This window comes from Mesorhizobium sp. WSM3866, assembly GCF_002294795.1.
Lineage (GTDB): Bacteria > Pseudomonadota > Alphaproteobacteria > Rhizobiales > Rhizobiaceae > Mesorhizobium.
Genome location: NZ_NSGC01000003.1, coordinates 168,300 through 281,161 on the forward strand (window position 1 = coordinate 168,300; position 112,862 = coordinate 281,161).

Here is a 112,862-nt window from a genome sequence, read left to right on the forward strand (position 1 = left end):
CTCTCGAGCGGGTTCAGCCGATATCCGAAGGCGGCACCTTCTCGCCTTCGCGCATGGCTCGCTTCGAATAGGCGCGCACCGAAAACGGCAGAAAGACGAGGTAGCCGGCGACCGAGGCGGTCAGCGTGTACCAGGGATAGGCCATCAACAGCAGGATGTAGAGCACCACGCCGAGGATGACCGGAAGCACCCTGTCTCCCGGCACCTTGACGCTCTTGCCCGAATAGACCGGCAGGCGACTGACCAAGAGGAAGGCGACGAGCACGGTGAAGCCAGAGGCAACGAAGGCCGCCCCCCGGGTCGGTTCCAGGCCGAGCCGCAGGAAGTAGAGATAGCAAGGCAGCATGACCAGCACCGCGCCCGCCGGCGCCGGGACGCCGACGAAATACTCGGTCTGCCAGGCCGGCTGGTCGGTGTCGTCGGCCAGCACATTGAAGCGGGCGAGCCGCATGCCGCAGGCAATGGTGAACAGGAGTGCCGCGATCCAGCCCGGCGAGCCGGCGCGGTCGAGCAGGAAGGCATAGAGCACCAGCGCCGGCGCGACGCCGAAATTGACGATATCGGCCAGCGAATCCATCTGCGCGCCGAACTTCGAGGTCGCCTTCAGCATGCGCGCCAAGCGGCCGTCGATGCCGTCGAGGAAGGCTGCGAGCAGCACCATGACCACGGCCGGCTCGAAGCGGTCCTCGAAGGCGAAGCGGATGCCGGACAGGCCGGCGCAGATCGCAAGAACGGTCACCAGATTGGGCAGCACCATGCGCATCGGTATTTCGCGGATGCGAGGGCCGCCGCTGGCGTGTGCCTCGAACTTCTTGAAAGGCGCGCCCACCGCTCAGGAAATCCTGACCAGCGGAGCGACCGCCGCGCCGCCGAACTCGGCAAGCACCGTTTCGCCGCCCACCGCCGTCTGGCCGACGGCGACGCGCGGCACGGCGTTCGACGGCAGGAAGACGTCGACGCGGGAGCCGAAGCGGATCAGGCCAAAACGCTCGCCGATGCCGATCGAGCCGCCCTGCTCGGCCCAGCAGACGATGCGGCGCGCCACAAGGCCGGCGATCTGCACGGCGGCAACGGTGCCGTTGGGACTGTCGATGACCAGCCCGTTGCGCTCGTTCTCCGAGCTTGCCTTGTCGAGCTCGGCATTGAGGAATTTGCCGGGACGATGCTCGATGCGCGTGATCCTGCCGCGCACCGGCGCGCGGTTGATATGGCAGGAAAAGACATTCATGAACACCGAGATACGGGTCATTTCGGCCGTACCCAGACCAAGCTCGCGCGGCGGCACGGCAGGCCCGACCGCCGAAACCACGCCGTCGGCCGGGCTGACCACCAGCCGGTCGTCGACCGGCGTGACGCGCTCTGGGTCACGGTAAAAATAGATGCACCAGCCGGTGAGGATCAGCCCGAGCCAGAACAGGATCGAGGAGAAATAGCCGAGGAACAGCGTTGCCGCGCCGAAGGCGGCGATAAAGGGATAGCCCTCGCGATGGATCGGAACGAACGTATTCTTGATCGTATCGAGAAGAGTCATAGGGCTTGGGGCGGTCCCTGTTTCAGGTCCGGCCTCAATAGCCGAAAGCCCCCCTCCCCGCAACGCAACAATGGGAGAGGCGAATAGCGAGGGACTCATAGCCGTGATTTTAGCGCCGGCCTGTGTCAGGGTGCGCGAGGGCGGTGCGAAATCGACAAGGTCGAGGTCGATCGGGGCTGCTTTGCCTGCATGTTGGGCGGTGCCGACGGCAGGACGCTGTACATCACCGCCGCCGAATGGCGCGGCTTCGAGAACATGGTCGGCGACGCCCGCACCGGCCAGGTACTGGGCGTCGTCGCGCCTGCACCCGGCGCGGGCTGGCCGTCTTACGCCTCCGGCACGCGCTGATAGTGCGCGATATCCGCTTTGACCCCGAGGCGGGCGATCGTTGCCTGAGGGCTGAAGGCGATGCTCTCGTGCGCGGCCTTGACGATCGGCACGACGTTGTCGACCGCGGCCTGGCTTTCCCATTCGACCATGGTGACGATGTTGAATTCGCCGGGGCCGGAGAACTGCTCGAGCAGGAAGTCCTGCACGAAGCCGTCCTGCTGGCGCAGCAATTCGTGCGTCATCCTGACCTTGCCGAGGATCTCGTCGCGCGCTTCCGCCGGCACGACGAATTTGTCGACCCGGAACACGCTGCCAGCGCGTTGATCTTTATTACTCATTTCGATCGGTCTCCGTTCTTGGAAGGCTTGCTTCGCAGGTGTTCGGAGCCGGTTTGCAAGCTCAAGCTAGGTTGAGGTCAAGGGGATTTTGCGCCGACTTCTCCTTCTCCCCTTGTGGGAGAAGGAAGAGGCGCTAGCTCACCTCCGACGTCCTTCTCCGTACGATCACGCCGAACTCGTCGCTTTCACGCGCAATGCGCAGGCGCTCCTCGGCTTCGGTGGCTTCGCGCTGGCGGTCCCACATCGAGGCGTAGAGGCCCTGCTGGCGCAAGAGTGCGGCGTGGGTGCCGCGCTCGGCGATCTGGCCGTCCTTCAGCACGATGATCTCGTCGGCCGAGATCACCGTCGACAGCCGGTGGGCAATCACAAGGGTGGTGCGGCCCTTGCTGACGAGGTCCAGCGCCGCCTGGATCTCCTGCTCGGTCTGGGTGTCCAGCGCCGAGGTCGCCTCGTCCAGCATCAGGATCGGCGGGGCCTTCAGGATCGTGCGGGCGATCGCGACCCGCTGCTTCTCGCCGCCCGACAGTTTCAGGCCGCGCTCGCCGACCATCGAGCGGTAGCCGTCGGGGAGTTTTTCGATGAACGGCCCGATCTGGGCGAGCTCGGCGGCCTTGCGCACCTCCTCCTCGCTGGCGCCGATGCGGCCATAGCGGATGTTGTAGGCGATGGTGTCGTTGAAGAGCACCGTGTCCTGCGGCACCATGCCGAGCACCGCGCGCAGGCTCTCCTGCGTGACGTCGCGGATGTCCTGGCCGTCGATCAGCACCTGGCCGCGCTGCACGTCATAGAAGCGGAACAGAAGCCTGGAGATGGTCGACTTGCCTGCGCCGGAGGGGCCGACGATGGCGACCGTCTTGCCGGCCGGCACCTCGAAGGAGACGCCCTTCAGGATCTTGCGGTTTGAATCATAGGAGAAGTGCACGTCGCGGAACTCGACCTTGCCGGCACTCACCTTCAACGGCCTGGCGTCCGGCTTGTCGACGATCTCCTGAGGCACGTCGAGCAGGTCGAACATGTGCTCGATATCGGTCAAGCCCTGGCGGATTTCGCGATAGATGAAGCCGATGAAGTTGAGCGGCACCGACAGCTGCATCAGCATGGCGTTGATGAAGACGAAATCGCCGACCGACTGCGTGCCGGCCTGCACCTCCAGCGCCGACATGCACATGACGACGACCGTGCCGAGGCCGAAGATGAGACCCTGGCCGAAGTTAAGCCAGCCGAGCGAGGTCCAGGTCTTGGTGGCGGCGGTTTCATAACGCGCCATCGAGCGGTCGAAGCGCTCGGCTTCCATGCGCTCATTGGTGAAATATTTGACCGTCTCGAAATTCAAGAGCGAGTCGATCGCCTTGGTATTGGCGTCGGTGTCGCTGTCGTTCATGTCGCGGCGGATCGAGATGCGCCAGTCGCTAGCCTTGACCGTGAACCAGACATAGATCCACACGGTGACCGCGACCACGGCGACGTATTTCCAGCCATAGGTGTAGGCGAAAATGCCGGCCGTCAGCGCGAATTCGAGAATGGTAGGCGCCGTGTTCAGCATGACGAAGCGCACGATCGTCTCGATGCCCTTGGTGCCGCGCTCGATGATGCGCGACAGACCGCCGGTGCGGCGCTCAAGATGGAAGCGCAGCGACAGCTGGTGCATGTGGACGAAGGTGCGGAAGGCAAGCTGGCGCACCGCATATTGGCCGACGCGGGCAAACAGCGCGTCGCGCAGCTGGTTGAAGCCGAGCTGGACCAGCCTCAGCACATTATAGGCAATGACCAGCATCACCGGCGCGAGCATGAAGGCGGGCAGCGGCGGCGGCGTCTTCGAGGCGTGGGCTAGCGCATCGGTTGCCCATTTGAAGAAATAGGGGCCGGCGACCAGGGTGACCTTGGCGACGACGAGAAGCAGCGTCGCCCAGGTGACGCGGGCTCTCAGGTCGGCACGGTCGGCCGGCCACATATAGGGCCACAGATTGCGCAGTGTGGTGAGGGTGCCGGTTTCGGCGGAGACGGTCTTGTCGGCCATTTTGTTCTTAGCTTTCTTTCATGCTTTCGCCGCAGCAGGAATCGATCAGGGCCGCGAGCGACGCCGAGACCTCGGCGAGCGTAGCGCGGTCCACCGCGTAGCGTGAACGCTGGCGATCCGCCTCGAAGCGGACGAGCCCTGCTTCGACCAGGATCTTCAGATGCTGCGAAACGGTCGACTGGGCGAGATCGAGATGATCGACCACCTCGCGGCAGGAGCAGCAGCTACTAGCCGAGAGATGCTTCAGGATCTCGATGCGTGCCGGATGCGACAGTGCCGCGAACCGCGTGGCGATGCCGCGGCTGTCAAGGGCTCGGCTATTGAGGGCGCGGTTGTCGGATAGGGATTCGGTCATCGTTCATCGCCGATAAACGATGGAGGATGGGAGTGCAAGCCAGGCGGATGGGCAGCAGGTGGGAATGTCGAACGCCGGCGGGGCAGCGCCCCTCTGCCCTGCCGGGCACCCCACGACAGGGGATTGCGCTCTTACTCCGTCTTTGGCGCCGTCATCTGGTCACCCATGGCCTTCATGTCGGCCGGCTCGCCTTCCTTCGACTTGCCGGGGACCTTGAAGACCTGACCGGGCCAGATGCGGTCGGGATTGCGGATCTGATCCTGGTTGGCGAGATAGATGGTCGAGTAGCGCACGCCATGGCCATAGACGCGCCGCGAGATGCGCCAGAGCGTATCGTTGCGGCGGATGATGACGGCGCCATCGGCGTGTTCGAGCTTTGGTGCCATTGTTTCCGGCACGTCGGCCGCAGGATTCGCTTCGGCGACCTCGGCCGCCGTGTCCGCCGTCGCGGCGGGGTTGCTCGCTTCGGCGGTAGCGGTGGCCGGCGCCGTGGTCTCGGCGGGATTGGCCGCCCCGGACTTTGCCTCCGCGGGCTGGGACCCCGCACCCTGGGCGAGCTTGCTGTCGGCGGGCTTGGCCTGGTTGGGCGCGACGGCGGCAATCGACTCGCCGGGCTCGCGTTCGAACGGGACAGCGGCACGGGCGACGACCTTGACGCCATCGTCGGCAAGGCCGTCGACATGAATGGTGTGGTTGCCGACCGGAATGTCGCGCGCCGCCTCGATCAGGAAATGGCCGTCAGGCGAAGTTTTCGCCTCGCCAAGCAGGACATCGTCGGCATAGGCGCGCACCTTGCGGCCGGGATCGGCCCTGCCCGCGACGAAGATCTTGCCGCCGTCGATCTCAACGGCCTCGACGGCGATCTTCGGTTCGTCTGCGGCGGCGTTCTGGGTCGCGGGAGCCGAAGCCTGATCCGTAGCTGCCGGTGCCGTTGCAGCCGGCGCCCCCGCCGGGGCAGACGCCGCCGGCGCGGTTGCGGCAGGGGCCTGCGCGTCCGGGGCGGCTGCCTGACCGGTGGCGGCAGTTGCCGCCGGCTTGGCCGCGGGCTGCGGAATAGTCAGCAATTCGGACGGCTTGCCGGGCTCCTCGACCATCGCCAGCACCTGGCCGGTCGGGCTCTGCGGCACCGAGACGACGGCGGTCTGCGCCGAGGCGACGGCGACGCCGCCAGCGGTCGAGCGCAGCGTGATCGTGTAGTCGCCCGGCTTCAGCGGATCGTCGAGCACGATGGCGAAGGCACCATCGGGACCGGCATCGGTCGAGCCGAGCACCGTGCCGCCGTTCAGGACCTCGACCTTGGCATTGGGCGCCGCGCTGCCGGCGACGACAATCGAGCCATTGCCTTCGACGCGCACGACATCGAAGGTTGGCAGCGTGGGTCCTGCGGCGGCCGGCGCCTGAGCGGCCGGGGCGGATTCCGCCGGGGCCGTCGCGTTGTTGGCAGGCGCCGTTGCATTGTTGGCGGGCGCCATCTTGTTGGCCGGCGCCATCGTGTTGTTGGCCGGCGCCATTGTATTGGCCGGGGCTTGCGCCTGCGGTACGCGCGCCTCGGTGGAGGTGCTTGAGGATTCGGCCGGCTTCGTGCCTGCCTGCGGCAGCGACGCGACCTGCGGCGGATTCTGCTTGTTGATGTATGGGTCGAGCGCGCCCGACCCGTAGGCGACCGCCGCGACGACGGCAACGCCGCCCGCCGCGAACAAAAACGCCTTGGAAGAATTGACAGCCATAATCTTTTCTGCCCCTTAGCCACCTAACGCCGGTCTAGCGTGTTTTCACCAAGCTCACAAGAAAAAGCCCGTCCTTGGGCTTGACCGCGCCAACCGTCCCTATCACCAATCATGACATGAACACGATTCGATCCGTCTGCGTCTATTGCGGTTCGTCTCCGGGCCGCGACGAGGCCTATGTCAAGGCCGGTCACCTGCTCGGCCGCTCGCTGGCGAAGTCCGGCCTGCGCCTGATCTATGGCGGCGGCACCAAGGGAATCATGGGCGCCGTCGCAGACGGGGCACTCAAGGCCGGCGGCAAGGTGACCGGCATCATCCCGCGCTTCCTGATCAACAAGGAGGCGACCGAGACCGCTCTCGACAAGCTCGACGAGCTGGTGATCACCGACAACATGCACGAGCGCAAGCACAGGATGTTCGAGAAATCCGACGCCTTCGTGGCGCTGCCGGGCGGCATCGGCACGGTCGAGGAGATCGTCGAGATCATGACCTGGGCGCAACTCGGCCATCACCGCAAGCCGATCGTGTTCGCCAACATCAAGGCCTTCTGGGACCCGATGCTGGCGCTCATCGAGCACATGTCGGGCGAAGGCTTCATCCACACCGCACATAGGGTGAAGCCGCTGGTGGTCAACGACCCCGAGGCCATCGTCGCCGCCATCATGGTGGCGGGCTCGTCGGTCGACGCGCCGACGGAAGGTGTGCAGGCGGTGATCGACAAAATGTAAGGTGAATGGTGAATAGTGCGGATCGCGTGAGCCGAAATCTGTCCACCGCCAGATAGCAACCATTCGCTATTCACCATTCACCGCTCACCGTCCTCCTCAAATCCTCAATCACCGCCCTCCGGTCATTGCGCCGCCAGGCGAGATGGATTTCAACGCTGCGCTTGAACCATGGCAGGTCGCGAAAGACGATGCCGGCCGGCGCAGCGCTTTGCAGGCTTTCCTGTACCGTCGCTAGGCCCAGCCCGGCGCTGACCAGGCCGAGCGAGGTCAAGGGATCGGCCGTCTCGTAGGCGATGTCGGGCACGAAACCGGCCTCCATGCAGGCCGCCAGGAACTGCGCGCGGTTGGTGTCATCGGGTTGGCGCACGACGGTGATCCAGACGCGGGGGTCAAGATGGCGGGGCCTGATGTCGCTCGCATCGACAAGCGGATCGCCTTCGGGGATCGCCAGCACCAGCGGTTCGCGCCGCACCAGCATGCTCTCGATATCCGGATCGCCTTGCGGCGCCGGCGCGTAGACGAATCCGAGGTCGAGCACGCGCTGGCGCAGATCCTCGAACTGCGCGGCCGTGCGGCGGCTTCTCAGTTGCAGATGAAAATCCGGCCGCTCGCGGCGGAATTCCCTGAGCATCGCGGCGATCAGCCCGGCATGCACCGCCCCCTCGACGTAGCCGATGGCGAGGCTGCCGGTCGCGCCGCTTGCAAGCTTGCGGCCGAGCTCCTCCAGCCGCGCGGCATTGACGAGCAGAGCGCGCGCCTCGGCAAGGAAAGCCCTGCCCTCGGCGTTGAGACGGACGCGCTGCTTCGATCGCTCGAAAAGCGTGACGCCGAGTTGCTCCTCGAGGTGCATGATCTGCCGGCTCAAGGGGGACTGCGAGATATGCAACTGCTCGGCGGCGCGGCCGACATTGCCGGCCTCGGCGACGGCGATGAAATAGCGGATCTGCCGCAGGTCGAGCATTCTGCGTCTCTATGATTTAAGTCCTTCAAGGTCTGAACTTTATCATAATCAGTCTTGGACAGTCTGACCAGCCGGCGCGATATCTGCCGCATCAACCGGCCACAAAGGAGACCGCCATGCAGTTCTTTGCCCTTCTCACCCGCAACACCGAAAAGTTCAGCGATAGCGATTTCGCGTCGCTGCTTCCGGGCGAAGCCGAGCAGCGGCGCACGCTCTATGCGCAAGGCGCCGTGCGCCAGGTCTGGAACCGCGGTGACATCCCCGGCAGCGGCATGATGTTCGAGGCTGCCGACGACAAGGAGGTGCGCGGCCATCTCGCCACCCTGCCGCTGGTCGAGGCCGGAATGATGAACATCGCGGCGATCGTGCCGCTCAATCCCTATCCCGGCTTCGGCCCGAAGCGTTGAGACCGGGATGAAGAGAGGTGCTGCCGCTCACCCGGCAGCACCTATGAGCGACCAAGGAAGCGACGCAAAAGGCCCGCCCGCGACGCCCCTGTATAGCGCTTGGGCAATTGCCGGGTGAGCAGGAACTGGTCGCGCCCTTCGAGGGCGCATCCGATGATGAAGCATCTTGCAGTTCACCAAGCGATGGCCCAGATCTCACGATCAACCGCCTCGGGTAGCGTTGAGGGAGATGAAGGCGCGCCGGGCCGAACTGTTTCGCTTCGCGCGGTCGAACAGTCCAAGGTCGCGGTGCCCGATCACTCCGCCGGCGCCACTCGCAGCATCGGTCTGCGGGCGCTGAGCCGGTCGAGATAGAGATAGACGACCGGCGTGGTGTAGAGCGTGAGAAGCTGCGAGACGATGAGGCCGCCGACGATCGCGATGCCGAGCGGCTGGCGCAGCTCCGCCCCAGTGCCGGTCTCGAGCGCCAACGGCAATGCGCCGAGCAAAGCCGCAAAGGTCGTCATCATGATCGGCCGGAAGCGCTGGAGGCTCGCCTTGTGGATGGCTTCTCGCGGCGCAAGCCCTTCCTGGCGCTCGGCCTGCAAGGCCATGTCGATCATCATGATGGCGTTCTTCTTGACGATGCCGATCAACAGGATGATGCCGATCAGCGAGATCACGTCGAATTCCATGCCGGTGACGATGAGCGCGAGCAGCGCGCCGATGCCGGCCGAAGGCAGCGTCGACAGGATGGTGATCGGGTGCACGTAGCTTTCGTAGAGCACGCCGAGCACGACATAGATCGTGGCGAGCGCGGCAGCGATCAGCAGGAGCTCGTTGAGCAGGTTGGAGCGGAAGGCGAGCGCCGTACCGGCAAGCGAGCCGTGGATCGACACCGGCATTTTCAGCTCCGCCATGGCGCGGTCGATTGCCGCCGAGGCGTCGCCGAGCGTGGCGCCATCGGCAAGGTTGAACGAGATCGTCGTGGCGACGAAGTGGCCCTGGTGGTTGACCGAAAGCGGCGTGGTCGCCGGACCGTAGGTGCTGAAGGCGGCGAGCGGCACCATGGTCTCGGCCGAGGTGCTGACGGCGGCGCCGCTCGAGGCGCTGCCGTGGCCGGTGACGGCGATCGCATTGGTCGCCTGATTCTGCAGCGAGCCCGACAGGCTGCCGGCCAGCGCGTTGGTCTTCTGCGTGCCGCTCGCCGCCGCGCCCGAGGTGCTGACATAGATGCCATTGAGCGCGCTCGGATCCTGCAGATAGCGCGGCGCGACTTCCATCACCACGTGATATTGGTTGCGGGCGTTGAAGATGGTCGACACCTGGCGCTGGCCGAAGGCGTCGTAAAGCGTGTTGTCGATGCTCGCCGGCGTCAGGCCGAGCCGGGCCGCGCTCTCGCGGTCGACGGTGATGTTGGTTTCGAGCCCGGCCTCGTCGCGGTCCGAATTGACGTCGGTTAGCTCCGGCGCCTGTTTCAGCAATTCGACGAGTTTCGGCGCCCATTCGTCGAGGTCAGCGGTCGTATCGGCCTGCAGCGTGTATTGATAGGTGGCGAGGCTTTGGCGGCCGCCGACCCTGATCTCCTGGCGCGGGTTGAGGAAGAGCTGCGCGCCGGGCAATTGCCTGAGCTGCGCGCGCAGCCGCCCCAGCACCGCTTGCAGCGGCGCACGATCGCCCTTCGGCTTCAGGTTGACATAGACGAAGCCGGAGTTGGTCTGGCGGCCGCCGATATAGCCGACGACGTTCGCCACCGCCGGGTCGCTCTTCAGGATCGTCTCCAGCCGCTCGAATTTCTGCCGCATCAATTGGAAGGAAATGGCCTGGTCGGCGCGCAGGCCGCCGATCAGCTCGCCGGTGTCCTGCTGCGGGAAGAAGCCCTTCGGCACGATCGTATAGAGGTAGACGTTGAGCGCGACGGCCGCGATCAGGATGATGAGCATCGCCTCGGCATTGTCGAGCGACCAGGCGAGCGAGCGGCCGTAGCCGGCGCGGACGCGCTCGAAGACGCTTTCGCCGAAGCGTGCGAGGATGGAACGGCGCTCCGATCGGACTGCACCCGCGCGCAAAAAATGCGCGCACATCATCGGGGTCACCGTCAGCGACAGCACCAGCGAAATGGCGATCGCCAGCGACAAGGTCATGGCGAATTCCTGGAACAGGCGGCCGAGTATGCCGCCCATCAACAGAATCGGCAGGAACACGGCGACGAGAGAAGCGCTCATCGACAGCACGGTGAAGCCGACCTCTTGAGCGCCGACCAGCGCCGCCCGGCCGCGCGGCATGCCGTCCTCGATGTGGCGCATGATGTTTTCCAGCACCACGATGGCGTCATCGACGACGAAGCCGGTGGCGATGGTGAGCGCCATCAAGGACAGATTGTCGAGCGTGTAGCCGAGCAGGTACATCGCTCCGAAGGTGCCGAGGATCGAGACGACCAGCGCCACGCTCGGGATCAGCGCCGCGCGCCAGTCGCGCAAAAAGAAGAACACCACGAAGACGACCAGCAGCACCGCCAGCACCAGCGTCAGCTCGGTGTCGCGCAGCGAGCCGCGGATGGTGAGGCTGCTGTCGGACGCGATGCTGAGGCGCGCATCCGCCGGCACCGAAGCCTGCAGCGTCGGGATCAGCGCGCGCACGCGGTCGACCGTGTCGATGATGTTGGCGTTGGGCTCGCGATAGAGCACCAAAAGCACGGCCGGCACGCCATTGGCGAGGCCGAGATTGCGCACGTCCTCAACCGAGTCCTCGACATCTGCGATGTCGGCGAGGCGCACCGCCGCACTGTTGCGCCAGGCGATCACCAGGTCGCGATAGTCGGCGGCATGGCTCGCCTGGTCGTTGGTGTAGAGCTGGTAGCGGAGCGCCCCGTCTTCCTCGAAACCCTTCGGACTGCGCGCATTGGCCGAGGCAAGTGCGGCGCGCACATCCTCCAGGCCGATGCCGTAATGGAACAGCGCCCCCGGATTGAGCTCCACCCGAACGGCGGGCAGCGACGAGCCGCCGAGGTCGACATTGCCGACACCCTCGACCTGGGACAGGCGCTGCTGCAGCACGGTCGCGGCGGCATCGTAGAGCTGACCGGGTGTGAGTGTGCGCGAGGTCAGCGCCAGGATCATCACCGGCGCGTCGGCGGGATTGTATTTGCGGTAGGTCGGGTTGCTGCGCAGATCGGACGGGAGGTCGGCGCGCGCGGCGTTGATGGCGGCTTGAACGTCGCGCGCGGCGCCGTTGATGTCGCGATCGAGGTCGAATTGCAGCACAACATTGGTCGAGCCGGTGCCGGAGCGCGACGTCATCTCGGAAACCCCGGCGATCTGGCCGAGATGGCGTTCGAGCGGCGCCGCGACATCGGTCGACATCGTGTCGGGGCTGGCGCCTGGCATCGAGGCCTGCACCGAGATGGTCGGGAAATCCACCTTGGGCAGCGGCGCGACGGGAAGATTGACGTATGCGATCAGGCCCGCCGCCGCCAATCCGATGGCCAGCAGCGTCGTGGCGACCGGCCTGGCGATGAAGGGCGCGGAGAGATTCACGGCGTGAGCCCGCCGGCCGGCGCTCTCGCTTCACGTGCCCCCGACCGCGTCAGTCTATCGAAGGCAAGGTAGATCACCGGCGTGGTGAAGAGCGTCAGCACCTGGCTGACGATCAGCCCGCCAACGATAGTGATGCCGAGCGGCTGGTGCAATTCCGAGCCGGCAAGGCCGCCGAGCAGGAGCGGAAGCGCCCCGAACAGCGCGGCCATCGTCGTCATCAGGATCGGCCGCAACCGCAGCAAGCAGGCTTCGTAAATCGCCTCGCGCGGGTCCAGCCCCTGCAGGCGTTCGGCCTGCAGGGCGAAGTCGATCATCATGATGGCGTTCTTCTTGACGATGCCGACCAAGAGCACGATGCCGATGATGCCGATCACGTCGAGATCGTGGCCGGCGAGCATCAGCGCCACCAGCGCGCCCACGGTTGCCGAGGGCAGCGTCGAGAGGATCGTCAGCGGGTGGATGAAGCTCTCATAGAGCACGCCAAGCACGACATAGACGGTGGCGACTGCCGCAAGCACCAGCAGCAGCTCGTTGGAGAGCGAGCTTTGCAAGGCAAGCGCGGCGCCTTGGAAGCCGGTGACCAGGCCGGCGGGCGGCTGCATGTCATGTTCCGCCTTGCTGATCGCCGCGGTGGCGTCGCCGAGCGAGATGCCGGGCGCGAGATTGAAGGATATGGTCGTGGCCGGGAACTGGGCGAGGTGGTTCACCAGCAGCGGCGCCTGCCGGACAGTGATGCTGGCGATCGCCGATAGCGGCACCTGGCCGGAACCGGAGGACGGCAGGTAGATCGAGCCCAGCGAAGCCGGCGTCTGTCCGACCGAAGGATCGGCTTCAAGGATGACGCGGTATTCGTTCGACTGGGTGAAGATGGTCGAGATGATGCGCTGGCCGAAGGCATCGTAGAGCGCGTTGTCGACGGTCGCTGGCGTAATCCCGAAGCGTGCCGCCGTCGCTCGGTCGATGGTGATGTCGACCGCAAGCCCGCTCTGCTGGCTGTCGCTGGCCACGTCGGCGAGTTCGGGAAGTGCCGCCAGCCTATCGGTGAGCTTTGATGTCCAGGTCGCCAGCTCGGCCGGATCCGAATCCTGCAGAACGTATTGGTACTGCGACGCGCTGGAGGTGGAGTCCACGCTCAGGTCCTGCACCGGCTGCATGTGCAGCGCGATGCCGGTCACGACGTCGGTCTCCCGAGCCAGCCGCCGGATGATCGCGCTGGCATCGGCCGCGCGCTCGTCGCGCGGCTTGAGATTGATCAGCATGTGGCCGCTGTTGGCGGTCATGTTCTGGCCGTCGACGCCGATGAAGGACGACAGGCTCGCGACATCCGGATCCTTCAAGATGACATCGGCGAGCGCCTGCTGGTGCGCTGCCATGTCGGCGTAGGACGCCGAGCCCGCGGCCTCGGTGACGGCCGAAATCGCGCCGGTGTCCTGAACCGGGAAGAAGCCTTTCGGGATGACAACATAGAGATAGACGGTGAGCGCAAGCGTGGCTGCGGCGACCAGCAGCGTCAGCGCCTGACGGTCGAGCACCCAGCGCAAGGCGGCGGCATAGCCGTTGGCCACGGCATCGAAGGCGGCCTCGGCGCCGCGCGCCAGCGCGCCCTGCCTGCGTTCGGACGGCGGCTTGAGCAGCCTGGCGCACATCATCGGCACCAGCGTCAACGAGACGATGGCCGAAATGACGATGGCGATCGCAAGCGTGATGGCGAATTCGTGGAACAGGCGGCCGACGACGTCGCCCATGAACAGAAGCGGGATCAGCACCGCGATTAGCGAGACGGTGAGCGAGATGATGGTGAAGCCGATCTGGGCCGAGCCTTCGAGCGCGGCGGTGACCGGATCGTCGCCATGCTCGATGAAGCGCGAGATGTTTTCGATCATGACGATGGCGTCGTCGATGACGAAGCCGGAGGCGATGGTCAGCGCCATCAGCGACAGATTGTCGAGGCTGAAGCCCCAAAGATACATGACCGCGAACGTGCCGATCAGCGACAGCGGCACCGACAGGCTCGGAATGATCGTCGCCGGAATGTTGCGCAGGAACACGAAGGTGACGAGCACGACCAGAAGCGCCGCCGTCGCCAGCTCGAACTCGACGTCATGGACTGAGGCACGGATGGTGGTCGTGCGGTCGGTCAGCGGCTCGACGCTGACCGCCGCCGGCAAGCCGGCGCGAAGCTGTGGCAGCAGCGCCTTCACCGAGTCGACGACGCGGATGACATTGGCTCCGGGCTGGCGCTGGATGTTGAGCAGGATCGCCGGCGAGCGGTTTTCCCAAGCGCCCAGCTTCGAGTTCTCCGGCCCCTCTATGATATCGGCGACCTCGCCCAGCCTGACCGGCGCCCCGTTGCGGTAAGCGACGACCATATCCGCATAGGTCTTGGGGTCGCTGATCTGGTCGTTGGCGTTGATGGTGTAGGAACGCGCCGGCCCGTCGAAGCTGCCTTTCGGCGTGTTGACGTTGAGCGTGCCGATGGTGGTGCGCAGATCGTCGATGTTGAGCCCCATGGCGGCCAGCGCCTTGAGCTTTACGCGGATGCGCACGGCCGGCCGCTCGCCGCCGGAGATGCTGACCAGCCCGACGCCCGGAAGCTGCGAGATCTTTTGCGCCAGCCGCGTCTCGCCATAGTTCTCGACTTCGGTCAGGGGCAGCGTCTTCGAGGTGATCGCCAGCGTCAGGATCGGCGCGTCGGCCGGATTCACCTTGGCGTAGATCGGCGGCGCCGGCAGGTCGGCGGGCAGAAGGTTGCCGGCTGCGTTGATCGCCGCCTGGACCTCCTGCTCGGCAATGTCCAGGCTGAGGTCGAGGCTGAAGCGCAGCGTGATGACGGAGGCGCCGGCCGAACTCCCCGACGACATCTGCTCCAGCCCCGGCATCTGGCCGAACTGGCGCTCCAGGGGCGCGGTGACCGAAGTCGTCATCACCTCCGGGCTGGTGCCGGGATAGAAGGTCTGCACCTGGATCGTCGGGTAGTCGACCTCAGGCAAGGCCGAGAGCGGCAGGAAGAGATAGGCGATCATGCCGACCATCAGGATGGTCGCCATGATCAGCGTGGTGGCCACCGGCCGCAGGATGAAAGGCCGCGACGGGTTCAGCCAACCGGAGACGAGACCGCTTGGCGTGCTCATTGGGCTTCGCCGCTGTCGCCACCATTTCCGCTGCTGCCGCTATTGCCGTTGCCGTCGCGACGATGGTGGCGGTGGTGCTTGCGGCCGGCATCGCCCGATGCGTCCGCGCCGTCGCCTGCCGAACCTTGGCGCTGGCTGCTCGAGATCGCGGGCGCGTTGCCGGGGTTGACGGCAGACGTATTGCTGGTCGCGGCGGCCCCGCTGCCCCTACCCTCCGCTTGCGGCTGCGCGGGAGATCCAGCGCCGGCGGTCGGCGCGGCGCTGTTGTCAGGCACGGTCACCTTGGCGCCGTCCTTCAGCCGGTCGACGCCATCGACGACCACCTTGGCGCCCGGCGGAAGGCCCGACAGCAATTGCGTGACCGAGGCGTCGCCGGGGCCAAGGGAAACGGTCTTCACCGAGACAGTGCTGTCGTCGTTGAGCTGATAGACGAAAGTGCCTGGAGCGCCGTGCTGGATGGCGGCGTTGGGCAGCACCGTCACGCCGGTCAGCGTGCGCACCAGGAGATGCACGTTGACGAACTGGTTGGGATAAAGCCCGCCGTCGGCGTTAGCAAACACGGCGCGCAGCTTCACGGTGCCGGTGGTCGGATCGATCTGGTTGTCGATCGTCTGCAGCGTGCCTTCGGCGATCTGCTTGGTGTCGTTGCGGTCGAACAAGGTGGCCTTGAGCCCGGCATTACCATGCGTCTGTTCCAGCACTTCGGCGAGGGTGTCTTCGGGCAGCGAGAACAGCACCGAAATCGGCTGCATCTCGGTGATCACCGCAATGCCGGTGCTGTCGGAAGGCGTGACGTAATTGCCCTGATCGACCAGCCTGAGGCCGATGCGGCCGTCGGCAGGTGCAACGATATGGCTGTTGGCGATATTGACCTCGACGGCCTCGATCTGCGCCTGGTCGGACATGACCGTGCCCTCGTCGGATTGCACGGTCGCGCGCTGCAGGTCGACCGCCTGCTGCGTGATGGCGTTGGAGGTCAGCTTCAGATCGCGGTCGAGGTCGAGCCTGGCATCGCTCAGCAGCGCCTGGTCGTGCTTCAATTGGCCCTGCAGCTGATGCAGCGAGGCTTGGAGAGTGCGGTCGTCGACCTGGGCAAGAAAATCGCCCTTCTTCACCATCTCCCCTTCGGTGAAGGCGATCGCGGTGATCTGCCCGCTGACCTGCGGGCGCACCGTCACCGTCGACAGTGAGGTGACCGTGCCCAGCGCCTCCAGCGTGATCGGGATGTCGGCCTGCGTCACCGAGGCGACTGCGACCGGCTGCGCGCCGAGATCGCCGCCCCGGAATCGTTGGCCGCCGCGCGCGCCTTGCTGGTGCACCGGTGCTGGATGGAGCCAGAAGGCGACGCCCGCTCCAGCCGCCACCAGCAGCAGCGCGACCATCCAGCCGCGGCGCCGGCGACGCACGACCACCGGCTTGATGTCTGCCATCGGCTCACGGAGCGGCTGTAGCCGGCTGGCGACTTCGTCGTCCACTTTGTCACCTATCCATCGAACCGCAAGCGGCCAGGTCGACCACGTCCTTGGCCAGCGTCACTGGCCCAAGACGCAATCCGGCCGGGAACATAACGCTGGAACCTGGCCATGCAATTGCGCCCGACATTAAATTCCCGTAAGAATTGAATGGGTTAGGTTGAAGACCACACTCAAAAATGCGCGCCCGGGCGAACTGTTCGGGGACCGTGCCCCCATCGCGTGAGAGTGACCGGCCGCGCCGCGCCGGCCAATGATGACAAGGCTTTAACGGGGTGAACCCGGCCCGCGCGGCGGACCGCCTTTCGACGGTCGGACGTCGTTCCCGTCCCGGCGCAAAACCGCAGCCTCCGAGCGGGACCCCACTCCAGCCCGCTCGCAAAGATGTGAACGCAGCGACGTGCGAAGCTGCCCTATTCCTCAGCTTTATCGGCAGCGGGCCGGATCGCGATCGAGAGGGAAGCCATGACCTTTGCCCGGCTGCTCGCCTTGCCCCTGCTCAGCCTGTTGGCGCTCGGCCACGCGACCGCGCAAAGTCCGGACGGGGTCACCTCGCATGACGCACAGGTCGAGGATCTGAAAGTCTTCCGCCATGACTTTCTCGAGGTCGACCGATCCTACTCGCAAGCCGCCCGCGCGGAAGCGGAACTTCGCCTGCAGGCCCTGGACGCAGCTGCGGGCTCGATCGATGCGGCGATGTTCACCGTTCATCTCTGCCAGATCGCGGCGCTGGCCGACAATGGTCACACGACCTGCAAGCTGCCGCGCGCCAATGGTGTGGCGATGTCTTTGCTGCCGATCGGCGGCGCCTTCTACGTCATAGCGGCCAGTCCGCAAAACGGCGATCTGCTGGGCAGCCGACTCGCCGGCATCGACGGCCATCCGGCTGCTGAAGTCTCCTCGGCGCTGCGCAGCCTGCATGGCGGCGTGGCGGCATGGCGCGACATCGAGGCGACCGACGCGATCGTCCGGCCCGACCTGCTCCATGCGCTCGGGCTCGCCAATGCCGCCGGTGACGCGACCTTTCGTTTCCAGACGCCCGACGGCCGCATCATCGACCGCAAGCTCAACCCGGAGCCGCAGCGCCGCGACTGGGTGAAGATTTTTCCCAAGGGCCGCGCGCCCTGGCCGCTGCAGGATCAGGAACAGCCGTTCCGCTGGCGCGATGCGCCCGAACTCGATGGCGTCGTCGCCGAGATCAGGCGCAACGTCGACGGCAAGACCGGGAAGATCGCCGATTTCCTGGCTGAGGTCGAAGCCGCCCGGGTCCGCCTCGGCCGCAAGAACCTCGTCCTCGACATGCGCTTCAACACCGGCGGCAACTTGATGCTGACCCGCGATGCGCTCAGTTCCTGGCCGTCCCGCGTCAGCCCACCGGGACGGCTGTTCGTGCTGGAAAGCCCGATTACCTTTTCGGCGGGAATTGTCGACGTCGCCTATCTCAAGCAGGCTGGCGGGGACAGGGTCACACTGGTCGGCGAAGCGCCCGGCGACCGCATGATGTTCTTCGCCGATCAGCAGCAGGTGACGCTGCCGCATTCGGGCGTCGTGCTGCAGTCCGCGACGCAGCGCTATGACCTTCAAAACGGCTGCAAGGCCTACGCCGATTGTTTCGTCGGCATGGCGCAACCGAGTTCCGCCACGGGCACGACGCCCGTGCTTGTCGCCACCATCGACAAAGGCAAGGGCCGCAAGCCGGTTGCGCTCAAGACGCTGGAGCCCGACATTGCCGCGCCATGGTCGATCGACGATCTGCTCAAGGGTCGCGATCCCGGAATGGCGGCCGTTCAGGCGGCGTTGGCGGGACAGCAGGAGTAGGACTGTTCAGTCTCGATGTTTTTATCACTGGCGCCAGCCGCGGGCTGGACTTGCCTTCGCGCAGGCGCCTGCCGGCGCTCGGGTCACGCTCGGCCTCGTCCGGTAGAGCACCGGCTCCTTCCTGGTCACCACCGGCTACAGCCAAGGGAACCGCCGCTTCCTTTCGCTGTTTCATAACAGAAGGGACATTGCCGCTTCCAGGAGATGATGAATGAAACGGCTTCTTCTCGCTTCAGCCATTGTGGCCATGTCCGCCGGCCTTGCGATGGCGCAATCCAGCAGCACCACCAGCGGATCGTCCACGACGACGACCACCACGACAACGACACCCAGCACACAGGACACCGACTCGACCACCACGGGCGCGACCAATTCGGCAAAGGACTGCGCGCCTGGCCAGCAGACCGGCAGCGCGAAGCAGGCAGCTCCCGGACAGCAGGATACCGATGCGAAAACGGCCGCGCCTGGCCAGATGAAAAAGACCACCGAAGGCTGCTAGCGAAGGCCAGCCCGTCCCAGATTGCCAGGGGCGGGCTTTGCCTTTCATGGGCGGCCCATCTTATCTGGTCTGAGCGGCAGCGGCTCGCTCAGACGTGGAGGCTTATCCTAACGGAAGCGATCGGCGATATGGCGGCAAGGCCGCGCGCATCCGCTGCATCATGACGGCGAGCAGCTGCAGGACGAGTCAATGGCGAAGCTGACCGAGCGGTCGAACCAGCTGCTCTACATCCTTCCGTCATGACCGCGGTGCTGCTGCCGATGACCATCATCTCCGGCCTGTTCGGCGTCAAATGTCGGGGGGCTGCCGCTGGTCGACACGGCGCTCGGCGTCGCCGGGATCGTCTACATGGTCGTGCGGCGGCTGGGCCGGGTTTAGCGTCCTATGCGCTTGCGCGCAGATCCTCGACGACCGTACCGGCCGCGCGGACTTCCGCCTCATGGTCCGGCTCGCGCCATGTCTCGGCGAGACCGGCCGCATACCATTCGCGCATGGCAGGCAGATCGAGCAACCGCTTGGGATAAGCAGCGGCGGCGCCCTCGAATGCCAGTCCATAGGACTGTGCCCGGAAAACGACCGGAGCGAAGAAAGCATCGACCGCGGTGAAGTGGTCTCCGGCTAGGAACGGTCCGCCGAAGCGCGCAAGGCCGTCGTTCCACAAGTCGCCCAGGCGGAAGAGATCGTGCTTCAGCGCATCGGACATCGATGCCAGCTTGACGCGCACGCCACAGCTCATCGGGCAGTCATTGCGCAGCGCGGTAAAGCTCGAATGCATTTCGGCGGCGGCGGAGCGCGCCCATGCGCGCGCTTTCGCATCGGCCGGCCAGACGCCTCGATGACGCTCTGCCAGATATTCGACGATCGAGAGCGAATCCCACACCGCCCAGCCATCGTCGACCAGGCAGGGTACGCGGCCATTCGGCGAGAATGACCGGAAGAGGCTGAAACTTGAACCGGTCGGGAACGGCGTCAGCCGCTCCTCGAAGCGAATGTCGAGGGTCCGCATCAGCAGCCAAGGCCGCAGCGACCAGGACGAATAGTTCTTGTTGCCGATACAAAGCTGGTACATTTGCCGCCCTCACCTCGTCGCGGGACCCGCCTGGCGAACCTCGCGCCCTCTGAACATCGACCAGCTGTACATGGCCAGCGCAGTCCAGATAAGGGCGAAAGCTATGGCCTGCGTGGTGCCGAACGGCTCATCGAAGATCAGGACGGCGATCAGGAACACCATCGTCGGCGCGATATATTGCATGATGCCGATGGTGGAGAGGCGCAAAAGCCTGGCGCCGAAGGCAAAGAGCAGAAGCGGCACCGCGGTCACCGGGCCGCAGCCGATCAGCAGCGCGGTGTCGGCGCCGGTGCTGGAGATGAAATGGTCCTGTCCCGCGGCGATCAGGTAGGCAATGTAGCAAAGCGCCGGCACCGACAGCAAAAGAACTTCAAGCAGAAAGCCCTGGCTCGGCCCGATAGGCAGCGTCTTGCGGAAGAAGCCGTAGGCGGCGAAGGAGAAGGCCAATGCCAGCGATACCCAGGGTAATTTGCCGGCCTCGACAGTAAGCACGGTCACCGCAATGGCGGCCAGCGCCACCGCCGCGATCTGCAGCCGGTCGAGCCGTTCGCCGAGGAGAACGGCGCCGACCACCACGCTGACCAGCGGGTTGATATAGTAGCCGAGCGCCGTCTCGACCGTGCGGTCGACTGCGATCGCCCAGACATAGATGCCCCAGTTGACCGAGATGAGCGTCGCCGTCAGCGCCGCCATGGCGAGGCTTTTTGGCGAGCGGATCGCGGCCTTAAAGTCGGCGGTGCGGCCGGCCCAAACCAGCACGGCAGCGGCGATCGGCACCGACCAAACGATCCGGTGCGAGATCACCTCGATCAGAGGCAGGTGCGCCACCGCTTTCATGTAGAAGGGCAACAGCCCCCAGAGGAAATAGGCGCCGAGCGCCAAAAGGAAGCCGCGGCGGGCCTTGGCATCTTGATCGAGATCGGCTGTTGCGGTGACCATGGCCCAACGCTATGGCCCAGCGGATCGTCCAAGACCATCGCAAAATTCTGATGGATCAATGGACTTTTGATGATGGTTCAACCTACTCTGCCGCGACCAGTCCTGCCATCTCGCGGTTCTTCATCAGCTTGTAGATGATTGAATCCATCAGCGCCTGGAAGGAGGCGTCGATGATGTTTTCCGATACGCCGACCGTCCACCAGCGGGCGCCGGTGGAATCGTGCGATTCGATCAGCACTCGGGTGATGGCTTCGGTGCCGCCGTTGAGAATGCGCACCTTGAAGTCGGCGAGCTCGAGGTCGACGATCTCGTTCTGATACTTGCCGAGATCCTTGCGCAGCGCGATGTCGAGCGCGTTGACCGGGCCGTGGCCTTCGGCCACCGACATCTTCTCCTCGCCGTCGACCATCACCTTCACGATCGCCTCGGACACGGTCTTCAGGTTGCCGTTGGCATCGAAGCGGCGCTCGACCATGCAGCGGAACGAGGTGACGTTGAAGAACTCCGGCAGGCCGTGCAGCATCTTGCGGGCCAAGAGCTCGAAGGAGGCGTCGGCGCCCTCATAGGCGTAGCCTTCGGCCTCGCGCTCCTTGACGACGGCGATGAGCGCGTCGAGCCGGCTGTCGTCCTTCGGCACGTCGATGCCGCGCCGCTTCAATTCCGCGAGGAAATTGGCCTTGCCGCCCTGGTCGGAGACCATGACACGGCGGCGGTTGCCCACGGCTTCCGGCGGCACATGCTCGTAAGTCGCCGGCTCTTTGGCCAGCGCCGAGGCATGGATACCCGCCTTGGTGGCGAAGGCGGATGAGCCGACATAGGGCGCCTGAGCTTCCGGCGCGCGGTTGAGCAACTCGTCGAAAGCGCGGGAGAGCCGCGAAATGCCGGTCAGTGCTTCGGCCGAAATGCCTGTCTCGAAGCGATCGGCGAAGGCCGGCTTGAGCGCGAGCGTCGGGATGATTGTGACCAGATTGGCGTTGCCGCAGCGCTCACCGATGCCGTTCAGCGTGCCCTGGATCTGGCGCACACCGGCCTCAACGGCGGCAAGGGAATTCGCCACCGCCTGGCCGGTGTCGTCATGGGCATGAATGCCGAGATGGTCGCCAGGGATGCCGCCCGCGATCACCTTCTCGACGATGGCCCGCACTTCCGAAGGCTGCGTGCCGCCATTGGTGTCGCATAGCACCACCCAGCGCGCCCCGGCATCATAGGCCGTCTTGGCGCAGGCCAGCGCGTAAGCCGGATTGGCCTTGAAGCCGTCGAAGAAATGCTCGCAGTCGACCATCGCCTCCTTGCCGGCGGCGACCGCCGCCTGGACCGAGACCTTTATCGACTCAAGGTTCTCCTCGTTGGTGCAGCCGAGCGCCACGCGCACGTGATAGTCCCAGCTCTTGGCGACGAAGCAGATCGCGTCCGACTTCGATTGCACCAGCGCCGCCAGCCCCGGATCGTTGGAGGCCGAAACCCCTGCCCGCTTGGTCATGCCGAAGGCGACGAATTTCGCGCTTTCCGTGCGCTTCTGATGGAAGAAGGCGGTGTCGGTCGGGTTGGCGCCGGGATAGCCGCCCTCGACATAGTCGATGCCGAATTCGTCAAGCAGCTTGGCGATCGCGATCTTGTCCTCGACGGAAAAGTCGATGCCCGGCGTCTGCTGGCCGTCGCGCAGCGTGGTGTCGAAGAGGTAGAGGCGTTGCTTCATCATGGCTGTAGCTCGAAAAGTCGCGATCCTTCGCGCCGGGGGCGCCGTAGAGCACAAACCTGCATGGTTATTTGCCGGCGTATTTATCCGTCGCCCGGATCAGCCGGTCCAGAATCCCCGGCTCCGAATACGAGTGGCCGGCGCCTTCGATGAGGTGGAAATCCGCCTTCGGCCAGGCCTTGTGCAGCGCCCAGGCATAGCGCGCCGGGCACGGCATGTCGTAGCGGCCGTGGACGATGGTGCCGGGGATGTCCTTCAGCTTCCAGGCATCGCGCAGCAGCTGTCCTTCTTCCAGCCAGCCGGCATGGACGAAATAGTGGTTCTCGATGCGGGCGAAGGCGATGGCATAGTCGTCCTGGCCGAAAGGCGTGCTGGTTTCCGGCTCCGGCAAAAGCGTGATCGTCTCGCCTTCCCACAGACTCCAGGCAAGCGCCGCCTCGACCTTCGCCTTGCGGTCGGTGCCCACCAGCCGCTTGCGGTAGGCGGCCATCATGTCGCCGCGCTCGGCCTCGGGGATCGGCGCGAGAAAACGCTCCCACTTGTCGGGAAACATCTCGGAGACGCCGAACTGATAGTACCATTCGAGCTCGGCGCGGGTGAGCGTATAGATGCCGCGCACGACGAGCTCGCTGACGCGCTCGGGATGCGTTTCGGCATAGGCGAGCGCCAGCGTCGAGCCCCACGAGCCGCCGAACACCAGCCATTTGTCGAAGCCCGCCATCTCGCGCAGGCGTTCGATGTCGGTGACGAGATGCCAGGTGGTGTTGGCTTCCAGCGAGGCGTTGGGCGTCGACTTGCCGCAGCCGCGCTGGTCGAACAGGATGACGTCGTAGAGTTTCGGGTCGAACAGCCGCCGGTGTTTGGGCGAGATCGTGCCTCCAGGGCCGCCATGCAGGAATACGGCTGGCTTGGCGCCTTTGGTGCCGCAGCGCTCCCAATAGATGGTGTGGCCATCACCGACATCGAGCATGCCTGTTTCGGACGGCTCGATCTCGGGATAGAGCGTGCGCAAGGAGCTGCTGTGGATCGTCATAGTTTCAGTCCCTGCTGCGGCCAGTTGGCCGTCTCGTGATCGGGATGCTGGAAGGAGATGATCTGCTCCTGCCGTCGATAGTAGTCGGGGTCGTCGTGGACCGGCGCCTCGAAGATCTTCTCCACCCAGGGCAGCCGCACCGCGTAGTTGACCTGGATCTGCGGCGCCAAGTCCGAACGATCGTCGAAGGCACCGATGGCGATCTCCAGCCCGCCCGGCTGGCGGTAGGTGAGCGGCGTGCCGCAGCGGCGGCAGAAGCCGCGATCGATGTTGACCGAGGACTGGAAATAGCTCGGCTCCTCATGGGTCCATTCGATGCCATCCTTCGGCACCGTCACCAGGGCGCCAAAGAAATTGCCGAACTGTTTCTGGCACATGCGGCAATGGCAGATGGACGGGCGCCCGAGCTTGCCGTGGACGCGGAAGCGCACGGCGCCGCACTGGCAGCCGCCGGTTCGAATTTCATCGGTCATGGTTTTTCCTCCGGCGGCCATTGGTCCGTGTCGTGATCGGGATGTTGATAGGAGACGAGCTCGGCGAGATAAGGCGCCGACGAAATATCGCCCATCGTCTCCTCGGAGGGCAGTTTCGAAACGCCGTCGACATAGGGAAGCTTCGCTTCGACGCCCCACTGGATGGTTGGCGCGATGCCGGCCGGGTCGTCGAAGGCGGCGATCGCCAGCGCCACGCCGTCCGGCGCCTCGAAGGTCAGCGGCGTGCCGCATTCGGCGCAGAAGCCGCGCCATGCCGCGCTGGACGAGCGGAAGCGCTTCGGCTCGCCGCGCGTCCAGTCCAGCCTGGCGCCGCGCACCGAGACCAGCGGCAGATAGAAATTGCCGCTCGCCTTCTGACACATGCGGCAATGGCAGACCGAGGCATCGCCCAGGGCGCCCTCAACGCGGAAACGCACGGCGCCGCACTGGCACCCGCCCGTATAGACCGGCCGGTTATCAAGGCTCATCGATCCCTCCCATCGAGCTCACTCCGGATCATGGCAGACCGCCTCGACATTGTTGCCGTCGGGATCGAAGACGAAGGCGCCGTAATAATTGGGGTGGTAATGCGGACGCAGCCCCGGCCCGCCATTGTCCTTGCCGCCGGCCGCAAGGGCCGCGGCATGGAAGGCGTCGACCTCGGCGCGGCTGCGCGCGGTGAAGGCGACATGCTGATGGTCCTTCGGCTTCTCCTTGCCCGCGCTCAGCCAGAACACCGGCCGGTCGCGGCCATAGCCGCCGACCTTGGCGCCGCCGGTATATTCCTCCGGCACCATGTAGAGCAGCGAAGCGCCAAGCGGCGCCATTGCCTTGTCGTAGAATGCCTTGGACTTTTCGAAATCGGAAACGCTGATGCCGAGATGATCGATCATGGAACGAGCTCCTGCGTTGCGGTCTCCGGCACTTCGGCGCCGGCCAGGCCGGCCGCAATGACGATGTGCTGGCAGACATTGTCGATATCGCGGATCACGTCGTCGTTCCAGAAGCGCAGCATGGTCCAGCCGCTTGCAGCTAGATAGCCACTTCTTGCCTCGTCACGGTTTAAGTGTTCCGCATCGCCATGCTGGCTGCCATCGACCTCGACTATGAGGCGATGGGCCGAGCACGCGAAATCAACGATATAAGGTCCGATCGGCACCTGCCGCCGGAAGCTCATGCCCGTCAAGCGGTGGGCACGCAACTCGTTCCAAAGTTTCAGCTCGGCATCCGTCATGGCACGCCGCATGGACTTGGCGTTATTGCGCTGACGGGATGGAACGAGGTCGTGGCCCATAGCTACACGCCCTCACGTTTGCGATTAACGAAATCGCACGCCCGAGCTAATCTCCCCCCTTGCGGGGGAGATGTCCGGCAGGACAGAGGGGGGTCCTGTCCCGCCGACGTAGCAACGAGAGAGTGCTGCCCTCCTAGGGAATAGCGGGTGTGTGAGTGGGAAAACTCAAACCCTGGAGTTCCTTCGCACCCCCCTCTGTCTTGCCGGACATCTCCCCCGCAAGGGGGGAGATTGGACGTCACCGGCGCCTCCGCCAGTCCTGAAACGATCCCCTGCGCCACCCTCACCGCTTGATCTCCCAGGTCGTCACCCGCTGGCCGGTGAGAGGATCCTTGCCGTCCTTGAGCTGAACGCCCTGCGCCAGAAGCTCGTCGCGGATGCGGTCGGCCTCAGCCCAATTCTTGTCGGCGATGAACTTCAGGCGCCTGGCGATCGCCTCAGCGATCACGGTTTCGTCCACCTTCGCTGCGCCGACGTCGAAGCCGAGGAAGGAAAGCGCCGCTTTCAGCGAAGCCGCGGCGGCGTTCTCGCCGGCGCCAGTGAACTCCACCGCCTCGCCGGCAAGCTGCGTCAATCGCTGAAAGGCAGCGTAGGTGGCGAGGTCGTCGGACAGCGCCTCAAGCACGTCTGCCGGCAGGTCCCCCGCCGCCGCGGGCGCTAGATCGGCCGCACGCTTCCATTTGCGCAGCGTGTTTTCCGCCTCCTCCAGCTTGCGCACGGAAAAGTCGATCGGCTCGCGGTAATGCGTCATCAGCATAGCCAGCCGCAGCACCTCGCCCGGCCATTTCCTGCCGCCGAAAGTCTCGGTCTCCAAGAGCTCATGGATCGAATAGAAATTGCCGAGGCTCTTCGACATTTTCTGGCCCTCGACCTGAAGGAAGCCGTTGTGCATCCAGAAATTGGCCATGACGTTTGTGCCGTGGGCGCAGCGCGACTGGGCGATCTCATTCTCGTGATGCGGGAAGATCAGGTCGAGGCCGCCGCCATGGATGTCGAAGACCTCGCCGAGATAGGCGGCCGACATGGCCGAGCATTCGATGTGCCAGCCCGGACGGCCCCTGCCCCACGGGCTTTCCCAGCCGGGCTCTTCCGGCGTCGAGAGTTTCCATAAAACGAAATCGCCGGGGTTCTTCTTGTGGGCGTCGACCGCGATGCGGGCGCCGGCCTGCTGCTCGTCGAGATTGCGCTTCGAAAGCTCGCCATAATCGGGCATCGAGGCGGTGTCGAAGAGCACCTCGCCCCCGGCGACATAGGCGTGGCCGCGCTCGATCAGTTGCGCAATCAGCGACAGCATGTCGGCCTTGCCGTCGGCGCGGGGCGCGACGAATTCGGTCGCCCGCGGCTCGTGGGTCGGCTCCAAACAGCCGAGTGCCGCGACATCTTTGTGGTACTGGTCGGCGGTCTTTTCGGTGACGCGCCGGATCGCGTCGTTCAGCGAAAGCTTGCCGGCTTCGATCTCGGCGCCGAAATCGCGCAGGGCGCGCGCATTTATCTTGTCATCGACATCCGTGATGTTGCGCACATACGTGACGTGCTTTTCGCCATAGAGTTGGCGCAGCAAACGGAACAGCACGTCGAAGACGATCGCCGGCCGCGCGTTGCCGATATGGGCAAAGTCGTAGACCGTCGGGCCGCAAACATACATGCGCACGTTTTGCGGATCGATCGGAACGAAACGCTCCTTCGCCCGCGTCAGCGTGTTGTAAAGGCTGAGGCCCTTCGATGCGTCAGACATTCGTGCTCTTCCGATCCCTTATGTTGGACGGAGCCTCCCCGCGCGCGGGCGCAAATCGGGCTCCAGCCTGCTGGCCGGGGCGTTTGTCCAATCTAGGGGAAGATAAGGCGAAAACGTCCGGACCAGCGCGAGGCTAGCCAATAATGCAAATGCCACAAATGGCGAAAGACGTTTTCATGCCCGGCTTTATCACGTCCGCAGGTGTTGCCGTCAAGTCGCTCAACTCGGGAAAGCTGTCGTTCCATCACAGGTAAAAACGGGCCGAAACATTTTATTAAGCATCTCGGCACAGTGATGAAACATTATCGGACTAGACCGCCAAACGTCACGATTTGGTCCGAATCGACCACCAAACCCAGACACGAAAACGTTACCAGGGAAGAGAACAATGCCTCGAAGTAAGCAAGAACAAAGCCGACCGGCGCAGCAGCCGCTCGCCAGCCACTACCGCGCGATCGGCCCTGCGGCCATCGTCGCAGCCCTTCTTCACACCGCGAAGAAGAAGAAGCCGGCGCAGAAGATCATCTCGCCGCGCGCCGCTTGAAACGGCAGGACCGGCGCAGTCTCCGATGATCGGGGTGCCGGCAATGAGGGCGACGCCAATGCTCGCCCTGGAGCCTCCGCTAGCAGCCTTCGCTAAAACAGGGTCATCTGGTTTTCGTCCGCGCCGGGTTTCTGGCGCCTGACCTTGTCGGGCTGAGGCCCGACCATGCCCCGCTCCTGAATCTCCGGCCCGGTGTTGGCGACCTTGTTGACGAGGTCGGAAACCGGAATCGCCTCGAAGAAATCGGGCTCGGCGGGCTTGAGGAGGTCGAGCACGTCGCGCGGCTCCTGCGTGCGGCAATCCAACCAGCGGGCGAAATCGCGTTCCTCGATCACCACCGGCATGCGGTCGTGGATATGGGCGGTGCCGGCGTTGGCCCGCGTGGTGAGGATCGCGCCGGTGTCCATCTCGGAACCGCCCGGCTCGGCATAGGTCTCGATCAGACCGGCGAAGGCGATCACCCCGCCCCGCCGCGGCTGGATCCAGTAGGGCTGGCCCTTGGCGCTACCCGACTGCTGCCATTCATAAAAGCCGGAGGCCGGCACAAGGGCCCGGCGATGGCGCATGGCGGTCTTGAACGAGGCCTTCTGCAGCACGCCTTCCGAGCGCGCGTTGAAGAGCAGCGGAAATTCCTTCGTATCCTTGACCCAAGTCGGGATCAGGCCCCAGCGCACCAGCATCGCCTGGCGGTCTGGCAGGTTGGAGCCTGGCGCTCTTGGCGGACTGGCGAACGCCATCAGCACCGGCTGCGTCGGAGCGATATTGTAGCGGGCCGGAAACGCCTCCAGCTCCGCCAGGCCAAGAATGGCGGCGGTCTGGTCCGGCGAGGCGGTCAGGGCAAAGCGTCCGCACATGGATTGGCTCTTCGGTCGGGATCGCCATGAAAGTGGCGATGGAACCGCCGCGCCGCAACCGCTAAAGCTGTCCGGTCCACAACCAAGCCGGCAGCCGGCGCGATTCGCAACGCATGAACAAGGTTCGCAAGATTATCCCGGCAGTCTCCGTCGCCGTCGTGCGCGGCAAGACGGTGCTGCTTGTCAAGCGGGCGCGGCCGCCTTCGCAAGGGCTCTACGCGTATCCCGGCGGCAAGGTCGAGCCGGGCGAGACGCTGGCGCAAGCCGCGGCGCGCGAACTCAAGGAGGAAACGGGGCTCCAGGCGAAGGATTACCGCCCGCTGCGCGACATCCATATCGACGGCCGCGCTGAGCACCACGCGGTCGACTATTTGCTGACGGTGTTCGGCGCGGCCTATGTCGGCGGCGAGCCGGCAGCGAGCGATGACGCCGAGACGGCGGCGTTCTACACGCTGGCGGAAATGGCGGCGATGCCGCTGGCGGGCGATGTGTTTGAAGTTGCCGAGGAGTTGCTTGGTCCTGCGCAAGCCGCCGAGCGGTGACCCCAGAATGGCCTTGCGGGCGACAAAATGTTTCGCCACAAAGCCTTGCTCTTCCATCGCAAGGCCCTGATGACCCGCGCCTCCCCCTTTCTCGCCGCAAGCCTCGCTATCAGCATGGCCGTCACGGTGCAGCCGGCATCGGCGGCCGAGGCGCCGTTCGAGCCCGGGCTGATGCGCCTCGCCGAGGTGCTGGGTTCGCTGCATTTCCTGCGCAACCTCTGCGGCGAGAAAGGCGACCAGTGGCGGCTGGAGATGGAAAAGCTGCTCGAGTCGGAAAATCCCGATCCCAACCGGCGCGCCCGCTTCATCGCCTCCTTCAATCGCGGCTACCGCTCCTTCAGCGGCACCTACACGCAGTGCACGCCTTCGGCCACCGAGGCCATTGCCCGCTACATGAAGGAAGGCGAGACGCTGTCGCGCGATATCGCTTCCCGCTACGGGAATTGAGGACCGGCATCGATCGCGACTATCCACCGACAAATCGCTCCAATGTGGCCGGCCTTATTGTATCAGGCTGCGCCTTGGTGCAATCATCTGTTGCGCTTGTGCAACAATGTTAATGAAACGTTAGTGGACAAATGCGGAATTAACTCAAACTGAAGGTTTTAATGCCGCAAGCTGGTCTAATCGGCTAAGCTCGGTCGGAATTGATCGCAGCCTTGCTCGATATGTAGATTGCGACTGCAGAAATGTCGTATTTACAAGCACTTGTACGAGCAGCGCATGAACTGGCAAGTCAAGCCCGGTGCCTTGCCGGACCGACGCTTGAAAAGGTGGACATCGCAATGGAACATGGCGTCAGCGACATCGACGCGTTGGTCAGGGAAGAAAAGCGCCTGACCGCCGTGGAGAGCCACAGTGAAGCCTGGGCGGAAGGATTGTCGGCCGGCATCGAGCCCGAAATCATCGCCGAGGCTGCGCTGGAAACCGCCTTCGGCGAGATGCTGCGCGCCAATGGTGAGACCTCAGCGCTGGCCCTGCTCGACCGCATGCGCGAAAAGGTGATCTCCGGCGCGTTCGAGCCGGAACGGCTCAGGCACTAGCCCGCCCGCTTTGGCTGCTTTTGACGGCGACGCGCCGTTTGGGCATCATACCCGCCGCCTAGCCATTAGTTTTTCGCAATTCCGGACGGAAACCATTGCACAGTTTTCTGGAATTGCCCTAGCGAGCCCGGAACCATGGAGAGGCAAGGGGTGAGATTTTCGTTGGCAGGCAGGCCGCGCGGGCTGGCCCTCGGCATCTGGATCACTGCTTCCTGCGCCGGGCCATTGGCAATCTGCCTCGCCAGCACGCCTTGCTATGCGCTAAGCGAGATCCAACGCGAGGAGTTGCCTTCGCCGGTCACTCCGTCCACCAGTGACGAAACGACCGCTCCGGGGACCACCGTGCCAATGCCGGCCGCGCCCGGCACCAAACCCTCCGACAACAGCCAGCCGGCCGACGAGACGGACAAGAGCGCGCCCGAAGCGCCAACCGGCAGCGGCGGCATCACCAGCCCGCGCTCCGACCCGGATTCGCCGCCGCCGCCCGTCGTCTACGACCTCGACAAGCTTCCCGAGCCGGTCAAACGCATGCACGGCCTGATCATCGAGGCCTGCAAGAGCGGCGATATCGAGAAACTTCGGCCGCTGATCGGCTCGGGCGAATCCATGACGCAGCTATCGCTCGGCGACATCGAGGGCGACCCGGTCGCTTTCCTCAAGGGACTCTCCGGCGACGGCGACGGCCAAGAGATTCTCGCCATTTTGGAAGAGGTGCTCAGCGCCGGCTATGTCCATGTCGACACCGGCACGCCGCAGGAGCTCTATGTCTGGCCGTATTTCTTCGCGCTGCCGCTCGACAAGCTGGATCCCAGGCAGCGCGTCGAGCTGTTCAAACTCGTCACCGCAAGCGACTATGACGACATGAAGCAGTTCGGCGCCTATATCTTCTATCGCGTCGGCATCACGCCCGCCGGCCAGTGGCTGTTCTTCGTCGCCGGGGATTGAGCCAGAAGCTCATCCCTTGCCAATTTTGGTCTGCGGCCATATGCGGTTTGCCTCCTCTCGCAGAGCCGGAATCGCATCGGCTCCCACCGTCGGCATTTTGCAAGAAAGAAAATCGACCAGGGCAAGTTCCCGCAGCTGCAGGCACTCATAATGCAGGGCGCGCTTAAGAAATCCAACGTGGCCTAAGCCGCCAGCGCCTCGGAAAACTCCACCGCCCTGCCCTGGCCGGGCGTGACGATCTCGCCGTCCCACATTACCCGGTTGCCGCGCACGATGGTGCCGACCGGCCAGCCGGTGACCTCTTTGCCGTCATAGGGCGTCCAGCCCGCCTTGGAGCCAGCCTGCGCGTTGGTGATGGTCTCGCGGCGCTTCAGGTCTACGACGGTGAAATCGGCGTCGTAGCCGGCGGCGATGCGGCCCTTTCCCGCCATGCCGAAGATGCGCTGCGGACCATGACTGGAGAGATCGACGAAACGCTGCAAAGTGAGCCGGCCGGCGTTGACATGGTCGAGCATGATCGGCACCAGCGTCTGCACGCCCGTCATGCCCGAAGGCGAGGCAGGATAAGGCTTCGCCTTCTCGGCCAGCGTGTGCGGCGCGTGGTCGGACCCCAGCACATCGACGATCCCTTGCGCAATGCCGTGCCAGACGCCGTCGCGGTGGCGCGCCGCGCGCACCGGCGGGTTCATCTGGATCAGCGTGCCGAGCCGCGCATAGTCGTCAGCTGAGAGCGTCAGGTGATGCGGCGTCGCCTCGCATGTAGCGACGTCTTTATGCTGCTCGAGGAAAACGATCTCCTCGGCCGTCGAGATGTGCAGCACATGGATGCGCGCGCGCGTCTGTCTCGCGATGCGCACCAGGCGCTCGGTGCAGCGCAGCGCCGCGATCTCGTCGCGCCAGACAGGATGCGACGAGGGATCGCCCTCGACGCGCAGACCGAGCCGCTCGCGCAGACGGAACTCGTCCTCGGAGTGGAAAGCGGCGCGGCGGCGGGTGTTGCGCAGGATGGAGGCGACGCCTTCGTCGTCCTCGACCAGCAGGTCGCCGGTGGACGAGCCCATGAAGACTTTTATGCCGGCAGCTCCTGGCAGCCGCTCGAGCTCGCTGACATCGCCGGCATTGTCGCGCGTGCCGCCAACCCAGAAAGCGAAGTCGCAATGCATGCGGCCGGTGGCGCGCCGCACCTTGTCGGCAAGGGCCGCCTCGCTGGTGGTCAGCGGATTGGTGTTGGGCATCTCGAAGACCGCGGTGACGCCGCCCAAAACCGCGGCGCGAGACCCGGTTTCCAGATCTTCCTTGTGCTCCAGTCCCGGCTCGCGGAAATGCACCTGGCTGTCGACGACGCCGGGCAGGATGTGCAGGCCCGTGCAATCGATCGTCTCGCCGGCCGACGCTTGGCCGAGATCCCCTATCGCGGCAATACGCCCGGCCTTCACGCCGACATCGCGCCGGCCTTCACCGTCATGGTTGACTACCGTGCCGCCTGTCAGGATGAGGTCGAAGGTGGTTGCCATGGACTGGTCCAATCTCTTGCGGGGGGAGTGTGGCCGGCTTACGTAATGACCATCATTTTTGCAAGATCAGGCCGACTTCACGCCCATGCCCTTTGCCCTGCTGAAAGACCGCGCGCTCATTTCCGTGTCAGGCCAGGATGCCGAACATTTTTTGCAAAACATCCTCACCACCGATCTCGATGCGCTCGGCGCCGGCGAGGCAAAGCCTGGCGCGCTGCTTTCGCCGCAAGGCAAGATCCTGTTCGATTTTCTCATCTCTCGCGCCGGCGAGAACGGCTTCCGGCTGGAATGCCGGACCGACATAGCCGATGACTTCGTGCGCCGGCTGATGCTTTACCGGCTGAGGGCAAAGGCCGAGATTGCCAAGCAGGATCAGGCGCTTGTCACGGTTGCGTGGGATGATGATTCAACCGCCTCATTTGCCGATTCAACTTCGCTCGCCGACACGCGCTTCCGCGAGGTGGAGGTCAGGCGCACATATGACGGCGCAGTTCAGGACAGCGGCGATGCCGGCGCATGGCGGGCCCTGCGTATCGCCAACGGCATCGCCGAAAGCGGCAGCGATTATCAGCTCGGTGACGCTTTTCCACATGACGTTCTCCTCGACGAGACCGGCGGCGTCGGCTTCAAGAAAGGCTGCTATGTCGGCCAGGAAGTCGTCTCGCGCATGCAGCATCGCGGCACCGCGCGACGCCGCGTGCTGATCGCCACAGCCGGGGGTTCCCTGCCTGCGTCCGGTACCGAGCTCACCGTCGCAGGCCGCCCGGTCGGGACGCTGGGTTCGGTAAGCGGCGGACGCGGCCTCGTCATTGCCCGCATCGACCGCGTCAAGGCAGCGCTCGATGCCCGTGACCCGATCATGGCCGGCGACGTCCCGGTGACGCTCGCCATCCCGGGCTGGGCGAAATTCTCCTTCCCGCAAGACACCGTCAGCGCGGAGGAGGCCTGATGGCGGCCGACAGGGCGGGAGCGCCGCCGCGCGCCTGGCAGCGCATGCTGTCCGGCCGGCGGCTCGACCTGCTCGACCCCTCGCCGCTCGACATCGAGATCGCCGACATCGCGCATGGCCTCGCCCGCGTCGCCCGCTGGAACGGCCAGACCAGCGGCGAGCACGCCTTTTCGGTGGCTCAGCATTCGCTGCTGGTCGAGGCACTCTATGGTGAGCTGGTGCCGGCCGCCTCCGCCGAGGCGCGGCTCGCGGCGCTGCTGCACGACGCGCCCGAATATGTCATCGGCGACATGATCTCCCCCTTCAAATCGGTGATGGGCGGCTCCTACAAGGACTGCGAGCTCAGGCTGCAGCGCGCCATCCATCAACGTTTCTCGCTGCCGGCCGAGCTCGGTTCCACCTTGCGCAAGGACATCAAGCGCGCCGACCAGATCGCCGCCTATTACGAAGCGACGCTGCTTGCCGGCTTCTCGACCGCGGAGGCGACGGAGTATTTCGGCCGGCCGCGCAGCTTTTCCGCCGACCATTTCGACTTCACTCCACGCTCGGTGACCTGGGCGCAGGCGGCATTTCTGAAACGATTCGCGGCGCTGGAAGCTAAACGCCAGCCTTTTCTTGCTGCCAATTCCGTCAAATAAAAGAACGCTAAATTAACCGGCGGCCACGACAGTAAACTGTTCAGTCACGGTCGGCAGGCGCGCTCATGCCCGTTGCTCATGTCAAGGCTGGTTCGGCCGCAGTCAGGCGGAAGGCAACCGGTATTGGCCCGGTTCGACGAATAGCGGAGGAACTTCGCGCACAAAACGAGCGCTTTTCGGCCGCCGTCGAGAACATGTCGCATGGCCTGTGCATGTTCGACGCCGACGAGCGCATGATCATCTGCAACCGAAACTACATCGACCTCTTCCGCCTCGACGCCAAAGTCACGAAGCCCGGCATTCGGTTCTTCGACATCTTGCAGCACAGCGTCGAAATCGGCATCGCCTCGCAAACCGCCGAGCAGCTCTACGCCGTCCGCAAACCCTATATCGACGGCGCCAAGCCCTCGACTTATGAGGAGACGCTGGCGGACGGGCGCATCATCGTCATCTCGCATCGGCCGCTGGCCTCCGGCGGCTGGGTGTCGATCTACGAGGACGTGACCGTGCAGCGGCGCTCCGAAGAGGAACTGAAGGAGCAGCATCGCCGCTTCGACGCCGCTTTGGCCAACATGTCGCAAGGCCTGCTGATGTATGACGCCGACGGCAAGATGATCGTGCGCAATCAGCGCTTTCTCGAGCTCTACAAAGTCGCCGCGACAGATTTCCCTTTTGGAACGACACACCGCGACGCGCTCAAACGACTGCTGGAACTCGGCATCTACACCAAGATCGACGTCGACAGCGAAGTCACCAGGACCGAAGCCTGCCTGCGAGCAGGGAAAATGCAGTCGGCTTACCGCTATCTTGCCGACGGCAGGACTTTTCTGGTGGTTCGGCAGCCGATGAGCGGCGGCGGCTGGGTCGTGACCTTCGACGATGTTACCGAGCGTCGCCGCGCCGAAGAGCGCATGACGCATCTTGCGCATCACGACACGCTGACCAACCTGCCCAACCGCTCGATGTTCCGCGAGCGCCTGGACCAGGCATTGAGCGAGGCCAAGGCCGCGCCGGTGGCGATCTTCTCGCTCGACCTCGACCGCTTCAAGGCCGTCAACGATACGTTCGGGCATCCGGCCGGCGACTGGCTGCTGAAAAGGGTGGCCGAGCGCCTGCAGCGCTGCCTGCGCAGCGACAAGGACGTGGTGGCGCGTTTCGGCGGCGACGAATTCGCCATCATTCAATCCAATATCAGAAACGCGGTCGACGCCGAAAAGCTGGCCAAGCGCATTATCGAGGTGATCGGCAAGCCTTATCGCGACAAGGGCCGCGAAATGCATGTCGGGGTGAGCCTCGGCATCGCACTTTATCCCAGCGACGGGCAGGATGCGGATACGCTGCTCACCAATGCCGACATGGCGCTCTACCGGGGCAAGAGCGAGGGGCGCAACATCTACCGTTTCTTCGAGCCGTGCATGGATGCCATGGTGCGGGAGCGCCTGGCGCTCGAGGCCGACCTCGAAGCTGCACTCCCGAGGCGCGAGTTCGAACTGGATTTCCAGCCGATTCTCGACATCGCCTCCGGTGAGATCGTCGGCGCCGAAGCGCTGATGCGCTGGCGCTCGCCGTCGCGCGGGCTGGTGCCGCCGCAAGACTTCATCGCCGCGGCCGAAGAAACCGGGCTGATCGTGCAACTCGGCGACTGGGCGCTGCGCAAGGCCTGCGGCGTGGCGGCGGGCTGGCCGCAGGACGTGCGCATGGCGGTCAACGTCTCGGCGGCCCAGATCAAGAGCGGCGGCTTCGCCCGCAGCGTGATTGCGGCGCTCGCCTTTTCCGGCCTGCCAGCAAGCCGGCTGGAACTCGAAATCACCGAAACGGTGATGATGGACGAGAGCGACAGCGTGCTGAGGACGCTCGGGCAATTGCGCGGGCTTGGCGTGCGCATCGCGCTCGACGATTTCGGCACCGGCTATTCTTCGCTCGGTTATCTGCGGCGCTTCCCGGTCGACAAGATCAAGATCGACCGCTCCTTCATCCACGATCTCGACAAGCGCGACACGGCGGCGATCGTGCGCACGGTCATCGGGCTCGGTGCCGAGCTCGGCATCACCGTCACCGCGGAAGGCGTCGAGGCCGAAGAGCAGCTCGACATGCTGCGCAAGGCCGGCTGCGGCGAGGCGCAAGGTTTTCTGATCGGCGCGCCGGCCAGGGCCTCGGAGATGAGCCGCCTGCTGCGCTCGCAGGAAAAGCTTCGCCGATCCGGTTGATGCCAGGCACCGGTCAGCGCAGCGTCTCGAAATATTTCTCGTGGAAGCTCACATAGCCGGGTTCTACCACTTTGAGATGCCGCGCGATCAGCCGATGAAAAGCCGGCAATTGATGGAACGGCACACCCGGATAGGCGTGGTGCTCGGCATGGTAGGGCATGTTCCAGGCGAGCTTGCGCACGAACCAGTTGGTCAGCGTCGTCCTGGTGTTTTCCAGCATATTGGCGACGAAGGGGCAGCGGCCATGCTCGGCCAGCAGATAAAGCCTGAGAAAGGGCTGCCCGAGCAGCGCCGGTACGAGCCAAACGTAGAGGAGCACGGTCGCCTCGAGCCAGATCGCAAGCGTCAGCACGACGAGGTAGAAGGCGATCATCGCCCGCGCCTCGGCCTGGACTTTCGGCAAGCCTTTCGGGGGGCACATAGCTGTCCCCGCAGCGGCCGCTGGCATTTCTGTAGAGCGTCTTGAAATGACCCCATCACACCGGCAGGCCAGACACATGGACGATGTACTGTCGCAAGGTCTCGGGCTTCGGGAAAGCCAGCTCCGGATCGTTCTGCGGGTCCTGAGTGAAGCGATGATGGGCGAAATGGAAATAGCGGAACCAGTCGGCCGGCAGCGCGATCGCCAGGCTGCAGAGCCGCGCGACGGCATCGTTCAGCCACTGCGTTTCGAAGGCCGTCCTGTGCACGGTCTCATGCAGCAGCGTGAACAGGAACACGATCAGGATGCCCTGCGGCAGCATCAGAACCGGCCAGTACGGCACCTTGGCCGCGATCAGCGCGCCGAGAGCGACGATGGCGCCGAGATGAACGACGAATTGGATGATGCCCGGCAGATCGGACTTGCCGGTCAGCCGGCTGCGCTCCTCATTGGTCAGCGAGGCGATGACGTCGCGGTGGTCGATGGTGTGGTCGATGGCGCTCATGAGGCTACCGTACTGCAGAAAGAAAGCTTTCGAAAAACGAGGAATTCTGCAAAATAGATAAGCTCAGCTTATCTTTTCCGTCGCCATGGTCGCACTTCCCTCCCTGCGCGGACTTCAAGCCTTCGAGGCGGCGGCGCGCAGCGGCAGCTTTGCCGCAGCGGCGGAAGAGCTGTCGATTTCGGCGGCGGCGGTCAGCCAGCTCATCCGCACCGTGGAAGAACAGATGGGCCGCAAGTTGTTCCACCGCGTCAACCGGCGCGTCCTGCTCACCGAAGCCGGCGTCGAGATGTTGCCGAGGCTTACCATGGCCTTCCAGGAAATCGGCAGCGTCGCGCGGGATGTAGCGGCGATGCGTTCCGGCCGAGGCTCGTCATCTCGGTGCCGCCTTCGATGGCGATGGGCTGGCTTTCCGAACGCCTCGCCGGCTTTGTCGCCAGCCACGGCGCCGCGGATATTTCGCTGAGAGGCGCGGACGACCCTGTGCCGTTCGACCATGAGATGGTCGACATCCGGCGATCCTACGGCCGGCACTATCGCGAGCATCCGACCGAGGAGATCGCGCGGGATGCGGTCTATCCGGTCTGCGCGCCCAGCCTTGCCGGTGCAGCCAAGCCGGAAACTCTCGCCGGCCTGCCGTTGATCCACACCGACTGGGGCCCGACCGGAACCGCCTTTCCGTCCTGGCGCAACTGGCTCGAGGCGGGGGGCATCGCGCCGGGCCGGTCGGCCCAGCGCGGCCTTTCGGCCAACTCGTCGCGGGCCGCACTCGATCTCGCCATGTCGGGATTGGGCGTGGCGCTGGCGCAAGGCATCTACTGCGCCCGGGCGCTGGAAGACGGCAGGCTGGTCCGGCCGGTTGCCCGAGCGCTGGAATTGCGCCAGCCTTATTGCCTGACGATCCCTGAACGCAGCGCAAGGCGCGATGTGGTGGCGGCGTTTCGCGAGTGGCTGATCGCGGAATGCGTGCGCGCGGTCAGGTCGCCGGCGCTCGGTGCCTAGCAGTCAGAGATGCCCGGCCAGGGCCGCGACCATGTCCTTGCTGGTGGCTACCGGAAGGATCTCGAACTCCACCAGATCGGCCCATTCGATGACCCAACGCTGCAGCAGCGTGACGTCATCGGCCTCGACAAGCAGGAAGCAGCGGCTCATGTCGCCTGCGATCCAGCTATGGTGAACGACAAGCGCGTCCGGTTTCAGCCGGCCCCGATCGCGGAACCGCCGGTAGATTTCCTTGCGGTCGCAGCCGCGAAAATCCTCGACAACGAAAAACAGCATCTTGCCCCCATTCAGTTGATTGTCTTGGCCGGATTCAGCGACGCCAGGCGATCCCGTCCGGATGCAAAATGCTTTAGCGACCAGTGCGCTCCAGCCGCTCCAGGAACCATTGCGTAAGCCGCACCCAGAGCTCGTCCTTCTCGCCGGAATCCTCCCAGCCATGGTCGAGATTGGGGTTATCGTTGACCTCGATGACGAAGACGCCGTCCTTGGTTTCCTTGAGGTCGACGCCGTAGAGCCCGTCGCCGATGCAGCGCGCCGCCTTGACCGCCGTCTCGACCACGTGCGGCGGCGTCTGCTTCAGCGTGAAGGTCTTGATGCCGCCCTGATCGGGCTTGCCGTTGGCCTTGTGGTTGACGATCTGCCAGTGTTTTTTGGCCATCAGGTAATGCACGGCAAACAGCGGTTGGCCGCCGAGCACGCCGACGCGCCAATCATATTCGGTGGGGATGAATTTCTGCGCGATGAGGAGGTCGGAATCCTCCAGCCACTCGGTCGCCAGCTTTGTCAGATCGGCAAGGTTCTCGCATTTCTTGACCCCGCGCGAGAAGGATGAGTCCGGGATTTTCAGCACCAGCGGAAAGCCCAGCGTCTGGGCGGCGAGCTCCAGATCGGAGGTGCCGGCAATCATCACCGTCGGCGGTACCGGCACCTTGTTGTAGGTCATCAGCTCGTTGAGATAGACCTTGTTGGTGCAGCGGATCATCGACAGCGGGTCGTCGATCACCGGCATGCCCTCCTGCTGGGCGCGGCGCGCGAAGCGGTAGGTGTGGTTGGAGATGGATGTCGTCTCGCGGATGAACAGCGCGTCGTAATTGGCGAGCTTGGCCAAATCCTTCCTGGTGATCGGCTCGACCTCGACGCCCATCTTCTCCGCGATCCTCGCCCAGTAGCGCAGGGACGAAATCTCCGAAGGCGGCAATTCCTCATGCGGATCGACGAGCGTCGCGAACGTGTAGCGCGCCGGCGTGCGCCCCTTGGTGTCGCGCCACTCGCGGTTGGTGTAGGTCTCCAGGCATTGCAGGAAGACTTCTTCCTGCTCCTCGCTCATGCGCGCGAGCGGCAGGAAGCCGATCTTGCGGATCGAAGCCCATTCGGCGCTGTCCTTGATGTGGACCTCGAGCGCCGGCGCGCGAAACCAGTCGAACAAGAGCTTGGTGAACCGGTCCCAAACTTTCGAGGGCCCGATGCCAAAAAAGACTGCGACCTTCGTCGGAAAGGTTCCGTCGAGATCCTTGCGGCATTTGTTGAGAGCGAGCTCGAGTTCCGGCAACGCATGCTCATAGAGCTTGCGCTCCGACAGATCGATCATGGTCTCGACGGTCGGAATCACTTTGTGGCCGCGCGATCCGGCGAGCAGCGAGGCATAATAGCCGCGGCTCTGATAGCCGTAGTTGTTCGACAGGTTGATCACCTTAGGGCGCTGGCCGCGAAACAGCGCCGGATGCGCGAGATAGTCGCGGTTGGTGATGATCTTGTGCGGCGTCGCCACCTGGTCGAGATCGTTCTGCCTGCCTGTAAGGATGACCCAGGTCATTGTGTCAGCGTTTTCCCAGGTTGATGGCGGCGCGCAACCCGTCGCGGCCGAACTGAGCCATGTTCATGAAGATGCCATAGGGCACGGGAATGTTGGCGGCGTCGAGGATGGTTTCCTGCCTTTCGTCTTCGACCCAAGGATCGTGGATGAGGATATGGTCGCCGTCGTCGCCGATGGCCAGCACCCAATGCGGCACCTTCTTGCCGAACATCAGGAAGCCGCTGATCAACACCAGCACCAGCTTGCCCTCGGCAAGGGCGGCGCGGATGTCGTCGATGCCGAACGGACGGTAATTCACCGGGATGCCGTAAAGTTCCGCTCGCCGGCGGAAGTCGACCTGGGCGAGCTCCATCACCCGGCGCTTTTCCTCGCTGCGCACCGACTGCAGGAACAGCGCGCCGTGAAAGGATACGAAGATCTCGGCGGCAAGCCCGCTTTCATAGCCGGCAACCGCCAGGCCGAAAGGCTCGCAGCCGCCCGGCCCCGACATCATGAATACCGTGGTCGCCTCGCGCCACAGGCGTATTTCCATGACCGGATCGGGCACGAAGCCGGAATCGAAATTGGCGATTGCCATCATCAGGCAGCACGGACCGCAGGTGAACTCGCAGGTCTGCTGGTAAAACGGCACCCCGGTGCTGGTCGGGACATCGCCGCGCAGCGTCTTTTCGTAACGCAGCGCGGTGGCGCCGTCCTCGTAATAGTCGGGCTCGCGGCCGATTTTTCGGTAGCCTGCCTGCTCGTAGATGCCGATGGCGCGCTGATTGTCCTCGCGAACCTCGAGCCGCAGCATCATGCGATCGTGTTCATAAGCCGCCTCTTCGGCCGCGGCCAGCAGTTGGCGGCCGATGCCGAGATTGCCGAAGAACGGACCGACGGCGATGGAATAGAGCCGGGCCACGCCGCTGCCCTTGCGAAACAAGACCACCGCGTAGCCGGCGACATGGCCGTCATTCTCGGCCACCAGCATCTCGGCGGTCTCACGCTCGATCAACTGGCGAAAAGAGCGGCGCGACAGGCGATCGCTTGAGAAAACAGCCTTCTCGATGGCGGCGAGGTCATCGACGTCCGACGCGCGGGCCTTGCGGATCTCGGCAGGCATGCGGGGTTTGGGAGAACCTCGATTGGATTAAAGGAAACGGCCCCGGTCAAAAGCAGCACCCCGGCCGAAGCGCCGGTCTTCATCAAGCGCTATCGCTCCTTGATTAGGGCCGAATTGTGACAGGTTCCGCGGCGGCAGAAAAGCACCACGGCTTTGAACTGAACCACTAATTCGAAACAGCGTAGGCCGTTGAAAACAGCCGCCTCCTCAGCTCGAAATACCGGCCAGAAGCTGGCCATAGGCGCTCTTGGCGACCTCCGACAGACGCTCCGGCGGCAATGTGCCGACGACGGCGCAGCCATAGCCCTTGTCCAGCCAATACACCGCTTCCGGACCGTCAGCCTCGGCCGTATAGGTTCCCTTGGTGGTCTGCGATGATTCGGCGGTGACGAAGAGCGAGATGCGCTCGCCCTTGGCGTCCTCGTAAAGCAACATCGCGGCCTTGCCACGCTCGCCCGCCGGCAACAGCCGGCCGCCGACGAGTGCGAAGCCCTCGGCCGCGAGATCGGGCGCCACCAGCTTCAGCCCTACCCGGTTGGACAGCCAGGTCTGCAGATGGTCCTTGTCGCTTGCCGGCACCTCGACCGCGTGACGCTTCTCGGCGGCGTAGATGAGATGGGCGGAAATCGCCTGCTCCGCGAGTTGGTCGTCGCTCTCACCGCTGCGGCCAATGCCGTCGATGCCGGCGAGATAGCCACCGAACCCGCCGACCATCAGCACGGCTGCCGCCGCCGCCGAAAGCCACCAGCGCGAGCGCCAGGCAGGCGTCCGCGCCGGCGCTTCGCCAAGCACCGCGTGCCGTAGCCTTGCCGGCACCGGTTCGTCCATCACGCCGGCCAGGGCGGCGCGGAGCGCCGCACGGTCGGCTATGTAACGGGCGCTCTTCGCCTTCATTTCGGGATTGGCTTCGAGCCAGGCGTCATAGGCCATGCGCTCCTCGCCCGGCAGCTCGCCATCGAGGGCCATGTGGATATCGCGTTCGGTGAAATCGCGCCGGGTCATCGCTCGACGATCCTTATCGAGCGGCGGCGCGAGGAGTCGTCCAGCAGGCCGCGCAGTTCCTCGCGGCCGCGCGCGATGCGCGACATCAGCGTGCCGGCCGGCACGCCCAGGATGTTGGCGGCCTCGGCATAGGAAAAGCCTTCGATAGCGACCATGACCAATGCCGCGCGGCGATCGGGGCCGATCGCCTGCAGGGCATCCATGATCTCGCGCGAGGCTATGCTTTCGACCTGATCGGCGGGCGCGGCCTGGGCCTCGCCGGCTTCCAGAGGCAACATTGCCGCCTCGCCTCGCCGGTTACCCTTGCGCATCTGGTCGATGAACAGATGATGCATGATCGTAAACAGCCACCTCCTCGGGCTTTCTCCAGTTTGCCAGTTGTCGAGCCGCACAAGCGCCCGCTCGAGGCAGTCCTGGACGAGATCGTCGGCGGAATCGCGGTCGCGCAGCAACGAGCGCGCGTAGCGGCGCAGACGCGGTATCTCGCTCAGGATCGCTGCCTTCTTGTCGTCCATGACCGCTTGTTTCGTGGTCGTCTTCCATCTCGATTGAACGCGCCTTCCCGGCGCGGCGCAAGCAGCCAGCACGAAGCGGACCACCCGCTCCGGTACCCAAGCACCTGGATAACGCCGGCGGATGCCGGTTTATTCCCGGCGCGAGCGGAAGCGGAACCAAGGTTGAATACCGGTTCTGGCCATCGTATATTCGTCATTGAATATCTTGCATATTCATCTTAGAATATACGCCGGAGGAATTCGACAATGTCTTTGTATATCCGCGATGACGAGGTTGACGCGCTGGCTCGTCAGCTGCAGTCCGCGATCAAGGCGCCCACGAAGACTGAAGCCGTGCGGATCGCGCTCAAGCGTGAGCTCGAACGGGCACATGCCGTCCTCCCACTAAGCGAGCGCATTAGAAAGTATCAGGACGCAGCGAGGGCGCTCGGTCCGGACGACCCGGACTTCGACATGAAGAAATTCATGGACGAAGGATGGGATGACCTCTGATGTTCCTCGATGCTTCCGCTATCATCGCTATCATATCGGAAGAGCCGGATGCGAACCGCCTTCTTAGGAAAATGGAAGCCGCCGAGAAGCTTTATTTCTCGCCGAGTTCCGCATTCGAGGCGATTGTTGGGATAGCTCGCAGGAAGTCCGTAGCGGAAAACGGCGACCAGCTTCCGACACCACCCGCCCTGATCGAACGATGTAAAATGATCGTCTTGGGTTTCCTGGCCGAACTCAAGGCCGTTGAGGTCCCGCTGGACACGCGGATCCGAGAACTCGCTGTAAGGGCCGCGCAAGATTATGGTCGATATGTGGGCCACCCAGCCAAACTGAATTTCGGCGACTGCTTCAGCTACGCATGCGCCAAAGCCTATCGCGTACCTCTGCTCTACAAAGGCAACGACTTCTCGCAGACCGATCTGGCCTGACCTTTATTCGGCTCCTAACCTCGCCGCCCTTGTCAGCAGACGCTGATAGAAAAGTCCGATGCCGATCAGCACGGCGCCCAGACCGATGAAGGAGAGTGCGCGCAGCACGCCTTCCAGCTCCGACATGTCGAAGAGGAAGACCTTCAGCACGGCGACCGCTATGAGCACGGCCGAGGCAATGCGCAGCACCTGCGACCTCAGCCAGACGCCGGCGGTCAGCAGCGCCACGCCGATGACCAGCCAGAGCGCCGAATAGGTATAGGTCTCGAGCTGGCCGAGGCCGCTCCACAGGCCGATGAACTCGCCCTTGAACAGGCGCCGGACCGACAGCGTGGCGTAGGCGAAGGCGAGCAGCGAAGCGACCAGCGCCAGCATCGCGGCATACCATCTCGGGCGCCTCTCCCGGGCATAAAGCGCCAATGCTCCTGCTGCGACCGCCGGCAGCAGATAGGCGAGCAACAACAGGTTGAAGAACGGGACGGCGCCGGTCGATTCATCCGTCAGCAGCGGGTTCAGCACCACGAAATGCCGGATGACGATGAAGGCGACCGAGAGCACGCCGGCGGCCATCGAGCCATAGCGCAACACCGGGCTCGGCGAGCGCAGGTCGATGGCGACCAGTATGGCGCCGGCACCGAGCGCGATCAGCGTGTAGATCGCCTGCTCGGCAAGGGTGACGGGGCCGGTGTCGATGACGCCGCCATGCATGGCATGGCGCACCAGCATCGCAATCGTGAGCAGGCCGAACAGCGCCGAGGCCGCTTCCATGGCAAGACGCGGCCGTCCGTTGGTGGTGCGCGCGAGTTGCCAGGCGGCGAAGCCGAAGGCGAGCGCCGGAACGCCATAGCCCGGCAAGAGCCAATTGAAGACCGGCGTCGTCGACAGTGCCGCCGCGCCGACGATGGTCGGATCGAAGGCGACGCGACCAAGCACGGCGACAGCCGCGCCGACCGCGATCCAGCCCAGCACCGGGAAGCTGCGCCAGCGCGTCGCGAGCGCCGGCACGACGGCGGCGGCGCCGAGCAGCACCGTCGTCCAGCCGGAGCCGAAGGCCATGTGCAGCATCAACAAGCCTGCGACGCCGGCGCCGCCGAGCGCGAAGGAGACGGCGGGGCCGCCGCGGAGCGGCGGTTCCTCGGCGCGCGCGATCCACTCGCCGCCGGCGGCAAAGACGAGCACCAGAAGCAGGGCCGGCAGTGCGTAGCCAAAATCGCGGTCGATGTCGCCGAAGGTGAGCCAGAGCGCGGTGAGCACGACCAGCGGCACAATGACACCCCATGCCGCCCATGACGCGGCGCGGATAGGCGCAGCAGCCGCAAAGCGGCGCGCGGCCCAGAATCCGGCTGCGATGAAGACCAGGGCAAGCGCGATGCCGAGGCGGAAGGTCAGCGTGTCGGATGCGGCCAGCGGCTCGGCGCCCAGGCCGACATCCAGCGCATCGGCGCCGATGGTGGCGGGCGGGATGATGCCGAGATAGATCAGCGCGGTCGCCAGGCCGGCGGCGAAGAGGAGCGGCAAGGCGCGCGGCCGGTAGAGCGCCACTGCCAGCAGCGCGGCGAGCAGCACCGCGCCGTGCGAGGCATAACCCGCCTTGGCAAACACCGGATCGACCGACAGCCCGAGCGCGGTCAGCGCAACGAAGAAGCCGGGCGCGATTGATGGCCAGTCGAAGCCGGGCTCCGCGTCGTCGCGGCCAGCAGTCAAGAAATCGGCTAGCCAGACGAAGGCGAGCACGGCAAGCGAGGCCAGGCTGATTAACAGCACCGTCGAGAGATTCACCTCCGGTGCATTGGTCATGTAGACGATGGTCCAGATGCCGGTGCCGGCAAAGGCTGCCGCCACAAGCGCCTTCCAATCGCGGATGCGGGCGATAGCCGCCGTGGCGGCAAGCACGATCGCCAGGTAGACGAACAGCGCCCACGGGTTCGGCGCCTCCGAGGCGACGAGGGCCGGCGTCACCATGGCACCGACGAGGCCGATGCCGGCCAGCGCCAGGCCGTGGACCAGCGAGACGGCAATGGTGGCGACGCCGATCGCGCCGAGCAGCGTGAAGGCGAGCGCGGGGCCGATAAAGCCGTAGATGCCATAGGCTGCATAGACGGTGCCGAACAGGATGAAGGCGCCGGCGCCCGTCAGAATCGCCGGGATGTAGGCGCCGGCAGCTCCCTGCACCGGCACCCGGAAGCCGGTGCGGCGGATGAACTCGGCGCCGGCAAGCAGCACAAGACCGAGAACGCCGGCCATGGTCAGTCGCACGCCGGGGCCGAAAATGCCGGCCTCGATCGTGTAGCGGATCAGGAACAGGCCACCCAGCGCCAGCGCGATGCCGCCGACCCAGACCGCCCAACGCGTGCCGAGGGCCGTCTCGACATCGCGGGCGGCCCTTGCAGGTACTGCCGCTTCGGCCGGCGCGGCAGGTTGCGTCAATTGTCCCTCTCCGGCGGGTTCGGACGGAGTCCCCTCGCCCGCTTGGGCTGGCGCTTCGGCTTTTGGTTCGTCGGGCGTCGCGGCGGCTGTGGCCTGCGGGGCTGCTTCACCTGCCGGCGACGTGACCGCTGCGGCAATCACGGCGGGACCTTCGCCTGCAGCAGCTTCCGCGACCTCGCCAGGCCGGGGCGCGGGCTGCGGGATGCCCGAAAGCACCAAGCTGCGCAGCGCGCCAAGCTCGCGCTCGATCAGTCCGAGGCGCGTTTGCTGGCGTGAAATGATGACGAATAGAGCGATGACGGCGGCAATGGCGATCAGGCCGAAAAACATGGCGGTTTCCCCTCAAAACCGTGCCAGTCGTGGCCGACAAATGCGGCGATGAGACGGCTACCCAATCAGCGCCCTGCCGGCCTGCAAGATCGAGCATGTTTCGGCGCCGATTGCCAGCGACCGCAGGCTTTATCCAACGGCGATACGTCGAAGCGGCTGAGGCTCGGGCCGCAAATTGCCGGCCGCTCGCCGCGGACCACTCGTGCTATCCTCGAACGCTAGCGGGAATTAACAAGAGGATGACCGATGCCGCAACGAAGCGCGGGCCTGCTGATCTTCAAGCAAACCGCCGGTGTGTTCGAGTTCCTGCTGGTCCATCCCGGCGGACCGTTCTGGGCAAGGAAAGATGAAGGGGCCTGGTCGATCCCGAAGGGGCTGATCGACGATGGCGAGGACGATCTCGTGGCCGCTCGGCGTGAGGCCGAGGAGGAGCTAGGCGTCGCGATCGACGGCGATTTCCAGCCAGTCGGCAGCTACAAGCAGCCGGGCGGTAAAATCGTGATCGCCTGGAGCGTCGAAGCGGACATCGATGTGGATGTCGTCAGGAGCAACATGTTCACCATGGAATGGCCGCCAAGGTCGGGAGCCATGAAGGAATTTCCCGAAGTGGACAAAGCCGGCTGGTTCTCACTCCCAGACGCCGGTCTCAAGGTCCTGAAAGGCCAGCGTCCCATCCTCGACGATTTTCTGGAACGACGGCGAGCCGATTAGATCCTCGCCTCATTCGCGGCAATCACCTTCACCGCCACCTGATGCCGGCGCAGCGCCGCGAGGAATCCAGCGCGGGCGTCGGGCGGCTCGATGCCGCGCGGCTCATAAACGTGGCGGGTGAAGAAGAAGCCGGTCAGCCGGAAGGCGTCCTCGAGCGCCGCGGCATCGGCGCGCACGCCGGTGCCGCGCTGCAGGAAGGCCGGCAGCGCCAGCATCTTGTCGTGCCAAGCCGCGCCCGCGGCGCGCGAGACGGCGCGTCCGGATTTCGGCGAGACATAGGCGAGATCCTGCCGTGATCCGGTCGCCGCGCACTGGCTGAGGTCGAGGCCGAAGCCGAGTTCATCCAGGATCAGCAATTCGAAGCGCGCCACCAACTCGCCCGCGGCATCGGCATCGCCCAGATGGGAGATCATCACCGCAAGAGCCTCGTAGAGGCCGCCATGGGCATCGCGTTCGGGCAGAAGCCTGAGATGCGCGGCCATGGTCTGCAGGCCGTAGACGGCGACTGCGCTGTCCATCAGCCGGGCGGCGTTCATCTCGATCGCCTCGGCCTGGAAGATGCCGAGATGCTCGTCGAGACGCGCCCGCCACAAAAGATCGACGCGATTGCCGGGCTGCAGCACCGGCTGCTGCTTGCGCGAGCGGCCGCCCCGCACCAGGCCGAGATGCCGGCCATGGGCGCGCGTCATCACCTCGAGGATGGCGCTGGTTTCGCCATGCCTGCGGGTGCCGAGAATGATTCCCTCGTCGCGCCATTCCATACGTCGAGCTTTTCACCTGTTGGGCGGCGAAATCAAGATTGCCGTCCGTAACCCAAAATCTGTCCTGACAGTGATGGCAGGCAACGTCTGCCGCTGCCGCCGAGGCGGCAATATCGGAAAATTCTCAGAAACCGTTCGGGATTTTTCGGCCGCGCCGGCGCCAAATACCGGCACGTTGACCGGGTGAACCGGCGCAGACCGCCGAGCGGCTCGGCTGGCTTTTTCCCGAAGCGTCGACCTCTCGGGCAGGCGACCACTCGCAACAATGGCCCGATGAGAGGACCGTTATGAGCTCCTTCCTGGGCGAGGTGCGCGGGCACCAGTTGACCATCTTCTTTTCGCTGGCGCTCGGCCTGACATGGCTGGCGTTCATTCCCTTCTATCTGTCGCATGGCGAGAGCATTCCCTGGTTCACCTTCGGACCGGCAATCTCGGGCTTCACCGTCGCGGCACTCGCCGGCGGCTGGGGTGCGGTGAAGACCATCCTCGCCTCGATGGTGAAATGGCGCGTTCGCCCGATCTGGTATCTGGTGGCGGTCGGCCTGCCGTTCGGGACGCAGCTCGCCTCGATCCTGATCAATCCGTTCCTCGGTTCGGCGGAGCCGTCGTGGGGGAACATTCCGGCCTTCTCCGAGGTGGCGCCCATGATCGCGCTCTATGCCGTATTCAGCGGTCCGCTGGGCGAGGAGCCCGGCTGGCGCGGCTTTGCGACCCCGCATTTTCTTGGCCGTCGCCCAGCACTCGCCGGCAGCCTGATCCTCGGCGTGATATGGGCAATCTGGCACTTGCCGCTCGGCCTGCTTGGCGATCTCAGCCTCTACAGCACGATCAACGTCGTGCTGGCCGGGATCGTCTTCACCTGGCTTTACCAGAACACGGGCAGCGTATTGCTGGCCATCCTGATGCATGTCTCACACCAGAACAGCGTACGCTTCCTCGCCAAGGTGTTCGTCGACGGCGACTATATCCAGCAGCAATGGCTCGGCGTCGCGATCTGGGCGGTCATCGCGATCGCGATCGTTGCCTATTACGGCACGGAAAGCTTTATGCGACGGCCGGCGAAGCGACTTGCCACTGCATGAATACTCGACCGATGGCGGCGCCTGCTTGGCGCCGTCATCCCAATTTGCGATGATCGGCGAGCACTTCGTCGATCACCCGGCGCTGCCTCCCGACCTCGGCCTGGTTGGCGTCGTGACCGGCAACGGTGATGAGCGCCTTCCACAGCGTCCAGCCGCGTCCGCGCGCCCAGGTCGCGTCATCGACGGCGATGCGCGCGCGGAATGCCTCGCGGCTCTCGCCCTCGAACAGCGTCCAGGCAATCGCCAGATCGCAGGAGGGATCGCCGACGCCCGACGTGCCGAAGTCGATGACAGCGCTCAGACGGCCGTCCTCGACCAGCAGATTGCCTGAGGCGACATCGCCGTGGAACCAGACGGGCGAGCCGTGCCAGCCGGCAGCAAGCGCCGCCTTCCAGACGGCAGTGGCGGCTTGCGTATCGATCCGGCCTTCAAGCGCAGCGATGGCCTGTCTCGCCTCGTCGTCATAGACGGCCAGCGGGCCGCCGCGATAAAAATTGTGCTGGCCAGGTGCCGGCCCCGCGGTCGGATCGATCCGTTTCAGGGCTACGAGGAACTCAGCCAGCGAGACCGCGAACGCGCGAAGGTCGGCGATGTGACCGACTTTCGCCGTCTCGCCTTCGATCCAGCGGTAGACGGACCAGTGCCAGGGATAGCCCGCCGCCGGCTCGCCCATGGCGAGCGGCTCGGGAATCGGCAGCGGCAGAAGCGGCGCAAGCTTGCACAGTCAGCGATGCTCCTTCTCGACCTGCAGCGCATAGGGAGCAGCACTTGGCAGCCTGACCGCCATCGCGTCGCCGAGATGGAAGGTGCGGTTGTCCCAGCCGCCCAACGCGACCGGCTTCACAGGCAGATGCCGCCATTCGGGAAACTGCGCGTCGACGAGCCGCCGCACGAGAGCGGTGCCGATATCCATCTTCGGGCTGTGCATGTCGTTATCCCAAAACTGCGTCGCTTTTGGGCGACATGGATCAGTTGGGAAACTCCAATCCCATCTCGCGATAGCGCTCGGGGTCATCGCCCCAGTTCTCGCGCACCTTGACGAACAGGAAAAGATGCACCTTCTGCTCGAGGATCTCGGCGATCTCGGCGCGCGCGGCCTGGCCGATGGCGCGGATCGTCTCGCCCTTGTGGCCAAGCACGATCTTCTTCTGGCTCTCGCGCTCGACATAGATGACCTGCTCGATGCGCACCGAGCCGTCCTTCTTCTCCTCCCACTTCTCGGTCTCGATATGCGAGGAATAGGGAAGCTCCTGATGGAGCCTCAGATAAAGCTTTTCGCGCGTGATCTCGGCCGCGAGCTGGCGCATCGGCAGATCGGAGATCTGGTCTTCCGGATAGTACCAGGGACCGGCTGGAAGGGTCTCGGCAAGATAATCGAGCAGGTCCTTGCAGCCGGAGCCGGTGAGCGCCGAGACCATGAAGGTGCGCTTGAACGGCACTCTTTCGTTCGCTGCCGCGGCCAAAGCAAGAAGCGTATCCGGCTTGACCCGGTCGACCTTGTTGAGGACGAGCAGCATCGGCTGCTTGACGTCCTTCAGCCGGTCGAGGATGGCGTCGGCATCGCCTTTGATGCCGCGTTCGGCATCGATCAGCAGCACCACGACATCGGCATCCTTGGCGCCGCCCCAGGCGGTGGTGACCATTGCCGTGTCCAGCCGCCGCCTCGGCTTGAAGATGCCGGGCGTGTCGACGAAGACGATCTGCGCGTTGTGATGCGTGGCGATGCCGCGCACGATGGCTCGGGTGGTCTGCACCTTGTGGGTGACGATCGACACTTTCGCGCCGACCAGCTGGTTGACCAGCGTCGACTTGCCGGCATTGGGCGCGCCGATCAGCGCGACGAAGCCGGAGCGCGTGGCAGGCGTTTCGGAGGTTTGGGTGACGGTCATGCAGCGCTCCATACGCCTTCGCGCAGCAGCAACGCGGCCGCCGCCGCCTGCTCCGCTTCGCGCTTGGAACGGCCGCTGCCGATCGCCGGCGCGAAAGAGCCAACCTTGACGCTGACGGTGAACAGCGGGTCGTGGTCGGGCCCCTCGCGAGCATCCACCCGGTAGGCCGGCACCGCGCCCGACGCCGCCTGGTGCGCCCACTCCTGCAGCTCGGTCTTGGCGTCGCGGCGGGCAGCACCGATCGCCTGCGAGCGCGGCTGCCAGTAGCGATGGATAAACGCGCGGGCGGTCTCAAGGCCACCATCCAGATAAAGCACGGCGATCAGCGACTCCAGCGCGTCGGCACGCAGATTGGTTCGCTTGCGGCCTTCGAGATTGCGCACGTCGGAGCCGGCGCGGATCAGCTCCGGCAGGCCGATCTCCTCGGCGATCTCGGAGAGCGCCTCGGCATTGACCAGCGCGTTGAGGCGAAGCGACAGCTCGCCCTCGGCGGCATCCGGAAAGGCAGCGAGCAGCATGTCGGCCACGACTAGGCCGAGAACGCGGTCGCCCAAAAATTCGAAGCGTTCGTAGTCGACGCCGGCATGCGTCGAACGCGCGCTGGCATGGGTCAGCGCGCGCTGCAGACGCTGGCGGTCGGCGAAGGCGTGGCCGGTGCGCTCGACAAGCGCTTCGGCAAGGGCATCGGCGGTCAAACGCTTGGTCGCCGCCATGACCTTAGTGGACGAGATGGAACAGGCGGCCGGCACGCATCAGCGACGGCCACTTCCAGATTTCCAACGGGCTTGCGCCGTCGGCGATCGAGAAGAAGATGACGTTGGCGCGGCCGACGAGGTTCTCGGCCGGCACGAAACCGACGGTGAAGCGGCTGTCGGAGGAATTGTCGCGATTGTCGCCCATCATGAAATAGTGGCCGGGCGGCACGTCGAACTCGCGCGTGTTGTCGCCGATCGAATTGGGCGTCAGATCGAGCGTGTCATAAGTGACGCCGTTGGGCAGCGTCTCGCGATAGACGTCGACGGGACGGTCGACCTCGGTGATGTCGGGATTGTCGATCTGGCCGACCTTTTCGCGCGGCACGGCGGTGCCGTTGATGAAGAGCTGGCCGTCCTTGACCTGGATCTTGTCGCCGGGCAGGCCGACGACGCGCTTGATGTAGTCGACGGACGGATCCGGCGGGAACTTGAACACCACCACGTCGCCGCGCTTGGGCTCAGAGCCCCAGATGCGGCCGGAGAAAATATTGGGGCCGAAGGGCAGCGAGTAGCGCGAATAGCCATAGGCCCATTTGGTGACGAACAGATAGTCGCCTTCGAGCAGCGTCGGCCGCATCGAGCCGGAGGGGATGGAGAAGGGCTGGAACAGCAGCGTGCGGATGACAAGCGCGAGCAGCAGAGCCTGGATGATGACGGAAAAGGTTTCCCCAAGCCCGCCGGATTTCTTCTGCGATTTTTCAGCCACGCTCATGTCGTCCTCGATTGTGCGTTGGTTGGTATAGAGTCTCGGCGCGCGCTGGGCAACGTCATGCCGCCCGTGGTCAGATGGAATCAATGTGGCGCTTGTTCGGCGGGCACTGCCTCGATGATCACAAAGGCTTGAGCAAGTGGAAAATCGTCGGTGATGGTGAGGTGGATCAGCGCATGGTGGCCCTTGGGCAGGATTTTTTCCAGCCTGGCGGCAGCGCCGCCGGTGAGCGCCATGGTGGGCGCTCCGCTGGGCAGGTTGACCACGCCCATGTCGCGCCAGAAGACGCCCTCGGCCATGCCGGTGCCAAGCGCCTTGGCGCAGGCCTCCTTGGCGGCGAAGCGCTTGGCGTAGGAAGCGGCACGGGCCGCGCGCTTCTCCGACTTGGCCTGCTCGACCTCGGTGTAGATACGCTGGATAAAGCGCTGGCCGTGCCGTTCCAGGGACTTCTCGATACGTCTGATGTCGATCAGGTCACTGCCGATGCCGATGATCATTCCGCGGGAACTTCCCGTGCGCCCTGCCGGGCCTTCCTGGCTCGCTCGGTCATTCGCCGCTGCCGTTGCGCGCGAAAAGCGGTCATGCCCCACCGCGTGACACCATAGAAGACGAGCCCAAAGACCAAGCCGAGGGGCACCGCGCCGAGAAGCATCGGCTCCAGGATCGGGTGCCACAGCTTGGCGAAGGAAAGCGTGTGCATCATTTCCCCGAGATGCTCCGGCGGCCCATGCCTGGGCAGATGTTCATGCAGGATGAGCTTGCCAGTCTCCCAGGACGCGCCCCAGAGCAGCGGGAAGGACAGCGGATTGCCGAAGAACACCGCACCGAGGGCTGCCGCCACCAGATTGCCGGCGATCACCCAGCAGAGCACGGCGGCGATGATGAAGTGGAAGCCCAGCGGGAAGAAGGAGGCGAAAACGCCTGCCGCGACTCCGGCGGCCACCGAATGGGGCGTCGCTTTCAGCCGCAGAATGCGCTTGGAGAAATACTGAACGGAGCGCGAGAACGAGCGGCGCGGCCATAGGTAAGTACGCACCCGCTCCAGGAGGCCATCAGGCTCTCGGCGTCGAAAAAGCACTCTGTTTCGGTTCCTGGTCCAACACACGCTTCCCTGCCAGCCGGGTCGCGTCAACATATCTTGCGCTTCACCGGCGCAGGAAGGCAACAAAACTTTGCTATAGCGGCGATTGCCAGACCACGGAACAGCGAAACGTCGCCGCGATGGTCTGCCGCAGGCTCTTACATGAGCGCCATTCTGGCGAAACTGAGGAAGACTGGGCAAAGCATGTTTGGCCATTCGTCCTTGCGCGACCGCGGCGCCGAGGTATCGGACGCGGTCAGCCTGGGCTTTTCAGCTAAGTTCGATATTCGCTGACCTCGACCAGGTTGTCGTCGGGATCCCGGAAATAGACCGACATCATCCTGCCGCGAGCACCGGTGCGCTCGACAGGTCCGACTTCGACCGCCACACCGTTGGCTTCGAGGCTGGCGCGGATGTCGGCAAGAGGCACCGCAGTAATGAGGCAGAAATCGCCGGAGCCCGGGGTCGGCGCCTTCGCCTTCGGCTCAAAGGTGCGAGCGACCTCGTGCAAGTTGATCTTCTGCGATCCGAACAGAAGCGCGGTCGGCCGGCTCGGCTCGTCCAGCCGCCCCATGCCCAGCACGCGCTGATAGAAGTCGCAAGTCGCTTCGACAGACCGGACCGTCAGGACGAAATGATCGATGCCGGCTATCATGGGGCCTCTGCGCGCTTCGCTGGCAAAGAGATTCAACCGGCACCCTCAGGTACTTGTTTTCATTCATCGCCAGGTCAGATATTTCGGCTTCCCGGCTTAACGGCAGGGATGGCGGCAAGTTCCGGCGGCAGGCGGTCGGGCGGGTAGGCCGGCACCTCATATTCGGCGAGCGCAATCAGCGGCACGCCGACATCGGTCTTGCCGGCCGAACGGTCGATGATGCAGGCGGCCGCCACCACCTCGGCGCCGAGCTGGCGCAGGCAGTCGATGGTCTCGCGTATCGAGAGACCCGTGGTGACGATGTCCTCGACAATGACGACGCGCGATCCGTTGGCGATCTCGAAGCGACGCAGCCGGAACTCGCCCCCTTCCCGCTCGACCCAGACCGCCGGCGTGCCGAGATGGCGCGAGGTCTCGTAAGCCGGGATCAGGCCGCCGATCGCCGGGCCGACGACATAGTCGATCCTGCCCGGCACCGCCTCACGAATCTTCTCGGCCAGCGCCTTGCACAGGCGCTCGGTCTTGTCGGCATGCATGAAGACGCGCGCCTTCTGCAGGAAGATCGGGCTGCGCAGTCCGGACGTCAGGATGAAGTGCCCCTCGAGAACCGCGCCGGCCTCGCGGAAAATGCCCAGCACTTCATCGGTGTTCATTGTTCGCTCCATGCTCTTGGCGAGTGGTGAGTAATGAGTAGTGAATAGAGTAGCGATGAGTGAATGGTGAATGGTAGGCAACTTTATTCACTATTCACTATTTACTATTCACCCATTCACACGCCGTGCGTCGCTGACGCTCGAATTGTCCTTGAGCTGCGACAGCAGCCGGTTGAGGTGCTTCAGGTCCCAAACCTCGAGGTCGATCAGCATCTCGGTGAAATCGGGCGCGGTGCGCACCATCGACAGCGTGTGGATGTTGGCATCGTTGGACGCGACGACCTGCGCGATGTCGGCGAGCGAGCCCGGCGCATTGATGGCTGTGACCGAGATGCGGGCCGGGAAGCGCTCCTTGGTCCGCTCGTCGATGTCCCAGCGCACATCGATCCAGCGCTCGGGCTGGTCGTCGAAAGCCTGCAGGGCCGGCGATTGGATAGGATAAATGGTGATACCGGTTCCTGGCTGAATGATGCCGACGATGCGGTCGCCGGGCACCGCCCCTTCCGGCGCGAAGCGCACCGGCAGGTCGCCGCGCACGCCGCGGATGGGCACCGCACCGTCGCGCTGCTGGTCCTTGCCCTTGCGCGCGGCGCGGCCGGGCATCTGGAACAGCATGCCCGCGGCGTTGCGGATCTTCGACCAGCCTTCCTCGCGCTGCTTGGGCGCCGCGACCGTGACGCGCTCGTCCTTGTAGTCGGGGAAGACTGCTTTCATGACATCGGTCGAGGCAAGCTCGCCGCGCCCGACAGAGGCCATCACGTCCTCTATATCCTTGCGCGCCAGGCGATGCAGAACCGGCTTCAGGCTTTCCTTGGTGAAGTTCTTGCCGGCGCGCTCGAAGGCGCGTTCGAGGATGCGGGCGCCGAGCCCGGAATATTGCTTGCGGATGGCATTCTTGGTGGCGCGGCGGATGGCGGCGCGCGCCTTGCCGGTGACGACGACCGATTCCCAGGCTGCCGGCGGCACCTGCGCCTTGGAGCGGATGATCTCGACCTCGTCGCCGTTCTTCAACTCCGTCATCAGCGGCATGATGCGGCCGTTGACCTTGGCGCCGACACAGGTGTCGCCGACATCGGTGTGGACGGCATAGGCGAAGTCGATGGGGGTGGCGCCGCGCGGCAGGGCGATCAGCATGCCCTTGGGCGTGAAGCAGAACACCTGGTCCTGGAACAGCTCGAGCTTGGTGTTTTCCAGGAAATCCTCGGGATTGTCGCCCTCGGCCAGTTGCTCGATGGTGCGGCGCAGCCAGGCATAGGCGTTGGTCTCCTTGGAGATCGCGTGCGCTGCGCCGTTGGGCTTGCTGCCGCTGTCCTTGTAGATCGAATGCGCGGCGACGCCGTATTCGGCGATCTTGTTCATCTCGCGGGTGCGGATCTGCAGTTCGACGCGCTGGCGCGAGGGTCCGACAATGGTGGTGTGGATCGAGCGGTAGTCGTTCTGCTTCGGCGTCGAGATGTAATCCTTGAAGCGGCCAGGCACCATCGACCAGGTGGTGTGGATGGCGCCAAGCGCGCGGTAGCAGTCCTCGACGGTGTCGACGATCACACGGAAGCCGAAGATGTCGGAGAGCTGCTCGAAGGAGAGCGCCTTGGCCTCCATCTTGCGGAACACCGACCAAGGCTTCTTCTGCCGGCTTTTGACGCCGGCTTTGATCGCGTGTTTTTCGAACAGGCCGGACAACGCCTTCTCGATCTCGTCCAGCACGCCCTTGTTGCGCTCGAAGATTTCGGCGAGCCGCGCGGTGACGGCGCGATAGGCTTCCGGATTGATGTAGCGGAACGCGATCTCCTCAAGTTCCTCGCGCATGCCTTGCATGCCCATGCGGCCGGCGAGCGGCGCATAGATATCCATCGTCTCCTCGGCGATGCGCAAGCGCTTGGACTCGGGCATATGGTCGAGCGTGCGCATGTTGTGCAGGCGATCGGCGAGCTTGACCAGCAGAACGCGAATATCCTCGGAGATCGCCAGCAGCAGCTTGCGCAGGTTCTCGGCCTGCTCGGCCTTCTTGGAGACGAGGTCGAGCTTCTTCAGCTTGGTCAGTCCCTCGACCAGCTTGCCCATCTCGGGACCGAACAATTCATCGATCTCGGCCCTAGTGGCGGTCGTGTCCTCGATCGTGTCGTGCAGCAGGGCAACGGCGATGGTCGCCTCATCCATATGCATCTCGGTGAGGATGGCCGCCACTTCCAGCGGATGCGAGAAATAGGGATCGCCCGAGGCGCGCTTCTGGTGGCCATGCTTTTGCATGGCGTAGACATAGGCCTTGTTGAGCAGCGCCTCGTTGACGTCAGGCTTGTAGCGCTGCACGCGCTCGACAAGCTCATACTGACGCATCATGGGCGGGATCTCGCGGTGATGAAATGATTGATGCGCCGCACCGGCGTGCGACGCATCCCATAGATAGCCACGAAACTGACGATACGGAAGTCCCGGATGCTTGATCCAGGCCCGTGTCCAAGAGCTTAGTAGTCGTCGCTCTTTTCCGGCGGCACCAGACCCTCGATGCCGGCGAGCAGGTCTTCCTCGCTCATGCGGTCGAAGGCGATGTTCTCTTCGGCATCGTCGGTGTCGGCAGCAGCGGTGGCAGCGCCGGTCTGGTCGGCGATGGCCTCGCCCTCGGCCTCCGGCTCGTCGACCTCCACATGCTTCTGCAGCGAGTGGATCAGGTCTTCCTTGAGGTCGTCCGGCGACAGCGTCTCGTCGGCGATCTCGCGCAGCGCAATGACCGGATTCTTGTCATTGTCGCGAGGAACGGTGATCTGCGCGCCCTGGCTGATCTGGCGGGCACGGTGGCCGGCGAGCAGCACGAGCTCGAAACGGTTGTCGACCTTGTCGATGCAATCTTCAACGGTTACGCGGGCCATGGACTGCCCCTTTCATGCGTGGATTTGATGGAAAACTGGCGGGCTCCATAACAAGGACGCCGCCGAAATACAAGCTTTATGGCGGGCACCGCCGAAGCACGAGCCCCTGCCCGGCTCAATATCGGACTTCGCCTTGCTTACCTGGTGCCGATCACAATTGCTTGCAATGCGCGCCCTGCCCTTGGATATCCATAAATCTGGCGTTATCTCGAAAGGGGCGGGAAGAGGGACCATTATCGGGCCTACCCGTCACGTCCTTTTAGACGACAGAAATTTTTGAAAAGGGATATTTTTCAATGTTCGATCCCCGTGAAAAGATCGCTCTTTTCATCGACGGCGCCAACCTCTACGCCACCTCGCGGGCGCTGGGCTTCGACATAGACTACCGCAAGCTTCTGTCGAGCTTTCAGAAACGCGGCTACCTGCTCAGGGCCTATTACTACACCGCGCTGGTCGAGGATCAGGAATATTCCTCGATCCGGCCGCTGATCGACTGGCTGGACTATAACGGCTTCAAGGTGGTGACCAAGCCAGCCAAGGAGTTCACCGACTCGACCGGCCGGCGCAAGATCAAGGGCAACATGGACATCGAGCTCACCGTCGATGCGCTGGAGCTTGCCGATGTCGTCGACCACTATGTCATCTTCTCCGGCGACGGCGACTTCCGCACGTTGGTCGAGGCGCTGCAGCGGCGTGGCCGCAAGGTTTCGATCATCTCGACCATGGCCTCGCAGCCGCCGATGATCTCCGACGACTTGCGCCGCCAGGCCGACCACTTCATCGACCTCATGACGCTGAAGAACGAAGTCGGCCGCGATCCATCGGAACGGCCGGTCCGCCGGCCTGAGCCTGCTGAAGCCGACGAGGACGATTATTGAGCGCGGCAGCCTTGAGCGCCGCGCCCTCCCCCGAGCCTGACCGCGATTGTCCGCTTTGCCCGCGGCTGCACGACTTCATCGCCGCCTGGCGCCAGCGCGAGCCGGGCTGGTTCAATGCACCGGTGCCGACCTTCCTGCCGCCGGAGGGCGAGGACTCGGTCAGGCTCCTCATCGTCGGGCTGGCGCCCGGCCTGCGCGGCGCCAACCGCACCGGGCGTCCCTTCACCGGCGACTATGCCGGCGACCTGCTCTACTCAACGCTGATCGCTCAAGGGTTGGCGCGCGGGGAATTCAAGGCCAGGCCCGATGACGGGCTGGAGCTCGTCGGCACCGCGATCACCAATGCGGTGCGATGCGTGCCGCCGGAAAACAAGCCGGTCGGCGCCGAGATCGCCACCTGCCGCACCTTCCTCAAACCGACGATCGCGCGATTTGCCAACCTGCGGGCCATCCTGACGCTGGGCTCGATCGCGCATCAATCGACGGTGCGGGCGCTGGGCGGGCGCGTCGCCACCCTTCCGTTCCGCCACGGCGGACGCCAGCAGGCCGGCGGGATCACGCTGTTCTCCAGCTATCACTGCTCGCGCTACAACACCAACACCGGTGTCCTGACGGAAGCGATGTTCGTCGATGTCTTCAAGGAGATAGCAGCCTTCCTGAAGAGCTAGGGTCCGGCGCCGCGGCAAACAACTCCGACAGCCTCGCCGGCCCGCCCTTCAGCACATTCAGGTCGACGTCGCCGTCGATGCCGTCGACACGGCCTGTGTCGAGATATTGCCAATAGACCCAGTCGTCGTCGTTCAGCGGCCCCCGCACAGAGCGCAGCCAGCGCTGGCGAACCGCGATATGAGCGGCATAGGTCGGTGCCGTCTCATCGGTAATATAGAGAATGGCCGGCTTGCCGTAAGCCGCCTCGACCGGGCCAAGGAATGCCAGCAGTTCGGCGTTCAGCTCGGCGGGCGAAGGGCGTCGCGGACAATTGCCGTGGAACTCGATGTCGACTACCGGCGGCAAGAGCTGCTCGCCGCGCGGCACGACCGAGATGAAATTCCTGGCCTGGTCGGCACCCGGGCGGCAGAAGGTGAAGAAATGATAGGCGCCGACAGCGAGGCCAGCCGCGCGGGCCTGGCGCAAATTCTCAGCAAAGGCATCATCGACATAGTCACCACCTTCCGTCGCCTTGATGATGGCGAAGACGACATCGTCGGCCGCGACACGCGGCCAGTCGATCCTGCCCTGGTGATGCGAAACATCGATGCCCCTTAAGGGGAATTTGCCGCGATCCGGCGGGAAAGCACGGTGCCGGAAGAAGCCCTCTGCCCATGTGGCAAGCGCCAGAAAGACGAAAGCCAGGGCCAGGGCAATCAAGCCGTTCCTCAAGCCTTGGCTCCCTGCTCGCCTTGCCCGCATATCGAAGGTGGCTTTATCCGCGCTCCTTAAGGAGCCGTCCCTTCTCGCGCGACCAGTCGCGCTGCTTTTCGGTCTCGCGCTTGTCGTGCAGCTTCTTGCCGCGGGCGATGGCGAGCAGGAGCTTGGCGCGGCCGCGATCGTTGAAATAGATTTTCAGCGGCACAAGAGTCATGCCTTCGCGCTCCACGCTCTGGGCAAGTTTGGCCATCTCGCGCTTGCTGACGAGCAGCTTACGGCGCCGGCGCGGCTCATGGTTGAAGCGGTTGGCCTGCAGATATTCCGGCAGATAGGAATTGATCAGCCAGATCTCGCCGCCTTCGGCGGAGGCGTAGCTCTCCTGGATGTTCGCCTGGCCCTGGCGCAGCGACTTGACCTCGGTGCCGGTCAGCACCAAGCCGGTCTCGATCGTGTCGAGCACCTCGTAGGAAAAGCGCGCCTTGCGGTTTTCGGCGACCGTCCTGTTGTTGGGGTCGGCTTTCTTGACTTGATTCATAATCGGAGAGGTGGCGCCTCATCCCTAATTAATCAAGCCGGCATGCTTCAGCGCCGCATCGAGCTTCTCGGCGGTCGAAGCTTCGACCGTCACCAGCGGCGAGCGGACCACGTTCTCGACCTTGCCCAGCTTCGACAGGGCGTATTTGGCGCCGGACACGCCGGGCTCCACGAAAATTGCTTTATGCAGCGGCAGGAGACGATCTTGCAGTTCTAGCGCCTTGGCGCTGTCGCCGGAGAGCGTCGCTTCCTGGAACTCGGCGCAAAGGCGCGGCGCGACGTTCGACGTCACCGAGATGCAGCCGACGCCGCCATGCGCATTGAAGCCGAGCGCGGACGCATCCTCACCGGAAAGCTGGATGAAATCCTTGCCGCAGCTCATGCGCTGTTCCGAGACGCGCTCGACCTTGCCGGTCGCATCCTTGACGCCGGCGATGTTCTTGAAGTCGTGGCGCAGCCTGCCCATCGTCTCCGGCGTCATGTCGATCACCGAGCGCGGCGGGATGTTGTAGATGATGATCGGCAGCTTGGTTGCCCTGGCAACGGCTGCGAAATGCTCGTAGAGGCCGCGCTGGGTCGGCTTGTTGTAGTAAGGCGTGACGACCAGGGCTGCATCGGCGCCTGCCTTTTCGGCATACTGCACCAGGCCGACGGCTTCCTCGGTGTTGTTGGAGCCGGCACCGGCCACAACTGGAACCCTGCCCCTGGCGACCTCGATGCAGACCTTGACGACATTGCGGTGCTCGTCATGCGACAGCGTCGGCGACTCGCCGGTGGTGCCGACGGGCACGAGGCCCTTGGTGCCCTCGGCGATCTGCCATTCGACAAACGCGCGAAAGGCTTTCTCGTCGAAACGCCCGCTCTTTTCGAACGGTGTCACGAGCGCAGTCAGCGAGCCTCTCAGCATATTGTCCAAACTCCTTGGGACTTTGTTGGTCTAAGCATGTCGCTCTCCCAAAGCCGGGTGCCCACTTTGGGCGACATGCATCAGCGTTTTGTCGATGCGTTAATTTCGGCGCCTTCTAATCGAAAGCGAAGCCGCGCACCATAGTCTCGACACGGTTCAGCGGCAAGCATTGCTGTAGTGCCAGCAAGCGTAATTCGAACGGCCTCGATAACCTTTTGTTTACGAGCCTTTCACGACCTAAGTTTAGGCTCCGGGTCGGCCTGGAAGGCCCTGCCTGCTGACAATGTGCCGGGGTGGAACATGCCGACAAATCGGCCTCATCTGTTCGCGCTTTTGAGCGCGGCCGTCGCGCTGATACCGGGTATGGCGATCGGCGGCAGCGTCGACGTGCGTGTGACGGCGGCGATTGCCGCGCCGGGCTCGCCGTCGGCCGCGGACCAGGCGCAGCAGCCTCAGCCCCCGGCCAGCATCGCGCAATTGAAGAGCGGTCTCGACGCGCTCGCGGTGAACAACATCGCCGCGGCGCGCAATGCTCGCGACACGCTGCCCGCGACCTCGCTCGACCGGCACATTCTGGCCTGGGCGATCGCGCTCTATGGCGGCGACCAGGTGCCGAGCGGCGAAATCGCCGATGCCGCCAAGATGCTGCCTGGATGGCCGGGCACGATCGCGCTGCGCAGGAACAGCGAGCGCGCGCTCTATCGCGAGAACCCGCCGCCGCAAGTGGTGGTGCGGGCCTTCGGCCGCAGCCAGCCGCTGACGCCGGAAGGCGTGATCATCCTTGCCCGCTCGCAGGTGGCGCTGGGCGATCAAGCGGCGGCGCGCGCGGTGCTGGTGCCCTTCTGGCGCACGGAGAAGCTGGATGCCCAGGACGAAACTTCCATCATCAAGGAATTCGGCACGCTGATCCCTGCGGCCGATCATCGCTATCGCATGGAGCGCATGTTCTATGCCGACCGGCCGTCCTCGGCGCTGCGCGTCGCCGGCATTGCCGGCGCCCAGCAACTGGCGGATGCCTGGGTGGCGGTCGATAAAGGCGAAAAAAACGCGGCGAAACTGTTGAAGGCGGTGCCGGCGGCGCAGCGTTCGGCCGGCTATTTCTTCGCCGAGGCAGAATATCTGCGCAAGCAGCAAAAACTTGCCGATGCCGCGGCAGTCGTGATGAAGGCGCCGACCAATCGCGACGCGCTGGTCGATCCCGATGCCTGGTGGGTGGAGCGGCGCGTTCTTTCGCGCGAGCTGGTCGATCAGGGCGACATAAAGACCGCCTACAAGATTGCCTCCATGCATGCGGCCGAAAGCGCGGCCAGCGCCGCGGAAGCCGAGTTCCATGCCGGCTGGTATGCATTGCGCGGTCTCAACGACCCGGCAGCAGCCGCCTCGCATTTTTCACGCATCGCCGAGCTCGCCCAGGGACCGGTGTCGCTGTCGCGCGCCTATTACTGGCTTGGCCGCGCCGCGGAAGTCGGCGGCCCGGGCAGCGCCAAGGACTATTTCACCCGGGCCGCCAGCTACGGCACCACCTTCTACGGCCAGCTTGCCGGCGAGCGTGTGGGCCTCAGAACCTTGAGCATCGTCCATCCCACGCCCAGCGCGGCCGACCGCCAAAGCTTCGAGGGCCGCGAGGCGGTGAAAGCGATCAAGCGGCTGCAGGAGGCAGGGTATGACCGCTATGCCGAGACGCTCTACCGCGACCTCGCGGGGCAGCTGACCAGCCCCGGCGAGCTTGCGCTGCTGGCGGGGCTTGCCGAAAAACAGGGCAACCATTTCATGGCGCTGAAGGTCGGCAAGATCGCCGCCCAGCGCGGCATCGATGTGGGTGCGCTTTCGCATCCGTTGGGTGTCATTCCCGATTCGGCCGATATCTCCGGCTCCGGCAAGGCGCTGGCCTATGCCATCGCCCGCCAGGAGAGCGAGTTCAATGTCGCGGCGATTTCCAGCGCGGGCGCGCGCGGCCTCTTGCAGTTGATGCCGGGTACCGCCAAGCAACTGGCGAAGAAGGCCGGCATGACCTTCTCGCAAACGCGGCTGACGACCGATGCCGGTTACAACGCGACGCTGGGGTCAGCTTTTCTCGGCGAGCAGCTCGACCGCTTCAACGGCTCCTATGTGCTGACCTTCGCGGGGTACAATGCCGGCCCAAACCGCGCCGCCCAGTGGGTGGCGAAATACGGTGATCCGCGCGGCAAGGACGTGGACGCCGTCGTCGACTGGGTCGAGCGGATCCCCTACACGGAAACAAGAAGTTACGTGCAGCGCGTGATGGAGAATTATGAAGTCTACAAGATGCGTATTTCCGGCAAATACGACATCGTCGGGGATCTGGTGAACGGGCGGAGTTGATCGCCGTGGGGCGTATGCAAGCCTCAGGTTGGCGATCCTTCGCGCCCCTCTGTCCTGCCGGACACCTCCCGCACTTGGAGATTGGCAGTTTCGCTGCCGGCTCGTTCATGCCGCTTTGGCGATGGGTAAAAGCTTAGATGACAGTCAATCCCCTTGCGGGGAGATGTCCGACAGAACAGAGGAGATGCTGTCCCGCCAGCGTGGCAAGGTTGTGTAACGTGCCTTCCCATCATTTGACCGCGGCCGCCCTCGCCTGTAGCTGTCGGTCACCTCAGCGAGGAGCAGCATCCCGATGGCGAGCGACGGTTTCTCCGACTTCTTCTATACCGCACCCGATGGGCTGAAACTGCATGCCCGCATTTATGGCGAGGCGAACGGTGGCTGGCCGATCGTTTGCCTGCCCGGCCTCACCCGCAATGCGCGCGACTTCCATGAGCTCGCGCTTTACCTCTCCGGCAAGGCGAAGACGCCGCGCAAGGTCGTCGCTTTCGACTATCGCGGCCGTGGCCGATCCGACTACGATCCCGACATCAGCCACTACAATGTCGGCGTCGAAGCCGGCGACGTGCTCGCTGGCTTGTCAGCGCTGGGTATCGAAGAGGCTGGCTTCATCGGCACCTCGCGCGGCGGACTGATCATCCATGTGCTCGGCGCGCTGAAGCCGGCCGCATTGAAAGCCATTGTCTTCAACGATATTGGCCCGGTGATCGAGGCGGAAGGTCTGGCCCATATCCGCTCATATCTCGATCGCGCGCCGAGGCCGAAGACATTCGCCGAGGCGGTCGACACGCAGCGGCGCGTGCATGGTGCCGGCTTCCCTGCGCTCACCGATGCCGACTGGGCGCGTATGGTTGGCGCCATCTGCCGCGACACGGATGCCGGGCTGGTGCCCGATTTCGATCCTGCCCTGGTCGAGACCCTGGCCAATGTCGACTTCAGCAAGCCACTGCCGGATCTTTGGCCACAGTTCAACGCGCTTGCCGCCGTGCCGTTGCTCGCCATACGCGGCGGCAATTCGACGCTTCTCTCCACCGCGACGATCGAGGAGATGGCAAAGCGTCATCCCGGCATGGAGACGATCACGGTGGAAGGCCAGGGACACGCGCCCTTGCTGGAAACCGGCAACCTGCCGAAGAAGATTGCGGATTTCCTCGATCGCGTCGAAGTCAAGTCCACGTAAAGTAAAGCCCGAGACTAACTCCGCCCCAGGCCTGTTTTTGAAATATAGATTCCCGGCGCGTGTCGTGCCGCCTATTTGCCCTTCGAGCTCTTTCGGCCTGCCTTCGCCGGCTCCGAGCCGCTCTCCTTGCGGGCGGCTTTGGTCGGTGACGGCGTGGTCAACGGGGACGCAAACACCGAGTTCTCTGCCGGCCGCGGCGCCTCTTCGGCGCGCGGCTTCTCGAGCACCACGACGCAGCCATCGAGGTCGTTGGTGGCGAGGTGCGCGTAACGCATGGTCATCGACAGCGTCTGGTGGCCGAGCCACATCTGCACGCGCCGGATATCGATGCCGCCCTGGACGAGTCGCGAAGCGCAGGTGTGGCGCAGGATATGCGGCACCACCTGCTCATCGGCGCCAAGACCGACTTCGGCCTTCGCCTCGTTCCAGATGGCGCGGTACTGCGCCTGGGTGAGCTTGGTGAACGGACCCTTTGGCCGGCGGCCTTCGGTGGTCGGCGGCAGCTTGATCACCTCCTTGACCCGTTCGGTCATCGGGATGGTGCGGCTGCGGCCCGACTTTGTGATCCAGAAGCTGACGCGGTGTTCCTGGATGTCGTTCCAGATCAGGCCGAGCGCCTCGCCGAGACGGCAGCCGGTGTCGACCAGGAAGACGGAAAGTCTGTAAGCATCCTCGCTGCGGCTCTTGATGGCGGCGAACAGCCTTGTCTCTTCGTCCCTTTCGAGGAAACGAATCCGTCCCGCCCGCTCCTTCTGGCGGCGGAACTCGGGCAGGCTGTGGATATCTCCCATCTTATGAGCCTTGCGCAGCAGCTTGCTGAGTGCAGCCATCTTGCGATTGATGGTTGCGTTGCTGTTCCCGCGCTGGCGCAAGGTACCGACAAGATTGTCCAGGGTGTTCTGGTCAAAGGTGCTGAAACGCTCTCCCAGAAGGATCTCGTCTATTTCACCGATGAATGAGCTGACATTGTATTTATGCCGCCCATCATCCCAGAGTATATCCCGGTATGCTGTAAAGAGCTCACTGACCCTGTACGATTTTACTTCCCGGATCTTGTTATAGGTGTACCTAAACTTCGAATTCTGAGAAGAAAATACCGCAAAATGACCAGAGGGCTCCCCCTCTTGAACCGCTTCGTTCGACATTTTTAGCCACACCCCCTGTGGTTAAGGGACCAGCCCTAACCGCTCGGGAGCATCCTTTCAAGAGTTTTTCGAGTCTGGCCTCCGACCCCATCCGCCGATGGCGGATCCCACAAAGTCGCTCTACAGACCCGATCAGCTTACCGTTTTCACCCCCATCCTTTCGTTGCGTTGATCCATCGCGAAAAGCAAAACGGCCCGGGCGCAGAGATGCCCGGGCCGGATTTCAGTTGTAACAGTCCAGCCCTTAGAAGGAGCGCTGGAAGCGGAGCATGCCGCCGACGCTATTCTTCTTGTCAGCGCCGGTCCAGTTGAGCCTGTCGGTGCTGGTGGCGAAATCGTCGAACCTGCCAGCGTGCAGGTAGTCGACTTCGGCCGTGATCGTCATGCCGGGAACGATGTCGTAAGCGACGTTCGCGGCGATGCCGAGATTCTTCCATTCATCATAAGACGCCTGGAGGTTGAACGAGGTCTTCTCGTTGAACTTGTAGGTGCCGCCGCCCCAGACTGCCCAGTTGCCGCCCCACTGCTTGTAGAAGCCGCGGCCACCGGCCGGGATCGCCCAGGTCGCGTCGCTGAGGTTGTCGTCGGTGCCGTAGCCAGCCATGATGAACAGCGAGATCGCGTCGGTGGCGTTCACGTCCAAGCGAACCTTGCCGGCCACTTCTTCATAGTTGCTGTCGTAAGCGATGACGCCAGTGATGGCGCCCCAGCCCTGCGTCCACTTCAAGCCGCCGACGACGTGCGGAACATAGCTGTCGATGGTGCCGATGACGCCCGAACCTTCTTCGAGCGAGAGGACTGCCGAGAAGCCGTTGCCGGCGTCGAAGTAGTACTGGACGACGTTGGTGTCGAAGTCGCCGTACGGGACCAGCGTATCGTTGATGACGTTGCCGGCGTAGCCGATGAACGTATTGAAGGCCGATTCGTCCTTACCGACGCGGAGGCCACCGAGCTGGATCCAGGCGAAGTTCAGCGAGACGGCCTTGTTGCCAGCGGGATTGCCGAGGAGGGCGGTACCGCCGCCGGTCGTCGCGGTGACGGCGCCGAAGCCGTTGCGGTTGCCGAAGTTGAAGCGCGTCTCGGTATAGGTCTTCAAAGTGCCGAGCTCGGTTTCCTGGCCGGTCCAGGTCTTCAGCGTGAAGCGGGCGTTCTTGTAGAACGTATCCTGCTCATCGCCGTCCTCGTGGTCGAAGGACCTTGCGCCGGTGAACGAGCCGACGTCGCCGACGCCGATGTCGTAACGGACATAGCCGCCGATGCGCAGGCAGGTTTCGGTGCCGGGGATGTAGAAGTAGCCCGAACCGTACACGTCGCAGATCTTGACGTATTCAGCCGGTTCCGGCTCGGCGACAGTCACCGCGTCGGCGGCGCGAGCACCGGAAACTGCGATCAGGGCCGCAGCTGAGCCGAGAAGAAGGCTCTTGATGTTCATTTTCTGACCTCCAGTCAAAAGTTAAAAAACGGGTCTGGGTATTTTTTGCTGAAGGACAGCGTTCCCTGCCCCATCCCCACTTACCGAAAAAGATGCGCACCGCGCCGCTCCTTCGAACGCGACCTTTACCCAGGCGGCGGCGTCGTTCAACCATGATCGTATCGGCAGAAGCCCCGTCCAGACGCTATCACCGGACGTTGTTGCACAAATGACACGATTTGGCCTCACTCCGAAAGTTCTCATTAACCATTAAGGCCTGCAGCCGGGCGAATCCGGCGATGGCGGCCCGAAATTGCGGCGCCAGCTGCGAGTCGCCGGCCGGGAATCGCCATGGAATCGCCGCATGAGGCCATCCCTATTGCCGCCGATGCCAAATTTTCGGCGATTATGGCGCCGGCTTGTTGATTGTGGCGGCGCTTTTCTTTATCCAGCGGCGCGACGGAGAGGTGGCCGAGTGGTCGAAGGCGCTCCCCTGCTAAGGGAGTAGAGGTCAAAAGCTTCTCGTGGGTTCGAATCCCATCCTCTCCGCCATCCTGCTTCGCGCTGCGCGCTTCGCAGGACAAGCCCTACAGTTCGTGCGAAGCAGGATGGCGGAGAGGATGCCCTCCGAAGCCTTGGCGAAGGAGGGCCGGTTCGTGTGAGTACGCATGCCTGATTGAGAGCGAGGCTTTCGTAGGCGAGCGTTATATCGGCATAACATCGGACCTGCGGCGACGATTGCTGAGCATAACGCCGGAACGTCCAGTCACACTTCCAAATTTCTCCCGTGGCGAATCGTGACCTACATGGCCTTTTCAAGCCGAGCAAAGGCGACTTCGTTCGAGCGCTATCTCAAATCGGGATCCGGGCACGCGTTCGCCAGCAAACGCCTGTGGTAGCGGCCACTCGGCAAAAAAATACAGCAATAACAAAGCACTGGCACCGGTGACAGTCGAGTGAAATCGACGCTGCCGTTCGATTCTGACTGGAGGTCAGAAAATGAACATCAAGAGCCTTCTTCTCGGCTCAGCTGCGGCCCTGATCGCAGTTTCCGGTGCTCGCGCCGCCGACGCGGTGACTGTCGCCGAGCCGGAACCGGCTGAATACGTCAAGATCTGCGACGTGTACGGTTCGGGCTACTTCTACATCCCCGGCACTGAAACCTGCCTGCGCATCGGCGGCTATGTCCGTTACGACATCGGCCTCGGCGATGTCGGGTCGTTCGACGGCGCGAAGTCATTCGACCATCAGAATGGCGACGACCACAGCACCTGGTTCAAGAATACCCGCTTCACGCTGAAGACCTGGACAGGCCAGGAGACCGATCTCGGCACTTTGAAGACCTATACCGAGACCCGTATCAACTTCGGCAATCATAACGGCTATGGCGCCTTCGACACAGCCGGCGACCCGATCGGCAATCCGGCCGAAAACAAGGGCATCACGCTGAACTTCGCCTGGATCCAGCTCGGAGGCCTCCGTGTCGGTAAGGACGAATCGGCCTTCGATACGTTCATCGGCTACGCCGGGAACGTCATTAACGATACGATCGTCCCCTACGGCGATTTCGACACCAACGTCGTCCAGTACTACTTCGATGCGGGCAACGGCTTCTCGGCGGTGGTCTCGCTGGAAGAAGGCGAAGGTCCGGTCGGCACGATCGACAGCTACGTTCCGCATGTTGTCGGCGGCGTAAAGTACACGCAGGGCTGGGGCGCCATCACCGGCGTCGTTGCCTATGACAGCAACTACGAGGAAGTGGCCGGCAAGGTTCGCCTGGACGTCAACGTCAGCAAGGAACTGTCGCTGTTCGGCATGTTCGGTTACGGCACCGACGACAATCTCAGCGACCCAACCAACACCATCGACGCTCATGACCGCGGCTTCTATAAGATCTGGGGCGGCAACTGGGCATTCTGGGCCGGCGGCACTTACAAGTTCAACGAGAAGACCTCGTTCAACCTCCAGGTATCAGGCGACCAGGACAAGAACTACGGCGTGGCGGCAAACGTTGCCTACGACATCGTCCCCGGCTTCACGGTCACGGCCGAAGTCGACTATGACCATTTCGGTCGCTTAGACGACTGGAATAGCGGCGCAGACATCACTAACTGGACCAATGCCGACAAGAAGAACAGCGTCGGCGGCATGCTCCGCTTCCAGCGTTCGTTCTAATCAGCAGCGTCCAACTGAAATCGAAACCCGGCGGGCAACTGCCGGGTTTTCTCTTTTCTGCGGCAGTTCCTCAAAGCACCATTGCGCAGTGCTGCACTCGGTAGGATGGCAGACATCCGCCGATCACGCCCGGATCCTGGTATCCGCCGCTTCCCTCCTTGCTTCGCCAGAGAATGATGAAACAATGAACGTTCCGCCAATCGCCACACGAGCAATTTTGCGTTGTACCCTTCCGGCCAGAATTTCTCTACTAGGAAACTAAATTACAGGTCAACCTCAGCCAAATTGCCCAGGGCTTCGATCAGCGGTTGGATCTCGCCTTCATAGTTCTTCCAACGCTTGACGGACGACTTGTATATCGGCTGGCGAACCTGCCAACGGCTGTAAGTATTTACCGAGCCGTCCCTATCGAAAAAGCGCAAGCAGGCATCGTCCCAGGGCAGCCCGAGATAATCTATGAGACGACGCGACTGCTGCTCTTGATCCTCGATCATTGTTTCGTATCGGTTCTCAAAAATGCGGCCCGGGAAAATACTTTCCCAGTGACGCATCAGTCGAACATACTCCCGGTAGTAAAGTCCCAGCGTCTGAAGGTCGCCACTGTAGCTGTGCGCCTCACTGAATTGCAGCACGAAACAGGAGATGCAATTGTCGATAGCGTCGCGGCGGCAATGAACTATACGCGCGTTGGGAAACAGAATGCCGATCAGGCCGATCAACTCGAAATTGTGGGGCATCTTGTCGACGATTCGGAGCGCGGCGGGACTCCGCTCGCGGAGATAGGACAGGTGCTCCTCGGCCAAAGTCCTGGTCAGATCCGGAGTAATCGTCGCGACGGATTTGCCGAGGCTTGCGTCGGAGCCTTCTTTGAGGCCTATCGCATTGGCCATTCGTCTAAGCTTGCTGAGCTCGCCGGCGCCATGAACCTCAGGATGGCTGGCGCAGATCTGCTCCGTCAGCGTCGTGCCCGAGCGAGGCATGCCGACGATGAATACAGGTACCTCCGAGGGGTTGCCGTGAGCCGCCAATGAAGCCACCAGTTCCGGCGTAAAGATTTCGATCGTGGCATCGACCCAGCGACGGTAGTTTTCCAGATCGAATTTTTGGCCCCTGGCTTGATTCCCTTGCTTGAAGTGGTCCATCGCTTCCTTGTAGCGACGGAGGTCGTTGAGTACCTTTCCGGCGGCGTGATGGAGCACTGCCGCTCCGTGCGACCCATGGCCCGGGTCTCGGAGCTCCGTTAGGATTGCCGCGAGCTCCGCGGGCTCTTCGGTGAATTTGCGCGTGTGTGCTAGTGCATTGTAGGCGGTTGGTACCGCGATGCGCCGCTTTATCGCCTCTTTCAGATGAACTGCGGCTTCATCCATACGACCCAGGCCAGCGAGTGCACTAGGCAGCCCGATCCGAGCCAGAGGATGATCCCGGTCGATCTCCAGCGCCTTCTCAAAGAGCGGCAGCGCCAACTCCCCCTTATCAAAGGAATTGTAAGCATCGCCCAGGGCGCAAAGCGCTTCCACCAGATCCGGCTTCAGGGCCAAGGCCTGCTGAATGTGCCTGATTGCCGGCGTAAACTCGCTTAGCTTCAGGTAGGTCTCACCGAGGCTAAGGTGGTAATAAGGATTTCGCGGCTCCTCTCCCACGGCCCGGGCGAAGTAGCGCAAGGCCTTCTCGTTGTCGTATCCGATGCCGAGGGTTCCCAGGATATAAAAAGCCAGCGGATGGTTTGGGGTACGCGCGAGGACACGAAGGCAGAGTTCCTCTGCCTCCGGCAATTGCTCAGCTTTCTGAAGCTCGAGCGCCTGCCTCAACAGCATGTCGTCGGCTTCCGCGCGAGACGGACCGGGCTTCAGCTGTGCTTTGGGTGCCACGGTTTTCGGCGGTGCCGCCTTAGCCGAGGATTGAGTTTTCAGGTGCTTTGCCCAGGCGGGCGGCAATCGGTTGCTCATCCTGCGTCGCTAGCAAAAGCGGGCGGGAGAATCTAGTCCGGCTATGGTGCGTCTTCGGCCGCTCCTCGCGCAACTTGCACCTACGCACCAGCCACGCTAGCAAGAAGCCTCCTCTCAACCGAGCCTTTGCCATGCGCCAGCGCCCTTCCCTTACGCCGATCGTCGGCGCGCTTCCCACCACGGTGCCGTTCGTCGGGCCGGAGGCGCAGGAGCGCGAGCGCGGCCGGCCTTTCCGCGCCCGCATCGGCGCCAATGAAAGCAGCTTTGGGCCCTCGCCGCGCGTGATTGCCCGCATGGAGAGCGTCGCGCGAGACCAGTGGATGTATTGCGACCCCGACAATTTCGACCTCAAAGTCGCGGCGGCCGCGCATCACAATGTCGGCGTCGAGAACGTGGTGGTCGGCGAAGGCATTGACGGACTGCTCGGCCTTGTGGCGCGCATGTATGTCGCGCCGGGCGACGCGGTGGTGACCTCGCTTGGCGCCTATCCCACCTTCAACTTCCACATCGCCGGCGTCGGCGGCCGGCTGGTGACGGTTCCCTACGCCGACGACAAGGAGGACCTCGACGGACTGCTTGCCGCTGTCGCCCGGGAACGAGCGCCGCTCGTCTATCTCTCCAATCCGGACAATCCGATGGGAAGCTGGTGGGAGGCGCCGGACGTCGTCGGCTTCATCGAGGCCCTGCCGGAAACCACCATGCTGGTGCTGGACGAGGCCTATGGCGAGCTCGGACCGGCCTCGGCGCTACCGCCGATCGACGTCGCGCGGCCGAACGTCGTGCGCATGCGCACCTTCTCCAAGGCCTACGGGCTTGCCGGCATTCGCTGCGGCTATGCGGTGGCCGAACGGGAAGTGATCCGCGACTTCGAAAAGATCCGCAACCATTACGGCGTCAGCCGCATGGCGCAGATCGCCGGGCTCGAGGCGCTGGCCGATCAGGACTATCTGAATTCGGTGGTGGCGCGCGTGGCCGCGGGGCGCCGGCGCATTGCGGCCATCGCCGAGGAAAACGGGCTGAAGCCGCTGCCCTCGGCGACCAATTTCGTCACCATAGACTGCGGCCGCGACGGCGCCTTCGCGCTGAAGGTGATGCAGGCGCTGCTCTCGCGCGACGTCTTCATCCGCAAGCCGATGGCGCCGCGGCTCGACCGCTGCATCCGGGTCAGCGTCGGCCTCGACCATGAGCTCGACATCTTCGCCGAGGAATTGCCTGGCGCGCTGGCGACGGCGCGGGGGAACTAACGGCGATCCACAGCCGTTGCGTTTGCGCGGCGCCGAGCCGGATTCCGTAAGGCTTCGAAGGCGGAGACGAGCATGGTCGAGCAGAAGAGAACCGTTCGGGCGCGCATCTCCGGCAAGGTGCAGGGGATCAGCTACCGGGTTTGGGCGCGGGACGAAGCCGTGCGCCTCGGACTGACGGGCTGGGTGCGAAACGAGCACGACGGTTCGGTCACGGCGCTCATCGCCGGCGCCGACGCAGCGATCGACTCGATGGTCGATCGGCTGTGGCGGGGGCCTAGGGGCGCGACGGTCATCAGCGTCGAGGTCGAAGAACGCACGGACGACAGTGCACCTATCGACTTCAGGATCATCGCCTAGGCAAGTCCGCCGAAATCAGCTTCCATCCACCGATCGGCAAACCGTCCGACATTGCTTCTGGTGCGATACGCACACGATATATGTGTGTATATTCCGATTTGTTACTTTAGCGCCGCATGATGAACATATTTGCTCCATAGCCGGAAAGGCGGGTGAGGGAGATCAGGGGGCTCACCAAACAGTATCAACGGGGATATCCGATGCCGCAGCACAGTGCCAACGAGCAGTATCTGCTCGAGCTCATCAATGCTGAGCGCGCCAAGGCCGGCGCCCAGCCCCTGGCCTTCGACAACGATCTCAGCGAAGCCGCCGAGGGCCACGACAAGTGGATGCTGGCCACCGACACATTCTCCCACACGGGCTCCGGGGGTTCGTCGCCGACGACGCGCATGACGAATGCCGGTTATACGCTGAGCGGCTCATGGGCCACGGGCGAGAACATCGCCTGGGCAACGACCCGCGCGCCGACCGGCTATGTCGACGAGGTCAAGCTTCTCCACACCAATCTGATGAATTCTCCCGGGCACCGGGCCAACATCCTCAATTCCAACTTCCGTGAAGTTGGGCTCGCCTTCGAGGTCGGCGACTACAAGGGCCGCAGCAGCGCCTTCGTCACCGAGGATTTCGCCAAGAGCGGCACGGATCTCTTCCTCACCGGCGTCGCTTTCGACGACAAGGACGGCGACCGTTTCTACGATCCGGGCGAAGGGCTGGGCACCATCACGGTGACCGCCAGAAACTCAGCCGGCCAGACCTTCAAGACCACGACCTCGGCCGCCGGCGGCTATGATCTAGCGCTGAAGCCCAGCACCTATAGCGTCACTTTTTCGGGTGCCAATATCGCCACTTCGACGCAGACGGCGACAATCGGCACCAAGAACGTCAAGCGCGACCTGATCGACCCGGCAATGAAATCGGGCACGCTCGCGGCGACGGCATCGGCAGAAGATTCAGGATCCGATTCAAGCCACACCCCGGCCGCGCAGACCAGCGGATCGAACACGGGCAACGGCACCAAAAATTGGCTCGCCGACTTCTTCGGCAAGCATCCTGTTGGCGACCGGGGCACGCCTGGTCTCACCGACTCCACCGACGCGCCCAAGCATGATGCGGTGGCCTTGGACGGCGACCAATTCTTGTTCCGTCACGCCTCGCACGCCAATCCGGACAACGCGCCGGATCCGTCGGACCATGTCCAGCAGGCTGTGGAACGGGCGGCAGCGGGGCTGCACGACCACCTGCCGGCCGACAATCCGGTCTTTGCCAACGCGGCCGATGCGGCGCAGTCCGCGATCACCAAGATTCTGGCGCAGATTGCCGGCCATTCCGACCATCAAACGACGGCACTCGTCGGCTGATCTTGACCGCGGGCCGCGCCTCGATCGCGGCCCGCCAACCCGCCTCAAGCCGGGCGCGGTTTTTTTCGGGGGTAACCATCTGACACGCTCGCCTTTAGCTGACCTGAAACCTTCCGAGCTTCGCAAGGCGCTCGCCTCCTTCCGCGGCCCGTATGCGGCCGTCGCCGGCCTCAGCGGCCTCATCAACGTGCTGATGCTGTCCGGTTCGCTGTTCATGCTGCAGGTCTATGACCGCGTTCTGCCTAGCCGCAGCGTGCCGACGCTGGTGGCGCTGATCATTCTGGTCGCCGTGCTTTATGCCTTCCAGGGCGTCCTCGAAGCGATCCGTGCGCGCGTGCTGACACGCATCGGCGCCGGCATCGACGAGCTCATCGCCGGCCGCGTCTTCAACTGCCTCGTGCGGCTGCCGCTCAGAACGCCTGATCGCGGCGAAGGCCTGCAGGCGCTGCGCGATCTCGACCAGGTCAGCGGCTTCCTTTCCAGCCCCGGCCCGGGTGCGCTGTTCGATCTGCCATGGATGCCGCTCTATGTTGTGATCTGCTTTCTTTTCCATCCCTGGATCGGCGTCGCGGCGCTCATCGGCGCGCTGCTGCTGATCGCGCTGACGGGGCTCACCGATCGCCTGGTCCGCGCCCCGACCAAGGCAATGTCGGGCTTCGGCACAAGGCGCGGCGCGATCGCGCAGGCGAGCGCCCGCAACGCCGAAGTGCTGGCCGCCATGGGCATGGGCGAGAGGCTGGCCGGGCGCTGGAGCCAAGCAAACAACGCCTTCCGCGAGGCGCAGGCGCAGGCGAGCGACCTGACGAGCGGATTGGGTGCGGCTTCGCGCATCATGCGCATGATGCTGCAGTCGATGGTCCTGGCGCTCGGCGCCTATCTGGTCATTTACCAGCAGGCCACGCCCGGCATCATCATCGCCAGTTCAATCCTGACATCGCGGGCGCTGGCGCCGATCGAGCTCGCCACCGCGTATTGGAAGCACTTCCTCAGCGCGCGCCAGAGCTGGCAGAGGCTGGTCGATCTGTTTGCCGCCTTTCCGGTCGACGATGGCGGCACGGAGCTTCCGGCGCCAAACGCGACACTCGCTGTGGAAACCGTCGGGGTGACGGCGCCTGGTGGACGGCGCATCCTGCTGGAGGATATCGACTTTTCGCTCGACGCCGGCTCCGGCATGGGCCTGATCGGCCCGAGCGGCTCCGGAAAATCCTCGCTCGTGCGAGCGCTCGTCGGCGTATGGCCCACGATGCGCGGCAAGATCCGTCTCGACGGCGCTGCAATCGAGCAGTGGCCGGCGCAGGCGCTTGGCCGCCATATCGGCTATCTGCCGCAGGATGTCGAATTGTTCGCCGGTACGGTCGCCCAGAACATCAGCCGCTTCGACGAGAACGCCATGCCGGAGGCGATCATCGAGGCCTCCCAGGCTGCCGGCGTGCACGACATGATCCTGCGCCTGCCCGAAGGCTATCAAACCGAGATCGGCGAGAGCGGCGCGGCACTTTCCGCCGGACAGCGTCAGCGTGTAGGCCTGGCGCGCGCGCTGTTCGGCAATCCGTTCCTCGTCGTGCTCGACGAGCCGAATTCCAACCTCGATGCCGCGGGCGACCAAGCGCTGACGCGTGCCATCGAAGGCATCAAAGCGCGCGGCGGCATCGTCATCGTGGTCGCGCATCGTCCCAGCGCCCTCGCCGCGCTCGACCACTTGCTGGTGCTGAATGGCGGCAGGCAGCAGGCATTCGGGCTGAAGAGCGAGATCGCACGGCAGGCTTTGCAGCCGGTGACGAAACCGCTGCATGCGGTCGGATCGGCGGGCTGAGATGAGGTCGGCAACTCCCGATTTCAAAGCCGATGCGTTGCGCGTGGTGCGCGACATCGCATTGTCCGCCAGGGCGCGCGCGATCGCGCTGCTCGACCGCGGTTCGAAGCCGATCGAAGGTGCTTCGCCCCAGCAGCAGCGCTTGCGTCAGGCCATTCGCAGGAACGTCCGGGCGGGAGCGATCGCAGCGGCGCTGCTTGTCGGCGGGCTCGGCCTTTGGGCGGCATCAAGCAGTCTTGCCGGAGCCGTGGTCGCAGGCGGCCATCTGGTCGTCGGCTCGAACGTGAAGTCCGTCCAGCATCCGCAAGGCGGCGTCGTCGGCGCTCTCAACGTGCAGAACGGCAGCACGGTCGAGGCGGGCGACGTCCTGGTGCGGCTGGACGACACGGTGGCGCGTGCCAATCTCGCCATCGTCACAACGGTCTCGACGAGCTCTCTGCCCGCCGCGCCCGGCTGATTGCCGAACGCGACGGCGCCCAGGCGGTGCTCTATCCCGAGCAGCTGTCGGGAAACGCGCATGCCCCTCAGATCGGTCATCTCATCGACGGCGAGAACAGGCTGTTCGCGCTTCGGCGGCAGTCGCGCGAGGGCAAGATTTCACAGCTACGCGAGCGCATCGTGCAGTTCCGTCAGGAGATCGCGGGTATCGAGGCCCAGCTCAGGAGCAAGCAGCAGGAGATATCCCTCACCAAGATCGAGCTCGAGGGCATGCGGGACCTCTGGAAAAAGAAGCTGGTGCCGATCTCGCGTCTGGCCGATCGCGAACGCGCCGAGGCAAGGCTCGACGGCGAAAACGGGCAGTTGATCGCCGCCGCCGCGCAGACGCGCGGGCGCATCAGCGAGATGGAACTGGCGATCATCCAGATCGATCAGGACCTGCGCAGCGAAGTGGCGGGCGAACTGAGGGAGATCGACGGCAAGATGAGCGAACTGCGCGAGCGTCAGATCGCGGCCGAGCAAACGCTGAAGCAGATCGATATCCGCGCCCCGCAATCGGGCCGGGTGCATCAGCTGGCCGTGCACACGATCGGCGGCGTGATCGCGCCCGGCGAGGCGATCATGCAGATCGTGCCGAGCGCCGACGCGCTGGTGGTCGAGGCGCGCGTCGCGCCGCAGGACATCGACCAGGTGCGCATCGGACAGAACGCCACGCTTCGCCTTTCGGCCTTCAGCCAGCAGATCACGCCGGAAGTCGAGGGCCAGGTTGACCGTATCTCGCCCGACCTCATCGAGGACCAGAAAGCCGGGGTCGCCTATTACGCGGTGCGCATCGTGCTGACGCAAAGCAGCCTCAAACAGGCGGGATCGCTGGAACTGAAGCCGGGAATGCCGGCGGAGGTGTTCCTGAGAACCGGCGACCGCACGGTGCTTTCCTATCTGCTTAAGCCCCTGACCGATCAGGCGAGCCGCGCTTTCCGCGGCGACTAAGTCGCTCCGCTCTACAGATCCAGCCGAGGCTTGCGTCAGACCGATTGCAGGCCATTGCCCTTCGGCCTGAACACCTTCGCTTGCCCGCTTGAATTAATTGAACGTTCGTTTTATTATCTGCTTCGCAGAGGCAAACATGGCACGCACCACGGGTTCAGATGGCGAAAAAACCGAGGCGGCCGTTCGCGAGGCGGCGGTCGGGCTGATCGCGCGGCTCGGCTATGAGGCGATGTCGATGCGCCAGCTGGCGACCGAAGTCGGCGTGCAGGCCGCCGCGCTCTATCGCTATTTTCCCACCAAGGAGGATCTGCTGTTCACGCTGATGCGCGAGCATATGGAAGGCCTGCTCAAGGCCTGGGATGACGCGCGCCCGGCAGCGGCCGATCCGGCGGCGCGGCTCGCCGCCTATGTCGAGAACCACATTGCCTTCCATATCGAGCGGCGCCGCGCCACCCATGTCTCCAACATGGAATTGCGCAGCCTCTCGCATGAGCGGCTGACGCAGATCCTCAAGATGCGCACGGCCTATGAGAAGGAATTGCGCGCGATCCTGCGCGACGGCGCCGACGCCGGCATCTTCGAGATCGATGATGTCGGCCTGACCGCCATGGCGCTGATCCAGATGATGACCGGCGTCATCGTCTGGTTCCGTCCGGGCGAGCGGCTGTCGATCTCTGAAGTCACCACGACATATCTTTCGATGACAAGGCGGCTCGTCGGCGCGAAGATCGGCGCCGGCAGCGCAACGCGTCCCGTCCGACGCGCAAAGGAGGCCGCGGCACTTTGATTTCGCGCATTATCCTTATCGAAGTCGATTTCGGGGTCATGCGCCGGGAGGAACGCCATGTACACCAATACGCTGAACTTCGGGCTTGATGCCGACATCGAGGCGTTGCGCAATACCGTAAGGCGCTTCGCACAAGACAGGATCGCGCCAATCGCGGCCGATATCGACCGCTCCAACGAATTCCCGGCACATCTGTGGGGGGAGCTCGGCGAGCTCGGCCTGCTCGGCATCACCGCCGATCCCGAGTTCGGCGGCAGCGGTATGGGCTATCTCGCGCATGTCGTGGCGATGGAGGAGATTTCCCGCGCATCCGCCTCGGTCGGCCTCTCCTACGGCGCGCATTCCAATCTCTGCGTCAACCAGATCAACCGCTGGGCAACGCCGGCACAGAAGGAGAAATACCTCCCTGCGCTCTGCTCGGGCGAAAAGGTCGGTGCGCTGGCAATGTCGGAATCCGGATCAGGCTCGGACGTCGTGTCGCTGCGGCTGCGCGCCGAAAAGCGCAACGACCGCTATGTGCTCAACGGTTCGAAAATGTGGATCACCAACGGACCCGATGCCGAGACCTTGGTGGTCTATGCCAAGACCGATCCGGAGCGCAATTCGCGCGGCATCACCGCCTTCATCATCGAAAAAACCTTTGCCGGGTTTTCGGTGGCCCAAAAACTGGACAAGCTCGGCATGCGCGGCTCGAACACCGGCGAGCTCGTCTTCGAGAATGTCGAGGTGCCGTTCGAGAATGTGCTGCATGAGGAAGGGCGCGGCGTCGAGGTGCTGATGTCGGGCCTCGACTATGAGCGCGCCGTGCTCTCCGGCGGGCCGATCGGGCTGATGGCGGCCTGCCTCGACGTGGCGGTGCCTTACGTGCATGAGCGCAAGCAGTTCGGCCAGCCGATCGGCAGTTTTCAGCTGGTGCAGGGCAAGCTTGCCGACATGTATTCGACGATGAACGCGGCGCGCGCCTATGTCTACGCCGTGGCCGGTGCCTGCGACCGCGGCGAGACCACGCGCAAGGACGCCGCCGGCTGCGTGCTCTTCGCGGCCGAAAAGGCGACGCAGATGGCGCTCGATGCCATCCAGCTGCTCGGCGGCAACGGCTATATCAACGATTATCCGACCGGGCGGCTTCTGCGCGACGCCAAGCTCTACGAGATCGGCGCCGGCACCAGCGAGATCCGCCGCTGGCTGATCGGCCGCGAGATCATGGCGGAGGGAGTGTGATGTCTCCCTCCGTCACCTCAGCCGAACGCCTTGGGCAGGTCGTCGGTCGGCTTGGCGACGATCTGATGCTCATCGCGCCACAGAACCTCACGCTGGCGCCGGGACGTGATCGAGCGCACAGGCAAGCCGCCCTCCTCGATCAGCCAGGCGCAATAGCGCGCACGGCTGATGGCTTCCTTGGCGTTCGGGTGGAACCAGCAGACGCCCCAAATCGGCTCACGGCGCTTGAAATGCCGCCCAACCCGGCCAGGAATGGGCAAATGCCGATTGAACCAGTCGAACTGATCCTCCAGTTCGCCATGGATCCAGTCCGGGCAGCCATTCCGGTACAAGTCCCAGGACGCATGGAAAAAGCCGCTCTCTGCCCGGCTCTTCGGATGGATCAGCGGCGTTACAAACCGCACATACATCGTGACACCCACAGCGCTTGCAGGCGCCGTGTTCCTTTTGCTCAAATCCGGGACGTGGAAAGCCGCCCTTCGGCGGCGTCAGGCCATGGCCGAGGGGAGACATTTGGTGAAACGCATATCGATGCCTTTCATCGTCGCCTCCTGAGGTGTCATTCGTACAAAAGATGCCGCGCTCCGCACGCAGCATCCGGGTGCGGGCTGTTACACTGGTTGCGTTGCGGCATCAAGAGGTGTGAGGAATAACGTGGCCACACTCCAAACCCAAATCTCCCCCTCCTCGGAAAGCTTCCGCGCCAATGCCGAGCGCATGCGGGCGCTGGTCGACGATATCGCCGAGAAGGCGGCGGGCATCGAGCGCGGCGGCTCGGACGAGGCGCGCGAGCGCCACCAAAGCCGCGGCAAGCTGCTGCCGCGCGAAAGATTGGCGCAACTGCTCGACACCGGCTCGCCTTTTCTCGAGGTCGGCCAGTTCGCGGCATGGTCGATGTATGGCGAGGATATTCCGTCGGCCGGCATCATCACCGGCATCGGCCGTGTCGAAGGCCGGGAGGTGATGGTCGTCGTCAACGACGCGACGGTGAAAGGCGGCACCTATTATCCGGTGACGGTGAAGAAGCATCTGCGCGCGCAGGAGATCGCGCTGCAGAACAAGCTGCCTTGCGTCTACCTGGTCGACAGCGGCGGCGCCAACCTGCCCAACCAGGACGAGGTCTTCCCCGACCGTGAGCATTTCGGCCGCATCTTCTACAACCAGGCCAACATGTCGGCAGCCGGCATCCCGCAGATCGCTTGCGTTATGGGCTCCTGCACGGCGGGCGGGGCCTATGTGCCGGCGATGTCGGACGAAACGATCATGGTGCGCAACCAGGCGACCATTTTTCTTGGCGGCCCGCCGCTGGTGAAGGCTGCCACCGGCGAGGACGTCAGCGCCGAGGAGCTCGGCGGCGCCGAGGTCCACACCAGGCTTTCCGGCGTCGCCGACCACTATGCCATGGATGACGAGCACGCGCTGGCCATTTGCCGACGCATCGTCAAGAACCTGAATCGGAACAAGGCCGTAAGCCTGAACTTACAGAAACCAGTATCACCGCTTCACGATCCGCATGAACTCTACGGCATCGTGCCGACTGATTTGCGCCAGCCCTATGACGTTCGCGAGGTGATCGCGCGTCTGGTCGACGGTTCCGAGTTCGACGAGTTCAAGCAGAATTACGGCACCACCTTGGTCACCGGTTTTGCGCATCTGCACGGCATGCCGGTCGGCATCCTCGGCAACAATGGGGTGCTGTTCTCGGAAAGCGCGCTGAAGGGCGCGCATTTCATCGAGCTCTGCTGCCAGCGCGGCATTCCGCTGATCTTCCTGCAGAACATCACCGGCTTCATGGTCGGGCGAAAGTATGAGGCCGGCGGCATCGCCAAGGACGGCGCCAAGCTGGTCACGGCGGTCGCCACGGCACGCGTGCCGAAGCTTACGGTGATCATCGGCGGTTCGTTCGGCGCCGGCAATTACGGCATGTGCGGCCGCGCCTATTCGCCCCGCTTCCTGTGGATGTGGCCGAATGCGCGCATTTCGGTGATGGGCGGCGAGCAGGCGGCGACGGTGCTTGCCATGGTCAAGCGCGAGGGCATCGAGCGCAAGGGCGGTGAGTGGAGCGCCGAAGAGGAAGCGAAATTCAGGAAGCCGATCCTGATGAAATACGAGCATGAGGGTCACCCGCTCTATTCTTCGGCAAGGCTTTGGGACGACGGCATCATCGATCCGGCCAGGACGCGCGAGGTGCTGGCGCTCAGCCTCTCGGCGGCGCTCAATACCGGGGTCGAGGAAACGAAGTTCGGCGTGTTCAGGATGTGACGATGAGCGGCGTCAGCGATAGGATCCGCGTGCATACCGGCGACATCACCAGGCTTAAGGTCGATGCCATCGTCAATGCCGCCAATTCCTCGCTGCTCGGCGGCGGTGGTGTCGACGGCGCTATCCACCGCGCCGCCGGGCCGGAGCTGGTCGCCGAATGCCGCACGCTGAACGGCTGCAGGACCGGGGATGCCAAACTGACGAAAGGCTACCGGCTGCCGGCGCGCTATGTCATTCACACTGTCGGCCCGGTCTGGCACGGCGGGGGCGAGAGCGAGGCGCAGTTGCTCGCCTCCTGCTATCGGCGCTCGCTGGAGATTGCCACCGGTAAGGACTGTCGAACGATAGCATTTCCGGCGATCTCGACCGGCATCTACGGCTATCCGAAAGATCAGGCTACCGAAGTAGCCGTCGGCACGGTTGCTGTTTTTCTAGGCGAAAACGCCATCCCCGAGACCGTCACTTTCTGCTGCTTCGACGATCTGACTGCCAGACTATACAGCTCAGCCGTTGCTGCGATTGGGGAAGCCTGAACTTTATGACAAAGACGTTCCACCCGTTCACGAGATCGAGATTCTTGAGTGACCATCTAGCGACGCCGGCAAATATTCGATATTGCTCATCCTGCATTGTCTCATGGGGATGGCGTAAAAATGACACGAGAATATTTGCGGAAAGCATCCGCGTCGATACTTGCAGGAATGCTTATATTCGCCTCGTGCGGCGCTGTCGTCGCCGGGTCGCTGGCTGGAAGCGAGGGGGACAAGCGCTTTCCACCTTACATCCCACGCAATCCCAAGGATCCGTGCAACAGGGCATACAAGGCCTATTTGGCGGCGAGCGGCCATTCAGCCTACGCGACCACGCCTTATGCCCGGATCATGTCGTCTTACATCATCTGTGGTGGACACCTGAATGCGCCGTCCCAAAAGGTTGCGGAAGAGCTGGCGATGAAATCCTGCCTGGCCACGCGCGCGCACTACAAGGTGACTACGGGCGGCGCCTGCGAGATCGCCGCATCGAAGTAGGCCCGCGCCTGCCGAATTGGCGCTGCCCGTCGCAAACTCGGGAGGCTCCATGTTCGGCAAGATCCTGATCGCCAATCGCGGCGAGATCGCTTGCCGCGTCATCCGCACCGCGCGCAAGCTCGGCGTGCGAACAGTCGCCGTCTATTCGGATGCCGACGCGCGAGCGCTGCATGTCGAGATGGCCGACGAGGCGGTGCATATCGGCCCCTCGCCGGTCGGTGACAGCTATCTGCGCGGCGACAGGATCATTGCTGCGGCGTTTGCCACAGGCGCCGAGGCAATCCACCCCGGCTACGGCTTCCTGTCGGAGAACCCCGACTTCGTCGACCAGGTGACGGCGGCGGGCCTCATGTTCATCGGCCCGTCCGCCGCCTCGATCCGCGCGATGGGGCTGAAGGATGCCGCCAAGCGGTTGATGGAAAAGGCCGGCGTTCCGGTGGTGCCCGGCTATCACGGCGAAGCGCAGGAGATTGTGCTGCTTGCCACAAAAGCGCGCGAGATCGGCTACCCGGTGCTGATCAAGGCGCGCGCCGGCGGCGGCGGCAAGGGCATGCGGCGCGTCGACCATCCGGACGACTTCTCCGAGGCGCTGTCCGGAGCGCGGCGCGAGGCCAAGGCTGCCTTCGGCGACGACCGCGTTCTGGTCGAAAAATATGTCGACAAGCCGCGACACATCGAAGTCCAGGTGTTCGGCGACAATTTCGGCAATGTCGTGCATCTTTTCGAGCGCGACTGCTCGGCGCAGCGCCGCCACCAGAAGGTGATCGAGGAGGCGCCCGCCCCCGGCATGACGCCGGCGCTGCGCAAGGCGATGACGGAAGCGGCGGTGAAGGCCGCCAAGGCAATCAGCTATTCGGGCGCCGGCACGATCGAATTCATCGTCGATGCTTCCGAGGCCCTCAAAGCCGACCGCTTCTGGTTCATGGAGATGAACACACGGCTGCAGGTCGAGCATCCCGTCACCGAGATGGTCACCGGCGTCGATCTGGTCGAATGGCAGCTTCGTGTCGCCGCCGGCGAAAAACTGCCGAAGGCGCAGAACGAGATCGCCCTTGCCGGACATGCTTTCGAGGCGCGCATCTACGCCGAGGACGCGGCCAAGGGATTCCTGCCGGCGACGGGCACGCTTTATCATCTCAAATTCCCCGACACGCCGCCGGAGGATGCCGCCATGCGCATCGAGACCGGCGTGCGGGCCGGCGATGCGATCTCGCCCTTCTACGATCCGATGATCGCGAAGCTGGTGGTGCACGCTAGGGACAGAACCACCGCGCTTGGCGCGCTGCGCAAGGCGCTGGCCCGAACCGAAGTTGCCGGCTCGACGGTCAACACCGCCTTCCTTGCAGCACTCGCCGCCGACGCCGATTTCGCGGCGGGCGATATCGACACCGGCCTGATCGGCCGGCATCAGGATGCTCTCGTCGCTGTTCCCCCGCCAAGCGATGAAGCGATCGCCGCGGCGGCGCTGGCAGCGACCGACGCAAGCACGGCGGGTCCGGCCGCCGATCCGTGGTCCTCGCTCGCCGGCTATGCGCATTTCCGTACGCTGGCGCGCCGCACCCGGTTGCGTTACGGCGAGGAGAACATCCTGGCCCGGGTATCGGCGCGGCCTGACGGCCGCTTCCAGGTGGCGCTGGAGGCGCCGCATGACGCGATCAACGCGCACGACCTCAGGAGCATGCCGCGCAGCGCGCGCTGGCCGGGCCATGTCACGGTGTTCGAAGGAGCGGTCGGATATACATTCACGGTGCCGGATCCGCTGGCCAAGGCGGATGAGGCCGCGGCCGCGTCGGACAGCCTGCGCGCGCCGATGCCGGGATTGGTCAAGCTGGTGCGCGCGGCAGCGGGCGATACCGTTATCAAGGGCCAGCCGCTCCTAATCCTCGAAGCGATGAAGATGGAGCACACGATCGCCGCACCCCATGATGGGGTGATTGTCGAGATCGCGGCCGAAGGCGCGCAAGTGAGCGACGGCACGGTGCTGGTGCGGTTTGAGGACGCACGGGGCTGAGCTGCCGGTCGCGTTGGATCGGCAACGGGACAAACTGGCTGGGGCGGCAGGACTCCAGGGGGGCGCCGTAGAGCGCCGAACTGGCCTCCAAATCAGCGCCAAGGCACATACGAAAACGGCCGGGACAAATCCCGGCCATTTCCAATCGATCTGCAGAACGAATTACGGCTTGATCGGCGCGTATTTGCCGTCGTGCCACTGGTTGATGTCGTAGCTGGCGTTCTTCAGGTCGCCCTTCTCGTCGAAGATCACGTCGCCGACCACGGTGCTGATCGGCTTGCCGTCCTTCAGCGCCTCGGCGACCTTGGCCGGGTCGTCGGTGCCGGCGCGCTTGACGCCTTCGGCCACCGCCTGGATCACTGCATAGGAGAACAGCGTGAAACCTTCCGGTGTGAAGCCGCCTTGCTTGATCTTGGCCACGGCCTCCTTCGCTTCCGGCTTCGACTGCGGATCCGAGGGGAAGACGAACATCGTGCCTTCACCGGCCGGGCCGGCGATCTGCCAGAATTCCGGCGAGGCGATCGAGTCCGGCATGATCAGCTGGAACTTGACGTTCTGCTCCGCTGCCTGGCGCAGGATCAAGCCGGCCTCCGGATGGTAGCCGCCGAAATAGACGACGTCGGCCTTGAGCTCTTTCAGCTTGGTGACCAAAGCCGAATAGTCCTTCTCGCCGGCATTGATGCCTTCATAGTCGACCTCCTTGAGGCCGCCGGCATTCATGGTCGCCTTGACAGCATCGGCAACGCCCTGACCGTAGGCGCTCTTGTCGTGCAGGACGACGACGTTCTTGCCGGCATATTTCTTGGCGATCCATGGACCGATGAAAGCGCCCTGCGCATCGTCACGCGTGTAGAGGCGCATGATCGTCGGCCAGCCGGCCTTGGCCGCGGCGTCGGTCAGTTCCGGATTCGACGAGGCCGGGCTCATCATCAGGGTGCCGGCTTCGGCGTAGACGGCGGAAGCGGGAATGCTCGAGCCCGAGCAGGCATGGCCGTCGACGAACTTGACGCCGTTGGCAACGATACGGTTGGCGACCGACACGGCCTGCTTCGGATCGCATTGGTCGTCCTGGATGTCGATCTTGATCTTGTTGCCGTTGACACCTCCGGCGGCATTGATGGCATCCGCCGCGGCCTGCGCGCCCTGCTTGAACTGGTCGCCGATGTTGGCGAGCTGCCCGGTCATCGGGCCGACCACCGAAATCGTGATGTCGTCGGCGAAGGCAACCGATGCGCTCATCGTCAGGCCCAATGCGGCCGCGCTCAAAATACCCAATCTTTTCATCACAATAGAACTCCTCCACTTGCGCGCGGCCGTTCCGGCCACGCTTCTTCCAGAGAGCCGGGACAATTTCACCCTTCGCCGGAACTGTCGAGAGCACAATGTATCGGGATTTGGTTCATTCCGACGGGGAGTTCTTGGGCCAAGCCGCCGTTCCCATACAGCCGGAGACTGCGCAAATGCAAAAGCCGCGCCGGCCTTGTCCCGGCCGGTCGCGGCTTTTGCAGTCGAGCTTCCCGGCGCCCCGCGCACCTGAACCCGCTCGCTTCCCTGTGTTGTCGCACGGCTTGAGTTCGTTGACCTGCCGCGTTCTTGGTCTGGTTAACCGGCCGTCTTTTCGCGGCCTTGTCCCTTAAGAGCTTCCGGCCCTTACCCCGCAAAATCAGTGCATCGTCATCCATTCGCGCGCTTCGCGCAGCGCCTTGGCGATCTCGGCCTTCGACATCGATGCCGACAATTCCGAGCGCAGCTCGGCGGCGCGGAGCGATCCCTTGATCGCGGCGATGTTGAACCATTTGTGGGCGGCAATGACGTCGGTCTCACAATCGCGGCCGGTCGCATACATCATGCCCAGTTCGAAAAGAATGTCGGCCTGGGCAGTTGCCCCCATGGCGCCGAAGCCGGCTTCAAGCATTTCAAAGCGTGCCATTTCAATCCCCTGTCTGCTCCCGAGAGCTGCCTCCTTCTGTCCCTGGAATTCCCCTGGGCGGGCCGCTCTTTCGATGCTTTCGAGGATGACGGCTCGCCTTGAATCCGTCGTTAAATGGCTTGCTTAATTTGAAGAAAACAAAGCTAAAACAAGAGGTAAACGCGAAGAACCGTTAAGCATAGGAATCCAGCAATTCAGCCGATCTGCGCCAAATTCGTCGAAAATTTGAGGCGCGGGAATCAAGACTTCGCTAACCACGGAAACCGAAGCCTTTTTCGTCATCCGTTCATTTCCAGCGACCGACGCGGCCGAAATCCTTACAAGCTTCCGTCGCGGCACCGCTTTCGTTTTGGCGATGGCTGGATTAGCTTTACGTTTGCGTAAGGGACAGAGAGGCGGAACGAGGCCCGCCGGAACCCTAAAGGGAGGACAGCATGTTTCGAAAAGTCAGCCTGGCCCTGGCGGCCACCTTGATGATGGCAGGCGCCGCGTCGGCCGACCCGATCGAGGGCAATTGGAAGACGCAGGCCGGATCGACGGCGGCGATCGACGGCGGCGGGGCGTTTTCCATCACGCTCAAGTCCGGCAAATATGCCGGCAAGACGATCGGCTCCTTCAAGGCGGCCGGCGACAACAAGTACACCGGCACCATAACGGACCCCGAAACCGACAAGACCTATTCCGGCAAGGCGACGCTTTCCGGCACCTCGCTAAAGATGAGCGGCTGCGTTCTGGGCGGACTGATCTGCAAGACCCAGACCTGGCACAAGCTCTGACAGTCGAACGGATGACGATACAAAAACGGGGCCCGGCGCCCCGTTTTCTTTTTGAGCGCCGTTTCTGAGCGCAACGCTGGACAAGGCACTTCGCAGGCCTTCGGCCGGTCATGACCCCATCAGCCAATTTGAACGGCAGATGAATATCGGTCTCAGAACCGGTTCAGAGGCGTTCGGGCATTCTCCTCGCCATTGAAGGAGAGACCAATGCTTGTCCGCCGCTTCACCATCGTCTGCCTGCTGATGAGCCTGTTCGGCATGTTCTTCGCCATCCTCGTGGCCGAAGCCGGCCGTCCGGCGCGCTCACCGCGAATGGCCGATACCTGCCGGCTGGACTGCATGAACCATTTCGGCCGCTGAAACGACCAATACTCGAAACCGGAACGACCACCATGAACCGCATCGCTGCCTCCACCCTCAAAGCTCTTCGGCTCCTGCCGCGGGCGATGCTCATCCTGATGGTGCTTGCCGCTCCTGTGCTGGCGGTGCCGATGATACGCGCCGACGCCGGTTCGGTCATCGAGGCGCCAACGCCGAAGAAGGCAGGCATCGGCTTCGTGCTGCTGGTCAGCCTGCAGCGTGGCTGACACGGCCAGAGAAAAATACTCCGCAAGGCGGGCTTCGCGCCCGCCTCCCCCTCCCAAGCGCTCTTCCAAATCCCTATATTGGGCCATGGAAAAGCGAATCTACCCCCAAGCCATCGAATCGGTCGTCATGCCGGAGCCTTTCGGCAGGCAGAGTTTTGACGACGCCAAGAAGGCGGTCGCGGCGCTGGAGGCGCTCTACGACCGCAACACCAAATTCCTGCGCGATTCCTTCGCCAAGCTCGCCGCCGGCGGCGACGAGAGCAGGCGCTACCGGGCCTTCTATCCGCAGATCGGCGTCACCACCACCTCGTTCACGCAGATCGACTCGCGCCAGGCCTACGGCCATATGCCGACGCCCGGGCATTTTGCCACCACCATCACCCAGCCAAAGCTGTTCGAGAACTATCTCGTCGAGCAGCTTCGGCTCATCATGCGCAATCACGGCGTCCAGGTCACGGTGTCGGAATCGACGACGCCGATCCCGCTGCATTTCGCCTTCCTGGAGGGCACCTATGTCGATGGCACGGCTGCCGAGCGGATCAGGCGGCCGATCCGCGACCTGTTCGACGTGCCGGATCTCGACGGCACGGACGACCAGATCGCCAACGGCACTTTCGAGGTGGCGTTCGGCGAGCCGAGGCCGCTGGCGCCGTTCACGGCCCAGCGCATCGACTATTCGCTGCACCGCATGACGCACTACACGGCGACCAGCCCGCAGCATTTCCAGAATTTCGTGCTGTTCACCAATTACCAGTTTTACATCGACGAGTTCGTGGCGCGGGCCCGCGAGCTGATGGAGAGCGGCGGCGGCGGTTACAGCGAATTCGTCGAGCCGGGCAACCTCGTGACTAAGGCCGGGGCCGGCGCGGCGAGCGAAGGCACCCCGCCACAGCGCCTGCCGCAAATGCCGGCCTACCACCTGAAGAAGTCGGGCCATGGCGGCATCACCATGGTCAATATCGGCGTCGGCCCGTCCAACGCCAAGACCATCACCGACCATATCGCGGTGCTTCGGCCACATGCCTGGGTGATGCTCGGCCACTGCGCCGGCCTGCGCAACACGCAGGCACTGGGCGACTATGTGCTGGCCCATGCTTATGTGCGCGAGGATCATGTGCTCGACGACGACCTGCCGGTCTGGGTGCCCATCCCCCCGCTGGCCGAGATCCAGGTAGCGCTGCAGGAAGCGGTCGCCGAGGTAACGGGACTTTCCGGCTACGATCTCAAGCGCATCATGCGCACCGGCACCGTCGCCACCATCGACAACCGCAACTGGGAACTGCGTGACCAGCGCGGACCGGTGCAGCGCCTTTCGCAGTCGCGCGCCATCGCGCTCGACATGGAATCGGCGACGATCGCCGCCAACGGCTTCCGCTTCCGCGTGCCCTACGGCACGCTGCTGTGCGTCTCCGACAAGCCTTTGCATGGCGAACTGAAACTGCCCGGCATGGCGACGGAATTCTACAAGCGGCAGGTGGCGCAGCACCTCACCATCGGCATCAGGGCGATGGAGAAGCTGGCCGAAATGCCGATGGAGCGGCTGCATTCGCGCAAGTTGAGAAGCTTCTCCGAGACTGCTTTCCAGTAGCCGAGGCAACTCATCGTCTTGCCCGGGCCGCAATTTTGCCGATAAGCAGGCCTGAGCGAGAGTATGTCGCTGCAAAAAGATGCCGGCGACATTCGGCAGAACACGACTGACCATGACAACAGGCGGCGCGCGCTCAAACATGACGGCTGGGGTGGCATTCCTGGCGATGACGGCACTCACGGCCGCGCTGCTGGCCGGATTCCTCGGCGCGCTGCATCCAGCCCTCGATTCGTTCTCGCATTTTCGTATTCATCTGAGCGTGCTCACGGCGCTGCTGGCGGTGGCGCTGCTTGCCAGTTCGTACCGGCTGCAAGCGGCAGCAGCGCTGCTCTTCGCCCTCGCCTGCCTTGCCACGACGGCCAGCGCACTGCCCAGGTTGTGGCCGCAGCAGGCGGTCGCCAAACCTGCCGACCGTATCGTCTACAGCCTGCTGCAGATCAATCTTCGCTTCGACAATCCGACACCCAAGAAGGTGCTGTCGCTGATCGGCCGCACCAATCCTGACGTTATCACCCTCGACGAGGTGTCGGGAATGTGGACGAGAGAGCTCGGCTATATCACCGGCGCCTATCCGTACCGCATCCTCTGCCCCTACCCCAACGGCGTGTTCGGCGTCGCGCTGCTCTCGCGACGGCCTTTTGCCGCCGGCACGGCGCCGCATTGCGAGCCGCGCGGCGCGATGGCTACCGCCACGATCGATTTCGGCGGCACCGGCGTCGATGTCGCGGCAATCCATTTGAGCTGGCCGTGGCCGCGCGAGCAGTACTGGCAGATCGGCGAGCTGGCGGAGCCGCTTGCCGAGCTCGGCGAAACCGCCATCATGGCCGGCGACTGCAACGCCGCGCCGTGGAGCGCTGCGGTGCGTCGTGTCGCCTCGCTCGGCGGACTGAGCGTGATGCCGTCGGCCGGGCCGACCTGGATTCACCGGAAGCTGCCGGATTTCATCCGGCGCTTCGCCGGCCTGCCGATCGACCAGGTGTTCAGCAAGGGGGCCGTGACGATCCATTCGGCGACGCGGCTGGAAGACGCCGGCTCCGACCACTTGCCGGTGCTGATCGAGTTCTCGTTGCGGTCCGACGGCCGACAGCCCGAGGACGAGCATCAGTCGGCGCTGGCGGCAAACGCACAACTTGGCAACACGGGCGGTTAGCGTCGCATTGCTTCCCGCCGCATCGCCGGTTTCTGCTTGTGCCGCTAAGGCCTGATCAAAGCAGCGACGAGGTGCTCGACATGACCGCCTTCGCGGTGCTCGCGGGCATCGAAGGCATTTTGCCTGGCCTCGTATTCGGCATAGACGGCCTGGATGCGCCGGCGCGCCTCGCTGCGCGCCTTGTAGCAATAAGGGTCGTTAGCGACCCTAAGACCGGTGATCGAGCGATCGGTGACGCGCATCATTTCCCGGGCAATGCGGCCATGGGTTCCCTCGTGGGCGCGCACGCCGGCGAAGAACCGGTTCCAGCGCTTCTTCAATGCAGGCGTGGCTGGCGACGCCAAGCGGGGGAAAGTGTAGAAGAGACTGAGCGTTCCGTTTGCCTGCCGTATCCGGCACGAGCCCTTGTCCTGGATAACGCCAAGCTCCCAGTCGGCCGTATAGGCGGTCTGGGCGATGGCATGCGTCATGAAGCCGTGCTTGGGACCTTTGCTGCCCATCGCCTCGATGAGCGCCGCGCCCGAATTGCCGGCAATGTCATAGGTGCGCGTCTGGACCAGCACCCTGGTGCCGGCCGAAGCCTGCGGCGCGCAGAGCGCGCCGAGCGCGACAAGGCATGTCAGAACCGCCAGGCGCATAACCGTCTCCTCCCTATCCTCAGGGAAAGGGAACACAAGCAGGCAGCGGATTCAACAGCCTTGAGGTTGCGCCGTCGCAACCGTATTGCTCTTGGTGCCGCCTCTTACCCGGCTCGAACCAGCTTCTCCCACAGGATGGCGGCTGGCGAGCCGGCCCGGCCAGACGTGGGGCTCACATGCCTTGGTAGACCGGCCCCTCTCCGCCTTGCGGGGGCACCCAATTGATGTTCCGGTTCGGGTCCTTGATGTCGCAAGTCTTGCAGTGGACGCAGTTCTGCGCGTTGATGACGAAACGCACGTCCTTGGCGGACGGATCGGCAGCGGCATTGCCGTCCTTGTCCACCCACTCATAGACGCCGGCCGGGCAGTAGCGGGTCGATGGCCCGGCGAACACGTCGTGCTCGGAACGCTGCTGCAGCGCCATGTCGCCGACGATGAGGTGCACGGGCTCATTTTCCTCATGGTTGGTGTTGGACAAAAACACCGAGGAGAGCCGGTCGAAGGTCAAGACGCCATCCGCCTTCGGATAAGCGATTTTCTGGTGCTTGGAGGCGGGCTCGAGCGTCGCATAGTCGGCCTTGCCGTGCTTCAGCGTGCCGAAGGGCGAGAAGCCGAACAGCGTGTTCAGCCACATGTCGAGACCACCGATGCCGACACCGACGATGGTGCCGAAGCGCGACCACAGCGGCTTCACGTTGCGCACCTTCTTCAGGTCACTGCCGATGTCGCTGCCGCGCCAGGCGTCTTCATAGGAGGCGAGCTCGTCATTGGCCCGGCCGGCGGCAATGGCGTCCGCGACATGCTCGGCCGCCAGCATGCCCGACAGCACCGCATTGTGCGAGCCCTTGATGCGGGGCACGTTGACGAAGCCGGCCGCGCAGCCCATCAGCACGCCGCCCGGGAATGAAAGCTTCGGCACCGATTGCCAGCCGCCCTCGGTAATGGCGCGCGCGCCATAGCCGATCCGCTTGGCGCCCTCGAAGGTGCCTCTGATCGCCGGATGAGTCTTGAAGCGCTGGAATTCCTCGAAGGGCGAGAGCCAGGGGTTCTTATAGTTCAGATGGACGACGAAGCCGACCGCCACCTGGTTGTCTTCGAGATGGTAGAGGAAGGAGCCGCCGCCGGTTTCCATGTCGAGCGGCCAGCCGAAGGAGTGCTGCACCAGCCCCGGCTTGTGGTTCTCAGGCTTGACCTGCCAGAGTTCCTTGAGACCGATGCCGAATTTGGCGGGCTCGCGGCCGTCGGCAAGCTGGTATTTGTCGATCAGTTGCTTGGCCAAAGAGCCGCGCGCGCCCTCGCCGATCAGCACGTATTTGCCCATCAGCGCCATGCCGGGGGCGTAGGCCGGGCCATGCGTGCCGTCCTTCTCGACGCCCATGTCGCCAGTGATCACGCCGGTCACGGCGCCGGCTTCGTTGTAGACAAGGCTCGCCGCGGCAAAGCCCGGATAAATCTCGACGCCGAGCGCCTCGGCCTTGGTCGCCAGCCAGCGGCAGACATTGCCGAGCGAGACGATGTAGTTGCCGTGATTGTTCATCAGCGGCGGCATCAGGAAGTTGGGTAGGCGGAAGGACCCGGCGGGGCCGAGCACCAGAAAATGATCGTCGGTGACAGGCGTCTTGAAAGGGTGCCCTTCCTCCTCGCGCCAGCCCGGCAAAAGGCGGTCGATGCCGATCGGGTCGACGACGGCGCCGGATAGGATATGGGCGCCGACCTCGCCGCCCTTTTCCAGCACGACGACGGAAAGGTCGGGGTTGAGCTGCTTCAGACGGATCGCCGCGGCAAGGCCGGCCGGACCGCCGCCGACGATGACCACGTCGAATTCCATGCTCTCGCGTTCGATTTCGCTCATCTGCCCCTCGCTGGCTTGCCCTATTCTCGCATTTTGCTGGCTCACGCGCTGCATAGCGCATCAATTCGCGACGCGAAACCGGCGCTGACGTGACAAAGCCGATTTCGACAAAAAGTCGCGGTGTTCCATACGAAACGGCCATCGGACAGGCGACGGCGAAGCATAGGCCAGGGCCATGCAGTTGGAAGGCCAGGCCTGTCCGGCACGTTTTTAATTGTTCGACGGCTTGCTTATCGGCAATACTTGGCCCCATGCGCACTCCCGAGCCAATCGGCTTTTCATTGAAGCGCTTACTCTTCACGCTCGGCGTGCTCTGCCGCGCGGTTCTTCCGCTCCTCTTTTCGCTCGGCGCCGCCCAGGCCGATCCGCAAAAAGTCTGGGCGGCCGGCGCCTACTCCTTTTCCGACGAGCTCGGCGGCTTCCGCATCACCGGCGCTTCCGGAATTGGCACCAAGGATGACCCGCTGGTCATCACCGAGGAGCTGAATTCGGCGACGCCAGTGACGCTGACCATCCGCGCGATCCGGCCGATCGAAGCCTTCGGCAGGGCCGGCAACGTGGCCAATGGGGTTATGTACATGCGCATCGACGTGCTCAACAACAGCTCCCTGCCCTGGGTCGAGTTCCAGTTCGAGCTGCAGGAAATCCTCGACCAGCCGAGCGTGTTCGGCGACGGTCTCTCCTTCGACCAGCGCAACAAGAATCCCGACAACATCGTCTCTAGCAACTTCGCCGATTTCGACCGCCAGTTCGAACCCTATGACCGGCTCTTGTTCAAGAACGGCAAGGTCGACCCGCTGAAGACGGCGACGTTCGAGTTCCTGATCACCGACTACACGCCGCGCTGGACATTTTTCCTGGTGCAGGATCCGCGCATACCGACGGGCTGACAGACATTGCGCTGACTGGCGAATTCCGGGCGGTTGCAAATCTTTGCCGCGCGGACGATGGTGGCGCCATGACTGCCGCCTCCCCCAACAACCCGATCGATATCGCAGAGCTGCTGGCCTTCTATGCCAGCGCCGGCGTAGACGAGGCGCTGGAAGACACGCCTGTCAACCGCTTCGCCGAGGCCAGGCCGAAGCAAGCCGATCGCGCGCCTGCGCAGGCGGCGACCGCGCGTGAAAGCATGGCCCTGGAGCGGCCGGCATCGGAGCCCGGATTGGAGGCAGGCCGGGCGGCGGAACGGCCGGCGGCATCGACGGGACTTGACGCAAGCCAAGTGCCCGATGCGCCGCGGCGCCCGACGCTCACCACCGCCACGGTCCCCGACGAGGGGCAGATCAAGCTCGCGCGGCAGCTGGCGGCGAGCGCCTCGACGCTTGACGAACTGCGCCAGCAGATGGCGGCGTTCGACGGCTGCAATCTCAAATTCACCGCCAAGAACCTGGTCTTCGCCGACGGCAACCCGAATGCCGACCTGATGCTCGTCGGCGAGGCGCCGGGCCGCGACGAGGACCTCGAAGGGCTGCCCTTCGTCGGCCGCTCCGGACGGCTGCTCGACAGCATGCTGGCAGCGATCGGCCTCGACCGGACATCGGCCTATATTGCCAACGTCATCCCGTGGCGCCCGCCGGGCAACCGAACGCCGACGCCGCACGAGACCGAGATCTGCCGCCCGTTCATCGAAAGGCAGATCGAGCTGGTCAATCCGAAGGTGCTGGTCAATCTCGGCGGCCCTTCCGCCAAGACGCTGCTCAACACGACCGAGGGCATCCTGCGCCTGCGCGGCAATTGGCGCGTCCACACCACCCAGTCGGGCATTGCCATTCCAGCGATGCCGACGCTGCATCCGGCGTATCTGCTTCGCACGCCTGCACACAAGAAGCTGGCGTGGCGGGATTTTCTCGAGGTGAAGGCGAAACTGAGGGCGTTGGGGTGAAGCACCTCCCCTTCTCCCACAACAAGGGAGAAGGGGAGCGATAACCTGTCAGGTAATTGAATTACTCCCCTTGCCGGCCTACTCATCCCCCATGACAACACCCGACGTCTCCGCCGGCAGCCTCATTCGCGAGTGGCGCACGCGCCGGCGCATGAGCCAGCTCGACCTCGCCATGGAAGCCGATATCTCGCAGCGGCATCTCTCCTTCGTCGAAAGCGGCCGCGCCCAGCCTTCGCGCGAGATGGTGCTGCATCTGGCCGAGCAGCTTGCCATTCCTCTACGCCAGCGCAACCAGCTTTTGCTCGCGGCCGGCTTCGCGCCGAGCTTCAGCGAAAGGCCGCTGACCGATACGACGCTGGCGCCGGCGATGGCTGCGGTCGAGACGGTGCTCAAGGGCCACGAGCCCTTCCCGGCGCTGGCGGTCGACCGGCACTGGAACCTCGTTTGCGCCAACGCGGCGATCGGCCCGTTCCTGGCCGACGTCTCGGAGCCGTGGCTGCTCAAGCCGCCGGTCAATGTGCTGAGGCTCAGCCTGCATCCCGGTGGCGTCGCGCCGCGCATCGTCAACCTCGCGGAATGGCGCGCGCATCTGCTCGAGCGCCTCAAGCACCAGAACGACGCCACCGGCGACTCCATGCTGATCGAGTTGGAGAAGGAATTGCGCGGCTATCCGTCCGGGCTGAGGAGCAGCCGGCCGGCGCCGGTCGAGCCAAGCGGCATCGTCCATCCGCTCAGGCTCGCGCATGGCGATCAGGTGCTGTCCTTCATCAGCACGATCACCGTCTTCGGCACGCCGCTCGACGTGACGCTGTCGGAGCTGGCGATCGAATCCTTCTTCCCCGCCGACGACCAGACGCGGACCGTGCTGGTGCGGCTGGCGAAGGAGCGGACGGCCGCTTCGTAGGCTTACCCCTGCGGCGGCGTCGCCCTTCGAGTGCGCGTGCGCTCGAGGCCAAGTTGCCTTTCGCGCCAGATGATGAAGATGCCGGCGGCAACCACAATCACGCCGCCGATCAGCGTGTTGAGCGAGGTCACATCGCCGAACACAAGATAGCCGATGACGACGCCGAGAATCATCGAGCTATATTCGAAAGGCGCCACGACCGAAGCCTCGGCGTGGCGGTAGGCGGCCGTCATCAGGATCTGACCGAGCCCGCCGCAGAAGCCGGCCATGACAAGCAGCGCGGCTTGCATCGGCGTCAGCATCTGCCAGCCGAAAGGCAGGGTGAGCAGCGCCAGCACGCTCGCCGTCGAGGAAAACCACAGCACGATGGTCGCCGTCTTCTCGGTCTGCACGAGATTGCGTACCAGAAGCATGGCGACGGCCGAGATCGCCGCGGCGATCAGCGCCGCCATGACGCCAAGCACCTCCTGGTCGTCGAGCGCCTCGTCGGAATTCAACAGCGTCAGTTCCGGCCAGGAAACGATAAACACGCCGACGAGGCCGAAGGCGACCGCGGTCCAGCGATAGACGCGGATCGTCTCGCCCAGGAAGATCGAAGAGAACACCACGACCAGCAGCGGCTGGGCATAATTCAGCGTGATCGCTTCGGGAAGTGGCAACCTGGTCAGCGCGAAGAAGCCGAGCCCCATGGCGCCGACGCCGACGACGCCGCGCGCGATGTGGTTGAACGGCCGTTTCGTGGTGAATGCGGTGGCGAGCTGTCCCTTGAAGGCCAGAAAGGCGATGATCGGCAAGATGGCGAAGAAGGAGCGGAAGAAGACGATCTGTCCGGCGGGCACGGCGTCGGCCGCCTTGATGCAGGTCTGCATGCCGACAAAGACCGCCACGGAGACGATCTTCAGCGCAATGCCGCGCAGCGTATTGTGGCCGACGGGATGATCGACGGTCATCTTGCCTCGTGACGATGGTCGGAAAACGAAGCTCAGAAATAGACCCTGGCGCAGTTTTGTCGAGTGACCGTTTGGTGTAAAGAGCGCGGACTTTAGAATTCCCTCACCAGCAAAGCCTACTGCCCACCCGAATTAATAGGAAAAACGACGGAATGCGCACAGATACCGGCCATGTCTTCAAGCTCGAAGACTACCGCCCCAGCGACTATCTCATTCCGCGGACCAGCCTCGATTTCCGTCTGTCTCCGGATGCCACCCGCGTCACTGCCGTGCTCACCGTCGAGCGACGCCAGGGGGTCGCCGCTTCTACGCCGCTGGCGCTCGACGGCGACGGGCTGAAGCTGCTCGGCGTTGCCATCGACGGACAGGTTCTCCCGGAAGCCGACTATCAGGCCACGCCCGACCAGCTGACCATTCCGACGCCGCCGGCGGCACGGCGCTTCGAGCTTCGTCTCGAGACCGAGAGCGCGCCGTCCAGCAACGAGGCGCTGATGGGCCTTTATCGCTCCAACAATGTCTATTGCACCCAATGCGAGGCGGAGGGGTTTCGCCGCATTACCTATTTCCTCGATCGTCCAGACGTCCTCTCGGTCTACACCGTGCGCATCGAGGCGCCGCACAACGAGGCGCCGCTGCTGCTGTCCAACGGCAACCCCGTAGAAAGCGGGGCGCTCGCGGATGGCCGGCACTATGCCGTCTGGCACGACCCCTTCCCGAAGCCTTCCTATCTCTTTGCGCTGGTGGCTGGCGCGCTCGGCAAGGTCGCGGGAAGCTTCACCACCCTATCCGGCCGCAAGGTCGAGCTCGGCATCTATGTCGAGCCCGGCAAGGAGCGGCTCGCCGGCTACGCGATGGATGCGCTGAAGCGCTCGATGAAATGGGACGAGGAGGTCTTCGGCCGCGAATACGACCTCGACGTCTTCAACATCGTCGCCGTGTCAGACTTCAACATGGGCGCCATGGAGAACAAGGGCCTCAACATCTTCAACGACAAATATGTGCTTGCCGACGAGGAGACGGCGACCGATGCCGATTTCGCCAACATCGAGGCGATCATCGCGCATGAATATTTCCACAATTGGACCGGCAACAGAATCACTTGCCGCGACTGGTTCCAGCTCTGCCTGAAGGAAGGGCTGACGGTTTACCGCGACCACGAATTCTCGGCCGACCAGCGCTCGCGCGCGGTAAAGCGCATCGCCGAGGTGCGCACGCTGCGCGCGCATCAGTTCCCCGAGGACCAGGGGCCATTGGCGCATCCGGTCAGGCCGCGCCGCTACCGCGAGATCAACAACTTCTACACGGCAACAGTCTACGAGAAGGGCTCGGAAGTGGTGCGCATGATCCGCACCATCCTCGGCGCGGAGACCTTCCGCGCCGGCATGGACCTCTATTTCGAGCGGCATGACGGCGAAGCGGCGACGATCGAGGACTTCCTCAAAGTGTTCGAGGACGTTTCTGGCCGAGACCTCACGCACTTCGCGCTCTGGTACCATCAGGCCGGCACGCCGAACCTGACGGTGAGTTCCTCCTACAATGCGGCGGCCAAGGTATTCACGCTGGAGATCGAACAGTCGGTGCCGCCGACGCCGTCGGAAAGCCGCAAGCGGCTGATGCATATTCCCCTGGCCTTCGGCCTGGTCGGCGCCGGCGGCAAGCCTGTCGCCTGGGCAGCCGTCGATGGCGCCACCGTCGAGGACGGCATCATCCATGTCCGAAAGCGGCGGCACACGGTGCGCTTCTCGGGGGTTTCGGAGCGGCCTTCGGTGTCGCTCAACCGCGGCTTCTCGACGCCGATCACGCTCTCGGTGCAGCAGAAGGCCGACGACCAGTTCTTCCTGGCCAGCCATGACAGCGATCCTTTCTCGCGCTGGCAGGCCTTCAACACGCTGCTCACCGACGCGCTCATAGCGGCGTTCCGCCAGCTGCTGGGCGGCAAAGAGTCGGCCTTCGACGCAAAGCTCGCCGAGCTTGCCGGAAGCATTGCCCGCGACGAGACGCTGGAGCCGGCCTACCGGGCGCTGGCTCTGTCGCTGCCCGGCGAGGCCGATATTGCGCGCGACATCGGCCAGGGCATCGATCCCGACGCCATTTTCGTCGCCCGCGAGGCGCTGGCGCGGACGATTGCCATGGCGAATCGCGAGATCTTCTCGGCCCTTTACGCCAGCCTGGCCGACAACGGTCCGTTCACGCCCGACTCGGCAAGCGCTGGGCGCCGCGCGCTGCGCAACATCCTGCTCGATTACCTGTCGCTCCTGCCCGAAGGCGCGGCGCTTGCCGCGCGGCATTTCAACGCCGCCACCAACATGACCGACCGCGCCGCGGCGCTGACCGTGCTGGCGCACCGCCATGCCGGCTCCGCGCAAGCCGAGGAGGCGCTGTCGGCCTTCGAAACGAGATACAGCGGCGATGCGCTGGTGCTCGACAAATGGTTCCAGATCCAGGCCGGAGTGCCGGGACCGCTGACCGTCGAAAAGGTGCGCGCGCTGATGCAGCACCCTGCCTTCTCGATCGCGAATCCGAACCGGGTGCGCTCGCTGATCGGGACCTTCTCCAGCGCCAACCAGACCGGCTTCCATCTCGCCGACGGCCAGGGCTACCGCTTCTTCGCCGAGACCGTGCTGGAGGTCGAGAAGCGCAACCCGCAAGTGGCAGCACGGCTGGCGACGGCGCTCAGGTCCTGGCGCTCGCTGGAACCGGTCCGACAGAACAAGGCAAGGCAGGCACTGCTGCAGATCGCGAACGCCGACAACCTGTCGGCCGACCTGCGCGACATCGTGGAGCGGACGCTGGTGTGATTAGCAATCTCCCCCCTCGTGGGGGAGATCAGCAGTTTCGACGAATTTCAATCAACTTTTAATCTTTTTTGGCCGCGCCTCTGGACAAGGCGAATCACCTTTGATTCCTTATTGACGATTCGGACGTGCGGCGTAGCCGGATCGTCAAGTATGCGGCAAATCGGGGAGTGCCATTTATGGCCAAGACGGACGCGTGGGGCGCGCCCGGAGGGAGAGCTTTTGCGCGTCGCGAGGCAAGGAGCGGCGGGCCTGCCGGCAATGCGCGTCTGATCGCCGAACCCGCCTACCAGCGGCTGCTGGCGGCGGAACCGCTGCTGCGCCGCTCCATCCCCGCACTGATCATTATCTTCCTGATCGTCATCGCCGCACTGCGCTTCCTGTCGCTGGTGAACGACCGCGACGAGGTCGAACGCGACGCCAAGTCGGTGCTGGCGTTAGCCGCCGGCCAGATGGCACAGGCGATTACGGCCGACCCGAACGCAGCCGGCGTGAATGCGACGGACCTTCTGGAGAAGACCAGCCGCCAGGGCGCCATGGGTCGCAGCCACGTGCTGGCCATCACCGACGGCGCTTTCAAGATCGTCGCGGTATCGCCATTGTCGACCGGCTGGCAGGGACGCTCGCTGGACAGCCTCGTGCTCGGCGGCCAGCCGCTGTTCATGTTCGGCGACCGCGCCGGCGTTATGGATGTCAGCATCGGCGGCAAGGACTGGTTCGCCGCCGTCAGCCTCACCGGCGACCGCAAGAACGCCGCGGCGATGCTGGTGCCCAAGGAGGCGGTGTTCGACAGCTGGCGCAAGACGGTGTCGCTCAATGTCACGTTGTTCGTGCTGACGGCCGGCGTGCTGATCGTCATCCTTTACGCCTATTTCGGCCAGGCGGCGCGCGCCCAGGCGGCCGACCGCATCTATCTCGAAGCGCATCAGCGCATCGACATGGCGCTGGTGCGCGGCCGCTGCGGGTTGTGGGACTGGGACATGGTGCGCGGCAAGATGTACTGGTCGCGCTCGATGTACGACATGCTAGGCTACGAGCCTTGCGACACAATGCTGTCCTTCGGCGAGGTCGACGAGATCATCCATCCCGACGACGGCGACCTCTTCGAGCTCGCCAACCGCATCGTCGAGCGCGAGATCGACCATATCGACCAGGTGTTCCGCATGCGCCACGCGGACGGCCAATGGGTGTGGATGCGCGCCCGCGCGCAGGTGATCGACCCGGAAGCGCCCGAGATCCAGCTGATCGGCATCGCCGTCGACGTCACCGAGCAGCGGCATCTCGCGCTGCGCTCGGAAGCGGCGGACATGCGGCTGCGCACGGCGATCGAGAACATCAACGAATCCTTCGTGCTATGGGATGCCGCCGAACGGCTGATCATGTGCAACTCCAAATTCCAGCAGGACAACGGGCTCTCGGACCGCGACGTGATGCCGGGCGCAACCCGCGACATGCTGGAGGAGCGCATGCTCGCCTTCGCCTCCGAGCGCAGGCTGGCCAACGCCAACGGGCCGCATGGCGGTGTGACGCTGGAGCGCCAGCTCGCCGACGGACGCTGGCTGCAGGTCAACGAGCTCAGGACCAGAGACGGCGGCATCGTCTCGGTCGGCTCCGACATCACCCAGATCAAGCTGCATCAGGAAAAGCTGGTCGACAGCGAGCGCCGCCTGATGGCGACGATCCACGATCTTAGCCTCGCCCGCCGCGCCGAGGAGGAACGCGCCAAGGAGCTTGTCGAGCTCAATCGCAAATACATGAAGGAAACCGAGCGCGCCGAGGCCGCCAACCGGGCGAAGTCCGAATTCCTCGCCAATATGTCGCATGAACTGCGCACGCCGCTCAACGCCATCATCGGCTTCTCCGAGCTGATGCAGCAAGGCCTGTTCGGACCGCTTGGTTCCGAGCGCTACGAGGAATATGCCAGCGACATCAACGGCAGCGGCAAATACCTGCTCGGCGTCATCAACGACATTCTCGACATGTCGAAGATCGAGGCCGGCCAGTTCTCGCTTGACCGCGAGGAAATCGACCTCTGCCCGCTGATCAGGGAAACGGTTCGCGTCATCTCGCTGCAGGCGGCGGAGAAGTCGATCACGGTAGAGACGCGCATCGCCGATGCGATGCGGCTCTACGCCGACCGCCGCGCGATCAAGCAGATCGCAATCAATCTGCTCTCCAACGCGGTGAAGTTCACCGGACAGGGCGGCAAGATCACGGTCAGGGCGCGCAGCGCCTCAGGCGCGCTGGTGCTCACCATCGAGGACAATGGCTGCGGTATCCCGAAGCAGGCGCTGAGCAAGCTCGGGCGGCCGTTCGAGCAGGTGCAAAACCAGTTCTCCAAGAACCACACCGGTTCCGGCCTGGGCCTCGCCATCTCGCGTTCGCTCGCCGAACTGCAGGGGGGCGCGCTGAAGATTCGCTCCACCGAAGGCGTCGGCACCATCGTTTCGGTGCGCATCCCGCTGAAGAAGGCGCCGCCCATGGTCAAGGTGGCGGCTTAGCTGGCGCGCTGAAATTCGAAACGCCGGCGCCAAGGAATGACGCGTGGATTAACCTCGCGAGATCGACGCTCCCGCGCGAAGCAGAAGCTCGAAATCCTTCCGAACCTTCCGCGACGTCTCCTTGAGATGCGCTTCGAGCACACCGAAATCCGGCAGGTCGGTGGCCGCCAGAAGCAGATCAGAAAGCCCCGGCGGAACATCGTCGCGCTGGAACTGGCCGGTAAGGCAGAGCCTGATCATCTGGGTCAGCGCGAGATAGAGCCTCCAGGCCTCGCAAAGCTCCTGCCGAACATCAGGCGCCGCGTAACCGGGGGCCAGCCGCGCCAGCACTTCCGCCGTCGCGGTTGCCCGCCTACCAGCCTCGACCGCGCCGGTGATGACCGCGACCTGGGCGATGAATTCAAGGTCGATCAGGCCGCCGGGGATCAGCTTGATGTCCCAGAGATCGCGCGGCGGCTTTTCCGTGTCGATCAGCGCCCGCATCTCGGAGGCATCCGCCTTCACCTTGGCGCCGTCGCGCGGCTGGGCAAGAACCGCCGCAACCTCGTCTTCGACCTCGGCGCAAAGCGCTGCGTCACCGCCGATGGCGCGTGCTCGTGCCAGCGCCATATGCTCCCAGGTCCAGGCATCCTGCCGCTGATATTTCTTATAGGCGTCGACATGGGTGGCGACGGGCCCCTTGTTGCCGGAGGGGCGCAAGCGAAGGTCGAGCTCATACAGGACGCCTTCGGCCGTCGGCGCCGAGACGGCGGCGATCAGCCGCTGCGTCATGCGGGTGTAGTAGTGTGAGGGCGCCAGCGGCTTCTCGCCATCGGAGTCTTCCGCATCCGCATCGTGGTCATAAAGCAGGATCAGATCGACATCCGAGCCGGCAGTGAGCTCGCGGCTGCCCAGCTTGCCCATGCCGAGGAGCGCGACCCTGCCCCCGGCAATCCTGCCATGGCGCAACGCGAACTCGGCGATGACTGCGTTGAGCGCCGCTTCGATCGTGAGGTCGGCCAGGTCGGAGAAGGCGCGACCGGCGCGCCCGGGATCGATGGAGCCCGCAAGCAGCCGCACGCCGATCAGGAATTTCTGCTCGGAGGCGAAGATACGCAGCCGGTCAAGCACATCCTCATAGGCGCGGTCGCCCTCGATGAAGGCCGCAAGCCGCGCCGAGAGGTAGGCGCGGTCGGGCAGTTCCGCGAGCAACGCCGGATCGAGCAGACCGTCGAACACATGCGGGCGGCGCGTGATGATGGCGGCGAGCCGCGGAGCAGCGCCCATGATCGTCGCCATCAGCTTGAGCAGTGCCGGATTGGACTGCAAAAGCGAGAAGAGCTGGATGCCAGCCGGCAGGCCGGCGAGGAACTCGTCGAAGCGGATCAGCGCCTCGTCGGCGCGGCGCGTCTGGCCGAAGGCTTTCAGCAGCGCCGGCGTCAGTTCCGTCAGCCGCTCGCGCGCCTCCGCCGACTGGGTGACGCGGTATCGGCCGAAATGCCAGCCGCGAATGACACGGCAGATGTCGCTCGGCCGCTGAAAGCCGAGGCGATGCAAGGTCTGCAGCGTGTCGGGATCGTCGACATCACCGGTGAAGACCAGATTGCCGACGCCGGCCGACAGTTCGGGTGCCGTCTCGAACAGCGCCGCATAATGGCGCTCGACCTGCTGCAGCGAGGCGCGGAAAGCTTCCGCGAATTCCGCCTCGCCGGTGAAGCCGAGCATCAGCGCGATACGCTCCAGTTCCTCGTCCTCTTCCGGCAGGACATGTGTCTGCTCGTCGGCCACCATCTGGACGGCATGCTCGACACGGCGCAGGAACCAGTATTGTCGGGTGAGCGCATCGCGCGCATCGGCGGTGATCCAGCCGCGTGCGGCGAGCGCGTCCAGCATCGGCACCGTTTCGCGGCCCCGCAGTTCCGGGAAGCGGCCGCCGGCAATCAGCTGCTGCGTCTGGACGAAGAACTCGATCTCGCGGATGCCGCCGCGGCCGAGCTTGACGTTATGGCCTTTCACCGCGATCTCGCCGTGGCCCTTGTGGGCATGGATCTGGCGCTTGATCGAATGGACGTCGGCGATCGCGGCGTAATCCATGTATTTCCGCCAGACGTAGGGCTGCAATTCCTTGAGGAAGGCCGAGCCCGAGGCAAGGTCTCCGGCCACCGGCCGCGCCTTGATCATGGCGGCGCGCTCCCAGTTCTGGCCGCGAGCCTCGTAATAACGAAGCGCCGCCTCGACCGGGATCGCCAGCGGGGTCGAGCCGGGATCGGGGCGCAGCCTCAGATCGGTGCGGAAGACATAGCCATGCTCGGTGCGGTCCTGCAGGATGCGCACGAGACGGCGGGTAAGGCGCGAGAACAGCTCCGTCGCATCGAGCGGATCGACCACCGCCGGCGCCTCCGGATCGAAGAAGACGACGAGGTCTATGTCGGAGGAAAAATTCAGCTCATGCGCGCCGAGCTTGCCCATGCCGAGCACAATCCAGCCCGAGCCGCGCGCCGGGTCTTCCGGATGGGGCAGCTTGAGCTTGCCCTGCCCGTGCGCGTCGAGCAGCAGGAAATCGACGGCGGCGCGTGTGCAAGCATCCGCCAGGTCGCTCAGACGGCGCACCGTCAGCGCGGTTTCGGCTTCGCCGGACAGATCGGCCAGCGCGATCAGGAAATGCGCTTCGACCTTGAACTGCCTGAGTTCCATCATCAGGCTCGATTCCGAAACATTTTCGGCCCGTGCAGCACGATCGACCGCCTCGCCGATCTCGTTGAGATGCGCTTCGATCGTCTGGCCGAACAGCTTGTCGAGAATGGCCGGCCGGCGGCGGGCCGTATCACGCAGGAACGGCGACAGGTCGAAGATGGCGGCGAGCAATTCCTGCAGTGCTCCCTGGCCGGCGAGGAACGCGGCCAGACGCGGAAGGCCGTCTTGCTCGGCCGCGTCAGCGATCTCAGACAATTCCCGCCGGGCATGGTCGCCGCCGAGCGGGCGAAGCGCCAGCGTCGGTCGGAGTTGCCATTCCGTATCGATCTTCTTTTTTGCCATCCTTGCCGCCATCAATGCGTCTCCCGGGCCGGGAAACTCATGACTACGGACAATCCGGGATTGGCGGGCAGAAGATCAAGCCTGCCGTTGTGGAAAGTCATGATCGCCTTGGCGAGGCTAAGGCCCAGACCCGAGCCCGGCTGCGAACGGCTCTTCTCCAGCCGCACGAAACGCTCGGTGACCCTGGCGCGGTCGGCATCGTCGGGGATGCCAAGGCCATTGTCGGAAACGGCGAGCTTGACCTCGCCGCCGATGCGCTCCAGCGTGACGCGCACTTTCGGGCTCTCGGCGGCGCCGGTCGAGTATTTGATGGCGTTGTCGACGATGTTCGACAGCGCCTGGCCGATCAGTTCGCGATTGCCGTTGATAGTAACCGCTTCCGGCACCGCGGTTTCCAGCACGACGCCCGCCTCTTCCGCCACCGGCTCGTAGAGCTCGACGACATCGCTCACCGTAGCGGCGAGGTCGACCGGGCCGGTTGTCTCGGAGGAATAGCCGGCCTCCAGCCGCGAGATCATCAGGATGGCGTTGAAGGTCTTGATGAGCTGGTCGGACTCGGCGATCGTTCCCTCCAGCGCCTGACGGTAGTCCGTCGTCTTGCGCTTGCCGGCAAGGGTGGCTTCGGCGCGGTTGCGCAGCCTGGTCAGTGGCGTCTTCAGATCGTGAGCGATGTTGTCGGAGACCTGCTTCAGCCCCTCGTTCAGCATGGCGATACGGGCAAGCATCGTGTTGAGGTTTTCGGACAGGCGGTCGAATTCGTCACCGGCGCCGGTCACCGGCAGCCGTCCGCTAAGGTCGCCGCCCATAATGCGGCGACTTGCGTCGGAGACGCTGTCGATGCGTTTCAGCGCGGCGCGCCCGACGAAGAACCAGATCAAGAGGCCGCCGAGCCCCATCATGCCCAGCGCCAGCATCAGCGCGCGGCGGATGACGGCCCGGAAGCGCTCGGGCTCGCCAAGATCGCGGCCGACCAGCAAGATCATCTGATTGGGCAGTCGCAGCACCAGCGCGATAGCGTTGTGGCCTTCTTCGCCTTCCGACCGAGCGCTGCTGTCGCCCGGGGACGGCGCGCTCTGATCTGTGCCACCACCACGCAACCGGTCGAGTTCGCCCTCACCGAAGCGATGGTACGAAAAGGGCTCCGTCGTCCAGCCCTCGGTTTCGATGATTCCCGGCTCCAGGCTCTGCACATTGCCGGTCAGGATCTGGCCGTTGGCGTCGGCGATCAGATAGAGGTTGGCGCCAGGCTGGCGCGAGCGGGCTTCAACCACGCGCACCAGCAACGGCAGGCCGCCATTTTTGTATGCGCGAGCCAAGCCGAGGATCTCGTCATTGATCGTGTCCTGGGTCTGCGCCGTCAGCATGCGCGCCGAGAGCGACGTCATGTAAAAGACGAGCAGCACGGCGCAGAGAGCGAAAAGCAGAAGGTAAAGCGCCGAGAGCCGGGCCGCCGTCGTCTTCATGATGGCCGGCAGGGAAAGAGCCATGTGCGCCTAGATCAGGATGACGATTGGCTGCACGATAACCCCTTGTTGCAGCATCTTTTCCGAAACGTTCCGTGACTTTCGGTTTGGGATCATGCTCTAGCCACCTTTCAGCATGTAGCCGGCGCCGCGGATGGTGTGCAGGATCGGTTTGTCGAAACCCTTTTCGATCTTGCCGCGCAGGCGCGAGACATGAACGTCGATGACGTTGGTCTGCGGATCGAAATGATAGTCCCAGACATTTTCCAGCAGCATGGTGCGCGTCACCACCTGGCCGGCATGGCGCATCAGATATTCCAGCAGGCGGAACTCGCGCGGCTGCAGCGTGATCTCGCGGCCGGCGCGCTTGACCGAATGCGACAGACGGTCGAGCTCGAGATCGCCGACGCGGTAGACGGTCTCGGTTTCCCGGGCGCCGGCGCGACGGTTCAACACCTCGACGCGGGCAAGCAATTCGGAAAAGGCGTAGGGTTTGGTGAGATAATCGTCGCCGCCGGCGCGCAGCCCGGTGACGCGGTCGTCGACCTCGCCCAGCGCCGACAGGATCAGCACCGGCGTGGTGTTGCCGCGCGAGCGGAGGGCTGCGATCACCGACAGCCCGTCGCGGCGCGGCATCATGCGGTCGACCACCATCACGTCATAGTCGCCGGCGTCGGCAAGCGCGAAGCCGGTCTCGCCGTCGCCGGCGACATGGGCGGTGTGGCCCGCCTCGGCGAAGGCTTTCTGCAGGTAATCCGCAGCCTCGCGGTCGTCTTCCATGACGAGAATCTTCATGGAGCCGTTATACGCGATTTCACTGGAAGGTTGAGGGGCAGCCATGAGTCAGCGCCTTTGCGTTCGCCAGCCGCATGTCGTGATCCCAGACCGGTACCCACTTGCGGGCCCCGTGCTTGGCAAGCGGCAGCGGGTGATGGGAAACCCGCTGCCGCAGGAGCGAAACACGGTGACTGACTGACGTGCTCGGCCCCATGTTTTCCCGGCGGCGGCTCGGGGGTGTTGAAACCGCCGCAAGGAAAAGTCGCTGAGCAATTCCAGGAAAGGCGTGAAGCGGGTTTCCGTCCGGAATTGCGTCATACAGAGAGTTAGAGCGGTTCTGCGTTCTCGAGGAGCGCTTGAACCGCTCTCTCAGATCAGCCCTTTCCGACCGGCAGCGCGACGAAGCGGTTGCTATCGTCGCGGGTGATCTGCATCAGCACGGCCTTGCGGCCCGACTTGGAGGCATCGGTCATGGCCTTGGAAACGTCGTCGGTAGTGTTCACCTCGTTCGAATTGATCGAGGTGATGACGTCGCCGGGCTGGATGCCGCGGTCGGCCGCATCGCTGTCCGGATCGACATCGGTGACCACCAGGCCCTTGCCGTTTTCCGACTTGGTGACGGTGAGGCCGAGATCGGCAAGCGTATCGGCCTTGGCGGGAGCCGCCTGCTTGTTGCCGCCTTCGTTCGAGGCCTGCTTGTCGCTCGAAGGCAACGTGCCGAGGTCCACCTTGACCGTCTCGTTCTTGCCGTTGCGCCAGACAGTGACATCAACCGACTTGCCCGGCGCATAAGCGCCGATCATGCGGGCGAGTTCCTTCGGCGAGGCGACGTCCTTGCCGTCGACCTGGGTGATGACATCGCCGGCGACGATGCCTGCCTTCTTGCCGGGACCAGCGTCCTGCGCGCTCGAAACCAGCGCGCCCTTGTCCGACTTCAGGCCGAGCGACTCGGCGATGTCGGAGGTGACCGGCTGGATCTCGACGCCGAGCCAGCCGCGCTGGACGGAGCCGTTCTTCATCAGGTCTTCGACCACCTGCTTGGCGGTCGAGGCCGGGATGTCGAAGGCGATGCCGACGCTGCCGCCCGACGGCGAGAAGATGGCGGTGTTGATGCCGATCACCTGGCCGTTGAGGTTGAAGGTCGGACCGCCCGAATTGCCGCGGTTGACCGAGGCGTCGATCTGGATGAAGTCGTCATAGGGGCCGGCGCCGATGTCGCGGCCGCGGGCCGAAACGATGCCTGCGGTGACGGTGCCGCCGAGGCCGAACGGGTTACCGACCGCCACGACCCAATCGCCGATGCGGATCTTGGAGTCGTCGGCGAAGTCGACATAGGTGAACTTGCCGCCGCCATCGACCTTCAGCACGGCGAGGTCGGTGCGCGGATCGGTGCCGATCAGCTTGGCGTCGAGCTCCTTGCCGTCATTGGTGACGACGGTGAAGTCGGAGCCTTCCGAAACCACGTGATTGTTGGTGACGAGGTAGCCGTCCTCGGAAATGAAGAAGCCCGAACCTTGAGCGACAGGGCGCGGCTCGCCATTGCCGTGGTTGCGGTGGTTGAACCGGGGCATGCCGAACTGGCCGCCCTGATCGCCGAAGCCGCGGAACTCCCTGAAGAAGCGGCGCAGCTGCGGATTGTCCGGCAGGTTGTCGAAGCCGTTCTGATCGTCGGAGCCGTCATCGGCCGTCGGCTGGATCTTGGCCTTCACCTTGACGCTGACCACCGCCGGCGAGACGCGCTCGACGACGTCGGCGAAGCTCGGAACCTGTGGAGCCTCGACACGCACAGCATCGGCCAGCACGGGCGCAGTGCCGGTGGCAAGCGCGCCTGCGCCGACCGCACCAATCACGGCCAGGGACGCGACAGCCGCTATCAGGCGCTTGCGGGTGCTTGAATATGAATCGGGGGCAATATTCATGGGTCTCGTTTCCTCTTTCGAAGTGGATGCGCTCAGGAGAGCATCCTCGGAAAGAGACTTAGTGAGGCGCACATTACGGCGCCATTTCCGATATATGAAAATTTTGTAATGTTGGCGCTTTAATCGCGCAGCAGCTTGTCCAGCGCCGCCTGTTCCTCGGCGCTGAGCGTGCTGTCCGGCGCCGGGCGGCGCGAACGGGTGCTGAGCACGATGAAGATGCCGCCGGCCAGAAGCAGAAGCGCCGGGGTGCCCCACAAAAGCGCGTTGCGCAGGCTGAAGCGCGGCTTCAAGAGCACGAACTCGCCGTAGCGTGAGACGATGTAATCCATCACCTGCTGGTCGGTATCGCCGGCGACGAGGCGCTGGCGCACGAGGATGCGCAGGTCGCGGGCCAGATCGGCGTCGGATTCATCGATCGACTGGTTCTGGCAAACCATGCAGCGCAGGCCTTCGGAAAGCGCGCGTGCGCGAGCCTCCAGCGCCGGATCGGGCAGCACCTCATCGGGCTTCACCGCCTGTGCCGCGCCGGCGAAGACCAACGCCAGCAGGAGGATCAGCGAGGCGAGCGAAGACTTCGCTTTCATGTCGGGCTCGCGGGTAAGGCAGCGGCAGCCGGCTTGCGGCGCCTCGCGGGGGCGCCAACGCGCAGGCGGCGGTCGAGCAGCGACATGGCGGCGCCCGCCATCATCACCAGTCCGCCGCCCCAGATCAGCGTCACCAACGGCTTCCACCACAGGCGCACGACGACCGAGCCGTCCTTGCCCTCATCGCCGAGCGACAGATAGAGCTGGCTCACACCCAGCGTCCTGATGCCGGACTCGGTCGTTACCGTCTGCCGCACCGGATAGAAGCGTTTTGCAGAGGTGATCTCGCCATCGGCATTGCCATCGGCGCCAATCAGCAGGAAGCGGCCGCGCTCCTCGGTGAAGTTTGGGCCTTTCTGAGGAAACAGTCCTTCGAAGCGCAGCGTGTGGCCGGAAAGTTCCACCGTCTCGCCGAGGCGCATGGTGAGAATCTTCTCCGTGCCAAACGAAAGCGTGCCGACGATGCCGAGCAAGGTGAGCCCGAGGCCGAGATGGGCAAGCGCGGTGCCGAAGACCGAGCGCGGCAGGCCGGCAAAGCGTCTCAGCACGTCGGCCGGCGCCACCGAGCCGATGCCCGACTTGACGGCAAGGTCGGTCAGCGCGCCGGCGACAAGCCAGACGGCGAGGCCGACGCCAAGCGCAGCGAAGACCGAGGCGCCATCGATAAACAGGGCGGTGACCAGCATCGCGGCGATCGCTAGCCCGAAGGCCGCCATCAGGCGCTGCGAGGCGGCAAGGACGTCGCCGCGCTTCCAGGCAAGCAGCGGACCAAACGGCACGATGGCGAGCAGCGGCAGCATCAGCGGGCCGAAGGTCAGGTCGAAGAAGGGCGCGCCGACCGAGATCTTGCCGCCGGTGATGGCCTCAAGCGCCAGCGGGTAGAGCGTGCCGACGAGCACCGTCGCGGTCGCCGTGGTCAGGAACAGATTGTTGAGCACGAGCGCGCCTTCGCGCGAGATCGGCTGGAACAGGCCACCTGCGGTCAGGGTGGAAGCGCGCAGCGCAAACAGCGCCAGCGAGCCGCCGATGAACAGCGTCAGGATGCAGAGGATAAAGACGCCGCGCGCCGGATCGGTGGCGAAGGCATGCACGGAAGTCAGCACGCCAGAGCGGACAAGAAAGGTGCCGAGCAGCGACAGCGAGAAGGTGAGGATGGCAAGCAGCAGCGTCCAGATCTTCAGCGCCGAGCGCTTTTCCATGACGATTGCCGAATGGAGGAGCGCCGTGCCGGCGAGCCAGGGCATGAAGGAAGCGTTCTCGACCGGGTCCCAGAACCAGAAGCCGCCCCAGCCAAGCTCGTAATAGGCCCAATAGGAGCCCATGGCGATGCCGCCGGTCAAAAACATCCAGGCGACCAGCGTCCAGGGCCGCACCCAGCGCGCCCAGGAGGCGTCGATGCGGCCTTCGATCAGGGCTGCGACCGAGAAGGAGAAGCAGATCGAGAAACCGACATAGCCGAGATAGAGCAGCGGCGGATGGATGGCGAGGCCGAGGTCCTGCAGGATCGGGTTGAGATCGCGGCCCTCGATCGGCGCCGGGTTCAGCCGGATGAAGGGATTGGACGTCGCCAGGATAAACAGGAAGAAGGCGGCGCCGATCATGCCCTGCACGGCCAGAACATTGGCTTTGAGCGTCGCTGGCAAGTTGGAACCGAAGACAGCGACGAGCGCGCCGAAGAAGGTCAGGATCAGCACCCAGAGCAGCATCGAGCCTTCGTGGTTTCCCCAGGTGCCGGTGATCTTGTAGATCATCGGCTGCAGCGAATGGGAGTTTTCCCAGACGCTCGCCACCGAGAAATCGGAGCCGGCATAGGCGGTGGCAAGAGCGGTGAAGGACAGCGCGGTCAGCGCAAAGCCGGTGACCGCGACCGGGCCGCCGACCGCCATCAGCCGCTGGTTGCCGGTGCGGGCGCCGACCAACGGCACCAGCATCTGCACCAGCGACAGCGCGAAGGCGAGGACGAGCGCGAAATGTCCGGTCTCAACCATTATTGGCTCTTGCTCTCCTGCCACACGCCCTTGGCTTTCAAGCGGTCGGCGACTTCCTTGGGCATATAGCGCTCGTCGTGCTTGGCTAAAACGCTATCGGCAACGAAGACGCCGTCCGGGCCAAAAGCGCCTTCGGTGATGACGCCCTGCTCCTCGCGGAAGAGGTCGGGCAAGATGCCGGTATAGGTGACCTTGACCGATTTCTGCTCATCGGTGACCGAGAACGCGACGGTCGCGCCCTGACCGCGAACGATGGTGCCTTTTTCGACGAGCCCGCCAAGGCGAATGCGCTGTCCGGGCTGGACGGTTGCGGCGGCGAGGTCGGCGGGCATGTAGAAATACGAAGCCTTTTGGCCGAGCGCGTAGAAGGTAAGACCGGCAGCAGCGCCGAGGAAGGCCAGCCCTGCGAGGATCACCGACAATCGCTTCTGCTTGCGCGTCATGGCCTACTCCGTCGCCGTCACGCCGAGGGAGGCGGCAAAGGCGGTGAATTTCTTGGCCTGCTCGCTGTCGGCGCCGAAGACGGCAACCGCGCGGCCGAGCGCGTCGCGCGCCCGGTCGGCCTTGCCGAGCACAACATAGGAACGAATGAGCCGCATCCATCCTTCCTCGTCGCGCGGATTTTGTTTCAGCCGGTCGTCGAGGCTGGCGACCATGGTCTCGATCATT

General features: G+C 64.2%; 104 protein-coding genes, 1 tRNA gene and 3 pseudogenes (1 of these 108 only partly in view). 48 read left to right on the forward strand and 60 right to left on the reverse strand.

What is annotated here, in order from left to right:
• Positions 1-13: 13 nt before the first annotated feature.
• Both CK222_RS08880 and CK222_RS08885 read right to left on the reverse strand, forming a co-directional pair.
• On the reverse strand, positions 14-757 hold the full coding sequence (locus CK222_RS08880) for a phosphatidylcholine/phosphatidylserine synthase (protein WP_245299656.1): 744 nt from the start codon (positions 755-757) through the stop codon (positions 14-16).
• 75 nt (positions 758-832) lie between these two features.
• The gene (locus tag CK222_RS08885) at positions 833-1,630 is read right to left on the reverse strand and encodes a phosphatidylserine decarboxylase (protein ID WP_280951759.1); all 798 of its coding nucleotides are present in this window, start codon (positions 1,628-1,630) and stop codon (positions 833-835) included.
• A gap of 90 nt (positions 1,631-1,720) precedes the next feature.
• Between CK222_RS08885 and CK222_RS08890 the strand changes: the two genes are divergently transcribed.
• On the forward strand, positions 1,721-1,879 hold the full coding sequence (locus CK222_RS08890; protein WP_245432982.1) for a hypothetical protein: 159 nt from the start codon (positions 1,721-1,723) through the stop codon (positions 1,877-1,879).
• Here the strand turns inward: CK222_RS08890 and CK222_RS08895 are convergent.
• The 4 genes from CK222_RS08895 to CK222_RS08910 form a co-directional block, all read right to left on the reverse strand.
• On the reverse strand, positions 1,858-2,199 hold the full coding sequence (locus CK222_RS08895; protein ID WP_095800091.1) for an antibiotic biosynthesis monooxygenase: 342 nt from the start codon (positions 2,197-2,199) through the stop codon (positions 1,858-1,860). The genes CK222_RS08890 and CK222_RS08895 overlap by 22 nt on opposite strands.
• Positions 2,200-2,332: 133 nt before the next feature.
• The gene (locus CK222_RS08900; protein WP_095800092.1) at positions 2,333-4,216 is read right to left on the reverse strand and encodes an ABC transporter ATP-binding protein/permease; all 1,884 of its coding nucleotides are present in this window, start codon (positions 4,214-4,216) and stop codon (positions 2,333-2,335) included.
• A 7-nt stretch (positions 4,217-4,223) separates the two neighbouring features.
• Positions 4,224-4,571: a metalloregulator ArsR/SmtB family transcription factor gene (locus CK222_RS08905; protein WP_095800093.1), complete on the reverse strand. Its 348-nt coding sequence runs from the start codon at positions 4,569-4,571 to the stop codon at positions 4,224-4,226.
• A gap of 131 nt (positions 4,572-4,702) precedes the next feature.
• A complete protein-coding gene (locus CK222_RS08910) occupies positions 4,703-6,298 on the reverse strand; it encodes a LysM peptidoglycan-binding domain-containing protein (protein ID WP_095800094.1) in 1,596 nt (531 codons plus the stop codon).
• Between the two features lie 116 nt (positions 6,299-6,414).
• On the opposite strand from CK222_RS08910, the gene CK222_RS08915 reads away from it, so the two are divergent.
• Positions 6,415-7,026, forward strand: a complete 612-nt coding sequence (locus CK222_RS08915) for a TIGR00730 family Rossman fold protein (RefSeq protein ID WP_066997348.1) — start codon at positions 6,415-6,417, stop codon at positions 7,024-7,026.
• 70 nt (positions 7,027-7,096) lie between these two features.
• On the opposite strand, the gene CK222_RS08920 is transcribed toward CK222_RS08915, so the two are convergent.
• Positions 7,097-7,987: a LysR substrate-binding domain-containing protein gene (locus CK222_RS08920; protein WP_095800095.1), complete on the reverse strand. Its 891-nt coding sequence runs from the start codon at positions 7,985-7,987 to the stop codon at positions 7,097-7,099.
• Between the two features lie 116 nt (positions 7,988-8,103).
• Here CK222_RS08920 and CK222_RS08925 point away from each other — a divergent pair, with 116 nt between their 5' ends.
• Positions 8,104-8,394 carry a muconolactone Delta-isomerase family protein gene (locus CK222_RS08925; RefSeq protein ID WP_095800096.1) on the forward strand — a complete coding sequence of 97 codons (291 nt, stop codon included), beginning with the start codon at positions 8,104-8,106 and terminating at the stop codon, positions 8,392-8,394.
• Positions 8,395-8,690: 296 nt separating this feature from the next.
• On the opposite strand, the gene CK222_RS08930 is transcribed toward CK222_RS08925, so the two are convergent.
• From CK222_RS08930 to CK222_RS08940, 3 genes are read right to left on the reverse strand one after another with little or no spacing between them, the layout of a single operon-like run.
• Positions 8,691-11,909 carry an efflux RND transporter permease subunit gene (locus tag CK222_RS08930; RefSeq protein ID WP_095800097.1) on the reverse strand — a complete coding sequence of 1,073 codons (3,219 nt, stop codon included), beginning with the start codon at positions 11,907-11,909 and terminating at the stop codon, positions 8,691-8,693.
• On the reverse strand, positions 11,906-15,007 hold the full coding sequence (locus CK222_RS08935) for a multidrug efflux RND transporter permease subunit (protein WP_095800327.1): 3,102 nt from the start codon (positions 15,005-15,007) through the stop codon (positions 11,906-11,908). Before CK222_RS08935 ends, CK222_RS08930 begins: the two co-directional genes overlap by 4 nt.
• Before the next feature lie 29 nt (positions 15,008-15,036).
• Positions 15,037-16,515, reverse strand: coding sequence for an efflux RND transporter periplasmic adaptor subunit (locus CK222_RS08940; RefSeq protein ID WP_245432983.1), 1,479 nt, complete (start codon positions 16,513-16,515; stop codon positions 15,037-15,039).
• Positions 16,516-16,977: 462 nt separating this feature from the next.
• Here CK222_RS08940 and CK222_RS08945 point away from each other — a divergent pair, with 462 nt between their 5' ends.
• Both CK222_RS08945 and CK222_RS32220 read left to right on the forward strand, forming a co-directional pair.
• Complete coding sequence (locus tag CK222_RS08945; RefSeq protein ID WP_095800098.1) at positions 16,978-18,330, forward strand: hypothetical protein; 1,353 nt, start codon at positions 16,978-16,980, stop codon at positions 18,328-18,330.
• Positions 18,331-18,541: 211 nt separating this feature from the next.
• Complete coding sequence (locus CK222_RS32220; protein ID WP_095800099.1) at positions 18,542-18,829, forward strand: hypothetical protein; 288 nt, start codon at positions 18,542-18,544, stop codon at positions 18,827-18,829.
• 382 nt (positions 18,830-19,211) lie between these two features.
• Here CK222_RS32220 and CK222_RS08955 read toward each other — a convergent pair whose 3' ends face one another.
• The 9 genes from CK222_RS08955 to cysS form a co-directional block, all read right to left on the reverse strand.
• Positions 19,212-19,898: a glutathione S-transferase family protein gene (locus CK222_RS08955; protein ID WP_095800100.1), complete on the reverse strand. Its 687-nt coding sequence runs from the start codon at positions 19,896-19,898 to the stop codon at positions 19,212-19,214.
• Between the two features lie 9 nt (positions 19,899-19,907).
• Positions 19,908-20,837: an EamA family transporter RarD gene (gene rarD, locus CK222_RS08960; RefSeq protein ID WP_095800101.1), complete on the reverse strand. Its 930-nt coding sequence runs from the start codon at positions 20,835-20,837 to the stop codon at positions 19,908-19,910.
• Positions 20,838-20,919: 82 nt separating this feature from the next.
• Complete coding sequence (gene cimA, locus CK222_RS08965; RefSeq protein ID WP_095800102.1) at positions 20,920-22,536, reverse strand: citramalate synthase; 1,617 nt, start codon at positions 22,534-22,536, stop codon at positions 20,920-20,922.
• Positions 22,537-22,600: 64 nt separating this feature from the next.
• Positions 22,601-23,566, reverse strand: a complete 966-nt coding sequence (pip, locus tag CK222_RS08970; RefSeq protein ID WP_095800103.1) for a prolyl aminopeptidase — start codon at positions 23,564-23,566, stop codon at positions 22,601-22,603.
• Positions 23,563-24,039 carry a GFA family protein gene (locus tag CK222_RS08975; RefSeq protein WP_095800329.1) on the reverse strand — a complete coding sequence of 159 codons (477 nt, stop codon included), beginning with the start codon at positions 24,037-24,039 and terminating at the stop codon, positions 23,563-23,565. The genes pip and CK222_RS08975 overlap by 4 nt, the downstream gene beginning before the upstream one ends.
• Entirely contained in the window at positions 24,036-24,527 is a 492-nt protein-coding gene (locus CK222_RS08980) for a GFA family protein (protein ID WP_095800104.1), read from the reverse strand. Before CK222_RS08980 ends, CK222_RS08975 begins: the two co-directional genes overlap by 4 nt.
• Positions 24,528-24,545: 18 nt before the next feature.
• Positions 24,546-24,932, reverse strand: a complete 387-nt coding sequence (locus CK222_RS08985; RefSeq protein WP_095800105.1) for a VOC family protein — start codon at positions 24,930-24,932, stop codon at positions 24,546-24,548.
• On the reverse strand, positions 24,929-25,333 hold the full coding sequence (locus tag CK222_RS08990; RefSeq protein ID WP_095800106.1) for a DUF559 domain-containing protein: 405 nt from the start codon (positions 25,331-25,333) through the stop codon (positions 24,929-24,931). The genes CK222_RS08985 and CK222_RS08990 overlap by 4 nt, the downstream gene beginning before the upstream one ends.
• Before the next feature lie 283 nt (positions 25,334-25,616).
• Positions 25,617-27,068 (reverse strand): cysteine--tRNA ligase, encoded by a 1,452-nt coding sequence (gene cysS, locus CK222_RS08995; protein WP_095800107.1) that lies wholly within the window; start codon positions 27,066-27,068, stop codon positions 25,617-25,619.
• A gap of 388 nt (positions 27,069-27,456) precedes the next feature.
• Between cysS and CK222_RS09000 the strand changes: the two genes are divergently transcribed.
• Positions 27,457-27,612, forward strand: a complete 156-nt coding sequence (locus CK222_RS09000; RefSeq protein ID WP_082953737.1) for a hypothetical protein — start codon at positions 27,457-27,459, stop codon at positions 27,610-27,612.
• A 92-nt stretch (positions 27,613-27,704) separates the two neighbouring features.
• On the opposite strand, the gene CK222_RS09005 is transcribed toward CK222_RS09000, so the two are convergent.
• Positions 27,705-28,466, reverse strand: coding sequence for an SOS response-associated peptidase (locus tag CK222_RS09005; RefSeq protein ID WP_095800108.1), 762 nt, complete (start codon positions 28,464-28,466; stop codon positions 27,705-27,707).
• A 113-nt stretch (positions 28,467-28,579) separates the two neighbouring features.
• Between CK222_RS09005 and CK222_RS09010 the strand changes: the two genes are divergently transcribed.
• From CK222_RS09010 to CK222_RS09025, 4 genes are all read left to right on the forward strand, one after another.
• Entirely contained in the window at positions 28,580-29,008 is a 429-nt protein-coding gene (locus CK222_RS09010) for an NUDIX hydrolase (protein WP_095777839.1), read from the forward strand.
• Positions 29,009-29,077: 69 nt separating this feature from the next.
• Positions 29,078-29,455 carry a TIGR02301 family protein gene (locus tag CK222_RS09015; RefSeq protein WP_095781940.1) on the forward strand — a complete coding sequence of 126 codons (378 nt, stop codon included), beginning with the start codon at positions 29,078-29,080 and terminating at the stop codon, positions 29,453-29,455.
• Positions 29,456-29,793: 338 nt separating this feature from the next.
• On the forward strand, positions 29,794-30,051 hold the full coding sequence (locus tag CK222_RS09020) for a hypothetical protein (protein ID WP_066997401.1): 258 nt from the start codon (positions 29,794-29,796) through the stop codon (positions 30,049-30,051).
• A 150-nt stretch (positions 30,052-30,201) separates the two neighbouring features.
• Positions 30,202-30,996 carry a hypothetical protein gene (locus CK222_RS09025; RefSeq protein ID WP_095800109.1) on the forward strand — a complete coding sequence of 265 codons (795 nt, stop codon included), beginning with the start codon at positions 30,202-30,204 and terminating at the stop codon, positions 30,994-30,996.
• A 182-nt stretch (positions 30,997-31,178) separates the two neighbouring features.
• Here the strand turns inward: CK222_RS09025 and CK222_RS09030 are convergent, their stop codons facing one another.
• A complete protein-coding gene (locus tag CK222_RS09030) occupies positions 31,179-32,510 on the reverse strand; it encodes a dihydroorotase (RefSeq protein ID WP_067321151.1) in 1,332 nt (443 codons plus the stop codon).
• A gap of 85 nt (positions 32,511-32,595) precedes the next feature.
• Here CK222_RS09030 and CK222_RS09035 point away from each other — a divergent pair, with 85 nt between their 5' ends.
• From CK222_RS09035 to CK222_RS09045, 3 genes are all read left to right on the forward strand, one after another.
• The gene (locus CK222_RS09035) at positions 32,596-33,459 is read left to right on the forward strand and encodes a folate-binding protein YgfZ (RefSeq protein ID WP_067321148.1); all 864 of its coding nucleotides are present in this window, start codon (positions 32,596-32,598) and stop codon (positions 33,457-33,459) included.
• A complete protein-coding gene (locus CK222_RS09040; protein ID WP_095781517.1) occupies positions 33,459-34,097 on the forward strand; it encodes an HD family hydrolase in 639 nt (212 codons plus the stop codon). The genes CK222_RS09035 and CK222_RS09040 overlap by 1 nt, the downstream gene beginning before the upstream one ends.
• 194 nt (positions 34,098-34,291) lie before the next feature.
• The gene (locus CK222_RS09045) at positions 34,292-36,304 is read left to right on the forward strand and encodes an EAL domain-containing protein (protein ID WP_245432984.1); all 2,013 of its coding nucleotides are present in this window, start codon (positions 34,292-34,294) and stop codon (positions 36,302-36,304) included.
• A gap of 13 nt (positions 36,305-36,317) precedes the next feature.
• On the opposite strand, the gene CK222_RS33350 is transcribed toward CK222_RS09045, so the two are convergent.
• Both CK222_RS33350 and CK222_RS33355 read right to left on the reverse strand, forming a co-directional pair.
• Positions 36,318-36,725, reverse strand: coding sequence for a fatty acid desaturase (locus CK222_RS33350; protein ID WP_280951761.1), 408 nt, complete (start codon positions 36,723-36,725; stop codon positions 36,318-36,320).
• Between the two features lie 55 nt (positions 36,726-36,780).
• Positions 36,781-37,230, reverse strand: a complete 450-nt coding sequence (locus tag CK222_RS33355; RefSeq protein ID WP_280951762.1) for a fatty acid desaturase — start codon at positions 37,228-37,230, stop codon at positions 36,781-36,783.
• Between the two features lie 85 nt (positions 37,231-37,315).
• Between CK222_RS33355 and CK222_RS09055 the strand changes: the two are divergent.
• Positions 37,316-38,229, forward strand: a pseudogene (locus CK222_RS09055) (LysR substrate-binding domain-containing protein).
• Between the two features lie 3 nt (positions 38,230-38,232).
• Here the strand turns inward: CK222_RS09055 and CK222_RS09060 are convergent.
• The 5 genes from CK222_RS09060 to CK222_RS09080 all read right to left on the reverse strand — a co-directional run bounded on the left by CK222_RS09060 (position 38,233) and on the right by CK222_RS09080 (position 42,661).
• Positions 38,233-38,505, reverse strand: a complete 273-nt coding sequence (locus CK222_RS09060; RefSeq protein ID WP_095800111.1) for a DUF3303 family protein — start codon at positions 38,503-38,505, stop codon at positions 38,233-38,235.
• A gap of 73 nt (positions 38,506-38,578) precedes the next feature.
• On the reverse strand, positions 38,579-40,042 hold the full coding sequence (locus CK222_RS09065; protein WP_067321133.1) for a RimK family protein: 1,464 nt from the start codon (positions 40,040-40,042) through the stop codon (positions 38,579-38,581).
• Positions 40,043-40,046: 4 nt separating this feature from the next.
• Positions 40,047-41,144 carry a GNAT family N-acetyltransferase/peptidase C39 family protein gene (locus tag CK222_RS09070; RefSeq protein WP_095800112.1) on the reverse strand — a complete coding sequence of 366 codons (1,098 nt, stop codon included), beginning with the start codon at positions 41,142-41,144 and terminating at the stop codon, positions 40,047-40,049.
• A 207-nt stretch (positions 41,145-41,351) separates the two neighbouring features.
• A complete protein-coding gene (locus CK222_RS09075) occupies positions 41,352-42,146 on the reverse strand; it encodes an anti-sigma factor (protein WP_067321126.1) in 795 nt (264 codons plus the stop codon).
• A complete protein-coding gene (locus tag CK222_RS09080) occupies positions 42,143-42,661 on the reverse strand; it encodes an RNA polymerase sigma factor (RefSeq protein ID WP_095800113.1) in 519 nt (172 codons plus the stop codon). Before CK222_RS09080 ends, CK222_RS09075 begins: the two co-directional genes overlap by 4 nt.
• A 246-nt stretch (positions 42,662-42,907) precedes the next feature.
• Between CK222_RS09080 and CK222_RS09085 the strand changes: the two genes are divergently transcribed.
• Both CK222_RS09085 and CK222_RS09090 read left to right on the forward strand, forming a co-directional pair.
• Positions 42,908-43,153 (forward strand): type II toxin-antitoxin system VapB family antitoxin, encoded by a 246-nt coding sequence (locus CK222_RS09085; RefSeq protein WP_095777849.1) that lies wholly within the window; start codon positions 42,908-42,910, stop codon positions 43,151-43,153.
• Positions 43,153-43,581, forward strand: coding sequence for a type II toxin-antitoxin system VapC family toxin (locus CK222_RS09090; RefSeq protein WP_095800114.1), 429 nt, complete (start codon positions 43,153-43,155; stop codon positions 43,579-43,581). The genes CK222_RS09085 and CK222_RS09090 overlap by 1 nt, the downstream gene beginning before the upstream one ends.
• A gap of 3 nt (positions 43,582-43,584) precedes the next feature.
• Here the strand turns inward: CK222_RS09090 and CK222_RS09095 are convergent, their stop codons facing one another.
• Positions 43,585-46,338 carry a DUF2339 domain-containing protein gene (locus CK222_RS09095; RefSeq protein WP_095800115.1) on the reverse strand — a complete coding sequence of 918 codons (2,754 nt, stop codon included), beginning with the start codon at positions 46,336-46,338 and terminating at the stop codon, positions 43,585-43,587.
• Between the two features lie 246 nt (positions 46,339-46,584).
• Between CK222_RS09095 and CK222_RS09100 the strand changes: the two genes are divergently transcribed.
• Complete coding sequence (locus CK222_RS09100) at positions 46,585-47,049, forward strand: NUDIX domain-containing protein (RefSeq protein WP_095800116.1); 465 nt, start codon at positions 46,585-46,587, stop codon at positions 47,047-47,049.
• Here CK222_RS09100 and recO read toward each other — a convergent pair.
• Positions 47,046-47,810, reverse strand: coding sequence for a DNA repair protein RecO (recO, locus tag CK222_RS09105; protein WP_067321116.1), 765 nt, complete (start codon positions 47,808-47,810; stop codon positions 47,046-47,048). The two genes, CK222_RS09100 and recO, sit on opposite strands and share 4 nt — an antisense overlap.
• Before the next feature lie 287 nt (positions 47,811-48,097).
• Between recO and CK222_RS09110 the strand changes: the two genes are divergently transcribed.
• Complete coding sequence (locus tag CK222_RS09110; protein ID WP_095800117.1) at positions 48,098-48,892, forward strand: type II CAAX endopeptidase family protein; 795 nt, start codon at positions 48,098-48,100, stop codon at positions 48,890-48,892.
• Between the two features lie 34 nt (positions 48,893-48,926).
• Here the strand turns inward: CK222_RS09110 and CK222_RS09115 are convergent.
• The 6 genes and pseudogenes from CK222_RS09115 to CK222_RS09140 form a co-directional block, all read right to left on the reverse strand.
• Positions 48,927-49,820 (reverse strand): annotated as a pseudogene (locus CK222_RS09115) (aminoglycoside phosphotransferase family protein).
• A gap of 40 nt (positions 49,821-49,860) precedes the next feature.
• Positions 49,861-50,793, reverse strand: coding sequence for a GTPase Era (gene era, locus CK222_RS09120; RefSeq protein WP_095800118.1), 933 nt, complete (start codon positions 50,791-50,793; stop codon positions 49,861-49,863).
• Positions 50,778-51,494, reverse strand: coding sequence for a ribonuclease III (gene rnc, locus CK222_RS09125; RefSeq protein ID WP_066997455.1), 717 nt, complete (start codon positions 51,492-51,494; stop codon positions 50,778-50,780). Before rnc ends, era begins: the two co-directional genes overlap by 16 nt.
• A gap of 4 nt (positions 51,495-51,498) precedes the next feature.
• Positions 51,499-52,248 carry a signal peptidase I gene (gene lepB, locus CK222_RS09130; RefSeq protein ID WP_066997458.1) on the reverse strand — a complete coding sequence of 250 codons (750 nt, stop codon included), beginning with the start codon at positions 52,246-52,248 and terminating at the stop codon, positions 51,499-51,501.
• Positions 52,249-52,328: 80 nt separating this feature from the next.
• The gene (gene acpS, locus CK222_RS09135; RefSeq protein ID WP_067321104.1) at positions 52,329-52,742 is read right to left on the reverse strand and encodes a holo-ACP synthase; all 414 of its coding nucleotides are present in this window, start codon (positions 52,740-52,742) and stop codon (positions 52,329-52,331) included.
• Positions 52,739-53,323 carry a DUF2062 domain-containing protein gene (locus CK222_RS09140; protein WP_095800119.1) on the reverse strand — a complete coding sequence of 195 codons (585 nt, stop codon included), beginning with the start codon at positions 53,321-53,323 and terminating at the stop codon, positions 52,739-52,741. Before CK222_RS09140 ends, acpS begins: the two co-directional genes overlap by 4 nt.
• A gap of 165 nt (positions 53,324-53,488) precedes the next feature.
• On the opposite strand from CK222_RS09140, the gene CK222_RS33360 reads away from it, so the two are divergent.
• Entirely contained in the window at positions 53,489-53,620 is a 132-nt protein-coding gene (locus CK222_RS33360) for a hypothetical protein (RefSeq protein WP_259979799.1), read from the forward strand.
• Here the strand turns inward: CK222_RS33360 and CK222_RS09145 are convergent.
• From CK222_RS09145 to rpoZ, 4 genes are all read right to left on the reverse strand, one after another.
• Positions 53,601-53,981, reverse strand: a complete 381-nt coding sequence (locus tag CK222_RS09145; RefSeq protein ID WP_095800120.1) for a VOC family protein — start codon at positions 53,979-53,981, stop codon at positions 53,601-53,603. The genes CK222_RS33360 and CK222_RS09145 overlap by 20 nt on opposite strands.
• A 74-nt stretch (positions 53,982-54,055) precedes the next feature.
• Positions 54,056-54,634: an orotate phosphoribosyltransferase gene (gene pyrE / locus CK222_RS09150; protein ID WP_095800121.1), complete on the reverse strand. Its 579-nt coding sequence runs from the start codon at positions 54,632-54,634 to the stop codon at positions 54,056-54,058.
• 108 nt (positions 54,635-54,742) lie between these two features.
• Complete coding sequence (locus tag CK222_RS09155) at positions 54,743-56,971, reverse strand: bifunctional (p)ppGpp synthetase/guanosine-3',5'-bis(diphosphate) 3'-pyrophosphohydrolase (RefSeq protein WP_095800122.1); 2,229 nt, start codon at positions 56,969-56,971, stop codon at positions 54,743-54,745.
• Between the two features lie 125 nt (positions 56,972-57,096).
• Positions 57,097-57,498 (reverse strand): DNA-directed RNA polymerase subunit omega, encoded by a 402-nt coding sequence (gene rpoZ, locus CK222_RS09160; RefSeq protein ID WP_066997473.1) that lies wholly within the window; start codon positions 57,496-57,498, stop codon positions 57,097-57,099.
• Between the two features lie 296 nt (positions 57,499-57,794).
• Between rpoZ and CK222_RS09165 the strand changes: the two genes are divergently transcribed.
• Both CK222_RS09165 and CK222_RS09170 read left to right on the forward strand, forming a co-directional pair.
• On the forward strand, positions 57,795-58,376 hold the full coding sequence (locus tag CK222_RS09165; RefSeq protein ID WP_066997475.1) for an NYN domain-containing protein: 582 nt from the start codon (positions 57,795-57,797) through the stop codon (positions 58,374-58,376).
• On the forward strand, positions 58,373-59,044 hold the full coding sequence (locus CK222_RS09170) for a uracil-DNA glycosylase (RefSeq protein WP_176477600.1): 672 nt from the start codon (positions 58,373-58,375) through the stop codon (positions 59,042-59,044). Before CK222_RS09165 ends, CK222_RS09170 begins: the two co-directional genes overlap by 4 nt.
• Here the strand turns inward: CK222_RS09170 and CK222_RS09175 are convergent.
• The 3 genes from CK222_RS09175 to dapA form a co-directional block, all read right to left on the reverse strand.
• On the reverse strand, positions 59,013-59,714 hold the full coding sequence (locus CK222_RS09175; protein ID WP_245322309.1) for a glycoside hydrolase family 25 protein: 702 nt from the start codon (positions 59,712-59,714) through the stop codon (positions 59,013-59,015). The genes CK222_RS09170 and CK222_RS09175 overlap by 32 nt on opposite strands.
• 85 nt (positions 59,715-59,799) lie before the next feature.
• Positions 59,800-60,279: an SsrA-binding protein SmpB gene (smpB, locus tag CK222_RS09180; protein ID WP_067321086.1), complete on the reverse strand. Its 480-nt coding sequence runs from the start codon at positions 60,277-60,279 to the stop codon at positions 59,800-59,802.
• A 24-nt stretch (positions 60,280-60,303) separates the two neighbouring features.
• Positions 60,304-61,185 carry a 4-hydroxy-tetrahydrodipicolinate synthase gene (gene dapA, locus CK222_RS09185; protein WP_095800125.1) on the reverse strand — a complete coding sequence of 294 codons (882 nt, stop codon included), beginning with the start codon at positions 61,183-61,185 and terminating at the stop codon, positions 60,304-60,306.
• 300 nt (positions 61,186-61,485) lie between these two features.
• On the opposite strand from dapA, the gene CK222_RS09190 reads away from it, so the two are divergent.
• Together CK222_RS09190 and CK222_RS09195 are read left to right on the forward strand one after the other, a co-directional pair.
• Complete coding sequence (locus CK222_RS09190; RefSeq protein WP_095800126.1) at positions 61,486-63,528, forward strand: lytic transglycosylase domain-containing protein; 2,043 nt, start codon at positions 61,486-61,488, stop codon at positions 63,526-63,528.
• A gap of 292 nt (positions 63,529-63,820) precedes the next feature.
• A complete protein-coding gene (locus CK222_RS09195) occupies positions 63,821-64,708 on the forward strand; it encodes an alpha/beta hydrolase (RefSeq protein ID WP_095800127.1) in 888 nt (295 codons plus the stop codon).
• Between the two features lie 71 nt (positions 64,709-64,779).
• On the opposite strand, the gene CK222_RS09200 is transcribed toward CK222_RS09195, so the two are convergent.
• Together CK222_RS09200 and CK222_RS09205 are read right to left on the reverse strand one after the other, a co-directional pair.
• Positions 64,780-65,853, reverse strand: coding sequence for a site-specific integrase (locus tag CK222_RS09200; protein WP_095800128.1), 1,074 nt, complete (start codon positions 65,851-65,853; stop codon positions 64,780-64,782).
• Between the two features lie 244 nt (positions 65,854-66,097).
• The gene (locus CK222_RS09205) at positions 66,098-67,285 is read right to left on the reverse strand and encodes a porin (RefSeq protein WP_095800129.1); all 1,188 of its coding nucleotides are present in this window, start codon (positions 67,283-67,285) and stop codon (positions 66,098-66,100) included.
• A gap of 440 nt (positions 67,286-67,725) precedes the next feature.
• On the opposite strand from CK222_RS09205, the gene CK222_RS09210 reads away from it, so the two are divergent.
• The 3 genes and pseudogenes from CK222_RS09210 to CK222_RS09220 all read left to right on the forward strand — a co-directional run bounded on the left by CK222_RS09210 (position 67,726) and on the right by CK222_RS09220 (position 69,439).
• Positions 67,726-67,816 (forward strand) — tRNA-Ser (locus CK222_RS09210).
• Positions 67,817-67,936: 120 nt separating this feature from the next.
• Positions 67,937-68,163, forward strand: a pseudogene (locus CK222_RS32860) (GIY-YIG nuclease family protein).
• Between the two features lie 100 nt (positions 68,164-68,263).
• Positions 68,264-69,439: a porin gene (locus CK222_RS09220; RefSeq protein ID WP_095800130.1), complete on the forward strand. Its 1,176-nt coding sequence runs from the start codon at positions 68,264-68,266 to the stop codon at positions 69,437-69,439.
• A 263-nt stretch (positions 69,440-69,702) separates the two neighbouring features.
• Here CK222_RS09220 and CK222_RS09225 read toward each other — a convergent pair whose 3' ends face one another.
• On the reverse strand, positions 69,703-71,385 hold the full coding sequence (locus tag CK222_RS09225) for a sulfotransferase (protein WP_095800131.1): 1,683 nt from the start codon (positions 71,383-71,385) through the stop codon (positions 69,703-69,705).
• Between the two features lie 131 nt (positions 71,386-71,516).
• On the opposite strand from CK222_RS09225, the gene CK222_RS09230 reads away from it, so the two are divergent.
• The 8 genes from CK222_RS09230 to CK222_RS09260 all read left to right on the forward strand — a co-directional run bounded on the left by CK222_RS09230 (position 71,517) and on the right by CK222_RS09260 (position 79,593).
• On the forward strand, positions 71,517-72,629 hold the full coding sequence (locus CK222_RS09230; protein ID WP_095800132.1) for a pyridoxal phosphate-dependent aminotransferase: 1,113 nt from the start codon (positions 71,517-71,519) through the stop codon (positions 72,627-72,629).
• Positions 72,630-72,701: 72 nt separating this feature from the next.
• Entirely contained in the window at positions 72,702-72,986 is a 285-nt protein-coding gene (locus CK222_RS09235; RefSeq protein WP_095800133.1) for an acylphosphatase, read from the forward strand.
• A gap of 200 nt (positions 72,987-73,186) precedes the next feature.
• Positions 73,187-74,344 (forward strand): CAP domain-containing protein, encoded by a 1,158-nt coding sequence (locus CK222_RS09240; protein ID WP_095800134.1) that lies wholly within the window; start codon positions 73,187-73,189, stop codon positions 74,342-74,344.
• Positions 74,345-74,447: 103 nt separating this feature from the next.
• Positions 74,448-76,157, forward strand: a complete 1,710-nt coding sequence (locus CK222_RS09245; protein WP_176477615.1) for a type I secretion system permease/ATPase — start codon at positions 74,448-74,450, stop codon at positions 76,155-76,157.
• A 1-nt stretch (position 76,158) separates the two neighbouring features.
• The gene (locus tag CK222_RS33525; protein ID WP_348628807.1) at positions 76,159-76,614 is read left to right on the forward strand and encodes a biotin/lipoyl-binding protein; all 456 of its coding nucleotides are present in this window, start codon (positions 76,159-76,161) and stop codon (positions 76,612-76,614) included.
• A complete protein-coding gene (locus CK222_RS09250) occupies positions 76,614-77,585 on the forward strand; it encodes an HlyD family type I secretion periplasmic adaptor subunit (protein ID WP_348628808.1) in 972 nt (323 codons plus the stop codon). The genes CK222_RS33525 and CK222_RS09250 overlap by 1 nt, the downstream gene beginning before the upstream one ends.
• Positions 77,586-77,721: 136 nt before the next feature.
• On the forward strand, positions 77,722-78,372 hold the full coding sequence (locus tag CK222_RS09255) for a TetR/AcrR family transcriptional regulator (protein ID WP_067321049.1): 651 nt from the start codon (positions 77,722-77,724) through the stop codon (positions 78,370-78,372).
• Between the two features lie 57 nt (positions 78,373-78,429).
• Complete coding sequence (locus tag CK222_RS09260; protein WP_095800136.1) at positions 78,430-79,593, forward strand: isovaleryl-CoA dehydrogenase; 1,164 nt, start codon at positions 78,430-78,432, stop codon at positions 79,591-79,593.
• 17 nt (positions 79,594-79,610) lie between these two features.
• Here the strand turns inward: CK222_RS09260 and CK222_RS09265 are convergent, their stop codons facing one another.
• On the reverse strand, positions 79,611-80,003 hold the full coding sequence (locus CK222_RS09265) for a hypothetical protein (protein WP_095800330.1): 393 nt from the start codon (positions 80,001-80,003) through the stop codon (positions 79,611-79,613).
• Positions 80,004-80,247: 244 nt separating this feature from the next.
• Here CK222_RS09265 and CK222_RS09270 point away from each other — a divergent pair, with 244 nt between their 5' ends.
• From CK222_RS09270 to CK222_RS09285, 4 genes are all read left to right on the forward strand, one after another.
• Positions 80,248-81,855: a carboxyl transferase domain-containing protein gene (locus CK222_RS09270; RefSeq protein ID WP_067321039.1), complete on the forward strand. Its 1,608-nt coding sequence runs from the start codon at positions 80,248-80,250 to the stop codon at positions 81,853-81,855.
• A gap of 2 nt (positions 81,856-81,857) precedes the next feature.
• Positions 81,858-82,388: an O-acetyl-ADP-ribose deacetylase gene (locus CK222_RS09275; protein WP_095800137.1), complete on the forward strand. Its 531-nt coding sequence runs from the start codon at positions 81,858-81,860 to the stop codon at positions 82,386-82,388.
• 120 nt (positions 82,389-82,508) lie between these two features.
• Positions 82,509-82,883 carry a hypothetical protein gene (locus tag CK222_RS09280; protein ID WP_066997532.1) on the forward strand — a complete coding sequence of 125 codons (375 nt, stop codon included), beginning with the start codon at positions 82,509-82,511 and terminating at the stop codon, positions 82,881-82,883.
• A 49-nt stretch (positions 82,884-82,932) separates the two neighbouring features.
• The gene (locus tag CK222_RS09285; RefSeq protein ID WP_095800138.1) at positions 82,933-84,894 is read left to right on the forward strand and encodes an acetyl/propionyl/methylcrotonyl-CoA carboxylase subunit alpha; all 1,962 of its coding nucleotides are present in this window, start codon (positions 82,933-82,935) and stop codon (positions 84,892-84,894) included.
• 162 nt (positions 84,895-85,056) lie between these two features.
• Here CK222_RS09285 and CK222_RS09290 read toward each other — a convergent pair whose 3' ends face one another.
• Together CK222_RS09290 and CK222_RS09295 are read right to left on the reverse strand one after the other, a co-directional pair.
• A complete protein-coding gene (locus tag CK222_RS09290) occupies positions 85,057-86,178 on the reverse strand; it encodes an ABC transporter substrate-binding protein (RefSeq protein ID WP_067321025.1) in 1,122 nt (373 codons plus the stop codon).
• Positions 86,179-86,557: 379 nt separating this feature from the next.
• The gene (locus CK222_RS09295; RefSeq protein WP_066997543.1) at positions 86,558-86,824 is read right to left on the reverse strand and encodes a sel1 repeat family protein; all 267 of its coding nucleotides are present in this window, start codon (positions 86,822-86,824) and stop codon (positions 86,558-86,560) included.
• A gap of 434 nt (positions 86,825-87,258) precedes the next feature.
• Here CK222_RS09295 and CK222_RS09300 point away from each other — a divergent pair, with 434 nt between their 5' ends.
• The 5 genes from CK222_RS09300 to CK222_RS09315 all read left to right on the forward strand — a co-directional run bounded on the left by CK222_RS09300 (position 87,259) and on the right by CK222_RS09315 (position 90,925).
• Complete coding sequence (locus CK222_RS09300) at positions 87,259-87,600, forward strand: DUF2147 domain-containing protein (protein WP_095800139.1); 342 nt, start codon at positions 87,259-87,261, stop codon at positions 87,598-87,600.
• 207 nt (positions 87,601-87,807) lie between these two features.
• Positions 87,808-87,960 carry a hypothetical protein gene (locus CK222_RS32225; protein WP_164747131.1) on the forward strand — a complete coding sequence of 51 codons (153 nt, stop codon included), beginning with the start codon at positions 87,808-87,810 and terminating at the stop codon, positions 87,958-87,960.
• A gap of 32 nt (positions 87,961-87,992) precedes the next feature.
• Positions 87,993-88,187, forward strand: a complete 195-nt coding sequence (locus tag CK222_RS09305; protein WP_095800140.1) for a hypothetical protein — start codon at positions 87,993-87,995, stop codon at positions 88,185-88,187.
• 127 nt (positions 88,188-88,314) lie between these two features.
• Positions 88,315-89,775, forward strand: a complete 1,461-nt coding sequence (locus CK222_RS09310; RefSeq protein ID WP_245299647.1) for an AMP nucleosidase — start codon at positions 88,315-88,317, stop codon at positions 89,773-89,775.
• Between the two features lie 112 nt (positions 89,776-89,887).
• The gene (locus tag CK222_RS09315) at positions 89,888-90,925 is read left to right on the forward strand and encodes an endonuclease/exonuclease/phosphatase family protein (RefSeq protein ID WP_245432985.1); all 1,038 of its coding nucleotides are present in this window, start codon (positions 89,888-89,890) and stop codon (positions 90,923-90,925) included.
• A gap of 44 nt (positions 90,926-90,969) precedes the next feature.
• On the opposite strand, the gene CK222_RS09320 is transcribed toward CK222_RS09315, so the two are convergent.
• The gene (locus CK222_RS09320) at positions 90,970-91,563 is read right to left on the reverse strand and encodes a DUF922 domain-containing protein (RefSeq protein ID WP_095800141.1); all 594 of its coding nucleotides are present in this window, start codon (positions 91,561-91,563) and stop codon (positions 90,970-90,972) included.
• 172 nt (positions 91,564-91,735) lie between these two features.
• Entirely contained in the window at positions 91,736-93,415 is a 1,680-nt protein-coding gene (locus CK222_RS09325) for an electron transfer flavoprotein-ubiquinone oxidoreductase (RefSeq protein ID WP_095800142.1), read from the reverse strand.
• Between the two features lie 251 nt (positions 93,416-93,666).
• Between CK222_RS09325 and CK222_RS09330 the strand changes: the two genes are divergently transcribed.
• From CK222_RS09330 to CK222_RS09340, 3 genes are all read left to right on the forward strand, one after another.
• Positions 93,667-94,305, forward strand: coding sequence for a hypothetical protein (locus CK222_RS09330; RefSeq protein WP_067321008.1), 639 nt, complete (start codon positions 93,667-93,669; stop codon positions 94,303-94,305).
• Between the two features lie 68 nt (positions 94,306-94,373).
• Positions 94,374-95,297, forward strand: coding sequence for a uracil-DNA glycosylase (locus CK222_RS09335; protein ID WP_095800143.1), 924 nt, complete (start codon positions 94,374-94,376; stop codon positions 95,295-95,297).
• A 91-nt stretch (positions 95,298-95,388) separates the two neighbouring features.
• On the forward strand, positions 95,389-96,201 hold the full coding sequence (locus CK222_RS09340) for a helix-turn-helix transcriptional regulator (RefSeq protein WP_095800144.1): 813 nt from the start codon (positions 95,389-95,391) through the stop codon (positions 96,199-96,201).
• Positions 96,202-96,203: 2 nt separating this feature from the next.
• Here CK222_RS09340 and CK222_RS09345 read toward each other — a convergent pair whose 3' ends face one another.
• Positions 96,204-97,151, reverse strand: a complete 948-nt coding sequence (locus CK222_RS09345) for a DMT family transporter (protein ID WP_095800145.1) — start codon at positions 97,149-97,151, stop codon at positions 96,204-96,206.
• A 152-nt stretch (positions 97,152-97,303) separates the two neighbouring features.
• On the opposite strand from CK222_RS09345, the gene pepN reads away from it, so the two are divergent.
• Both pepN and CK222_RS09355 read left to right on the forward strand, forming a co-directional pair.
• Positions 97,304-99,949 (forward strand): aminopeptidase N, encoded by a 2,646-nt coding sequence (pepN, locus tag CK222_RS09350; protein ID WP_095800146.1) that lies wholly within the window; start codon positions 97,304-97,306, stop codon positions 99,947-99,949.
• 176 nt (positions 99,950-100,125) lie between these two features.
• Positions 100,126-102,447 carry a PAS domain-containing sensor histidine kinase gene (locus CK222_RS09355; RefSeq protein ID WP_095800147.1) on the forward strand — a complete coding sequence of 774 codons (2,322 nt, stop codon included), beginning with the start codon at positions 100,126-100,128 and terminating at the stop codon, positions 102,445-102,447.
• A gap of 48 nt (positions 102,448-102,495) precedes the next feature.
• Here the strand turns inward: CK222_RS09355 and CK222_RS09360 are convergent, their stop codons facing one another.
• From CK222_RS09360 to ccmI, 8 genes are all read right to left on the reverse strand, one after another.
• Complete coding sequence (locus CK222_RS09360) at positions 102,496-105,474, reverse strand: bifunctional [glutamine synthetase] adenylyltransferase/[glutamine synthetase]-adenylyl-L-tyrosine phosphorylase (RefSeq protein WP_176477601.1); 2,979 nt, start codon at positions 105,472-105,474, stop codon at positions 102,496-102,498.
• On the reverse strand, positions 105,474-106,949 hold the full coding sequence (locus CK222_RS09365) for a HAMP domain-containing sensor histidine kinase (protein ID WP_067320986.1): 1,476 nt from the start codon (positions 106,947-106,949) through the stop codon (positions 105,474-105,476). Before CK222_RS09365 ends, CK222_RS09360 begins: the two co-directional genes overlap by 1 nt.
• Before the next feature lie 96 nt (positions 106,950-107,045).
• On the reverse strand, positions 107,046-107,720 hold the full coding sequence (locus CK222_RS09370; protein WP_066997584.1) for a response regulator transcription factor: 675 nt from the start codon (positions 107,718-107,720) through the stop codon (positions 107,046-107,048).
• A gap of 356 nt (positions 107,721-108,076) precedes the next feature.
• Entirely contained in the window at positions 108,077-109,621 is a 1,545-nt protein-coding gene (locus CK222_RS09375; RefSeq protein ID WP_095800149.1) for a Do family serine endopeptidase, read from the reverse strand.
• 119 nt (positions 109,622-109,740) lie between these two features.
• Complete coding sequence (locus tag CK222_RS09380) at positions 109,741-110,205, reverse strand: cytochrome c-type biogenesis protein (RefSeq protein WP_095800150.1); 465 nt, start codon at positions 110,203-110,205, stop codon at positions 109,741-109,743.
• Positions 110,202-112,193 carry a heme lyase CcmF/NrfE family subunit gene (locus CK222_RS09385; protein ID WP_095800151.1) on the reverse strand — a complete coding sequence of 664 codons (1,992 nt, stop codon included), beginning with the start codon at positions 112,191-112,193 and terminating at the stop codon, positions 110,202-110,204. The genes CK222_RS09380 and CK222_RS09385 overlap by 4 nt, the downstream gene beginning before the upstream one ends.
• A complete protein-coding gene (gene ccmE / locus CK222_RS09390) occupies positions 112,193-112,636 on the reverse strand; it encodes a cytochrome c maturation protein CcmE (RefSeq protein WP_095800152.1) in 444 nt (147 codons plus the stop codon). The genes CK222_RS09385 and ccmE overlap by 1 nt, the downstream gene beginning before the upstream one ends.
• Positions 112,637-112,639: 3 nt before the next feature.
• On the reverse strand, positions 112,640-112,862 hold the 3' end of the coding sequence (ccmI, locus tag CK222_RS09395; RefSeq protein ID WP_095800153.1) for a c-type cytochrome biogenesis protein CcmI. Its footprint extends 914 nt past the window's final position; 223 of the gene's 1,137 nt are visible here — the last part of the coding sequence; the start codon falls outside the window, past its right edge — the gene reads right to left on this strand; its stop codon occupies positions 112,640-112,642.

Coding starts and splice junctions, on each gene's coding strand:
- CK222_RS08880 (WP_245299656.1), bottom strand. CDS start 757: ATGGTGCTGCCCAATCTGGTGACCGTTCTTGCGATCTGCGCCGGCCTG.
- CK222_RS08885 (WP_280951759.1), bottom strand. CDS start 1,630: ATGAGTCCCTCGCTATTCGCCTCTCCCATTGTTGCGTTGCGGGGAGGG.
- CK222_RS08890 (WP_245432982.1), top strand. CDS start 1,721: ATGTTGGGCGGTGCCGACGGCAGGACGCTGTACATCACCGCCGCCGAA.
- CK222_RS08895 (WP_095800091.1), bottom strand. CDS start 2,199: ATGAGTAATAAAGATCAACGCGCTGGCAGCGTGTTCCGGGTCGACAAA.
- CK222_RS08900 (WP_095800092.1), bottom strand. CDS start 4,216: ATGGCCGACAAGACCGTCTCCGCCGAAACCGGCACCCTCACCACACTG.
- CK222_RS08905 (WP_095800093.1), bottom strand. CDS start 4,571: ATGACCGAATCCCTATCCGACAACCGCGCCCTCAATAGCCGAGCCCTT.
- CK222_RS08910 (WP_095800094.1), bottom strand. CDS start 6,298: ATGGCTGTCAATTCTTCCAAGGCGTTTTTGTTCGCGGCGGGCGGCGTT.
- CK222_RS08915 (WP_066997348.1), top strand. CDS start 6,415: ATGAACACGATTCGATCCGTCTGCGTCTATTGCGGTTCGTCTCCGGGC.
- CK222_RS08920 (WP_095800095.1), bottom strand. CDS start 7,987: ATGCTCGACCTGCGGCAGATCCGCTATTTCATCGCCGTCGCCGAGGCC.
- CK222_RS08925 (WP_095800096.1), top strand. CDS start 8,104: ATGCAGTTCTTTGCCCTTCTCACCCGCAACACCGAAAAGTTCAGCGAT.
- CK222_RS08945 (WP_095800098.1), top strand. CDS start 16,978: ATGACCTTTGCCCGGCTGCTCGCCTTGCCCCTGCTCAGCCTGTTGGCG.
- CK222_RS32220 (WP_095800099.1), top strand. CDS start 18,542: ATGAAACGGCTTCTTCTCGCTTCAGCCATTGTGGCCATGTCCGCCGGC.
- CK222_RS08955 (WP_095800100.1), bottom strand. CDS start 19,898: ATGTACCAGCTTTGTATCGGCAACAAGAACTATTCGTCCTGGTCGCTG.
- rarD (WP_095800101.1), bottom strand. CDS start 20,837: ATGGTCACCGCAACAGCCGATCTCGATCAAGATGCCAAGGCCCGCCGC.
- cimA (WP_095800102.1), bottom strand. CDS start 22,536: ATGATGAAGCAACGCCTCTACCTCTTCGACACCACGCTGCGCGACGGC.
- pip (WP_095800103.1), bottom strand. CDS start 23,566: ATGACGATCCACAGCAGCTCCTTGCGCACGCTCTATCCCGAGATCGAG.
- CK222_RS08975 (WP_095800329.1), bottom strand. CDS start 24,039: ATGACCGATGAAATTCGAACCGGCGGCTGCCAGTGCGGCGCCGTGCGC.
- CK222_RS08980 (WP_095800104.1), bottom strand. CDS start 24,527: ATGAGCCTTGATAACCGGCCGGTCTATACGGGCGGGTGCCAGTGCGGC.
- CK222_RS08985 (WP_095800105.1), bottom strand. CDS start 24,932: ATGATCGATCATCTCGGCATCAGCGTTTCCGATTTCGAAAAGTCCAAG.
- CK222_RS08990 (WP_095800106.1), bottom strand. CDS start 25,333: ATGGGCCACGACCTCGTTCCATCCCGTCAGCGCAATAACGCCAAGTCC.
- cysS (WP_095800107.1), bottom strand. CDS start 27,068: ATGTCTGACGCATCGAAGGGCCTCAGCCTTTACAACACGCTGACGCGG.
- CK222_RS09000 (WP_082953737.1), top strand. CDS start 27,457: ATGCCTCGAAGTAAGCAAGAACAAAGCCGACCGGCGCAGCAGCCGCTC.
- CK222_RS09005 (WP_095800108.1), bottom strand. CDS start 28,466: ATGTGCGGACGCTTTGCCCTGACCGCCTCGCCGGACCAGACCGCCGCC.
- CK222_RS09010 (WP_095777839.1), top strand. CDS start 28,580: ATGAACAAGGTTCGCAAGATTATCCCGGCAGTCTCCGTCGCCGTCGTG.
- CK222_RS09015 (WP_095781940.1), top strand. CDS start 29,078: ATGACCCGCGCCTCCCCCTTTCTCGCCGCAAGCCTCGCTATCAGCATG.
- CK222_RS09020 (WP_066997401.1), top strand. CDS start 29,794: ATGGAACATGGCGTCAGCGACATCGACGCGTTGGTCAGGGAAGAAAAG.
- CK222_RS09030 (WP_067321151.1), bottom strand. CDS start 32,510: ATGGCAACCACCTTCGACCTCATCCTGACAGGCGGCACGGTAGTCAAC.
- CK222_RS09035 (WP_067321148.1), top strand. CDS start 32,596: ATGCCCTTTGCCCTGCTGAAAGACCGCGCGCTCATTTCCGTGTCAGGC.
- CK222_RS09040 (WP_095781517.1), top strand. CDS start 33,459: ATGGCGGCCGACAGGGCGGGAGCGCCGCCGCGCGCCTGGCAGCGCATG.
- CK222_RS09045 (WP_245432984.1), top strand. CDS start 34,292: ATGTCGCATGGCCTGTGCATGTTCGACGCCGACGAGCGCATGATCATC.
- CK222_RS33350 (WP_280951761.1), bottom strand. CDS start 36,725: ATGTGCCCCCCGAAAGGCTTGCCGAAAGTCCAGGCCGAGGCGCGGGCG.
- CK222_RS33355 (WP_280951762.1), bottom strand. CDS start 37,230: ATGAGCGCCATCGACCACACCATCGACCACCGCGACGTCATCGCCTCG.
- CK222_RS09060 (WP_095800111.1), bottom strand. CDS start 38,505: ATGCTGTTTTTCGTTGTCGAGGATTTTCGCGGCTGCGACCGCAAGGAA.
- CK222_RS09065 (WP_067321133.1), bottom strand. CDS start 40,042: ATGACCTGGGTCATCCTTACAGGCAGGCAGAACGATCTCGACCAGGTG.
- CK222_RS09070 (WP_095800112.1), bottom strand. CDS start 41,144: ATGCCTGCCGAGATCCGCAAGGCCCGCGCGTCGGACGTCGATGACCTC.
- CK222_RS09075 (WP_067321126.1), bottom strand. CDS start 42,146: ATGACCCGGCGCGATTTCACCGAACGCGATATCCACATGGCCCTCGAT.
- CK222_RS09080 (WP_095800113.1), bottom strand. CDS start 42,661: ATGGACGACAAGAAGGCAGCGATCCTGAGCGAGATACCGCGTCTGCGC.
- CK222_RS09085 (WP_095777849.1), top strand. CDS start 42,908: ATGTCTTTGTATATCCGCGATGACGAGGTTGACGCGCTGGCTCGTCAG.
- CK222_RS09090 (WP_095800114.1), top strand. CDS start 43,153: ATGTTCCTCGATGCTTCCGCTATCATCGCTATCATATCGGAAGAGCCG.
- CK222_RS09095 (WP_095800115.1), bottom strand. CDS start 46,338: ATGTTTTTCGGCCTGATCGCCATTGCCGCCGTCATCGCTCTATTCGTC.
- CK222_RS09100 (WP_095800116.1), top strand. CDS start 46,585: ATGCCGCAACGAAGCGCGGGCCTGCTGATCTTCAAGCAAACCGCCGGT.
- recO (WP_067321116.1), bottom strand. CDS start 47,810: ATGGAATGGCGCGACGAGGGAATCATTCTCGGCACCCGCAGGCATGGC.
- CK222_RS09110 (WP_095800117.1), top strand. CDS start 48,098: ATGAGCTCCTTCCTGGGCGAGGTGCGCGGGCACCAGTTGACCATCTTC.
- era (WP_095800118.1), bottom strand. CDS start 50,793: ATGGAGCGCTGCATGACCGTCACCCAAACCTCCGAAACGCCTGCCACG.
- rnc (WP_066997455.1), bottom strand. CDS start 51,494: ATGGCGGCGACCAAGCGTTTGACCGCCGATGCCCTTGCCGAAGCGCTT.
- lepB (WP_066997458.1), bottom strand. CDS start 52,248: ATGAGCGTGGCTGAAAAATCGCAGAAGAAATCCGGCGGGCTTGGGGAA.
- acpS (WP_067321104.1), bottom strand. CDS start 52,742: ATGATCATCGGCATCGGCAGTGACCTGATCGACATCAGACGTATCGAG.
- CK222_RS33360 (WP_259979799.1), top strand. CDS start 53,489: ATGAGCGCCATTCTGGCGAAACTGAGGAAGACTGGGCAAAGCATGTTT.
- CK222_RS09145 (WP_095800120.1), bottom strand. CDS start 53,981: ATGATAGCCGGCATCGATCATTTCGTCCTGACGGTCCGGTCTGTCGAA.
- pyrE (WP_095800121.1), bottom strand. CDS start 54,634: ATGAACACCGATGAAGTGCTGGGCATTTTCCGCGAGGCCGGCGCGGTT.
- CK222_RS09155 (WP_095800122.1), bottom strand. CDS start 56,971: ATGATGCGTCAGTATGAGCTTGTCGAGCGCGTGCAGCGCTACAAGCCT.
- rpoZ (WP_066997473.1), bottom strand. CDS start 57,498: ATGGCCCGCGTAACCGTTGAAGATTGCATCGACAAGGTCGACAACCGT.
- CK222_RS09165 (WP_066997475.1), top strand. CDS start 57,795: ATGTTCGATCCCCGTGAAAAGATCGCTCTTTTCATCGACGGCGCCAAC.
- smpB (WP_067321086.1), bottom strand. CDS start 60,279: ATGAATCAAGTCAAGAAAGCCGACCCCAACAACAGGACGGTCGCCGAA.
- dapA (WP_095800125.1), bottom strand. CDS start 61,185: ATGCTGAGAGGCTCGCTGACTGCGCTCGTGACACCGTTCGAAAAGAGC.
- CK222_RS09190 (WP_095800126.1), top strand. CDS start 61,486: ATGCCGACAAATCGGCCTCATCTGTTCGCGCTTTTGAGCGCGGCCGTC.
- CK222_RS09195 (WP_095800127.1), top strand. CDS start 63,821: ATGGCGAGCGACGGTTTCTCCGACTTCTTCTATACCGCACCCGATGGG.
- CK222_RS09200 (WP_095800128.1), bottom strand. CDS start 65,853: ATGTCGAACGAAGCGGTTCAAGAGGGGGAGCCCTCTGGTCATTTTGCG.
- CK222_RS09205 (WP_095800129.1), bottom strand. CDS start 67,285: ATGAACATCAAGAGCCTTCTTCTCGGCTCAGCTGCGGCCCTGATCGCA.
- CK222_RS09220 (WP_095800130.1), top strand. CDS start 68,264: ATGAACATCAAGAGCCTTCTTCTCGGCTCAGCTGCGGCCCTGATCGCA.
- CK222_RS09225 (WP_095800131.1), bottom strand. CDS start 71,385: ATGAGCAACCGATTGCCGCCCGCCTGGGCAAAGCACCTGAAAACTCAA.
- CK222_RS09230 (WP_095800132.1), top strand. CDS start 71,517: ATGCGCCAGCGCCCTTCCCTTACGCCGATCGTCGGCGCGCTTCCCACC.
- CK222_RS09235 (WP_095800133.1), top strand. CDS start 72,702: ATGGTCGAGCAGAAGAGAACCGTTCGGGCGCGCATCTCCGGCAAGGTG.
- CK222_RS09240 (WP_095800134.1), top strand. CDS start 73,187: ATGCCGCAGCACAGTGCCAACGAGCAGTATCTGCTCGAGCTCATCAAT.
- CK222_RS33525 (WP_348628807.1), top strand. CDS start 76,159: ATGAGGTCGGCAACTCCCGATTTCAAAGCCGATGCGTTGCGCGTGGTG.
- CK222_RS09255 (WP_067321049.1), top strand. CDS start 77,722: ATGGCACGCACCACGGGTTCAGATGGCGAAAAAACCGAGGCGGCCGTT.
- CK222_RS09260 (WP_095800136.1), top strand. CDS start 78,430: ATGTACACCAATACGCTGAACTTCGGGCTTGATGCCGACATCGAGGCG.
- CK222_RS09265 (WP_095800330.1), bottom strand. CDS start 80,003: ATGTATGTGCGGTTTGTAACGCCGCTGATCCATCCGAAGAGCCGGGCA.
- CK222_RS09275 (WP_095800137.1), top strand. CDS start 81,858: ATGAGCGGCGTCAGCGATAGGATCCGCGTGCATACCGGCGACATCACC.
- CK222_RS09280 (WP_066997532.1), top strand. CDS start 82,509: ATGACACGAGAATATTTGCGGAAAGCATCCGCGTCGATACTTGCAGGA.
- CK222_RS09285 (WP_095800138.1), top strand. CDS start 82,933: ATGTTCGGCAAGATCCTGATCGCCAATCGCGGCGAGATCGCTTGCCGC.
- CK222_RS09290 (WP_067321025.1), bottom strand. CDS start 86,178: ATGAAAAGATTGGGTATTTTGAGCGCGGCCGCATTGGGCCTGACGATG.
- CK222_RS09295 (WP_066997543.1), bottom strand. CDS start 86,824: ATGGCACGCTTTGAAATGCTTGAAGCCGGCTTCGGCGCCATGGGGGCA.
- CK222_RS09300 (WP_095800139.1), top strand. CDS start 87,259: ATGTTTCGAAAAGTCAGCCTGGCCCTGGCGGCCACCTTGATGATGGCA.
- CK222_RS32225 (WP_164747131.1), top strand. CDS start 87,808: ATGCTTGTCCGCCGCTTCACCATCGTCTGCCTGCTGATGAGCCTGTTC.
- CK222_RS09305 (WP_095800140.1), top strand. CDS start 87,993: ATGAACCGCATCGCTGCCTCCACCCTCAAAGCTCTTCGGCTCCTGCCG.
- CK222_RS09310 (WP_245299647.1), top strand. CDS start 88,315: ATGCCGGAGCCTTTCGGCAGGCAGAGTTTTGACGACGCCAAGAAGGCG.
- CK222_RS09315 (WP_245432985.1), top strand. CDS start 89,888: ATGACAACAGGCGGCGCGCGCTCAAACATGACGGCTGGGGTGGCATTC.
- CK222_RS09320 (WP_095800141.1), bottom strand. CDS start 91,563: ATGCGCCTGGCGGTTCTGACATGCCTTGTCGCGCTCGGCGCGCTCTGC.
- CK222_RS09325 (WP_095800142.1), bottom strand. CDS start 93,415: ATGAGCGAAATCGAACGCGAGAGCATGGAATTCGACGTGGTCATCGTC.
- CK222_RS09330 (WP_067321008.1), top strand. CDS start 93,667: ATGCGCACTCCCGAGCCAATCGGCTTTTCATTGAAGCGCTTACTCTTC.
- CK222_RS09335 (WP_095800143.1), top strand. CDS start 94,374: ATGACTGCCGCCTCCCCCAACAACCCGATCGATATCGCAGAGCTGCTG.
- CK222_RS09340 (WP_095800144.1), top strand. CDS start 95,389: ATGACAACACCCGACGTCTCCGCCGGCAGCCTCATTCGCGAGTGGCGC.
- CK222_RS09345 (WP_095800145.1), bottom strand. CDS start 97,151: ATGACCGTCGATCATCCCGTCGGCCACAATACGCTGCGCGGCATTGCG.
- pepN (WP_095800146.1), top strand. CDS start 97,304: ATGCGCACAGATACCGGCCATGTCTTCAAGCTCGAAGACTACCGCCCC.
- CK222_RS09355 (WP_095800147.1), top strand. CDS start 100,126: ATGGCCAAGACGGACGCGTGGGGCGCGCCCGGAGGGAGAGCTTTTGCG.
- CK222_RS09360 (WP_176477601.1), bottom strand. CDS start 105,474: ATGGCGGCAAGGATGGCAAAAAAGAAGATCGATACGGAATGGCAACTC.
- CK222_RS09365 (WP_067320986.1), bottom strand. CDS start 106,949: ATGGCTCTTTCCCTGCCGGCCATCATGAAGACGACGGCGGCCCGGCTC.
- CK222_RS09370 (WP_066997584.1), bottom strand. CDS start 107,720: ATGAAGATTCTCGTCATGGAAGACGACCGCGAGGCTGCGGATTACCTG.
- CK222_RS09375 (WP_095800149.1), bottom strand. CDS start 109,621: ATGAATATTGCCCCCGATTCATATTCAAGCACCCGCAAGCGCCTGATA.
- CK222_RS09380 (WP_095800150.1), bottom strand. CDS start 110,205: ATGAAAGCGAAGTCTTCGCTCGCCTCGCTGATCCTCCTGCTGGCGTTG.
- CK222_RS09385 (WP_095800151.1), bottom strand. CDS start 112,193: ATGGTTGAGACCGGACATTTCGCGCTCGTCCTCGCCTTCGCGCTGTCG.
- ccmE (WP_095800152.1), bottom strand. CDS start 112,636: ATGACGCGCAAGCAGAAGCGATTGTCGGTGATCCTCGCAGGGCTGGCC.